Source organism: Gardnerella lacydonensis (genome assembly GCF_048545055.1).
GTDB classification, from domain to species: Bacteria; Actinomycetota; Actinomycetes; order Actinomycetales; family Bifidobacteriaceae; genus Bifidobacterium; species Bifidobacterium vaginale_C.
The window spans coordinates 5127-112170 of the sequence record NZ_JBKQXT010000005.1; the positions used below are offsets into that span (position 1 = coordinate 5127).

Annotated in this window: 91 protein-coding genes and 1 tRNA gene; 25 read left to right on the forward strand and 67 right to left on the reverse strand. The window is 45.0% G+C overall.

Translation table 11 applies throughout. The features are described from left to right. A partial coding sequence (locus tag ACJV45_RS05665; RefSeq protein WP_419397851.1) for a hypothetical protein occupies positions 1-878 on the forward strand: 878 nt, incomplete at its 5' end. A gap of 557 nt (positions 879-1435) precedes the next feature. On the opposite strand, the gene ACJV45_RS05670 is transcribed toward ACJV45_RS05665, so the two are convergent. From ACJV45_RS05670 to ACJV45_RS05735, 14 genes are all read right to left on the reverse strand, one after another. Continuing rightward, positions 1436-1921, reverse strand: coding sequence for an NUDIX hydrolase (locus ACJV45_RS05670; RefSeq protein WP_419397852.1), 486 nt, complete (start codon positions 1919-1921; stop codon positions 1436-1438). A 332-nt stretch (positions 1922-2253) separates the two neighbouring features. Beyond that, the gene (locus ACJV45_RS05675; protein ID WP_419397853.1) at positions 2254-3669 is read right to left on the reverse strand and encodes a class I SAM-dependent RNA methyltransferase; all 1416 of its coding nucleotides are present in this window, start codon (positions 3667-3669) and stop codon (positions 2254-2256) included. A gap of 26 nt (positions 3670-3695) precedes the next feature. Beyond that, positions 3696-4469, reverse strand: a complete 774-nt coding sequence (locus ACJV45_RS05680; RefSeq protein ID WP_419397854.1) for a DUF3159 domain-containing protein — start codon at positions 4467-4469, stop codon at positions 3696-3698. Between the two features lie 56 nt (positions 4470-4525). Further along, the gene (locus tag ACJV45_RS05685) at positions 4526-5341 is read right to left on the reverse strand and encodes a DUF3710 domain-containing protein (protein WP_419397855.1); all 816 of its coding nucleotides are present in this window, start codon (positions 5339-5341) and stop codon (positions 4526-4528) included. A gap of 122 nt (positions 5342-5463) precedes the next feature. Next, the gene (locus ACJV45_RS05690; protein WP_419397856.1) at positions 5464-6327 is read right to left on the reverse strand and encodes an exodeoxyribonuclease III; all 864 of its coding nucleotides are present in this window, start codon (positions 6325-6327) and stop codon (positions 5464-5466) included. Positions 6328-6476: 149 nt separating this feature from the next. Then, the gene (locus ACJV45_RS05695) at positions 6477-8504 is read right to left on the reverse strand and encodes a dipeptide ABC transporter ATP-binding protein (RefSeq protein ID WP_016812621.1); all 2028 of its coding nucleotides are present in this window, start codon (positions 8502-8504) and stop codon (positions 6477-6479) included. 23 nt (positions 8505-8527) lie between these two features. Next, positions 8528-9559, reverse strand: coding sequence for an ABC transporter permease (locus tag ACJV45_RS05700; RefSeq protein WP_016812623.1), 1032 nt, complete (start codon positions 9557-9559; stop codon positions 8528-8530). Positions 9560-9573: 14 nt separating this feature from the next. Continuing rightward, complete coding sequence (locus ACJV45_RS05705; RefSeq protein ID WP_004121041.1) at positions 9574-10500, reverse strand: ABC transporter permease; 927 nt, start codon at positions 10498-10500, stop codon at positions 9574-9576. Between the two features lie 226 nt (positions 10501-10726). After that, entirely contained in the window at positions 10727-12358 is a 1632-nt protein-coding gene (locus tag ACJV45_RS05710; RefSeq protein ID WP_004121043.1) for a peptide ABC transporter substrate-binding protein, read from the reverse strand. A 543-nt stretch (positions 12359-12901) separates the two neighbouring features. Next, the gene (locus ACJV45_RS05715) at positions 12902-14569 is read right to left on the reverse strand and encodes a CTP synthase (protein WP_004121045.1); all 1668 of its coding nucleotides are present in this window, start codon (positions 14567-14569) and stop codon (positions 12902-12904) included. A gap of 50 nt (positions 14570-14619) precedes the next feature. Beyond that, on the reverse strand, positions 14620-15060 hold the full coding sequence (aroQ, locus tag ACJV45_RS05720) for a type II 3-dehydroquinate dehydratase (RefSeq protein ID WP_419397890.1): 441 nt from the start codon (positions 15058-15060) through the stop codon (positions 14620-14622). Positions 15061-15090: 30 nt separating this feature from the next. Beyond that, complete coding sequence (locus ACJV45_RS05725; protein ID WP_419397857.1) at positions 15091-16833, reverse strand: bifunctional shikimate kinase/3-dehydroquinate synthase; 1743 nt, start codon at positions 16831-16833, stop codon at positions 15091-15093. Then, positions 16830-18017: a chorismate synthase gene (aroC, locus tag ACJV45_RS05730; RefSeq protein ID WP_419397858.1), complete on the reverse strand. Its 1188-nt coding sequence runs from the start codon at positions 18015-18017 to the stop codon at positions 16830-16832. Before aroC ends, ACJV45_RS05725 begins: the two co-directional genes overlap by 4 nt. Before the next feature lie 579 nt (positions 18018-18596). Next, positions 18597-19046, reverse strand: coding sequence for an A24 family peptidase (locus ACJV45_RS05735; RefSeq protein ID WP_032812287.1), 450 nt, complete (start codon positions 19044-19046; stop codon positions 18597-18599). 80 nt (positions 19047-19126) lie between these two features. Here ACJV45_RS05735 and ACJV45_RS05740 point away from each other — a divergent pair, with 80 nt between their 5' ends. After that, complete coding sequence (locus ACJV45_RS05740; RefSeq protein ID WP_419397859.1) at positions 19127-19327, forward strand: hypothetical protein; 201 nt, start codon at positions 19127-19129, stop codon at positions 19325-19327. A 131-nt stretch (positions 19328-19458) separates the two neighbouring features. Here ACJV45_RS05740 and mltG read toward each other — a convergent pair whose 3' ends face one another. The 12 genes from mltG to ACJV45_RS05800 all read right to left on the reverse strand — a co-directional run bounded on the left by mltG (position 19459) and on the right by ACJV45_RS05800 (position 35269). Further along, on the reverse strand, positions 19459-20616 hold the full coding sequence (mltG, locus tag ACJV45_RS05745; RefSeq protein WP_419397860.1) for an endolytic transglycosylase MltG: 1158 nt from the start codon (positions 20614-20616) through the stop codon (positions 19459-19461). Between the two features lie 98 nt (positions 20617-20714). After that, the gene (gene ruvX, locus ACJV45_RS05750) at positions 20715-21185 is read right to left on the reverse strand and encodes a Holliday junction resolvase RuvX (RefSeq protein ID WP_004113362.1); all 471 of its coding nucleotides are present in this window, start codon (positions 21183-21185) and stop codon (positions 20715-20717) included. 57 nt (positions 21186-21242) lie between these two features. After that, on the reverse strand, positions 21243-23927 hold the full coding sequence (gene alaS / locus ACJV45_RS05755) for an alanine--tRNA ligase (protein WP_419397861.1): 2685 nt from the start codon (positions 23925-23927) through the stop codon (positions 21243-21245). Between the two features lie 187 nt (positions 23928-24114). Beyond that, entirely contained in the window at positions 24115-24354 is a 240-nt protein-coding gene (locus ACJV45_RS05760) for a hypothetical protein (RefSeq protein WP_004121066.1), read from the reverse strand. Continuing rightward, complete coding sequence (locus tag ACJV45_RS05765) at positions 24354-24788, reverse strand: DUF948 domain-containing protein (RefSeq protein WP_004113368.1); 435 nt, start codon at positions 24786-24788, stop codon at positions 24354-24356. The genes ACJV45_RS05760 and ACJV45_RS05765 overlap by 1 nt, the downstream gene beginning before the upstream one ends. Positions 24789-24948: 160 nt before the next feature. Continuing rightward, positions 24949-25623 (reverse strand): histidine phosphatase family protein, encoded by a 675-nt coding sequence (locus ACJV45_RS05770; RefSeq protein WP_419397862.1) that lies wholly within the window; start codon positions 25621-25623, stop codon positions 24949-24951. 155 nt (positions 25624-25778) lie between these two features. After that, positions 25779-27173, reverse strand: coding sequence for a galactose-1-phosphate uridylyltransferase (galT, locus tag ACJV45_RS05775; RefSeq protein WP_419397891.1), 1395 nt, complete (start codon positions 27171-27173; stop codon positions 25779-25781). Between the two features lie 1163 nt (positions 27174-28336). Beyond that, the gene (gene rpsD / locus ACJV45_RS05780; RefSeq protein WP_004113375.1) at positions 28337-28963 is read right to left on the reverse strand and encodes a 30S ribosomal protein S4; all 627 of its coding nucleotides are present in this window, start codon (positions 28961-28963) and stop codon (positions 28337-28339) included. Between the two features lie 755 nt (positions 28964-29718). Continuing rightward, a complete protein-coding gene (locus ACJV45_RS05785) occupies positions 29719-30477 on the reverse strand; it encodes an ABC transporter ATP-binding protein (protein ID WP_419397863.1) in 759 nt (252 codons plus the stop codon). A 1-nt stretch (position 30478) separates the two neighbouring features. Then, positions 30479-31690: an FtsX-like permease family protein gene (locus tag ACJV45_RS05790; protein ID WP_004125386.1), complete on the reverse strand. Its 1212-nt coding sequence runs from the start codon at positions 31688-31690 to the stop codon at positions 30479-30481. Positions 31691-31711: 21 nt separating this feature from the next. Further along, positions 31712-32146: a DUF4418 family protein gene (locus tag ACJV45_RS05795; protein WP_016828767.1), complete on the reverse strand. Its 435-nt coding sequence runs from the start codon at positions 32144-32146 to the stop codon at positions 31712-31714. A gap of 375 nt (positions 32147-32521) precedes the next feature. Further along, a complete protein-coding gene (locus ACJV45_RS05800; RefSeq protein WP_419397864.1) occupies positions 32522-35269 on the reverse strand; it encodes an ATP-dependent helicase in 2748 nt (915 codons plus the stop codon). Positions 35270-35655: 386 nt separating this feature from the next. On the opposite strand from ACJV45_RS05800, the gene ACJV45_RS05805 reads away from it, so the two are divergent. Together ACJV45_RS05805 and ACJV45_RS05810 are read left to right on the forward strand one after the other, a co-directional pair. Then, positions 35656-36237: a xanthine phosphoribosyltransferase gene (locus ACJV45_RS05805; RefSeq protein ID WP_415685356.1), complete on the forward strand. Its 582-nt coding sequence runs from the start codon at positions 35656-35658 to the stop codon at positions 36235-36237. Positions 36238-36401: 164 nt separating this feature from the next. Further along, positions 36402-37652 carry a thiolase family protein gene (locus ACJV45_RS05810; protein WP_419397865.1) on the forward strand — a complete coding sequence of 417 codons (1251 nt, stop codon included), beginning with the start codon at positions 36402-36404 and terminating at the stop codon, positions 37650-37652. Here the strand turns inward: ACJV45_RS05810 and ACJV45_RS05815 are convergent. Beyond that, positions 37636-37830, reverse strand: a complete 195-nt coding sequence (locus tag ACJV45_RS05815) for a hypothetical protein (protein ID WP_353582302.1) — start codon at positions 37828-37830, stop codon at positions 37636-37638. The genes ACJV45_RS05810 and ACJV45_RS05815 overlap by 17 nt on opposite strands. A 42-nt stretch (positions 37831-37872) precedes the next feature. Between ACJV45_RS05815 and ACJV45_RS05820 the strand changes: the two genes are divergently transcribed. Further along, a complete protein-coding gene (locus ACJV45_RS05820) occupies positions 37873-39198 on the forward strand; it encodes a hydroxymethylglutaryl-CoA reductase, degradative (RefSeq protein ID WP_419397866.1) in 1326 nt (441 codons plus the stop codon). Positions 39199-39327: 129 nt separating this feature from the next. After that, positions 39328-40650 carry a hydroxymethylglutaryl-CoA synthase gene (locus tag ACJV45_RS05825; RefSeq protein ID WP_419397867.1) on the forward strand — a complete coding sequence of 441 codons (1323 nt, stop codon included), beginning with the start codon at positions 39328-39330 and terminating at the stop codon, positions 40648-40650. A gap of 235 nt (positions 40651-40885) precedes the next feature. On the opposite strand, the gene ACJV45_RS05830 is transcribed toward ACJV45_RS05825, so the two are convergent. The 3 genes from ACJV45_RS05830 to ACJV45_RS05840 all read right to left on the reverse strand — a co-directional run bounded on the left by ACJV45_RS05830 (position 40886) and on the right by ACJV45_RS05840 (position 42709). Further along, positions 40886-40970 (reverse strand) — tRNA-Ser (locus tag ACJV45_RS05830). A gap of 84 nt (positions 40971-41054) precedes the next feature. Further along, entirely contained in the window at positions 41055-41816 is a 762-nt protein-coding gene (locus ACJV45_RS05835) for a Bax inhibitor-1/YccA family protein (RefSeq protein ID WP_004121088.1), read from the reverse strand. Positions 41817-41902: 86 nt separating this feature from the next. After that, positions 41903-42709, reverse strand: a complete 807-nt coding sequence (locus tag ACJV45_RS05840; protein WP_019261378.1) for a GTP pyrophosphokinase — start codon at positions 42707-42709, stop codon at positions 41903-41905. 481 nt (positions 42710-43190) lie between these two features. Here ACJV45_RS05840 and ACJV45_RS05845 point away from each other — a divergent pair, with 481 nt between their 5' ends. From ACJV45_RS05845 to ACJV45_RS05855, 3 genes are read left to right on the forward strand one after another with little or no spacing between them, the layout of a single operon-like run. Further along, entirely contained in the window at positions 43191-43466 is a 276-nt protein-coding gene (locus ACJV45_RS05845; protein WP_004121092.1) for a type II toxin-antitoxin system RelB/DinJ family antitoxin, read from the forward strand. A 24-nt stretch (positions 43467-43490) separates the two neighbouring features. Beyond that, positions 43491-43754, forward strand: a complete 264-nt coding sequence (locus tag ACJV45_RS05850; RefSeq protein WP_419397868.1) for a Txe/YoeB family addiction module toxin — start codon at positions 43491-43493, stop codon at positions 43752-43754. A gap of 59 nt (positions 43755-43813) precedes the next feature. Then, the gene (locus tag ACJV45_RS05855) at positions 43814-44122 is read left to right on the forward strand and encodes a DUF6725 family protein (RefSeq protein WP_004125347.1); all 309 of its coding nucleotides are present in this window, start codon (positions 43814-43816) and stop codon (positions 44120-44122) included. Between the two features lie 172 nt (positions 44123-44294). On the opposite strand, the gene ACJV45_RS05860 is transcribed toward ACJV45_RS05855, so the two are convergent. The 11 genes from ACJV45_RS05860 to rnc all read right to left on the reverse strand — a co-directional run bounded on the left by ACJV45_RS05860 (position 44295) and on the right by rnc (position 57087). After that, entirely contained in the window at positions 44295-45134 is an 840-nt protein-coding gene (locus ACJV45_RS05860; protein WP_004121099.1) for a ParA family protein, read from the reverse strand. Positions 45135-45187: 53 nt separating this feature from the next. Then, entirely contained in the window at positions 45188-46207 is a 1020-nt protein-coding gene (locus tag ACJV45_RS05865; RefSeq protein WP_419397869.1) for a site-specific tyrosine recombinase, read from the reverse strand. A gap of 394 nt (positions 46208-46601) precedes the next feature. Continuing rightward, positions 46602-47693, reverse strand: a complete 1092-nt coding sequence (locus tag ACJV45_RS05870) for a prephenate dehydrogenase (RefSeq protein WP_419397870.1) — start codon at positions 47691-47693, stop codon at positions 46602-46604. Beyond that, positions 47687-48715: a prephenate dehydratase gene (locus tag ACJV45_RS05875; RefSeq protein WP_410311989.1), complete on the reverse strand. Its 1029-nt coding sequence runs from the start codon at positions 48713-48715 to the stop codon at positions 47687-47689. Before ACJV45_RS05875 ends, ACJV45_RS05870 begins: the two co-directional genes overlap by 7 nt. A 145-nt stretch (positions 48716-48860) precedes the next feature. Further along, positions 48861-49295 carry a hypothetical protein gene (locus ACJV45_RS05880; RefSeq protein ID WP_029600477.1) on the reverse strand — a complete coding sequence of 145 codons (435 nt, stop codon included), beginning with the start codon at positions 49293-49295 and terminating at the stop codon, positions 48861-48863. 9 nt (positions 49296-49304) lie between these two features. Next, positions 49305-51227, reverse strand: a complete 1923-nt coding sequence (typA, locus tag ACJV45_RS05885) for a translational GTPase TypA (RefSeq protein WP_410311990.1) — start codon at positions 51225-51227, stop codon at positions 49305-49307. A 66-nt stretch (positions 51228-51293) separates the two neighbouring features. Beyond that, entirely contained in the window at positions 51294-52070 is a 777-nt protein-coding gene (gene sufC / locus ACJV45_RS05890; RefSeq protein WP_004114595.1) for a Fe-S cluster assembly ATPase SufC, read from the reverse strand. 9 nt (positions 52071-52079) lie between these two features. Further along, entirely contained in the window at positions 52080-53372 is a 1293-nt protein-coding gene (gene sufD / locus ACJV45_RS05895; protein WP_419397871.1) for a Fe-S cluster assembly protein SufD, read from the reverse strand. Further along, positions 53372-54931 carry a Fe-S cluster assembly protein SufB gene (gene sufB, locus ACJV45_RS05900; protein WP_419397872.1) on the reverse strand — a complete coding sequence of 520 codons (1560 nt, stop codon included), beginning with the start codon at positions 54929-54931 and terminating at the stop codon, positions 53372-53374. Before sufB ends, sufD begins: the two co-directional genes overlap by 1 nt. Before the next feature lie 155 nt (positions 54932-55086). Then, complete coding sequence (locus ACJV45_RS05905) at positions 55087-56124, reverse strand: tyrosine recombinase XerC (protein ID WP_116692579.1); 1038 nt, start codon at positions 56122-56124, stop codon at positions 55087-55089. A 42-nt stretch (positions 56125-56166) separates the two neighbouring features. Further along, positions 56167-57087 carry a ribonuclease III gene (rnc, locus tag ACJV45_RS05910; protein WP_415703630.1) on the reverse strand — a complete coding sequence of 307 codons (921 nt, stop codon included), beginning with the start codon at positions 57085-57087 and terminating at the stop codon, positions 56167-56169. Positions 57088-57111: 24 nt separating this feature from the next. Here rnc and ACJV45_RS05915 point away from each other — a divergent pair, with 24 nt between their 5' ends. Then, entirely contained in the window at positions 57112-57306 is a 195-nt protein-coding gene (locus tag ACJV45_RS05915; RefSeq protein WP_419397892.1) for a hypothetical protein, read from the forward strand. A gap of 185 nt (positions 57307-57491) precedes the next feature. On the opposite strand, the gene rpmF is transcribed toward ACJV45_RS05915, so the two are convergent. From rpmF to coaD, 4 genes are all read right to left on the reverse strand, one after another. Next, positions 57492-57686 (reverse strand): 50S ribosomal protein L32, encoded by a 195-nt coding sequence (rpmF, locus tag ACJV45_RS05920; protein ID WP_004113441.1) that lies wholly within the window; start codon positions 57684-57686, stop codon positions 57492-57494. Positions 57687-57935: 249 nt separating this feature from the next. Continuing rightward, positions 57936-58580, reverse strand: coding sequence for a YceD family protein (locus tag ACJV45_RS05925; RefSeq protein ID WP_419397873.1), 645 nt, complete (start codon positions 58578-58580; stop codon positions 57936-57938). A 2-nt stretch (positions 58581-58582) separates the two neighbouring features. After that, on the reverse strand, positions 58583-59512 hold the full coding sequence (locus tag ACJV45_RS05930) for a hypothetical protein (RefSeq protein ID WP_419397874.1): 930 nt from the start codon (positions 59510-59512) through the stop codon (positions 58583-58585). Positions 59513-59600: 88 nt separating this feature from the next. Then, a complete protein-coding gene (gene coaD / locus ACJV45_RS05935; RefSeq protein ID WP_042904246.1) occupies positions 59601-60155 on the reverse strand; it encodes a pantetheine-phosphate adenylyltransferase in 555 nt (184 codons plus the stop codon). Positions 60156-60484: 329 nt separating this feature from the next. Here coaD and ACJV45_RS05940 point away from each other — a divergent pair, with 329 nt between their 5' ends. After that, positions 60485-61882, forward strand: coding sequence for a nicotinate phosphoribosyltransferase (locus tag ACJV45_RS05940; RefSeq protein ID WP_419397875.1), 1398 nt, complete (start codon positions 60485-60487; stop codon positions 61880-61882). An 18-nt stretch (positions 61883-61900) separates the two neighbouring features. Here the strand turns inward: ACJV45_RS05940 and ACJV45_RS05945 are convergent, their stop codons facing one another. Beyond that, entirely contained in the window at positions 61901-62248 is a 348-nt protein-coding gene (locus ACJV45_RS05945; protein ID WP_004113460.1) for a DUF3039 domain-containing protein, read from the reverse strand. Between the two features lie 139 nt (positions 62249-62387). Between ACJV45_RS05945 and cysS the strand changes: the two genes are divergently transcribed. The 7 genes from cysS (at position 62388) to trmD (ending at position 69757) form a co-directional block, all read left to right on the forward strand. Continuing rightward, the gene (gene cysS, locus ACJV45_RS05950; protein ID WP_419397876.1) at positions 62388-63968 is read left to right on the forward strand and encodes a cysteine--tRNA ligase; all 1581 of its coding nucleotides are present in this window, start codon (positions 62388-62390) and stop codon (positions 63966-63968) included. 72 nt (positions 63969-64040) lie between these two features. After that, the gene (gene ffh, locus ACJV45_RS05955) at positions 64041-65741 is read left to right on the forward strand and encodes a signal recognition particle protein (protein WP_419397877.1); all 1701 of its coding nucleotides are present in this window, start codon (positions 64041-64043) and stop codon (positions 65739-65741) included. Between the two features lie 51 nt (positions 65742-65792). After that, positions 65793-66875 (forward strand): endonuclease/exonuclease/phosphatase family protein, encoded by a 1083-nt coding sequence (locus ACJV45_RS05960; RefSeq protein WP_419397878.1) that lies wholly within the window; start codon positions 65793-65795, stop codon positions 66873-66875. 755 nt (positions 66876-67630) lie between these two features. Next, complete coding sequence (gene rpsP / locus ACJV45_RS05965; protein ID WP_419397879.1) at positions 67631-68092, forward strand: 30S ribosomal protein S16; 462 nt, start codon at positions 67631-67633, stop codon at positions 68090-68092. A gap of 2 nt (positions 68093-68094) precedes the next feature. Beyond that, positions 68095-68328: an RNA-binding protein gene (locus tag ACJV45_RS05970; RefSeq protein WP_004113470.1), complete on the forward strand. Its 234-nt coding sequence runs from the start codon at positions 68095-68097 to the stop codon at positions 68326-68328. An 8-nt stretch (positions 68329-68336) separates the two neighbouring features. Then, positions 68337-68921, forward strand: a complete 585-nt coding sequence (gene rimM / locus ACJV45_RS05975) for a ribosome maturation factor RimM (protein ID WP_419397880.1) — start codon at positions 68337-68339, stop codon at positions 68919-68921. A 32-nt stretch (positions 68922-68953) separates the two neighbouring features. Beyond that, on the forward strand, positions 68954-69757 hold the full coding sequence (gene trmD, locus ACJV45_RS05980; protein ID WP_419397881.1) for a tRNA (guanosine(37)-N1)-methyltransferase TrmD: 804 nt from the start codon (positions 68954-68956) through the stop codon (positions 69755-69757). 15 nt (positions 69758-69772) lie between these two features. Here the strand turns inward: trmD and ACJV45_RS05985 are convergent, their stop codons facing one another. After that, entirely contained in the window at positions 69773-70363 is a 591-nt protein-coding gene (locus tag ACJV45_RS05985; RefSeq protein ID WP_419397882.1) for an RsmD family RNA methyltransferase, read from the reverse strand. Between the two features lie 225 nt (positions 70364-70588). Between ACJV45_RS05985 and uriH the strand changes: the two genes are divergently transcribed. After that, on the forward strand, positions 70589-71527 hold the full coding sequence (uriH, locus tag ACJV45_RS05990) for a uridine-preferring nucleoside hydrolase UriH (RefSeq protein ID WP_004113476.1): 939 nt from the start codon (positions 70589-70591) through the stop codon (positions 71525-71527). Positions 71528-71555: 28 nt separating this feature from the next. Further along, the gene (uriT, locus tag ACJV45_RS05995; RefSeq protein WP_004113477.1) at positions 71556-72977 is read left to right on the forward strand and encodes a uridine transporter UriT; all 1422 of its coding nucleotides are present in this window, start codon (positions 71556-71558) and stop codon (positions 72975-72977) included. Positions 72978-73429: 452 nt separating this feature from the next. On the opposite strand, the gene ACJV45_RS06000 is transcribed toward uriT, so the two are convergent. The 18 genes from ACJV45_RS06000 to infC form a co-directional block, all read right to left on the reverse strand. After that, the gene (locus tag ACJV45_RS06000; protein ID WP_101886566.1) at positions 73430-74578 is read right to left on the reverse strand and encodes a PfkB family carbohydrate kinase; all 1149 of its coding nucleotides are present in this window, start codon (positions 74576-74578) and stop codon (positions 73430-73432) included. 251 nt (positions 74579-74829) lie between these two features. Further along, on the reverse strand, positions 74830-77217 hold the full coding sequence (locus ACJV45_RS06005; protein ID WP_419397883.1) for an ATP-dependent DNA helicase RecG: 2388 nt from the start codon (positions 77215-77217) through the stop codon (positions 74830-74832). Positions 77218-77821: 604 nt separating this feature from the next. Further along, the gene (gene rpmB, locus ACJV45_RS06010; protein ID WP_004105392.1) at positions 77822-78016 is read right to left on the reverse strand and encodes a 50S ribosomal protein L28; all 195 of its coding nucleotides are present in this window, start codon (positions 78014-78016) and stop codon (positions 77822-77824) included. 144 nt (positions 78017-78160) lie between these two features. Next, the gene (gene fni, locus ACJV45_RS06015; RefSeq protein WP_419397884.1) at positions 78161-80728 is read right to left on the reverse strand and encodes a type 2 isopentenyl-diphosphate Delta-isomerase; all 2568 of its coding nucleotides are present in this window, start codon (positions 80726-80728) and stop codon (positions 78161-78163) included. Beyond that, positions 80725-81864 (reverse strand): diphosphomevalonate decarboxylase, encoded by a 1140-nt coding sequence (gene mvaD, locus ACJV45_RS06020; protein WP_419397885.1) that lies wholly within the window; start codon positions 81862-81864, stop codon positions 80725-80727. The genes fni and mvaD overlap by 4 nt, the downstream gene beginning before the upstream one ends. Before the next feature lie 66 nt (positions 81865-81930). Then, positions 81931-83088: a mevalonate kinase gene (gene mvk, locus ACJV45_RS06025; RefSeq protein WP_410312707.1), complete on the reverse strand. Its 1158-nt coding sequence runs from the start codon at positions 83086-83088 to the stop codon at positions 81931-81933. A gap of 688 nt (positions 83089-83776) precedes the next feature. Further along, positions 83777-91507: a peptidase gene (locus tag ACJV45_RS06030; protein WP_419397886.1), complete on the reverse strand. Its 7731-nt coding sequence runs from the start codon at positions 91505-91507 to the stop codon at positions 83777-83779. Between the two features lie 1467 nt (positions 91508-92974). Further along, positions 92975-93421 carry a 50S ribosomal protein L9 gene (gene rplI, locus ACJV45_RS06035; protein ID WP_004121179.1) on the reverse strand — a complete coding sequence of 149 codons (447 nt, stop codon included), beginning with the start codon at positions 93419-93421 and terminating at the stop codon, positions 92975-92977. Positions 93422-93437: 16 nt separating this feature from the next. Then, positions 93438-93686 carry a 30S ribosomal protein S18 gene (rpsR, locus tag ACJV45_RS06040; RefSeq protein ID WP_004105399.1) on the reverse strand — a complete coding sequence of 83 codons (249 nt, stop codon included), beginning with the start codon at positions 93684-93686 and terminating at the stop codon, positions 93438-93440. Between the two features lie 215 nt (positions 93687-93901). Next, on the reverse strand, positions 93902-94576 hold the full coding sequence (gene ssb, locus ACJV45_RS06045) for a single-stranded DNA-binding protein (RefSeq protein ID WP_019261511.1): 675 nt from the start codon (positions 94574-94576) through the stop codon (positions 93902-93904). 74 nt (positions 94577-94650) lie between these two features. Further along, on the reverse strand, positions 94651-94947 hold the full coding sequence (rpsF, locus tag ACJV45_RS06050; RefSeq protein ID WP_004112977.1) for a 30S ribosomal protein S6: 297 nt from the start codon (positions 94945-94947) through the stop codon (positions 94651-94653). Positions 94948-95141: 194 nt separating this feature from the next. Further along, positions 95142-96158, reverse strand: a complete 1017-nt coding sequence (locus ACJV45_RS06055; protein ID WP_004121184.1) for a ribose-phosphate diphosphokinase — start codon at positions 96156-96158, stop codon at positions 95142-95144. A gap of 67 nt (positions 96159-96225) precedes the next feature. Further along, positions 96226-97248: a ribokinase gene (locus tag ACJV45_RS06060; protein ID WP_419397887.1), complete on the reverse strand. Its 1023-nt coding sequence runs from the start codon at positions 97246-97248 to the stop codon at positions 96226-96228. 81 nt (positions 97249-97329) lie between these two features. Beyond that, positions 97330-98694 carry a PFL family protein gene (locus ACJV45_RS06065; RefSeq protein ID WP_020761516.1) on the reverse strand — a complete coding sequence of 455 codons (1365 nt, stop codon included), beginning with the start codon at positions 98692-98694 and terminating at the stop codon, positions 97330-97332. A 19-nt stretch (positions 98695-98713) separates the two neighbouring features. Beyond that, on the reverse strand, positions 98714-99007 hold the full coding sequence (locus tag ACJV45_RS06070; protein ID WP_004112985.1) for an ACT domain-containing protein: 294 nt from the start codon (positions 99005-99007) through the stop codon (positions 98714-98716). A gap of 390 nt (positions 99008-99397) precedes the next feature. Next, the gene (rplT, locus tag ACJV45_RS06075; protein WP_004114536.1) at positions 99398-99781 is read right to left on the reverse strand and encodes a 50S ribosomal protein L20; all 384 of its coding nucleotides are present in this window, start codon (positions 99779-99781) and stop codon (positions 99398-99400) included. 56 nt (positions 99782-99837) lie between these two features. Next, the gene (gene rpmI, locus ACJV45_RS06080) at positions 99838-100032 is read right to left on the reverse strand and encodes a 50S ribosomal protein L35 (protein ID WP_004112988.1); all 195 of its coding nucleotides are present in this window, start codon (positions 100030-100032) and stop codon (positions 99838-99840) included. Beyond that, positions 100013-100747, reverse strand: a complete 735-nt coding sequence (gene infC / locus ACJV45_RS06085) for a translation initiation factor IF-3 (RefSeq protein ID WP_013399724.1) — start codon at positions 100745-100747, stop codon at positions 100013-100015. The genes rpmI and infC overlap by 20 nt, the downstream gene beginning before the upstream one ends. 301 nt (positions 100748-101048) lie before the next feature. Between infC and ACJV45_RS06090 the strand changes: the two genes are divergently transcribed. The 5 genes from ACJV45_RS06090 (at position 101049) to ACJV45_RS06110 (ending at position 104835) form a co-directional block, all read left to right on the forward strand. Continuing rightward, positions 101049-101786 carry a thiamine diphosphokinase gene (locus ACJV45_RS06090; protein WP_004117283.1) on the forward strand — a complete coding sequence of 246 codons (738 nt, stop codon included), beginning with the start codon at positions 101049-101051 and terminating at the stop codon, positions 101784-101786. A gap of 175 nt (positions 101787-101961) precedes the next feature. Further along, positions 101962-103017 carry a type I glyceraldehyde-3-phosphate dehydrogenase gene (gap, locus tag ACJV45_RS06095; protein ID WP_019261508.1) on the forward strand — a complete coding sequence of 352 codons (1056 nt, stop codon included), beginning with the start codon at positions 101962-101964 and terminating at the stop codon, positions 103015-103017. Between the two features lie 109 nt (positions 103018-103126). Continuing rightward, positions 103127-103627 carry a Cys-tRNA(Pro) deacylase gene (gene ybaK, locus ACJV45_RS06100; RefSeq protein WP_004121214.1) on the forward strand — a complete coding sequence of 167 codons (501 nt, stop codon included), beginning with the start codon at positions 103127-103129 and terminating at the stop codon, positions 103625-103627. A 71-nt stretch (positions 103628-103698) separates the two neighbouring features. Beyond that, positions 103699-104658, forward strand: a complete 960-nt coding sequence (locus ACJV45_RS06105; protein ID WP_419397888.1) for an aldose 1-epimerase family protein — start codon at positions 103699-103701, stop codon at positions 104656-104658. Between the two features lie 102 nt (positions 104659-104760). Beyond that, positions 104761-104835: a 50S ribosomal protein bL37 gene (locus tag ACJV45_RS06110; protein WP_369803150.1), complete on the forward strand. Its 75-nt coding sequence runs from the start codon at positions 104761-104763 to the stop codon at positions 104833-104835. 579 nt (positions 104836-105414) lie between these two features. Here ACJV45_RS06110 and ACJV45_RS06115 read toward each other — a convergent pair. Both ACJV45_RS06115 and ACJV45_RS06120 read right to left on the reverse strand, forming a co-directional pair. Then, positions 105415-106224: a zeta toxin family protein gene (locus ACJV45_RS06115; RefSeq protein ID WP_419397889.1), complete on the reverse strand. Its 810-nt coding sequence runs from the start codon at positions 106222-106224 to the stop codon at positions 105415-105417. 18 nt (positions 106225-106242) lie between these two features. Continuing rightward, entirely contained in the window at positions 106243-106716 is a 474-nt protein-coding gene (locus tag ACJV45_RS06120; RefSeq protein WP_004125429.1) for a helix-turn-helix transcriptional regulator, read from the reverse strand. Positions 106717-107044 lie beyond the last annotated feature (328 nt).

Here is a 107044-nt window from a genome sequence, read left to right on the forward strand (position 1 = left end):
TAACCGTTGATAAAGCCACTGGTAAAGTCACTATTCCAGCAGACAAAGTCAAAGACAAGAGTGATGTAACCGCTAAAAACTCTAAGAACGGTACCGAGAGCAACGAAAAAACTGGTAAAACAGGAACTAACCCATCAACCGCTCCTGAAACTAAGCCAGATGCTCCAACTGTCACTACCCCAACAAGCGGAGACGGTCAAGGCTCAGCCACGATCACTCCAGCAAAGGATACTGATACTCTGGTAATCACTTATACGCCAGAAAATGAAACCAACCCGAAGACCATCACTGTCAAGAAAGACAATGACGGAAACTGGACTGGTAAAGACATTCCAACAGGCGTAACCGTTGATAAAGCCACTGGTAAAGTCACTATTCCAGCAGACAAAGTCAAAGACAAGAGTGATGTAACCGCTAAAAACTCTAAGAACGGTACCGAGAGCAACGAAAAAACTGGTAAAACAGGAACCAACGACGGAAATTCTGGTTCTGGAACAGGTTCTGGTTCTGGTTCTGATTCGGGTAACGACTCCACGTCTAACAATGGTGGTTCAGCTAGCGGATCTACTACTGGTGGTAGCAGCTCTACAGATTCCGGTGCTCAAAATAGCACCAACGAATCAATTAGCGCTGACAATGCTAACAACGCTGGTAACGCTGAAACCGGTAATGCTGGCAACAGCAACGCTGGTAACGCATCCACTGGTGCTTCAGGTTCCAACGCATCTACTAAGTCCGGCAACAAGGTTCCTGCAAAGCATTCGTCCCAATTAGTAAAGACTGGTGCTGAAGTGGAACGAGTAGGATTGATCAGCGCAATGATTGGTGTACTGGGAGCTGCAGCAGCATTCTTCTCTCGCAAGAAGAATCGCGAGTAAAAAAGTTCACCTACAAAATTAAACAAAAGTAAACTAATAGTTGAAAATAATTAGGAAAAGGAGCTGAGCCACAAACCCAGCTCCTTTTTCTATATCACTGCTCGCTTACACATACAATCTCTTGTATTGTGATTCAAAACATGTCTTATTTAAGAAAAACCATCTTTGAATATATTCAAATAAACGATAATAAAATCAATAAAAACAATTTTTAACAAAACTGCAATATAAAAATTGTTCTTAAACCACATTTCCGCACATAAACAGGTGGGTGCAAAGTGTGCACTTTTTAACGATAGCTCTCGCTAAGCCTTGCTACGCAAAGCCTAAACGCAGGAACTAAACTGCACGCAAGTAGGTGTCATCAAAACGATATTTCGAAACAGTCACGATTTGTAAAGGAACGCTACTGATTCTGTATGGATTGAGTGTTGGAATATATAACACAGAAAGCAAACAGTTTCAGAGTTCAGAAGGAAAAGTTTCATTGAATACAAGAGTTAAGAAACTAGAAATAATGTTTGTGTAACTATCTCTTGCCATAATAGTGGGATTCATTAATATCTTTCATCTGAAATTATATGCTCTATTCCACTATGCTCCGATTTAAGATATTCTTTCATAAATGTCGGGTAAGCCTTGCACTTATCAAGCTCATCTATAGGTAACCAATGCATTGTCTCTTTAGCACCTGACTCTGTAGTACTATGGCTCGTAAAATCTCTTTTGCCCATGGACTTCATCATGTAGTAGAGTGTAATCTCATGGAAGTCTACTCCATCTAAGCCAGAGCTGCCGATGAATAAGTTCTCGTGTATTACGGCAAGGTGATCGACCTCGTAATTAAGACCTGTCTCTTCAAATACTTCTCTCTTTACGGCTTCTTCTGATGTCTCGCCCATGTGAACCGCTCCGCCAACTGAGTAGTAATAGTCGTCCTCATCATTTCCTGCAAATAGCACACAACCTTCTTCGACTATGATGGCTGCTGCTCTATATCTAAATGCTTTGTTATCGTTAATAAATCCGCAATTATGTTCCATAGTTTACTCCTTTATTTTTTATCTAATGACTATAACTTATGGTTCAAATGCAAACAAGTTCCGAATCTTAATTGAAAATCCAAGTGATTGATACATTTGTATATCACACTGTGCACAAGCAACAATCATTGAACTTATTGCACTCGACCCTAGAGCGTTGATATCTTCCCTCAAACAGCAAAATCACATCTAGAATCTCGAGAAGTAAGATTAAATCCACCGCATGCTAAACCTTTTAACGATAGCCCTCGCTAAACCTTGCTACGCAAAGCCTAAACGCAGGAACTAAACTGCACGCAAGTAGGTGTCATCAAAACGCTATTTTGAAACAGTCACGATTTGCAAAGGAATGCCACTGATTCCGTATGATGAGTTTCCGGATATAAGTCGAACGCGCGCAAAGACTGAACACTGTAGCCAAGCTCCCTAAACGTGCCAACATCGCGAGCAAGACTAGTCGGATCGCAAGCAACATACACAACGCTTCTTGCTCCAGACTTCGTGATCTGCTTACAAACTTGAGCTTTAGCACCAGCGCGCGGAGGATCTAACACAACAACATCAGGATGCGCAAATCGGCGAACAATCTTAGACGACTTACTCGCCTTAAACACCTGCGATTCAAGCGTTTGCGCAACATCGCCTTCAAGCGCTTCAACAACATCCCTGCTAAGACCAGCGCGCCCAATGTTTCGCCTTGCATTCTTCACAGCAATCGGCGCACCCTCAATACTAAGCACGCGCGCTGGTTCTGCAGAACCGAGAGCACCTGCAGCACCAGAAGAATCTCCGCCAACATTAGCCAAAGTCGCAAGCGGAATCGTAAACAAACCCGATCCAGAATACAAATCCCACAAAACCGTATTCTTACTACGCCCACCAAGCGCAGAACGAACTAATCCCAAAACGTAGTTCACCAAATGCTCTGGAGCTGCGCGATGAATCTGCCAAAAACCGCGCGCGTCAACATCATAATCAAAAGTACGCATACGTGATGAATCACCATCAACCGCAACGCGCACGCGCTCGCGTAACAAAGCCGAACCTGCAACCAACTCATCATTTACTATAAGCGCATAATTTTCGCCAATCGCATCAAGAAGCGCAGCCTTGTCACCCGAAACACCAAAGTCCAAGCCCTCAACCCTAGGCTCTGGAACAGCAAGACGAATTTGCGAATTTGGCTCAAATTCTCTATTCCACAAATCCAAAGAATCCGCAACTGCTAAAACCGCGCGCGACGCAAGTGGCATAGTATCAATCGCAATGCGATCATGCGACTCGCGCTTACGCATAGACAAACGCCCTTCATCATCCGCAACCAACTCCATTCGCGTACGCCAGTTAAATCCGTTAATCTCCTCATCCCCCGGCATGCGCTCAACAGTAATATCACTAGCAGAAACATCCATATGCGCTAAACGCTGGAATTGATTGGCAATCACGGACGCCTTCCAACGAATCTGCCCAGGCAAAGAAACGTGAATTAAATCTGCTCCGCCAACTCCGCCGCCCTGAGCCAAAGGACCAGCGAGCTTCCATTGCGGCTCCACACGATCCACACTAGGCTCCAAAACTTCCACAACTTCACCGGTGAAAAAGTGCGCTTTTGCACGCATCGGCTCATCCATGCGCACAACAACCAGCTCACCAGGTAACGCAAATCGCACGAATACAACGCGTCCGTCAAGATGACCTACGCATCTACCTTGATCCGCATATCTCTCGATTCGCATCGTCACTTGCATAAACTACCCCTTAGCTTTGCATTTAGTTAAGCTGATTTTACTTCACTTGAATTTACATCGTTTTTATCTTCGTCAATCTGCTTTTCTTCACGATAATTTTCTTCGCGATTTTTATGATGAAGACGCATAAACGGCGTTGCGATAATCAAGTAAGAAACCCAAATTGCGAGCGCCCAGAACGGCAAACCCATAATCAATCGAACTGTACCAAGCCACACAACGTGATTCGTCAAATATAATGGTACTTGTAAAACGAGTCGCAGTGCAAAAACACCAATCCACAATCCAGTAACATACATATACGCTCGCTTAAGCGGCTTATAATCAAGCCATTCGTGCAGCCACGCGCCAAAATTTTCCGTAGGCATTTTGCGAATTGACTCAATCACAAGACCTAAAGCAGGCACGCGAACAATCATCGAAATAGCAAGAAGCGCACCGTATACAGCATTTGTAATAAAGCCCATCATGTAGTAGTCGCGCGCTTGGTGACTCGTCCACACCCAAATAAGGCAAATCCCTACAGAAACCAACCCACTTAACGCGCCCATAATCGATTGGCGTTGAACAAGTCGAGCTACAACTTGCAAAACTGCGAGAGCTGCAGACGCAATAACTGTTGTTTGTACGTTTCGCGTTACAACAAAGCAAATAACAAACAGCAAGCCTGGCAGCATGGATTCGATTACGCCTCGAACTCCACCAATGGAATCAATAACAGAAAACGTGTTTCCTTCAGATCCAATAGAAGCCAAAGATGCTAATCCTGAGCGTTTTTTGCCGCGCGAATTTTTTTCCAAGACAATATCCTTTGCTGCCTTACTTTTACTATCGACTTTTAACTATCGACTTTTAACTATCTGATTTCAGAAAACATTGGTCCACGAGTTAGCGTGGTTTTGACTTCTACTTGCTGATCTGCACCAAGTGGACCTTTTGGACGACCTAGATTTTCTTCAGAACCAGCAGAATCGTCAGATCCAGCAGAACCATCTTTACCTGCACTACTTGGCACAACCAAATCGTGCATTGGAATCATATCTCTAGGAGCAAGTGGCTCTGTTCCGCGCTTTATAACAATATCACTAAACCACTTGTTAAGAAGCACAGTCTCTTCGCTTGTTTTTTGTGACTCTAAAGCAGCACTACCAGAGAACACTCCGCGGAGCATCCAACGCGGACCATCTACAGCAACAATTCTGGTTTCCACTGTCTTATCGTCAACCTTGACTGGAAGTATGAGTTCCTTGCCAAAAACTCCATTCACTTCCCTAGCATTAGAGTTTCCCTTAAGCAAATCCGCACGAACTTCACTCCATATTCCTTCTGTTTTAGGAGCTGCAAATGCTTCAACCTCAATGCTAGAAGATTTATATGTAACAGTTATGCCAAGAACTTGACCAGTTTCACGCTGCTTTTTTACTCGCAACTCTATACCTTGTAAATATGGAATATATATGGAGCCGAAATCAACATAAGTACCTAAATTAGGTAGTTTTTCATCAGATATGTCCCATGGACCTCTAAGACTTCCGCGTCCTAAGTACGTGTCTGCATCATATCCGCCTGCAGCCAGCTCGCTTAGAGCGGAATTTTGGGATTGAGATTCTGCAAGATTCTCAGCATCATCTTTGGCAGCTTTCGACTTGCGCTTGGATTTAAACCATCCCATGGTTCCTCTTTTCTAATGGATTCTTCTTAATAAGCTCTAATGCCATTTTTCGATGAATACTTTACATATTTCTAATGGCTATTTTTACTCAACTTCACCAGATTATCACAAGCAAAGCAAAATCACACATTATATTTTATGTTTAAAGCAGCATGGTCAGACCAGCGAGAATCGTAGCTTTGAGCACGATCAATCACGAATCCGCACGCAGTTTCTGCAATTTCAGGTGTTGCAAACTGATAGTCTAATCTCCAACCAACGTTATTATCAAAAGCTTTACCTCGTTGACTCCACCAAGTGTATGGTCCTTGAATATCGCCAGCAAGCATTCGCATAACGTCCACAAATTCATACTCGTTAATCCAGCGATCAATATAAGCGCGTTCCTCTGGCAAAAATCCAGCACTTTTCTCATTTGCTTTAGCGTTTTTAATGTCAAGAGGCGTGTGTGCAATATTAAAATCACCACACAAAATCGCTTGATTTCCGCCACTTGCAGCAATATCTCTAAGCTCCCCTAATCGTTTTAACATAGTATCTAGAAAGCGGAATTTTTGCTGCATTTTCTGCGGATCATCAACGTTTCCAGCGTGAACATACACAGAAACAACAGTAATATCATACCCTTGCGGAGTATGTACGTCGGTTTCCACCCATCGCCCAGAATCAACGTCTTCACTTAAACCAGGCAAACCGTAACGCTGCTCTACAACTGGCAAAGACGTTACAAGCGCCACACCAGCTCTACCTTTTATTTCACAAATCTGATTTGTAACAGAAAATCGCCTGTTATTTTGCCCAGATTCATCACTCTTAGACACATACAAATCCTTGATTTTACCCATAATCGGGTCAATCGCATCTTGCGGAGCGCGAACCTCTTGCATACACCACACATCTGGCGTGTGATCTTGAACCCAATCGAGCATCCCCTTGCGCCAAGCCGCACGAATCCCATTCAAATTTGAAGTCGTAATCGTAATCATAAGATCCACTCTAATATGCGCACAACACAAAATAGGCAAAAATAAAGGTGCAGAAGTTTTGACTCCCACACCTTTATTTTAAATTTAAATTTATTTTAAATTTATAGTTTATAAGACGCTAGTTTTAAGGCTCATAAACCAGCTTGCGACTAATCCAATCCAAGCTCCAAGTTTCCACCTGGGATTGCATCGAGAAGATCGCGAGTGTATTCCTTTTGAGGATGATCAAACACTTCGTCGGTTGTAGCATGTTCAACAAGTTTGCCATGTTGCATAACAACAACCTCGTCCGCAATCTGACGAACAACAGCCAAATCGTGAGTAATAAACAAGTAGCTTAATCCTCGCTCCGCTTGCAAATCGTTAAGCAAATGCAAAACCTGATCTTGCACAAGCACGTCCAAAGCAGACACAGCCTCATCGCAAACGATTACGTCTGGATCCAATGCCATAGCACGCGCAATAGCAATGCGCTGACGCTGACCACCAGAAAGCTCGTTCGGGAAGCGAGTCATAACAGAAGCAGGCATGCGAACCATATCCAAAAGCTCGCGCACACGATTCTGTCTACTCTTTTTATCGCCAATCTTATGAATGCGCAAAGGCTCCTCAATAGAACGATAAATTGAATACATTGGGTCGAGTGAACCATAAGGATTTTGGAACACTGGTTGCACGTGTCTGCGGAAGTCAAGCAAATCAGCGCCCTTGAAATCAGCAATATTCTTGCCTTCGTAAGTAACTGTTCCACTTGTTGGATTTAGAAGTCGCAAAACCATGTTTGCAACAGTAGATTTACCAGAACCAGACTCACCCACAATTGCCAACGTTGTTCCGCGCTTAATTGAGAACGAAACATCGTCAACAGCTTTAAAAAGTTCCTTCTTACGCGGAAGCTTAAACTCGCGAGTTAAGTGATCTACTGTAATAATGTGCTCGCTCTTTTCAAGAGTTTGCTCACCTACTACGTGATGCTCAAGCAAATTATCCGCGTTGCCTCCATGCTCCTTAACCGAGATGATTCGCTGAGAAGCCAAGCTTGGAGCCGCTGCAACTAATCGCTTAGTATACGGATGCTGCGGATGTTGCAACACATCTAGAGATGGACCAGACTCAACAACGCGGCCCTTATACATAACAACAACGTGCTGCGCACGAGCTGCAGCCAAACCTAAATCGTGAGTAATAAAGAGCACGGAAGTGCCAAGCGAATCTGTAAGAGTATGCAAATGGTCAAGAATACGCTTTTGCACAGTAACGTCGAGAGCGGAAGTCGGCTCATCTGCAATAAGCAAATCTGGACGGCAAGCCAAGCCGATAGCAATCAAAGCGCGCTGACGCATACCGCCAGAAAACTCATGTGGGAATTGGCGTGCACGCGTTGCTGCATCTGGTAAACCAGCTTCATCTAGCAAACCAGCAATACGGTCTTCAACACTTGCTCCAATAACATACTTTTTGGCGATTTCCCAAGCTTTGTCGTCGTTCACACCATACTTGATTAAATCGTCTGCAACGCGCCAACGAGTTTCAGAGCCTGGAACCCACTCTTTTTTGTAGTATTCCATAGCTTCATTAAACTTTTCAGCATTCGTTTGCTCACTAAGACCAGCCTCTGCCAAAGCCTGCTTTGCAGCATCCAATAATGCCGTAAGTTCTTTAGAACCAAGGAAGATTTCGTCTTCGTTGCTTTTAACTTCTACAGCATCTCCTGCTAAAGCTTCTGCAAGAGCGGAACGCTTTTCATGACTAACGTCAACGCCATTTGCAAGAAGAGCTTCTTTAACTTGGGTACCAATCCTCCAAACAGGATTCAAGTTGCTCATAGGGTCTTGTGGAACCAATCCCATTGCTGTGCCGCGCAAAGCTGCATAATCTTTAGGCTTTAGATTGCTTATTTCTTGACCTTTAAGCTTAATAGATCCGCCAGTAACGTGACCTGTTCCTGGAAGCAAGCCTAAAACCGCCATTGCGGAAGTTGACTTTCCAGAACCAGATTCACCTACAATCGCAACCCACTGACCTGGGTAAACGTTAAAGCTCGCATCGCGAACAGCGTGTACGGCTTTTTTAGAATCCGTTGTAAAGTCAACCTGAAGATTTTTGACTTCCAGCAAAGGACCCTGCTCGCGTTGCATTGCAAGGGTATCTACATTTTTACGTGTTGCTGTGTTCATAATCACTATTCCTCCACGCTAACTTACGCCTTACGGCTCTTTGGATCCAACGCATCTTTTACGGCGTCGCCCATCATAATAAAGGCGAGAACAGTAATAGCGAGCGCAATAGACGGATAGAACAAAACTTCTGGATTTGTAGTAAGAACATTTCTAGCGGTAGAAATATCTACACCCCAGCTAACGGTTGTAGTTGGCAAACCAATACCCAAGAAGCTAAGTGTTGCTTCCAAAACGATGTAAGAGCCGAGGGATGTTGTGCCTACAACAATGATTGGAGCCAGCGAGTTTGGAATAATGTGCTGGAACAAGTTTCGCATTGGCGTAGATCCTAAAGCGGTAGATGCCGTGTTAAATTCAAGATTCTTGGATTCCATAACAGCACTTCTTGCGATTCGAGCAACGCCTACCCATCCAAAGAGAACCATAACAAACACGATTTTCCAAATCGACTTAGACGTGCGGAACATTTGCAAAACTACGATTGCGCCCAACAGCATTGGCAGAGCCAAGAAGATATCGGTGATTCGGCTTAGAATCGCATCAATCCAACCACCGAAGAACCCAGCTAAAGCGCCAATTAACGAGCCAACTAGCACAACCAAAGCTGTTGCTAATAAGCCAACGCTTAGAGATGTACGAGTTCCGTATACAACTCGAGCGTAAATATCACAGCCTTGCATATCAAATCCAAACGGATGTGCAGCAGAAGCTGGCTCAAGCGAATGTTCCAAAACGCAATAATTAGGATTGTGCTTTGTAAGAACACTTGGGAAAAGTGCAACAAAAATAATCGCAATAATCAAAACTGCGGAAACAATAAACAGTGGGTTTCTGCGCAAACTACGCCAAGCATCTGCCCACATGCTTGTAGCTGGAGCAGATTCATCTACGGAATCCACTTCTTGAAGAGGCGTATCGTCAAGAGGTGCAACGTAACGTTCCTGACCAGGTAGCGTATTGTATTTTGAAGCAGAAAAGTCGCCAGCAACCGTAGTTGCAGCTGCTGTAGCATTATTTGTAGTCAAATTATTTTCCATCAAATTATCTTCCATAATGTCTGCTCTCCTTACGCGTAGCGAATGCGCGGATCTAGAGCCGCGTACAACATGTCAACAAGAAGATTGCTGACTACAAATATCAACATAAGAAGCGTAACTATAGAAACAACAAGGTTTCCTTCTCCTTTTAGTATTCCCTGATACGTAAGGAATCCAACGCCATGAATGTTGAAGATTGTTTCGGAAATCATAGCGCCGCCCATAAGAGCGCCCAAATCCTGACCTAAGAATGTAACAACAGGAATAAGCGAATTGCGCAAAATATGTCGAACAATAACAGAGCTTTCTTTTAAGCCCTTTGCGCGAGCCGTGCGAACATAATCGAGGGATATGTTTGACGAAACTTCCGACCTTGTAAGTCGAATAATATACGCCATTGACACGGATCCAAGAACTATTGCAGGAAGAAGAAGATCATAGAATCCAGGATTATTGCTTGCTGTAACAGGCATAATATGCCACTTAACACCAAACACGTATTGTCCAATAAAGCCAGTGACAAATGTTGGCACAGAAATAAGAAGAAGCGATACAACCAGAATTACACTGTCATACCACTTCCCTTTCTTCAAGCCAGAGATTATGCCAAAAGCTACGCCGAACAAGGCTTCAAAGGCAAACGCCATCAACGCAAGCTTAATGGTTACTGGGAATGCGCGACCAATTTCGTCAATTACTGGCTGGCCAGCAAAAGTATGACCGAAATCAAGAGTCAAAGCATTTTTCAAAAACAGCAAATACTGAATAATAAATGGCTTATCCAAGTTATACTCGGCACGAATCTGCGCTTCAACCGCATGGTTAATTGGCTTATCTCCAAACATTGCTTTTACTGGGTCTCCAGGTAAAGCAAACACCAAAGCGTACACCAACAATGTTGTGCCGAGAACCACAGGAATCATCTGCAGAACTCGACGCAGAACATATTTACCCATTGGTTTCTCCTTATATACTTACTTAAAAATTCGCAGAGCACACACCCAACTTTTGTGGCTTGCATATTGATTTAACCCAACCTAAGTAAAAACACAAAGTGCTGCCTCGAATAGCGATAGAATTTGTTAATTTTATTCGCCATTCGAAGGCAGCAGCACGTTTTTACATGCTATTTAATTATGATTTATTTTTTACTATAGCTACTTGATCTTCGATCTTAGATCTTTACTTGTGGAGCTTGTAGTAAAGTGGCATATTCTGCCAATCCATTACAAAGCCCTTCAAGGTTGGAACCATAACAGCCTTAGCGTTCGAGTAGAACAGTGGGATGTATGGAAGATCCTCAAGAAGAATCTCGTTAGCTTGCTGATAAAGCTTAGTTGCCTCAGCTGGCTGAGAAGAAGCAGCCTTCTTAAGCAAATCATCAAACTTAGGATTCTTGTAATCAGCTTCGTTGGAGCCATTTCCATCTGCAGCAACAGAAGCAAATTCCTGAGTCAAGTAGTTTTCTGGGCTTGGGTAATCTGGCATCCAGCCTGCACGCCATGCACCCTTAATCTGACGCTGTTCGCATGCGTTACGGAACTCTTGGAATGTTGGAACTGGAGTGGTTTCAGCATTGATACCAAGATGGTTCTTGAGGGAGTTTACAACTGCATCGAACACAGACTTAGCATTACCATCAGCGTTGTAAGTAAAGGTAAGAGGACCATCATACTTAGAGATCTTGTCTGCCTTTGCCCAAAGTTCCTTAGCCTTTTCTGCGTTAAACTTAAGGTTTTCGTGTCCCTTAAGATCAGCCTTGTAGCCTGGAGTCAAAGGAGAAGTGAACTCATTTGCAGGAGATGCAGTACTGTTAAGAACCTTCTTGATGATGGTTTCACGGTCGATTGCCATAGAAACAGCTTGACGACGCAAGCGGCCTTCTTCGGTAGTTACATCGAAGTGTGGCAATTTTGCAGGAATACCGAACTGCTGGATTACAGAACCTGGACGGTTGTATGCCTTAACAGTGGTGTCCTTTTGGAAAGTCTTGGTTTCAGTATCTGGAATGTTATCGGTCATATCAAGATTGCCAGACTGAACATCGCGGTAAGCAGCGGTTCCATCGGTGTAAATCTTGAAGGTAACACCATCATTCTGAGCCTTACGTGGGCCATCGTAATCTGGGTTCTTTACAACTTCAATCTGCTTGTTGTGATCCCAGGACTTAAAGAGGTATGGACCAGAAGAAACTGGCTTTTCGCCATAAGCCTTTGGATTCTTGTAGAAGGATTCTGGAAGAGGAGCAAATGCAAGGTAACCAACCTTAATAGCAAACACAGAATCTGGCTGGTTCAAATCGACAGTAAAGGTGTACTTGTCTACAACCTTCAAGCCAGAAAGCTGCTCATCGCCCTTAGTGTCATTCTTCTGCAAGTCTTCGTATCCCTTAATTGTCTGGAAGAAGGAAGCGCACTTCTGAGCATTCTTAGCGTTTGCTACGAAGCTCCAAGCCTTGGTGAAGCTTTCTGCGGTGATTGGTGTGCCGTCGCTAAACTTCTTATCTTTCTTAAGCTTAACAGTGTACTGAGTTGCATCCGCGTTTGGAGTTACGCTCTCTGCATCTTCGTTTACTGTATTGCCCTTTTCGTCAAAAGTGACCAACGTGGAGTTGACCAGCACAGCAGGACGGGCGCCAGCATTTTCGTTAATATTTCCTGGGACAAGCTCGTTCTGAGGCTCGGAGTCGTTTACGGTAATAACAACCTTGCCACCATTTGTTTGAGCGGTCTTCGAAGCAGAAGAACCGCATCCACCGAGCAGCATAGCAACCGAGCAAGCAGCTGCGGCAAAAAGTAATGCCTTATTCTTCATATGTTTTCTCCTAACGTTGGGTATGGCAGGATTCAATTAAATATCACGAAAAAGTCTCATTACAAGCTTTACAGGCTTTTACAGGCTTAATAAATAAAATCCACCTAGTATTTATTGCCAGATGGATTCTTTGCAAAGCCAATAAGGAGGCCTCTTCGTTGATTAAAATTCAATCATACGGATTTTATTAAACAACGCAAGCTAAAAGTCTAAATGTAAAATTTACAGTTATTTTGTCTATTAATCATAAAAATAACTATTACTATATAAAATTATGGGATTAAATCGTATTTTATATGGTATTTTGCCAAGCCTTTTAAATCTACGACGATATTACAAAAATGTAAATTTGCACTAGAAATATGTAACAATCATGTTAAACGATGCAAAATATGCAACAAGACATTCAAATATTAAACAAAATAAAAGTGGTGTAAATTCGCACCCAAATGCACGAGTTTACACCACTTAATAAATAAAATCAAATAAATATTGAAAATATTTTTAAAATATTTTTATTATATTTTCACCTATTGGTAAATACTACTTAGACTCGCTAGCCTGATGTTCAAGAGCAGCCGCAACCAATCCAGCAAACAGTGGATGAGGCTTAGTTGGACGAGACTTAAACTCTGGATGAGCCTGAGTTGCCACGTAGAATGGGTGAACTTCCTTTGGAAGCTCCACAAACTCAGTCAAATTACCATCTGGGCTTTGACCACTAATACGCAAGCCAGCTTCGCGCAAACGATCCTTATACGCCACATTCACTTCATAACGGTGACGATGACGCTCAGTAACATGCGTAGTGCCGTAAAGCTCAGCAACAATCGAGCCTTCTTCAAGCGTTGCAGGGTAAGAGCCAAGTCGCATTGTATGACCCATATCTCCCTTACCATCCACAATATCCTTCTGCTCTTCCATAGTCGCGATTACTGGATCGCCACAATCCTTCTCGAACTCAGTGGAATTAGCATCCTCAAGTCCAAGAACGTGACGAGCATACTCAATAACCATAGATTGCAAGCCAAGGCAAAGACCAAGCGTTGGCAAACCGTGCTCGCGAGCGTAACGCAAAGCTCCAATCTTACCTTCAATACCGCGAATGCCGAAGCCGCCTGGAATAACCATTCCGTCCATTTGGTCAAGAGCCGCAGCTGCACCTTCTTGAGTTTCGCACTTGTCAGCAGCAACCCAGCGCACGTTAACTTTAGCCCAGTTTGCAAAACCGCCAGCCTTAATAGCCTCGGTAACGGAAAGGTATGCATCTGGCAAATCAATATACTTTCCAACGATTGCAATGTTTAGCTCATGCTTTGGATGATGCACGCGCTCAAGCAAATCTTCCCACTCGTTCCAATCAACATCGTGGAATGGAAGCTCAAGCTCACGAACAACGTAAGCATCCAAGCCCTCGTTGAACAAAATCTTCGGCACATCATAAATGCTTGGAGCGTCAACGCAGTTCACAACGCCTTCAGCATCAACATCGCACATAAGCGAAATCTTATCTTTAATGCCTTGATTAAGCGGACGATCCGAACGCAAAACAAGCGCATCTGGAGAAATACCAAGCTGACGAAGCATCATAACAGAATGCTGAGTTGGCTTAGTCTTCAATTCGTGAGCTGCAGCAATATAAGGCACCAAAGAAACGTGCACAAACATGCAGTTTTCAGGACCTAAATCGCGACGAACTTCGCGAGCAGCTTCCAAGAATGGCTGAGACTCAATATCGCCAACCGTTCCGCCGATTTCCGTAATAATCACGTCTACGTCGTCGCTAGCCTGCGCGCGCATACGCGACTTAATTTCGCCAGTAATATGCGGAATAACCTGCACGCACTGACCCAAATATTCGCCAGCGCGCTCCTTACGAAGCACAGACTGATAAATCTGACCAGTTGTAACATTCGCTTTTTGACTTAAGAAAACATCGAGGAATCGCTCGTAGTGACCAATATCGAGATCTGTTTCCGCTCCATCTTCCGTAACATAAACCTCGCCATGTTGGAATGGGTTCATTGTACCCGGGTCAACATTGATATAAGGATCGAGTTTTTGTTGCAATACGTGAAGACCACGACTACGCAAAAGTCTGCCTAATGAAGATGCAGTAAGACCTTTTCCGAGGGACGAAACAACGCCACCAGTGACAAAAATATGCTTTGTAATATGCTCCTGAGAGTTACCATGTTTTCTTCTAACCATGGAACTCCATAGTATCTTCGAGCCTCGACGCTGGAAATTTGCTTAAAAAGTTAGATTAAATGAGCAACAGACTCAAGCGCAAGCTTATAACCGTACAATCCCATGCCTGTAATAGTGCCAGTTGCAACAGGGCTAATCACGCTTATTCTTCGGAAAGAATCGCGGGCAGAAGGATTAGAAATATGCACTTCCATTAACGGCACGCCTGCATCCAAAACCATGTGTGCAGCATCCGCGAGCGCATAACTGTAGTGCGTAAAAGCAGCAGGATTCATAACTACTGGCGTATGCGTATCGGCAGCTTCGTGCATCCAATGAACCATTTGCGCCTCGTCGTCGCTTTGGCGTACTTCTACCTGTAGATTAAGCTCTTGCGCCCACTTCTTGCAAAGCGCGCACAACGTTTCAAAATCTTGACTGCCATAAACGTCTGGCTGACGAACGCCTAATCGCCCCAAATTTGGGCCATTTACTACTAAAACTTTACGCATGCTTATCACATTTTTTGAATCTACCATTTTCTAACCTCTAATCTTATTAAACGCATCTCGAATCGCCTCCAGCGGCGGATTATCTAAGTGAATCGGGTTTCCAATCCCATCTAAAACAACAAATCTCAAAGTATTTCCTCTAGCTTTTTTATCTTTATGCATTAAGTCAAGAACCTTATTAAAAGCATCGTCACCACTGCCGCCACCATTCCAAGATATTGGCAATCCAAGGGATTTCAAAAGCGAACGATGGTACTCAACATCTTCTGTACTTAAATAACCCAAAAGTTGCGCAAGCTCCGCAGCAAAAACCATTCCCACAGCAACCGCGTTTCCGTGGCGCCAAGAAAAATGCTCAATTTGTTCAATCGCATGCCCAAGAGTGTGACCGTAGTTCAAAAACTCGCGCAAACCCTTCTCTTTTAAGTCGTTAGAAACGTGGTATGCCTTAACGCGCACGCTTTTTTCTATCAAATCGCAAACCATATTATTTAAATCTGCATCATTTAAAATAGAAGGACCATCAACAGAGCGCAACTTGCTAGCATTTTGAGGATTTTCTAAAATTTTTAAAATACTAGAATCTCCAATAAACCCTGATTTTACAACCTCTCCAAGTCCTTCAACAAAAATATCATTAGGAAGAGTAGAGAACGCGCAAGTATCTGCCAAAACACCAGCAGGAGTGTAAAAACTACCAACCAAATTCTTGCCAAATGCAGTATTTACACCAGTTTTACCGCCAGTCGAAGCATCGACCATAGCAAGAAGCGAAGTTGGGCAATTAACATAACGGATTCCACGCATCCAAGTAGAAGCAACAAATCCAGCCAAATCCGTGGCTGCTCCCCCACCCAAACCAACAATCGCGTCAGAACGCGTAAAACCAGCGTTTCCAAGACGTTCCCAAATAGAATCCGCAACCTTAACAGTTTTACCAGCCTCAGCATCTGGAATAAGAATGTCGAAAACATCGTAGCCAGCAGCGCGCAAAATGGTTCTTGCTTTATCGCTATGTCTTTGCACAGGCTGAGTGTGGATCAAAGCTACTCGAACAGGCTCTTTTCCAAGTAGTTGCGGCAAAAGGCTCATGGCACCTGCGCCAATATGAACATCATAATCTTCAATACCTTTACCAGTTACATGCACTATTCGTTGCATAATCATATTCTTCAACTTTCTTGCGGCAGGTTTTGGCGTCAAATTGTAAACACGAGCATGCAAATTCGCCACTTTGCAAAACACAGGATCACGCTTATCAAACAAATCCATCCATCGTTTTGCGCCATCTTCGCCGCTTAACATAGGACGATTAGAATTCCAGCTTACGCGCTCAATTGCATCACTTGCATTTACTTGCAAATACACAACACGACCGCTTAGCTTTGTATATTTTCTTAAGACCTCTTGCGTCTCCTTACGCATTGGAGCACCGCCACCTAGGGCGACTATTGGGGCGGATTGCTCAGAACATGCAAAAATAGCATCTTTGACAATTTGAGCTTCAATATCTCTAAAAGACTCCTCGCCAAAATCCTTAAAATATTGGCTAATCGGCATATTGATTTTTTGCTCAATCAAATCGTCCGTGTCTATAAAAGGAACGTTCAAAATATGCGCCAATTCCTTACCAACACGCGTTTTTCCAGCTGCCGGCATACCAATTATGACGGCTAACGGGATTTGACTTTGCGATACATCTTGCGAAATGTCTTTCAAAGAATCTCGAAGCGAATCATGCAAGGAATCATGCAAGGAATCTTCTTCGCTCATCTCATATACTCTTTCCAAGATTGAACGTAATTTCTAGCATTTCTAGCGGTTTCTTCTAACGAATCTCCACCAAACTTTTCCAACACATACTTTGCAAGCGTTAACCGAACCATTGCCTCTGCAACTACGGAAGCGGCTGGAACTGCCGTAAAATCGGAGCGCTGATTAATCGCTTGAGCTGGCTCGCCAGTAAGCACATCCACAGTGCGTAATGCGCGAGGAATGGACGGAATCGGCTTCATTGCAGCGCGCACACGAATCGTCTCACCATTCGACATTCCACCTTCAATGCCACCAGCACGATTACTAAGTCGCGTGATTTTGCCATCTTCACCTGTTACGATTTCGTCGTGAGCAGCAGAGCCAGGGAGATTTGCTTCTTCAAAACCGTCTCCAATTTCCACGCCTTTAATAGCTTGGATTCCCATAAGCGCGCCTGCTAAAGCCGCATCCAAACGGCGATCCGACTCTACATACGTTCCAACTCCAGCAGGCATGCCGTAAGCAAGCACCTCCACTACGCCTCCAAGCGTATCCGCATTGGCTTTTGCTTCATCAATGCGAGCAACCATTCGCGCTTCTGCATCTTTATCGAGAGTGCGAACTGGCGACGCATCCAACACATCAACATCGTCTGGTGTTGGCAGTGGTAAACTTTTGTCAGCATATTCTCCGCCGATTCCAATAACATGCGCAACTGTTCGCACGCCCAACGCCTGCTGCAAAAACGCATCAGCCACAGCACCTAAAGCCACGCGAGAAGCCGTTTCCCTAGCGCTCGAACGCTCCAAAACCTCGCGAGCATCATTAAAACCATACTTTCGCATGCCTGTTAAATCAGCATGCCCAGGGCGAGGACGGCTTAAAATAGCATTTCTACCAGTTTGCTCAAGCTCATGATCCAAAGGATCCGCACTCATCACTTCCACCCACTTTGGCCACTCGCTATTTGCGATTTCTATAGCAATTGGCGATCCAAGAGCAACACCGTGGCGAACGCCAGTAAGCAAACGCACTTTATCTTGCTCAAACTTCATTCGCGCACCGCGACCGTAACCAAGCCGTCTGCGCGCAAGAGCAGAAACAATGTCCGCGCTAGTAATCTCGACTCCTGCTGGCACGCCTTCAATCATTGCCACCAGCGCTTCACCATGCGACTCCCCTGCCGTTTGCCATCTAAGCATGCCTTCTCCAATCGCGTTGTGCGTTATATTCTATTTCTACAAGTCTTGCACTTTGTAATGCACACTATTTTAAATCTGTACTCGATTCTAAATTCTTTATTCTACTAACCACTAAGTATTGCTCACAATCCACGGAATCAATCACACAATCTGTCGAACTTTTCTAGAAACCACTATCTTTATTTGATGTTGCGTGATTCCTTGTTTGGTGTTGCGCAATTTCCTTGCTTGGTGTTGCGTGAGGGCTGGGTGTTTCTTGTCTCACAACGCTCCGCCTTTTACGTGTTGCTTGTTGTTGCGGTTGTTCCGTTTTGTCTTTGATTTTGTTTTTGGGTTGAAGTTTGTTTGTAGTTGTGGCTCATTGGATTATTTGGTATCGGCTGCCGCTCTTATATTGTTCGACCAAGAATCACCCAGCCCTCTTACGAGTCTGAACAATTGCGTATCGCTTAATCACCGAGATTCTCGATTTTTCTTGCTGCTTCAGCGAATCACCATTTCATGCTGAGGTTCGCTTCATCCGCTGCGAAAAATCTCGAATCTCCACCTCACTTATCACTATAGAATTGCAGCAAAAGCTCAAAGCATAATAGCGATTATGAAAGATGCAGCTAAGACGGGTACGAACGGGATTTTATTTTGAGCATTTTTAGACTTAACGCGGAAAAGTCGCAAGCGGACTCTAGAGCAGATTTTCCATACTAAAATCCAAATTAATCCAAATATTCCAACTGATGCAAACCAGTAGATTATGCAATCAAATCCAAATAGCGCCAAAGCTTGAGCGATCATAGAAGCGCATGTAACATCGCCAAATCCAAGTGATCCGCGCACGCAAAGTTTTTGCACCAAAACGTAGAATGCAAAAACTGATACTGCAAAAAGCCAGCCACGTAAAAGAAAATTAACATTATGAAAAGTAATCAGCGAAAAAATAAGGTTTGCGGCAGATTGCGCAAAAGCAGCTAGTACAACCCAAAGTCTAGGAACAACGCGGCTGATTAAATCCGTTACGCACACTGCAATCATGCATATAAGCGTTGGCATTGCAAATAAACAAGTAACAATAAACTGACTCATTTGATTATGCTAAATAAGCGAAAATTGCATTGCAACAAATTTCACTCAATGTGGTTAAAGGCTTGTGTGGTTATGCAGATTGCACCAAGTATGGTAGAGATTCGAGATTTTTCGCACTGAATGAGATGAACCTCAGCATCTTTGATGGTGATTCATCGAATGAAGAAGAAAAATCGAGAATCTCGGTGATTAAGCGATACGCAAAAGTTTTAGATATTCAGAAGGTTTGATGTATTTCTATACGAGCAATAAAAGAGGAGCGTAGCGACGGGAGTTGCGAGGAGAGAAATACTCAAACCTCGCGCAAGGCTAAATAGGAAATATCGTTCGCGCGGTCTAAGCGCGAAGGTAGGTCGTCGCGCTAGTTGGCGTTTTCGTTGGAGCGCTTATACTCGTCGCGAATCTTCAAGAAATCATCGTAGTTATCCGCAAACTTAGTTTCGCCAGTCTTTAAGTTAGTGGTAACAAAATAAATCCATGATCCTTTTTCGGGATTAAGCGAAGCCAGAATAGCATTATCTCCAGGAATACTTATAGGAGTAGGCGGCAATCCTTTGTGAATCCTAGTGTTGTATGGATTACTTGCATCATCTAATTGTGCTTGCGTAAGGTTGATTGCCTTAATTCCAATACCGTAAGCAACCGTAGTGTCCATTCCCAAAGGCATGTCTTTAGCTAAACGGTTTAATATTACGCGCGAAACTTTACCATAATATTCACGATTATTTACTTCCGCTTCTGCAATAGAGGCAATTTTGAGAATATCTTGACGCAGTTTTCCTTTAGGGACTCCCAATGAATCAAGTTTCTGAATACGCTTATCTACCATTTTGGCAAGTATTTTAGTAGCAGATTTCATGGATTTTACGTTGTAAACTCCAGGCTCCAACCATCCTTCAAAACTTCCATTTGCTTCTGGAGGCAAAACTCCCATTCCGCCTGCGTTCTCAATTTCTTTAAATTGAGCAATGTCTATTCCAGAGATTTGTGCAGCCTTACGAATAACGTCTGTTGATCGTTCTCCTGCTTTAACGTCTAAGAATCCGCCTGCTTTACTTTGATCTGAAAGAATATTTACAACATCAATTGAGCTCATATGCTTTTTAAGCGCATAAATTCCTGGGTATAAAATCTTGTTGTTCGCAGCAACAATATTAGAAAAAGTGGATTGTGACTTTACAACTTGCGCTTTAACCAGATTGTTCCCAACTTCTACAGATCCTTGACCTGGCTCAATCGTAAACTCAACAAATCCGCTTCCAGGTCCTGGCCAATCGTCCATAATCGTAGACTGATTATTAGTTTTTATATAAACCGCAACCCTGTATAAGCCATATCCAAGAACAAATAGTATTGCAAAAATTAGCGTAAGAATAAACGCTATTATACGTTTTCTCTTACTTTTACGTCTTTTTTGTGCTTTTAAATCTTTGCGTGATTTTGGAGGCACAGGTGGATTAGGAGTTTCGTGACTCCACTTAGCGTTTTGATCGAAAAAATCGTCGATATTCTCAGTCATTAAACGCTTCCTCCCGCTTGGACTGCTGGTTACTATTTCACAGTGACATTATTTCAGAATAACATTATTTCACAATATTGTCGCAGCTATTGTCTGCTTTAATTATTTTTGCAATCATTCTTATAATCGTCAATCGCAGATTGCAAAATTAACACTGCTGACTGCTGATCAACCATAGGACGATGCTTTCTAGTAGAAAAATCAGCATCTAACAGTTGTTTATGCGCCGTAACAGTTGTTAGTCTCTCATCTTTCCAAACAACTTCTGGAATAAAATCGAGAGACCAATCTCCATAATCAAAAAGCGACTTCATTCTTTTGACTAAATTAGTGCCCCAACGACGCGCTTTTTTAGCAGATTTTCCTTCAGTTCCATCTAATTGCAAAGGAAGACCTATTACAACACGACTAACACTATTATCTTCGATAATGTTTAAAACATCTTCAATCGCATTAAACGAATCACCATAGGATTGAACATTCCCAGCAGGATGAGCGAAAGTGAGCTCAGGGTCGGAAAGAGCTGTTCCGACCCTTGCATCACCTAAATCAATACCTAACCACACCATTCTTTGTGCCGCTTTTGGTAAAGATTACATCGTTTTATTTAAGCTGATAGCAGCACGCTAAGCAAGCTGAGCAACTTGCGCTTTAACAGCATCCAATGCTTCGTCAATCTTAGAAGCATCAGTTCCGCCGCCTTGAGCGAAGTCTGGCTTGCCGCCGCCACCGCCACCAAGCACCTTGGAAGCAGTACGCACAAGATCGCCAGCCTTGGCACCTAGACCACGCGCGACGTCGTTAGTCGCCACCGCCACCATTGGACGATCCTCCTCATTCACGCCACACAGCGCCACAATCACAGGAGCATCCTCACCTAAGCGAGAACGAACATCCAGTGTTGTTTTGCGCAAGGCATCGAAGGAACCAAAGTTGCCAACATTCTTTACAGCAAGCTTAACCGTTGCGCAACTTTGTTTAGCCGCCTCAACCAATTCTGGAACAGCATCGTTAAGCTGAGCCTCATACACCGAAGAAAGCTTGCGGTCTGAATCCTTCATCTTGTTGAGTAAGGACTCCAAGCGCTCAGCTAACTCATCTGGGCGTGCATTAACCATGCCAGCAAGTTGCGCCACCAAAGCGTGCTCACGAGCACCATATTCATACGCCTCTTCGCCGCACAATGCATCAATACGGCGTACACCAGAGCCAATGGAAGACTCGGAAAGAATGGTTACCATACCAATCTTGCCAGTGCTCTTAGCGTGAGTACCGCCGCAAAGCTCGCGGCTCCAACCGTCGCCAATCTCAACAACGCGCACAATATCGCCGTACTTTTCGCCGAACAAGTGCATTGCTCCAAGCTTGAAAGCGTCATCGATTGGCATTTCCTTTGGAACAACCTGCAAATCGTCACGAATACGCTCGTTTACGCGAGCTTCTACACGGAGTAGCGCATCCTTATCAACAGCCTTTGGCCACTGGAAGTCAAAGCGCAAACGATCTGGATCAACTACAGAACCGCGCTGAGTTGCCTGTGGACCAAGCTCTTCACGCAAAGCCTTGTGAAGAGTATGCGTAGCAGTGTGGCTTCGAGCCAAAGCAGCCCTGCGAACCTGATCAATATTCGTGTTCACTGGAGCTCCAACACTCAAAGTGCCTTCAGTAAGTCGGCAGCTGTGAACAATCAAATCCTTAATCGGACGCTGAACGTCGTCAACTTCCAAAATCGCGCCGTCATCGGAAATAATCTCACCCTGATCAGCAATCTGACCACCGCGCTCAGCATAGAATGGCGTGCGATCAAGAATAATCTCAACGTTTGCAGGAGCAGTAACGCTTTTAACAGAGCCTTTACCAGCTTCAACAATTGCCAAAACGTTTGAACGGCTTGAGAAGTCAGTGTAACCGAGGAATTCGATTGGCTTTTCAAGCTCCTTCTTAATATCGTCATAAACGCTAACGTCCACATTGTGGCGCTTCTTCAAAGCATCCGCGCGAGCGCGACCTTTCTGCTCGCTCATAAGCTCGCGGAACTTAGCTTCATCAACCTTAACGCCCTGCTCAGCAGCCATCTCAAGAGTCAACTCGATTGGGAAGCCGTAGGTATCGTGCAAAGTGAATGCGTCGGATCCGCCAACAATAGGGTCATCCTTGTGCTCTTTCTTAGCTTTTTCAACAGCCAAGTCAAGAATAGTTGTGCCCTTTTCAAGAGTGCGACGGAACGCGTCTTCTTCACCGTATGCAGCTTCACTGACTTCATGGAAAGTATTATTAAGCTCTGGATAGCTTGGCTCCATTGCAGCCTTAGAAACTGGGAACAAGGTTGGAAGAACTGGGTCCTGAACGCCGAGCATACGCATTGCGCGAACAGTTCTGCGAAGAAGACGACGAAGCACGTATCCGCGGCCAACATTACTTGGACGCACGCCATCGCTCATAATCATCAAAGCGGAACGCACGTGATCTGCTACAACGCGGAAACGCACGTCAGCATCATTATTATCGCCGTACTTTACACCGCTAAGCTTTTCTGCAGCTTCAATAACTGGGTAAACTTCATCGGTTTCGTAAATATTTTCCTTACCTTGCATAAGGTAAGCCAAACGCTCCAAACCAGCGCCGGTATCGATATTCTTCTGGTCAAGCTCACCAACAATGTGCAAATCGGTCTTAGATTTTACGTTATCTACCTGGAAGTTTTCGAAAACCAAATCCCAAATCTCAATAAAACGAGATTCATCAGCAGCAGGACCGCCATCCTTACCGTATTCTGGGCCACGATCAACGTAAATTTCGGAGCATGGGCCGCCAGGACCAGGACCACCAGTAGTCCAGAAGTTATCTTCCATGCCGAAAACTTGCATGTGCTCTGGGTCGAAGCCTTCGTTCTTCCAAATTGCGCGAGCTTCATCGTCGTCTGTAAAAGTAGTTACCCAAAGCTTTTCCGGGTCAAATCCGTATCCGCCCTTATCTTGCGGAGTTGTTAAAAGCTCCCAAGCGTAGTGAATAGCTTCTTCCTTAAAATAATCACCAAACGAGAAGTTACCAACCATCTGGAAGAATGTGCCGTGACGAGTAGTCTTTCCGACTTCGTCAATATCAAGAGTACGAACGCACTTCTGGTTAGACGTCATTCTGCGAGAAGGAGGCGTTTGCTCTCCCAAAAGATAAGGTATGAATGGAACCATGCCTGCAATCGTGAAAAGCGTCGTTGGATTTGGTGAAATCAGCGATGCTGAAGGCACGACCATATGACCATGATTACCAAAGTAGTCAAGATAACGCTTTGCAATTTCTGCTGTGCGCATAGGTACGAACTCCTTGTGTTATATTAAAACGCCATGCAACAGGGCGGCACAAAAGAATATCATACCATCATGCTTTAAGGCGCGAGTCGCAGAATGATTAATCTGCAAGACCAATTTTTGATTATAAAACTTTACCTATAAAAACTTTAGTTATAAAAAACTTTCAAGACTTATTAGCAAGCTTATTTTATTTAGCATACTTATTAGCATACTTAGAATTAAGCTGCGACTCGTGAGTTTTTCTGCTGGAATTAAAATCCTTAAATAAAGACAAAATCGTGGTTAAAGTAAGATTCTTCGGATCTTTATCAAAGAAAAAATCTCCAACACTTTCTGGGAATTTTCCTTTAATATAAGCGCGAGCCTTAGTAACAGACATCACGCCTATTACTATTCCTATGCAAAGCCAGAATAAACGCTTAAACATCACTCCCCCTTGGACTCACTCGACTCACCAGAATTAGCTGCGTGGCGTGCAGAAGATTCTGAAAAATCCGTTGGAACTGTAGGCTTATTGAAGAATGCGTTAATAGTGTCCTTAAGAGCATATCCAGCTGCAGCAATCTTAATAATAGGTTTTCCAAGAAAAGCACCATACAAATCTGTAAGAGCACCAACATTAGTCGCAGTGGTGCGAGCAGCATCCGTAACAGCATTAACATCTTCTAAGGTTTTGTTTACTTGCTTTACTGTAGTAACAGACTCATCAATAGCAGGCAAAGCATGTTCACCTGATTCCTTAACGGTTTGAGCAATCTGATTAAACATCTTACCCAACCTAATCAGAGGATAAATCATAAAACCAGAAAGAACCGCAAACGAAATCGCGGCAATCAGAGCAGCTATGTCTCCAACGCTCATCGTAACCTCTTTCCTGCTGTTTTTACGCGCGACCAACCCACGCAATGTATTTAAAAGATTAACGAAGAGTCAAGACTCTTCGAGTAAACCACTAACACATATCCTTCTCAATATATCAACCCTAATATATCAATATATAAAAGTGGATTTACAGTACGCTCTACTCGTTGTAGCCCTTAATGGTTATAGCCTGATCAAGCGGCTTAGAAGTGTCAAAATCTAAACGAGTCACGCTACCATTTTGCGGACGCTCACTCAAATCGTAACCAGCAGGCGCAAAACGATGCATAAGACTTAAAAGCGTGTTCCCATGAGATATTTGCAAAACACTATCTCCATCTTTTAACACTGGATTGCTGGCAATTATTTTAAAACCGCCCTCAACACGCTTCCAATACTCAATATCCGACTCAGCATCATGGAACGGGTCCGCCTCTTTAAGCATGTCGCGAGTAGCCGAAAGCCCAAACTTTTCAACGATTTCGTTATATGTTTTAGCACCATGAGGCGCACCTGCCGCCCACCAAGCCATATTCATGTCTTGTCCTTCAAAATATCCGTAGCATTGCTCACGAAAATGCATATCGCTTATGAGTTGTGGTCGAGCATGAGTGTGTTTTTCGTTTTCGCTTAAAATACGCTCAGCAGTGATTTGCGCACGAATTGTATCTGAGCAATATGCTGCAGAAAAAATGACATTAGCTAATTTTTCTGCTGCACGATCTGCGTCTGCAAGTCCTTTATCGGTAAGAGGAGAATTTGACCAGCCTTGAAGACGATTGTAGCAATTAAACATGGTTTGACCATGACGAACTAAATAAAGATGCAGCAACATAACTTAATCATCTCACTTTTAATAAATTGTTTTACACAATGTTTTATGCAATGCTTCATATAGTGCTTTAAACAATGCTTCACACAGTGCTTCACACAAATTGACTTTGTTATTGTTTAATCAGACTAATACAAGTAAGACTAATACAGGTCAGACTAATCCAAATCAACATCGCCTAATTCTTGGAACCTACTTGCAATCATCTCTGGCGTTGTATCAGAAATCCAAGATGCCATCCCAGCTTCCGATCCAGCCAAATACTTGATTTTGTTAGCATCTCGCATAAACGAGAAGAATTGTAAATTAAGACGATAATGCGCACGACGAGAATCATGTACAGGAGCCTGATGCCATGCTGCAACATAAGGCAAGTCAACAAATTCGCTAGAATTTGCAGCACTCATACCTGAAGATAAGTTGAAAGCAGCCGAACCTGCAAACGATTTAGCACCAGAGTCGCCATTAAAACCAAAGAATTTATTAGCACGTCTAAGAAGTGTTATATAAATTTGTGCCAAATCCCAACGCTCTTGGTCATCAAGCTGATCCAAAGTAAGAACATCACGAACAGGAGCAACATGAACCTCGAGTGGCCATCGAGCAGCAGCTGGAACATACGCAACCCAACTATGATTATGCATAATCACACGCTTTTTAGCCTCAATCTCCGAATTCATCAAATCCTTAAGAAGATTACTGCCAGTACGCTCAAAATAAGCCTCTGTGTGACGCAACTCCTGCTCCAACCTAGGAGCAATAAACGGATAAGCATAAATCTGACCGTGAGGATGATTCAAAGTCACACCAATTTGGCTGCCGTGATTTTCAAAAGGATAAATCTGCTTAATGCCATCAATTTGGCTAATTTCCGCGGTTCTAAACGCCCAAGCTTCAACAATCGTTCGCATACGCAAAACAGAAAGATTAGCTGGAAGCATGTTTTCGTTGGAACTAAAGCAAATCACCTCACAACGACCAGCTGCAGGAGCCTGCTTCCACAACGGATTGCCGTCAACGTAGGTTGTTGTATTCGGAACTCCTGCAACCTGAGCCATAGCTGGATAGCGGTTTTCAAAAACAACAACGTCGTAGTCTTCGTCTGGAATCTCGCCATCTTGATACTCAGATTCTGGCTTTCTACCAGCGAATGGGTCGATTCTTGATTGCTGCTCACTATCGCTATTTAAGCTATCACTATTTGAACTCTCTCTAAGAATGGGGGCTGGTCGTTTTGCCCACAGCCTAGACATAGGAATCCAATCTCCTGTAAGCGGATCCTGACGCATCTGTGGAACTTCGCTAGGAACCTCATTACCGTCGCTATCAAAATGAGAAGTAAAGCGATACGCCAACTTTCTAGGGTCAATCAGCTCCCTTGTTTTGTGTCCGCTAACATATTCTGGATTGTCGTCGATGTAGAAAAAGTCGCGACCGTCGGAAAGCTTTGTTGCCGTAATACGAATATGCTCACGTGCGTAAGTTCCTGGGCGATACAACTTATACGGATACTCTCCACCGAAATCTCGAATAGGAGTTTGAACAGTCGGAATTTGTTGCGTTTGGTAGAAGGCATTATCGCCTAGCGAAGAGCGCATTGGCGACTGTAATCCTTGGTATGATTCCGAATGCGTAGTAGATTGCGCAGACTGCACGTTTTCAGCCGCCTCTTCTTCTGCTTGAGCTACAAGACTACTCAGCGAAGAATCTCCAACACCCGTGCTGGTTATCTTGTTAATAACCGAGTCGTTTGCGCCGCCAGCCTTGTTCCTAGCGCGAATTACATTAATGTCTATTGCATCAAAAGCATCTGTGTCTTCCAAGCTTTTTTCAACTTGGCGTTCATCTGCTTTCTTATGCGTAGTGCCGTCTTCGTCAATCTCAAATCCTGCTGCAGCGCCACCTTCAAATCCACCGCCAGGACCAGCGAAACCAGCTGTTGTTGGAATATTGTGAAGTCCTGCAACTTTTTTAGGCTTTTCCACAAAATCATCCCCTTCAAAAATGTTATTGTTTAGCACGTCTTTTGCGTCTCTTACATCTTCTGCATCTTCTGCATACTGTGCGTTGTGCGCATTCATATATTGCTGTGCTTCTTGCAGCACTTGCGCATCTTCTTCATTGCTAATTTGAGACATCTTTGACTCCATCGTCTCTTTATTCTTCTTTATCTTCTTTTATTTTCGTATAACTTCTTATTCTTGTATCTTCTTACTTACAACGCTTAATAGACGCTTAGTTATCTATTATATATTTTCTGATTCAACACTCGCAGAATGTTATATTTTGTAATATAACGAATATTATTGTGAATAATTATATGTGATTTTGTTTTTTTATTAAACTGTTTTGTTACAAAATGTGCGGTTGCTGGCGACTAATCCCAAACAAAAGTTAATACATCACAACATATCACTATCTTTTAGCATAATTCAGACTGCTTTTGACGCAAACACGCTATAACTTCCTGCTTTTGTTTACCATTTGACCCAATACGTAAACAAACACGGGCAATCGTTCCTGCTTTTGTTTACCAAAACACCAAAAAAGGGAACAAACACGGGCAAGTGTTCCCGCTTTTGTTTCCCATTTGACCCAAAACGTAAACAAACACGGGCAAAATTACAGCAAAAATCGCAAGCAAAACGCATTGACCCCCACTATGCAATGCACAGCAGGGGTCAAGCGGTATGTCCTTAAGAATGAAATCCAGAATTTAGCGAGCGTAGTACTCGACGACGTACTGGATGTTGACTTCAACTGGAATCTGATCGACTTCCGGCTTACGAGTCAAAGTAGCCTTCAAAGAGGCAAGATTCACATCGAGGTAACCAGGAACTGCTGGCAAAACGTCACGATGAACGCCTTCAGCAGCCATCTGGAATGGCACCATTGTCTGGCTCTTAGCGCGAACCTGAATGGTCTGGCCTGGCTTAACACGGTAGGATGGGCGATCAACAAGATTGCCATCTACCAAGATGTGACGATGCACAACAAACTGGCGAGCCTGAGCGGTTGTGCGAGCAAAACCTGCGCGCAAAACCAAAGCGTCAAGACGGGTTTCCAAATCGGTGAGCATTGCGTCACCAGTCTGACCTGCAGTGTGCGTACCCTTTTCGTAAGCTGCACGAAGCTGCTTCTCGGAAAGACCGTACTGAGCGCGAAGACGCTGCTTCTCGCGAAGACGTACTGCGTAATCGGACTCGGTACGACGACGAGTGCGGCCGTGCTCACCTGGAGCATATGGACGCTTCTCGAAAATACGCTGAGCCTTTGGGGTCAAAGCGATGCCGAGGGCGCGAGAAAGACGCACCTGACGGCGAGAACGCTGAATATTAGTCATTACTAATCCTTTATTCTGTCGTTATCTGAACGGAACGTGAACCAAACATTTATGATTATTCACGCTGAGCCGGCCTCTCCAGTGCTTCTTCGTGCTAACACACGAACGCGAAAGCATTAAAACGCTGAAATAACGCCATAATTCTTACGCGCCGACCCACTGATGGGCTAAGGCTCCAGATAATGCCTACGAAAATAGGCATCGTTACTTATGCTACTCCACACCGTAGATACTCGCGCTCATCTCAACGTAATCTTTTGCACGCATATTACGCCAAGTTATGTGGAGATTCGAGATTTTTCGCACTGAATGAGATGAACCTCAGCATCTTTGATGGTGATTCATCGAATGAAGAAGAAAAATCGAGAATCTCGGTGATTAGGAGATACGCAATTGTTCAAGAATGCAAGAGGGCTGGGTGATTCTTGGTCGAACAGTATAAGAGCGGCAGCCGATACCAAATAATCCAAATGATCAACCACTACAAACAAACTTCAACCAAAAAACAAAATCAAAGCCAAAACGGAACAACCGCAACAACAGACAACACGCAAGAGGCAGAGCGTTGTGCGAATCGACGACTTCGAGCTGCATAATGCGCGAGAAGTCACCTCGATTCGCTGAGCCGCTTAAATGTAAAGTCCAGTGGACTTTACATGCGGCGAAGACGTGAGCGCGGCTAATCCGCGCGAGCGCAGAAACACCCAGCCCTCAGCAACAACAAATAAGGAATATTGCTCGCGCGGTCTAAGCGCTCAGTCAAAGCGCGCGTGCGCGCGAAGTACGCCAGAATCCATTGTGTAAACACTGTTAGCGCTTGCAGCAACAGATTCATCGTGAGTAATGACTAAAACAGCCGCGCCAGAAGCAGCACAATCGCGCAGCAGAGACACCACAGTTTGAGTGTTTTGCGAATCCAAATCGCCCGTAGGCTCATCTAACAGCAGCAAACGCGGGTTGTTAATCAAAGAGCGCGCAATCATAACGCGTCTCATTTCTCCGCCAGAAAGCTCACGCGGATAACAATGCGCAAGATCGTCAACATTAAGACGCTTAAGCAAATCCATAGCGCGTGAAGTCAAACTAGCGTAATCATTCGGATTAAGCTTTTGCGCTGAATCGTCTACTCGCTTAGAAGACGCGCGCGCAATCATAACAGGCAAAATAACGTTATCTAACACATTCAAATTAGCAAGCAGCGTCTGCGATTGCGTAACAAAACCAATGTTTTTTGCGCGAATCGCAGAAATTTGCTCGTCGCTTACAGAAGGAGACGAAATATCATATTCAAAAATAGTAACGTTTCCACGCGTCGGCTTTAGAAGTCCTGCAATCATGTTTAAAAGAGTAGACTTTCCATTGCCAGATTTGCCCATAATCGCAACAAAGTCGCCAGCTTTAAGCGAAAAATTAACATCGTCTACAGCAATAAACTTCCTATTTTTGCGTTTAAATTCGCGAGTGACGTTTTTAAGATTTACTACTAAATCGTTGCTAACAACTTTATTCGCCATTTTATTCGCCATCTCTTAAAGTCAAATACGCTTCTCTGTTTGCGATTCTCCCTACAACAATCGCGGAAGTTACCAAAACGCTAGCAAGCGAAAACACTACAGAAACCGCTGCAATCGCGCACACAAACCAAACATTCGACTCCAGGTACGGTAGTTGCAGCTGTTGAGAAATCACAATATTATATGGGAACAAAATAAGCGAAGCGAAAGCAACGCCAATCACGCCTCCACCAAAACCAATCGCCGACGATTCACGCGCGACCATCTTTAGAAGCATGCTCTTATTGGCGCCCAAAATCCTAAGAGAAGCAAATTCTCTTTTGCGCTCCGAAGTAGAAGATGCAAAAACGCACACAAGAATCAGCATTCCCACAAGCCAAAACGCAAGAATGCCAAGAAAAATCGCCTTGTTTAGCACTTCTAAACTCTTTTTAGTCTGCTCGGTAATTCCTCCTGGAAACACCATTCCAAGACTTTTAATTCCGCTAGTTTTACGAATATTTTCCGCAACGTTTTGCGCACTAAAACCCTTACGCACTTTTACAAGAACCGCACTAACAGCCTTGCGTGCATATTTTGCAGGAATCGCAGTGTGCCCAACTTTCGACGAATATTTAACAACCGCTGGAATCGTATCTCTGTTTACAAACACTGAGTTGTCTAAGCTAGTGCCCGTTTTAGCAAGTTGCGCAACAATCGGCCATTCATGCCCATACAAGCGAACTGTGTTTTGGTAAGACACAAGCACGTTTGCGCCTGCAATCATCTGACCTTTTTTAAGATCGCTTTTGTGCTGTGAATAAATCCATGGAGCGATTACAAAGTCACTAGTAGGGTCAAAACCTATGATTTGCAACTTTTCCGCACAGCATCCAGCCGATAGAGAAGATATATAAGTTTGTACGCTTGCTTTTTCAACGCCTTTTGACTTTCGCACAAAATCCTCAATATTGTTTGTAAAGTAAAACGTGCTAGATCCGCCATTAGTTAGCAACGCTTCCGCGCGATTGTAAGTGTTTTGCGGAATAACCATAATATCCGCGCCAAGACGAGCGCGCATACTACTTAAACCATTAGAAAGATTAAGTGAGATTAGCGAGCCGCCAAAAAACACTGCAGCTAAGCATGCGGAAACCACGATTAACGCGGCGGTTCTAAGCGGCTTTTGCTTTAGGTTTTCTAGCGGCAATCGCTTTAATGTAATAGTGTGCATAGTAAATTACTTAGATGCGCACTAGCAAGCAGACTTAGTGTCAAGATACACGCTAACAGATGCAAACACTAATGCGAGCACAGATAGCACAATTAACGTTGGGCGCATAACAGATGTGCAATGCATCATCGGGCTTTTGCAAACACCAATAAGGAACGTTGTAGTAGCGATCATAAACAGAGAGTTAATGATTACAGCAATATTTAAGCCAGCGCGAACGTGTTCTTTAACAAATAGCGCAATAATACCTAGAATTGCAATAACTACGCCAATTCCAATAGCCACGCGGCTGGTGTAGTAGCATGCCATAGGTTGCATCATCATAGGCATTTTAGACATTTTAGCCATTTTGTGCATGCCTCCAGTTGAGCATGGTTTTGCAAATGTCAATGGCGCTATAGCAATAAGAATTCCAAAAATAATTGCATGAAGCGATGCGAATAATTTGTTCTTCATAATAAATACCTCATTAAATCTAGTTATTATTTTTTAGTGTTGCTTTTTAACGCAACACGCTTTACGGCACTCACGTTTGTAAGCGCCACGCCTTTTAAAATCTCGTTTATAAATACAATCGCAATGCTTAAGAGCTTAATCAACTTCCTCTTGAGTCACGAATCTTACACATTTGCGGTTTCGTTTACTTTTATATTTTTCCTACTTTTATATTTTTTCGTATAGCTTAATAGAAAACAAGTCTTGAATATTTTGTTTTAGTGTATATAATCACGCACTAGTTATAACAATATTACAATTGATATTTTGAAGTAATCTTCAGTAAGATTGCATTATTTTAAGTGCAACATTTATAAAACGAAAAAAATTACAATTTTACAATTTCTCAATCGGCGCAACTCTTAACATAAGTCTTTTTACACCATCCGAACCAAAGTCAACTGTAATAATTGAGTTTCTTCCCTTGTCTTGCGTTTTAAGAACAGTTCCAAGACCGTAAGTGTCGTGAGAAATTTTGTCACCTTCGTGGAAATCATTGATGTTTAAGTGATTGTCCTTTTCTTGCAAACTCTGTTTTTTGTAAGACAATGATGATGAAGATGACTGCAAATTTGATGTGGATGATTGATACTGGTAGGATGCACTCGATTTTCTGGCGATTCGAGTGGTGACTTTTCCAGACTTTGAACCATAAGACTTGCCATAATGCGATTTTCTGTAACTCGATCCGCCGTAAGTGGTGTACGAATCATCGTCCCAACCGCCATCGCTTCCAAAGTCACTGTCAAAATCGCGGTCAAAATCACTACCCGCTCCCCTAAGCCCAGCTCGCATAACATCTGCTTCCTTGCGCTTCCAAGAAATCAAATCCGCAGGAATCTCGTCCAAAAACTGGCTTTGAATCATTTCTGCCGACTTGCCCCATTGCGATCTCTCAGCCGCCCAAGTGACGTATAAAATCTTCTTAGCGCGAGTTATACCAACGTATGCAAGACGACGCTCCTCGCAAAGCTCCTTTTGATTGTCAACACAGCGCGAATGAGGGAAAGTACCCTGCTCCATTCCAGTCAAAAACACAACAGGATATTCCAAACCTTTAGCTGTATGAAGTGTCATAAGCGTAACTTTTCCAGTATCTTCGCCCTGGTCTGGAAGCTGATCCGAATCTGCAACTAAAGCCGTAGTCTCCAAAAAACCAGCAACATTAGCATCAGGCGTATTCTGTTCATATTCAGCTGCAACCGATTGTAATTGAGACAAGTTATCTACTCTAAATTCGTCTTGAGGGTCCTTAGACTCTCGCAAATCCTGCAACAATCCGCTTTGATTAAGCACGTTCTCTACAACCTTAGAAGGCTTGGAATCGTTAGCTTCCATAAAGTCGATAAGCGAAGTCATAAGATCCCTAAAACTCTTAAGCGCATTAAAAGTTCGAGATGAAATACCAATTTGTTCTGCAATCTTATCTATCTGATTAAGAGCAGACCAAAAACTTATAGAATTTTCTTTTGCATAAGACGTAATCTGCGACTCAGCGCGCGCACCAAGACCACGCTTTGGAACGTTTAAAATGCGGCGCATATTGACATCGTCATCAGGATTTGCAATAGATTGCAAGTAAGCAAGCGCATCTTTGACTTCGCGACGCTCATAGAACTTAGTTCCGCCAACAAGTTGATACGGTAAACCCGACTTAATAAGCGCATCTTCCAAGCTACGAGATTGCGAATTTGCGCGATACATAATCGCAATATCCGAGTAGTTTATGCCATCTTCGCCACGCAAACGCGCGATTTCTTGAGCAACCCAAGAAGCCTCACCTTGCGCATTATCAGCAACATAACCAATAATCGGCGAACCTTTACCTAAAGAAGTCCACAACTTTTTAGGCTTTCGATTAGCGTTGTTGGAGATTACGGCATTTGCAGCGTCCAAAATGGTTTGCGTAGAGCGATAATTCTGCTCCAACATAATTGTTGTAGCGTTTGGAAAATCCTGCTCAAAGTCTTGAATATTGCGAATATCTGCACCGCGGAAAGCATAAATCGACTGGTCTGAATCACCAACAACCGTGATTGAAGACTGCGGAAGTTGAGTGGAATCTGGTGAAACTGATGAATCTGGTGAATCTGCGGAATAATGATCCACACCTGCATCATCCACACCTGCAAGTTCACGAATCAACACGTATTGCGCGTGATTAGTATCCTGATACTCGTCAACCAAAATGTAACGGAACTTTCGTCTATAATACGCACTAACTTGCGGATTTTGGCGCAAAAGCCTAACCGTTAACATAATCAAATCGTCAAAATCAACAGCATTCGACACGTTAAGCCTATTTTGATATTCCGCATAAACAGCAGCGTAAAGCGCATCGGCATTGCCAGCTGCATTAAAGCTAGATGCGCCAGATACAGACGCGCCTGGCTTATAATCTGGTGCGTAATTTTTAAGATTTTCCTGCCAAGTAACCAAATTATTTTTAAAATCAGATATCTTAGACAATAAAAGTTTAGGCGTAAACTTTTTAATGTCGATATTCAATTCAGATTCGATTATTTTAACAAGACGCTCACAATCCGAAGAATCGTAGATAGAAAAGCCCGATTTTAAGCCGATTGAATCACCATGAGCGCGAAGAATCTTAACGCAAGCAGAATGGAAAGTGGAAACCCACATGCTATTTGCACTATTGCCAATTAGGTTCGCAAGACGTTCACGCATCTCAGCTGCAGCCTTGTTAGTAAACGTGATTGCAAGAATCTGGCTCGGCCACGCCTTGCGATTAGCCAAAATCCAAGCAATTCGACGCGTAAGAACACGCGTTTTGCCACTGCCTGCGCCAGCTCCGATTAAAAGCGCGGGACCCTCGTATTGAACAGCCTTATATTGCTGAGGATTTAGACCTTCTAAAAGCGATTGTGGATTGATTTCGGGTAGGTCGGAAGATTGTACGGAATTTGAAGATTGCACGGAATTTGAAGATTGCACGGAAAAGTCGCCAGCAACCGTAGAAGCAGAAACTTCGCTCGTCATATCTTTATTAATAAGCGCATTACTCTGCTCGCTGTCATCTTCTGGGTTGCCAAACAAATCAAAATCATAACCGTACTTGCTCAAAAGCCCCTCGCTCCTGTGTTTCAAATCGCAAAAATTAAACTCTAACCAATTTTAACGAACACCAGCTAAACACAATCGCAGCGTTTTGCGAATCGACGATTAGTCGCGCTATTCCCGCGTTTGTTCCCTTTTTGGGTCGAAATGTAAACAAATGCAGGGAAAAAGAAACAAACGTGGGCAAGTGTTCTTGCTTTTGTTCCCAAAATTGGTCGAAATGTAAACAAATGCAGGGAAAAAGAAACAAACTCGGGGAAAGAAACAAACTCGTGCTATACGACATACCTTCGAGCTTAAAGAGTAACGCGCTAAGTGAGTCAAAGCGGGGGGTAAGCTATACAAATACACGCTACATACGCAAAATACGGCGCAATTTGAAAGGAATAATCGTGCAAGAACTTGAAGAACGCATCCAAAAAGAAGGCATTGTTAAGCCGGGAAATGTTTTGAAAGTTGACGCATTCCTTAACCACCAGTGCGATTGCGCGCTTTTTGACGCAATGGGCGCAGCTTGGGCGAAGCATTTTAAAAACACGCAAATCAACAAAATTCTAACAATTGAGTCTTCGGGAATCGGAATCGCGTGCGTTGCGGCTCGTCATTTCGGCAACGTTCCAGTGGTTTTTGCAAAGAAAGCGCAATCGATCAATCTAGACGGAGACCAATACGTGTCTACCGTATTCTCGTTCACAAAGCAGCGCGAGTTCCCAGTGATTGTGTCTAGAAAGTATTTAAACGCAGACGACCGAGTTTTGATTCTGGACGACTTTTTGGCTAACGGCAAGGCTTTACAAGGGTTGATTGACATTTGCAACCACGCTGGAGCCACGGTTGCTGGCATCGGTATTGCAATTGAAAAAGGCTTCCAAGGCGGCGGAGATGCATTGCGCGAAGCTGGGTATGATTTGGATTCGCTTGCGATTGTGGACGCAATGGATCCTAACGATGGGTCAATCACCTTCCGCAAATAGACTAGTCAATGTGATTGTGCGCAAATTGTGAAAAAATTAAGCATAATTCTTCACAAATCGCAATTTTGCGTAAAAATACGATAAAGTAGTTCGGTTAGTGTTTTCAGCATGATACTTTCAATAGGCTAGATAGGCTAGTTTCAACTGATTAGGCGGCTAAACGTATGACTGATGTTGTGATTGTAAGCGCAGCGCGCACACCGATAGGTAAATTCGGAGGCACGTTAAAATCGCTCACATCGGTTGAGTTAGGAACAATCGCAGCAAAAGCCGCAATTAAACGCGCAGGAATCAGCCCAAAATCCGTAGATCAAGCGATTTTTGGAAACGTGCTTCAGGCAGGTAGCGGTCAAAATGTTGCGCGCCAAATCGCTCTTAGCGCTGGACTTGACGAGTCAAGTTGCGCGATGACAATCAACGAAGTTTGTGGGTCTGGTCTTAAAGCCATACGACTCGCGCAGACGGCGATTTGCATGGGCGACGCACAGATTGTAGTTGCTGGCGGCACGGAAAGCATGAGCAACGTGCCTTTTTATGCACAAAACGTGCGATTTGGTGGACTTCGCTACGGCAACAGCGCACTGGTTGATGGACTAAAAAAAGACGGTCTTTGTGACGCTTTTACTGGCAAAGAAATGGGAGTTACCGCGGAAAACGTGGCTGCAAAATTTAGAATATCGCGCGAGCAGCAAGACGCTTTCGCACTAAAATCTCACCAAAAAGCTGTTTTTGCACAAAATAATGGCGATTTTGACGCAGAAATTACGCCAGTGCAGCTTTATGACGGAACTGTGATTAACCGCGATGAACATCCGCGAGCCAACACGTCTATGGAGCAGCTTGCTAAGCTTAAAACGTTGTTTAAAGCGGATTTTGATGTGCGCGAGGCGAATGGAATGTGCGAAGCGGATGAAACTTGCGAGGCGGATTTTAGCGCAAAACACTCGCCTACTGTAACCGCTGGAAACGCGAGTGGCATCAATGACGGCGCCGCAGCACTCGTCTTGATGAGCAAAGACTACGCAATCGCGCACGAAATCGACTATTTGGCAGAAATCGTGGGATTTGCAGAAGGCGGAATCAGCCCAGATCTTATGGGATACGCGCCAAAACACGTTATGGAACGCATGCTAAAAAACACGGGATACACCGTTGAAAACATTGACCTTTTTGAGATTAACGAAGCGTTTGCCGCACAAAGCATAGCAGTCTGCCAGCAGCTGAACATTAACGAAAGCAAACTGAACATAAGAGGCGGAGCAATAGCGCTCGGACATCCCTTGGGGGCCAGCGGAGCCAGGATTTTAACAACACTTCTTTACGCGCTTAAAGACAATCACATGCAAAACGGCGTTGCGGCGTTGTGTGTGGGCGGCGGAATCGGAGTGAGCATGCAAGTTAGGATGCGAAAGTAGTAGTAGTCTTCGTCGTCGTAGTTGTAGTAGTAGTCGTAGTCGTCCGTAGTAGTAGCGTTGCGATACGCGAGTTTACTGGCGAATATTGCAGTACTTCTGGCGACTTTGCTGTTGATGGCGATTCGTCTGTTGCTGGCTGCTTGAAAATAGCGTCAATAGCGTCAAAGCAACATTGCAAAAGTGAAAATCGTGAAAATAGCGCAAAAAAAAATGGAGAAACATGGCAGCTTTTCGAGAATTAAGCGTAGAACAACGCATAAAAACTCTGGAATCAGAAGGCGCGCTTAGTGAGGATTGCGCGCAACTGCTGCTCGAACAGCTCGCACAAAGCAGCGAAACAAACATTCCTGCAAGCGTTGCGAACAGCATGATCGAAAATCAAATCGGGCGATTCAGCCTGCCAGTAGGCGTTGTGCGCGGAGTAAAAGTAAACGGAGTAACGCGAAACGTGCTGATGGCTACAGAAGAGCCATCCGTAATCGCTGCTGCATGCAACGGTGCAAAAATCGCAGCAAAAAGCCTAGAAAATGGCGTTGTGGCACACAGCGCACATTACGTTACAAGCGCACAAATCGTGTTTGAAGACAAAGACGGAAGTGTAGCCAAAAAACTAGACGAAATAATGCGCGACGAGTCAAAACGCACGACAATTAGTGAGGTTGCGCGCTCCGCACACCCATCAATATACCAACGCGGCGGCGGATTAGAACGCGCACAGGCGGCGACATTGAACGGCTTCGCCAAACTAACACTAGACATAAACGCGTGCGACGCAATGGGAGCAAACATATCAAATACCATTGGCGAAGCCGTGAAAACCCAGCTGGAAAGCTGGGTGGGGAGCAAGGCGCTAGTGGCAATTCTTGCCAACTCCAGCCGCGCGGCAACAATCGCCGAAATTCACCTACCTGTAGAAGCGCTTGTGCCTAGCGCAAAAACAGCCGCGGCTGGAGATGCCGACGGCATGCGCCTTGCGCGCCGCATCGCCGCCTTAAGCTCCCTAGCCACCGTAGACGCGGAGCGCGCTGCAACCCACAACAAAGGAATCCTAAACGGAATAGTGGCAGCAGCACTCGCATCTGGCAACGACACACGCGCATTACAAGCAGCAGCACACGAATGGGCAACAAAATCCGGTCGTTACATGCCTCTTTCAACATGGGCCTTGCAAAATAGCGACCAAATCCTTTACGGTCGTATCGAAATCCCATTGCAAATCGGCACAGTAGGTGGCGCAATCTCCTCACTTCCAATGTCAAAAGTCGCGCTGCAAGTTGCTGAAGTCGAAAACGCCAATGATTTCCGTAACATTCTTGCCGCCGTTGGACTCGTACAAAACCTGGCAGCCCTTCGCGCACTCGCAGGTCCTGGAATCCAAGCTGGTCACATGCGACTTCAAGCCGCAAACATCGCTATCGCATCTGGCGCACATGGAAACGAAATTCAGAAGGTTGTGCACGCGCTTCTAAACGAAAAGCGTTCAGATTTGAACACGAATTCTGCAAGGATGATTCTTGATAATTTACGAAAAGACAAAAATACTTAGAGTTTACAATAATAATTACACGTGTTACTCGGTTAACTACGACTTTCTTCTGTTTGGGATAAGTCGCCAGCAACCGCGCCGTAAAATTTACACCACTAAAATCGCCCTTAAAAAAAAAAATAGGAAACCATGAGCAATACTTCAAAAAACACGCCAAAAGTCGGAATCGACCGCATAACTTTCGCAACTCCAAATTGCTATCTAAGCATGAAAGATCTGGCGATCGCGCGCGGAATAGACCCGAACAAATTCACGATCGGAATCGGTCAAAGCCAGCAAGCGGTGCCGCCAAATCATCAAGATATCGTAACACTTGGCGCTCAAGCTGCGCTGCCGCTGCTGCCGTACATCGATAACAGCCGCCTCAAAATGGTGATTGTTGGCACAGAAAGCGGCGTCGATGCCAGCAAATCCAGTGCGCTTTACATTCACCGACTGTTGGATCTCAGTCCGTGGGTGCGCTGCGTTGAAGTAAAAGAGGCATGTTATGGCGGAACTGCGGCGCTTATGATGGCTCGTGATTACGTTTTGACGCATCCTAGCGCGCAAGTTTTGGTGATTGCGGCAGACATCGCGCGCTATGGCGTGGGAACTCCTGGCGAGGTTACGCAGGGAGCTGGCTCTGTTGCAATGCTTGTGAGCGAGAATCCGCACGTGTTGCAAATCAACGACGACAGCGTTGTAAAATCGGCAGAAATCCAGGATTTTTGGCGACCCGTATATCAAAGCACTGCTTTGGCGCGCGGAAAGTTTTCAACCGAACAATATATTCACATGTTCTGCGATGTGTGGCAGCAATACAGCGCGAAAAACGACTGCAATTTCAACGATTTTGAGGCGATTTGCTTCCATCTTCCGTACACAAAAATGGGGCTTAAAGCGCTTCGAGCTGGTTTTGAGGCAAATTCGTGCGCGTCTCTTACGGGCGATACGCGCGAACGTCTTCTTGCTAGATACCAAGACAGCACACAATATAGTCGCCGAATCGGAAATATTTACACTGGTTCACTCTATTTAGGCTTAATTTCTTTACTTGATTACGATTATTTTAGGAATTTTGACTATTCGTCAGAGTCTGCTGGCTATTCGTCGGTTTCTTATGATTCGTCGGTTACTGGCGACTTATCTTCTGGAACGCACACAAACGAATCACCGTCTTCTCCCCTACTCCCAGGCCAAAAAATCGGCTTGTTCTCATATGGTTCTGGTGCTGTAGCAGAATTCTTTAGCGCAACACTTGTTCCAGACTGGCGTAGCGCTCTGTTTTCTAATCGGCACTTAAAAGCGCTAAACAATCGCACGCAATTAAGCGTTTCGCAATACGAGGAAATGTTTAACAGCGCGGCGCCTTATTCTCCGCAAGATTTTGTAAGCAGTCAGGAGAATCGAAGTGGCGCGCAATTTGTGCTTGACTCAATCACATCTCAAGAGCGTAACTATCGTTCTATCTAATCCAGTTTCCCGAAAATATATAAAAACACACAAAATGCGTACATTCTCGGCAAAAACTCTCAACTTGATATCAAAACCACCCCGCCAAACACCCCGTTCGTAATCAAAAATAATGACATTTAATACTACAAAATGCCAAACCCAAGAACATTGAAAACAAGCCAAAAACGTTGATATATCAAGGGTTTTCGGCATGAAAAAAGGGCTTCTAGCGATTGGCTAGAAACCCTATTTGCGGATGAGGCGAGATTCGAACTCGCGGTAGGTTTCCCTACAACGGTTTTCAAGACCGTCTCCTTAGACCGCTCGGACACCCATCCATGTGTGCTCGCTACGCAATATGCGCATCAATCACACAAGCGAATAGCCTATCATAATCCCTAGGAAAACGCACACACTCGTATCTAGTCGCGCCTATTCCCAAGCAATTCCAGTAAATAGACAAACATGTTGATGAAGTCCAAATAAAGATTAAACGCGCAAATAATCGAAATACGTTTAATCATTTCTGGCTGATCAGCATACGCTTCAAAAATCGCACGAGTTTTCTGTGCATCATAAGCCGTAAGACCTGCAAAAATCAGCACTGCAATCGCAGCAATAAGTCGCATTGTTCCAGCACTTGGAGCAACAAACATAAGAATTACCTGACTCACGCACAACACCAACAAAGCCACCATAAGAATAGGACCAGCCTTAAGCATATTCACCTTCGTAGTGAGTGCAAGCATTGTAAGACACAGGAAGAATCCAGCAGTTAAAGCCAAAACCATTGCAATAGAGCCGAGACTAAACACAGTAAAAATCGCGCTAAGCGTAAAGCCAGTAAGTGCAGCATACGCATAGAACATCGCACGCGCAGCAAAAACGCTCATTTTCATAACGCGCATTCCAAGAATAACAGCAAGCGCTACTTGCGCAATAATAATGCCGAAGAATCCAAATCGACCCGTAGCATACAAGTAAGAGTAAAGCGCACCCGTACTTTGCGTAAACATTGCCACAAGCGTTGTGACGATTAGTCCAACGGTCATCTCTGCGTAAACTCGACGCACACTCACTCGCTCTGCCTGCTCACGCACATAAGTAGCCTGCGCGTCGACAATTGTTGGGTTTTGTGCAAAGTTGCCAGCATAATTGCTGTTAAAATTTCCAAAATCTCCCATAATTCCTCCTAAATCATTATTAAGTATCTAATTATAGTACATTTGTACGACTATGTGTGTCGCGCAGATCAATATGAATTAGCTTGTTACGATTCAGGCGCATCCTCCACTCGCGGCGCACCATTAATATCGCGATGAATCCCCTGCATTTGCGCCTCAATTGCCTGCAAATTCTGCGCACACTCAAGCAGCGTCTTGGAATGCTCCGCCAACTTTGCGTCAGGCAAATCCGCCTTATAACGCAACGCGTGCTCCAAGCTCGCCCAATAATCCATTGCAATCGTGCGGAACTGCACCTCCACAGGCGTGTAATGCGCGCCCGACGACAAAAACACTGGCACAGCGTAAATCACATGCAAACTGCGATACCCGTTCGGCTTTGGGTTTTTAATGTAATCCTTAACCTGCAACACTTGAATATCCGTTTGCTTGGAAAGGTATTGCGCAACCGCATACACGTCATCGCGATAGTTGCAAATCACGCGGATTCCAGCCACATCGAACAGATTGTCACGAATCGAACGCGTTGATATGCTTAGGTTTCTGCGGCGCAGCTTCTCAAAAATCGAGTGCACGGATTTTAATCGCCGCTCCATGTGATGCACGGGATTGTGCGAAAATCGCACCTGAAACTCACCGTCCAAAATCTCCAGCTTCGTGCTGATTTCGTACATCGCGCCTTCATACACCTGCATCATGTTTACGAATTCGTCCATCTGCTCGGGCGGAAGATGCGGAGTTTCGCTTTTTATAGGTGATTTTTGCGCGGACTTTTCGTCGGCGGTTGCTTGCGATTTTTCCGCAGCGGTTTCTGGCGACTCACCATCGCCAGCACCTTGCAAGCTTGCGTAAAGTTCAGCCAAATTTAAACGATTATGACGATCAAGTATCACGGTTCTTATTCTACTCGTAATTTTGTTACAAGTCTGATAATAGCCTGAGAATCTGCGTGCGCTCCGACCTGCCTTTTCGCTTAAAGCGTAGCGTGAAAAGGCAATTCGGAGCGCTGAGCCGCTCAAGGCAGAAGCCTGCTTCTGCGCTGCAAAGCGCTTTGACTGAGCTTGAAATTGCATAGCGCGTTTCAAGCTCCTTCAAAGCGTGATTTGGCTCAAATGTAAAGTCCAGTGGACTTTACATGCCAAATCAGCCGAGCGGATACTAATAGCCGCGAGGAATAGCGCAGCTAATCTGCGCGAACGACAGGACCTGCATTTTCGCTTAAAGCGTAGCGCGAAAAGGCAATTCGGAGCGCACTAAAATCATCAACAATTGCTTGCATAATTAATGACATTTACGTTACATCATATATAATTATCGTATACATTTATGCAAAAGTATAAAATTCTACACTAAAACATAAGAGCAGGAACCAAGATGACTACAGTAACAACAGACATAGTAAACGTAAACTTTCGCGCAAAGAAAGAAGACAAACTCAACGCAGAACGAGTTTGCAAAGAACTCGGAATCTCTATGAGCGCCGCACTGAACGTGTTTATCAAAACGATTGGTCGCGAAAAGAGAATACCGTTAGATTTTTCGCTTGACCCATTTTACTCGCCGTCAAATCAAGCATATTTGAAATCGCAGATTGATGGCGTTAAAAATGGCACCATAAAGCTCGAAGAGCACAATTTAATCATGGATTAGATTAAACCTTAGGATTCACAAACAATGAGAAAAATTGCTTGGACTCCAGACGCTTGGAGTGACTATCTCTATTGGGAAAGCGATAATAAAACTCGTAAAAAGCTTAACAATATTATTAAAGAGATTATGCGGAATCCAATCGACGGAAAAGGTAAACCCGAACCACTTAAAGGAAACTATTCTGATTGTTGGAGTAGACGAGTAAGCGATAAAGATAGAATCGTATACTCGTTTACAGATGACACGATTATAATTTATGCATGCAAAGGCCACTACGACGATAAATAACGCGGAGGCGCACCACGAGCAGTTTAATTAGACGGCAAATTCTGCCAGAATTTATACCAGTGGGAGCACGAATCGTAGTTCGAACATACAAAGTCGCGCAATTAGACGGCGACGAAAGATTACAAACCGCTGGCAGCACAGAAACAAGTGGAATCGCACCAATAATCGCAAGCGCTCCAACAACTGGTCGCGCGCCAAAAATCGAATACCACGACGCAATTGGTCACGTAATCAGCTGGGACGGCGCAACATTGCATCTTATGCGCGACGCGGCCGCAAACGGAAGCCGACCAGAGCAAGAAATGTTCATCGACGCGCGCACAATCGTAAGATTAAAGCCAATACCCGAACGCAAACATCGCGGCTAATCTGCGCTAGGTATGTAGTGCGATTGTACTGGATTTTGTTGTTTTTTGATACAAACACACTGCATAAAACGAAAAACGTGCCCGCATTTGTTCCCTTTTTGGTCGATTTGGGAAACAAAAGCAAGAACGTCGCTAGCGCACTACGCTCTAAGCGAAAAGGTAGGTCGGAGCGCTATGCAACAACGCCGTTGGAAATGAGCTCGCGCGCAACCTCGCGATACTCTTTAGCAGTCTTATGCTCAGGAGCAAAAATCGTAATCGGAACCGCAGCAACAGTAGAATCCGGCAGCTTAATCGAACGCGAAATCACAGAATGCAACACGCGCCCCTGGAAAGCCTCGTAAATCCTTTGCAAAACCTCTTCGCTGTGCAAAGTGCGCGTAAACATAGTAACGAGCACGCCAAATACTTGCAAATCTGGGTTAATTCTATGCTGCACTTTTTCAATAGATTGCATAAGCAGCGCCACGCCTCTAAGCGCAAAGAACTCCGCTGCAACAGGAATAATCACGCCATCCGCCGCCGTAAGCGCGTTGACGGTAAGCAAGCCAAGCGAAGGCTGGCAGTCAATAATAATAACGTCGTATTCGTTACGAACCTTGCGCAGCACGCCAGCCAAAATCTGCTCGCGACCAACTTCGGTAACAAGCTGGACCTCGGCAGCAGAAAGATCAATGTTTGCAGGCATAACATCAATGTTTTCGGTGGCAGTGTGGCGAATCACATCGTGCACATCTACAGAGGAATCAAAAAGCGCCGTGTAAACCGTGTTATCAAGTGCGTTCGCATTAATCCCAAGTCCTACCGTTGCAGCGCCTTGCGGATCGAAGTCAACAATTAAAACTCGCCTACCGTATTGACTTAGCGCACCAGCTATATTGATGGAACTGGTGGTTTTACCAACGCCACCCTTCTGGTTGCACATAGCAATAATGCGCGCAGGACCGTGCGTTGTAAGCGCATCTGGCGCGCGGAAAGTCTCATATTCGCGTCCAAGTAAATCAGTAGGCATAAACTTCAGTCTATCAAAAGGTATGTTCAGTGAATCGATGCGTCGTTGTGGAGCTATCTCGCGCGCGGATGGCTCATAACATACGCCTCCATAAGCGCGTCTGGGCTTATATGCGTGTAAATTTGCGTAGTTGTAACGGATGCATGACCAAGCAGCTCCTGCACAGTGCGCACATCGGCGCCGCCCGAAATCAAATGCGTTGCAAAAGAATGTCGAAGCGTGTGCGGATGCAATTCTTTGCCAATTTTAGCCATTTTGCCAGCACGCGAAATCGCCTCCCACGCGGATTGACGAGATAGCGATTTGCCACGTTTGTTGAGGAAAATCACGTGAGTATTAGCAGATTTTGACGATGAGTTTAAGGGTGACTTGAGTCGCGACTTTACTTGCGACTGTGCGGTTGCTTGCGACTTTTGCGCGCGACTTACAAGAATAGGTCTGGCGTTAGCTAAATAATCGCGCAATGCGCATACCGCGCACTTTCCAATCGGAACGAGTCTCTGCTTTTGTCCCTTGCCAGTAAGACGCACAACCGATTCATCTAAATCAATGTCCTCGAATTTTAAGCTAACCGCCTCGCTTACGCGCGCACCCGTAGCATACAAAAATTCCACAAGCGCACGGTCTCGCAGCGAGACAGCATCCGTGCTGCCAAAGCCGCCAGCTGCATCGATTACGCGCTCCACTTCGCTAATGCTGAGTACGTCTGGAAGATGCTCCGACTGCTTTGGTGCTTTGACTTCTGCAGAAGGGTCGCTTGTGATTTGCGCGTTGGAAAGCATAAATTTGTTCCACTCGTGAATGCTTGCGATTCGCCGTGCAATCGTGCGAGGACCTAAACTTTGTGATGCCATTGCTTGTGATGACATCGCGCGCACGTATTCTTCAATATCTAGTTGCGTGATTTTGCTAACATCGTTGATTTTTCGGGATTCGCGCAGCCAGTTCGTGTATTTTGTAAGATCCGACTCGTAGGCTTCAACGGTTTTGGGAGAAAGCCCACGCTCCACGCTTATGTGGTTTAGAAATTGCTGAATTTTTAGGGAAAATGGCGATTGCTGCGATTCGGTCATATGTTAATTATATGCCGCTCGAATCTACTACTTCGAATTTAAAACACCACCAAACGCGGTGGAGATTCGAGATTTTTCGCACTGAATGAGATGAACCTCAGCATCTTTGATGGTGATTCATCGAATGAAGAAGAAAAACCGAGAATCTCGGTGATGCAAGATACGCAAAAGTTCTAGATATTCAGAAGGTTTGATGTATTTCTCTACGAGCAATAAATAGCGCCAACCTAAAACATTAGAACATTAACGTTCATAAGATATCCGTAAAGGTGCGCGTCACTTGCGAGGAGAGAAATACTCAAACCTCGCGCAATACCAAACAAAGAATATCGCTCACATCTTCGCTCGACTTTGTACAAAATTCGGCGTTCGATTGTAGCGAAATGCACAATGATTAGAGAGTTGAGACGCGACGAAGTGTTATGCGAGACACGCGCTCATCGCCAGCAACCGCAGAGTCATTCAGCGCCACGCCAACAATCTGCTCGCCGCTTTGCGCGCTTTGAATCATCTGACTTTGCCAATCACCTGGGCAATCAAGCGCAAATCGAAGCTCGCGCAAATCGCCGGACGACTCATCGCAAGCAACCGCGCGCTCCTTATACTTGTACTTGCGCCAATAATCAGCCTTAGCAAAAAACGCGCGCTCATCGCTAGCAACCGCAGAATCGCCATCGCTCCCCTCAAGCATCTTCTTCGCAAAACTCAACTCCTCAATCACACTACCAAGCAAATCCGCCACATTTCGCCGATTTTCTGCAACCATTGCACGCGTGCGATCTGGATCCGTAAGCGCCACTCGCGTCATATCTCGCCAAGAACCAGCCGACATTTGCAACGCAACATTGCGATTTTCGCTTCCGCACAAAACGTTCGCCAGCGCTGTAGAAACAACGTGCGGCATGTGCGAAATCAGCGCCGCCGAAGCATCGTGTATAGAATCGTTCAACACGAGCGCGCGATTGCCACACAACGCCACAATAACGCGCAAAACCGCCAAAAACCGCCAAAAATCACTATTCTCATCAACACTAACTGCCCAAAGCGCGCCGTCCAGCAGCTGTGCGCTCGACGCCTGCCAACCCGTAAACTCGCTTCCAGCCATAGGATGCGCGCCAATATAACAATCACCAAGCCCCGCGGCCTTAACCTGCTCGCGCACAAGCCCCTTAACGCTACCAACATCCGTCAAAGTTGTGTGCTGCTTGTTGATTCCGCGCGAAATCTCGCCAAGAACTTCTGGCATAGAGGCAAGCGAATTGCATAAAATCAAAACATTTGGCTGCATACGCGCAAGCTCCGCAACGCTTTCAACGCAAGTGATTCCAAGCGCCCTTGCTTCTTTATACATTGTTTGATGGCGATTATACGCGTACACTTTGCAGGAGCCAGTCGCAGCCAAACGCTTTGCGATTGATCCGCCAATAAGTCCAAGTCCTACAATACCAACAGAAAATTTTTGAGAAAATCCAGCATCTTCTACCATAATAATTCTCTTTCTGCATGCATTACGTTCAAAGCGCTCAAAGCATCAACTGAAGCATCGCCTGGAGCATCAATACACACTCCGCCATTAGGCAGCATCCAATCATTCATAACCGGATTATTGCGATTATCAGAAGGATACACCGCTAAAACTCGCACCCAATCACCATGTTCAACAACTTCTTGAATCATAGCTTTACACGTAGAATCCCAAGGAGCAGCATCAACAGTGGCAATAAAACTATATAAACCATCTTGACCTTTAATCGGCCTAGACATAAAAGAAGTCATATTAAGACCATGATCGCGCACAACATCAAGCAAATTTGCTAGCACTCCAGCACCTGTACAACGCGGAATAAAAGCAATAATCGAAGAAAAAGATGAATAGCATTCGCGATGCATACTAACAAAACTTAAAGCCTCATCTCTAGGAGCTAACACTAAAAACTCAGTGCGAGCGCCAGAAAAATCTTCAACAGCTTCACTCACAATTTGCCTATTGTATAAATCAGCACAAATTTTAGGGCACAAAGCAACTTCGCCAGGAACTAAATCCCTACAAGCAGCAGCGTTTGAAGACGCAGTTTTTTCTTTCAATCCATGCTTTTGAGCAAACTTACGGCATTGTGCCAACGCGTGAGGATGAGCAACAATAGTCGAACAATTATCGATTGAATCCGACTGGCAAACAACAGCATCAAAACTTATATCAACGCCCAAGCGAGCAATGCCAACCATATTTTTCGCATCAATTAATAAATCTAAATTAGGTATTACTACGCCTTCAATATTGTTTTCCCACGCAATAATACCCAAATGGTAGCAATCTTCAATTTTGCTAGCAATATTACGAATATTCTCACACGCAGTTGGAATAAGACGCAAAGCATCTAACGATTTACATTGTTCTTTAACTTTTAAAGCAGCTTGATGAGTAAAAGAACCTTCCGGCCCTAAATAGCATAATTTACGGGCATTATTACTGTTCTTATTACTATTCATGACTATATTGCTATTCATGACTATTCCTCAAAACTACTCTAAGACTATAAGACTATAAGACTTGTAAGTAAGACTACTGCATAATGTTATTTTTGCACAAATATGCAGCAAATTCACCTATAAAAATTCACCTATAAACTAACTTACACTTATTTAGCACCGCTTATTTAGCACCAGAAATAATAAAAAATTTATTAGGCATAAAAAGCAAAACTACGTGAGCGATAATAATGCCATAAAGCCAAAAATATCCAGCATTTTGCGCGATCCACGGAAGATTATCCACGCCAAATCCAACGGCAACAAGCACGCCTCGAAACGCGCCAAAAATTCTAAACCATCCAAGCGCAATCATCCACACAACCGAACAGCACACGATTGAGTGCAAAATCAAACCAAACATGCCACAAAGCATGCGAGCAAAACACGCGCTCAAAGTAACAAGCAAAAGCGCGATTACAAGACCGTACGGAAAGTTATACATAGCGCCCATTCGATGCGCAAAAGTGCCCAAAACCGCGCAAAATACCGCTAAAACGCATGAAGCCGCACACTTGCTAGCAAATAGCACGGAATGCGACTTCATGTTGAACATCATTTTAAGGAATCACGCAGCATTATTTTGACGACGCTGCTTAGCACGCCACTTATACCATTCATCACGGCTCAAAATAATCTTGCGCACGCGAATCGACTCAGGCGTAACTTCCACACACTCATCCTCGTTAGCAAAGTCAAGCGACTCTTCCAAGCTCATCTTAATTGGTGGAGTCAAAGTCTCAAGCACATCAGCGGTTGAAGAACGCATGTTAGTCATATGCTTAGCAAGCGTAATGTTAACATCCAACTCATCTGGCTTATTGTTAATACCAACGATTTGACCTTCGTACACAGGGCTTTGCGGATCCACAAAGAACACGCCGCGCGCCTGCAAACGCTGCATAGCATAAGGCGTTGCAACACCCTTACGATCACAAACCATGGAGCCATTCTGGCGAGTTACAATCTGACCAGCCCAAGGCGCGTAGCCTGCAGAAATAGAGCTTGCAATACCAGTTCCGCGAGTAGCAGAAAGAAGAGCTGTGCGGAAACCAATAAGACCACGCGAAGGAACAGTAAATTGCAAGCGAATCCAGCCAGATCCGTGATTGCTCATAGAATCCATGCGGCCCTTGCGATCTGCCATAAGCTGCGTAACAGTACCCATGTATTCTTCTGGAACATCAATCGTAGTGTTTTCCATAGGCTCGTTAATTTGGCCATCAATCGTCTTAGTAACAACTTGAGGGCGGCCAACTGTAAGCTCGTAGCCTTCGCGACGCATTTGCTCCGCCAAAACTGCCAACGCCAACTCACCACGACCCTGAACTTCCCAAGCATCTGGGCGGTCTGTTGGAAGAACCTTAATAGACACGTTACCAATAAGCTCTCGATCAAGCCTATCTTTAATCATGCGCGCTGTAAGCTTGTGATCCTTGCCTTCTGTGCCAGCAAGCGGCGAATCGTTAATGCCGAAAGTCATGGAGATAGCTGGGTCGTCAACGTGAATCAATGGAAGAGGCTTTGGATCGTTCTGGTCCACAATCGTCTCGCCAATCATAATGTCGTTAACGCCTGCAACTGCAACAATATCTCCAGGGCCTGCAGATGCAACAGGAGTGCGCTCCAAGCCTTGTGTGCGCAAAAGCTCGGAAACGCGGAAGTTTTCAAGCGAGCCATCTACACGAGAAAGCCCGTAAGTTTTACCCTTTTCCAAAGTGCCATTGTAGATTCGCACTAAACCAAGACGACCCAAGAAGTCAGAGGAATCGATGTTTGCAACGTGCGCCTGAAGAGGTGCACCTTCCTCGTACTCTGGTGCTGGAATGTTGGAGATAATGGAGTCAAAAAGCGGCTCCAAATTATCATTGTCTGGCAAGCCGCCGTTTTCTGGCTGATTCAAGGATGCATAGCCAGCTTTTGCAGCGCAATAAATAACAGGCAAATCAAGAAGCGAATCAATATCTAGGTCGATTCCTTCTTCAACAACGTCTTGTGCAAGACCGAGAAGCAAATCTGTAGCTTCGCTCACAACCTCGTCAATACGCGCGTCTGGACGATCCGTTTTGTTAACGCACAAAATCACTGGCAGCTTTGCCTCAAGCGCCTTGCGTAGAACGAATCGAGTTTGCGGAAGTGGGCCTTCGGAAGCGTCAACAAGCAGCACAACGCCATCAACCATGGAGATGCCGCGCTCTACTTCGCCACCAAAGTCGGCGTGACCTGGGGTATCGATTACGTTGATTGTAATTCCCTCTGGATGACCGTACTTTTCTGCCAGCGGGCCAGTGTACTGCACTGCAGTGTTCTTGGCAAGAATGGTGATGCCTTTTTCGCGCTCAAGGTCGTTGGAGTCCATTACGCGGTCTGGCACTTCTTCTCGCTCAGAGAATACGTGCGACTGCTGAAGCATGGCATTTACGAGCGTTGTCTTACCATGGTCAACGTGCGCTACGATTGCCACATTTCTGATATCACCGCGAACAGTCATTACAAACCTCTTCCGTTTTATTTAGCCAAACTTAAACGAGTTTACTCGCGGCTTTAGACACGCCGCTTAAGCAATCGCAGATTCGCTGGCACCTTCTGGCAAATACTTGTCGTATCCTTCTTCTTCCAACTCGTCTGCAAGCTCTGGTCCCGCCGTCTTTACAAAGTGACCTTGCGCAAAAACGTGAACAATATCTGGCTTAATGTACTTTAGGATTCGCGTGTAATGCGTAACCATCATAATGCCCAAACCAGTATTTTCTTTGGCGCGATTTACGCCTTCCGAAACAATTCGCAAAGCATCCACGTCTAGACCAGAATCCGTCTCATCTAAAATCGCAAACTTTGGCTTTAAAATCTCTAGTTGCAAAACTTCCGCGCGCTTTTTCTCGCCGCCCGAAAATCCCTCGTTTACAGAACGAGATGCAAACTTTGGGTCCATTCTTAAGCGCTTCATTGCTTCGTTAAGCTCTTTAACCCACGCGCGCAAAGTCGGAGCCTCGCCGCTCACTTCTGTTTTTGCTGTGCGCAAAAAGTTCGTCATCGAAACGCCTGGTACCTCTACCGGGTATTGCATCGCAAGAAACAGCCCAGCTTTTGCGCGCTCGTCTGGAGTCATCTTCAAAATATCTTCGCCGTCTAGAAGCACCTGGCCCGAATCTACTTCGTACTTTGGGTGACCTGCCAAAGTGTATGCGAGAGTAGACTTTCCAGAGCCATTCGGACCCATAATCGCGTGCGTTTCGCCCGAATTAACTGTAAGATTTACGCCCTTTAAGATTTGCTTGCGTCCCTCTTTTGTTTCTACAGACGCGTACAAATCCTTGATTTCTAAAGTTGACATGTTTATCTCCTATTCTTCCGCATATTTCGATTCGTCGGTTGCTTGCGATTCGCGTGATGGTGCGGTTACTTGCGATTCTTCCGTCTTAGCTAAACGCCTCTCAATCGCAGCCATCAAGTGATCTACGATTTGCGGCACGCCAATCTCCTCAATAAGCTCGTTAAAGAATCCGCGCACAACAAGCTTTCTAGCATCCGCTTCGCTCACGCCGCGAGATTGCAAGTAAAACAGCTCCTCGTCGTCGAATCTGCCGACAGAACTTGCGTGACCTGCGCCAATAATATTTCCATTTTCGATTTCCAAATTCGGCTCCGAATCAGCAATCGCGCCAGGAGTTAGCACCAGGTTTCTGTTCAACTCGTACGAATCCGTGCCTGGAGCTTCTGGCTTAATAAGCGCGTTTCCAACCCATGTAGAATGCGCTCCTTTGCCGTAAAGCGCGCCCTTATACACTACTCGCGACTTGCATTCTGGGTGATTGTGCACAACCATCGTGCGATGCTCAACATGCTCGCCTGGATCCACAAAATACATGCCAAGCATGTTCAAATCGCCCTTTTCGCCGCCAAAATCCTGATCCATGCGGATTCGCACAACGTCTCCGCCAAGCGTGACCATTGTGTGGCGTAAAGAAGCGCCAGCACCCACGTGAATCCTATGATTTCCAACGTGTTTGCTGCCTGAATCCCACTCTTGAATGAACGTTGTAGAAACATGCGCGTTCTCTCCAAGAATGATTTCTACGCCTTCAGCAAGCTTTGCAATTCCTGTGTGTTCTACGATAATATCCGCGTTTGTGTAAGAATCGGCTTCAATCACTAAGTGCAATGCGTCTAGCGATTGCAAGTTGTTTCCGTGAATTTGCAATATTATTGGCTTTGTAACTTCGCCACAAACATGCAAAACGTACGCCGACTTTGCAGAATTCCACGCAACAGCAGCCACGCGATCCGAAGGCTTCATCTCTGTATGCGGAGCCTCGTTTTTTGGCAGAATTTGTAGAGTTGCATGCGAATCGCCATCAACACCTTTTAGCTCCACAGCAACGTTGTTAGACGGCTCAAAGCTATCAAAAAACTCAGAAATTCTCTCAACTGGAGTGTATCGCCAATCTTCCTGCTTCCTAGTTGGAATCGCAAAGTCTTGCACGTTAAAAGAGCGCACGGATTTATCTGCACTAGAAGGCATTGCAGCAGGAACCGCGTAAGGATCATTAGGGTCTGCTACAGGAATATTAATTTCTTTTTCCGTCATTTTATTGCCTAAATTATCGCTCAAATTCTTTTTTAAATCTTCGCTCATCACCCCACGGATCCTTCCATTTGCAATTCCACAAGACGATTAAGCTCCAGAGCATACTCCATCGGCAGCTGGCGACTAATCGGCTCCACAAAGCCGCGCACAATCATGCCCATAGCCTCTTTTTCTTCAAGCCCTCGGCTCATCAAATAGAAAAGCTGATCTTCGGAAACCTTGGAAACAGTGGCCTCATGAGCCATTGAAACGTTATCTTCGCGCACGTCAACATGCGGATAAGTGTCGGACCTTGAAAAATCGTCAACAAGCAAAGCGTCGCACACAACTGAAGAACTGGAGCCGCTAGCGCCCTTAACAATCTTCACAAGACCTCGGTAAGCCGAGCGACCGCCGCCACGCGAAATCGACTTAGCAACAATCGTAGAACTTGTGTGCGGAGCCAAGTGAATCATCTTCGCACCAGTATCTTGGTACTGACCGCGGCCCGCAAAGCTCAAAGACATGGTTTCTGCTTTTGCGTACGGCTCAGCAAGAATGCATGCAGGATACTTCATAGTAGCCTTGGATCCAATGTTTCCATCAACCCACTCCATTGTGCCGCCTTCGCGCACATAGGCTCGCTGAGTTACCAAGTTGTACACGTTATTTGACCAATTTTGCACGGTTGTGTAGCGCACGCGCGCATGCTTTTCTACAACAATCTCAACGTTTGCAGCGTGGAGCGAATCCGTGGAATAAATCGGAGCTGTGCAACCTTCAACATAGTGCACGTACGATCCTTCGTCTGCAATAATCAACGTGCGCTCAAACTGCCCCATATTCGGCGTGTTAATGCGGAAGTAAGCCTGAAGCGGAATATCCACATGCACGCCTTTTGGCACGTACACGAACGAGCCGCCGCTCCAAGCAGCGGTGTTAAGAGCCGCAAACTTGTTGTCGTCAACTGGAATCACAGTTGCAAAATACTTTTTTACAAGCTCTGGATACTTTTGCACTGCTGTATCCGTATCAACAAAAATTACGCCTTGAGCTGCTAAATCCTCGCGAATCGAATTGTAAATAACTTCCGACTCATACTGTGCTGCAACGCCTGAAACTAAGCGCTTTTTCTCCGCTTCTGGAATGCCAAGCCTATCGTAAGTTTTGCGAATATCTTCTGGCAAATCATCCCAAGTTTTCGCTTGATCGTGAACTGGACGAACGTAGTACTTAAAATCGTCTGCGTCAAAACCGCTTAAATCCACTCCCCAATCAGGCATCGGCTTTTGCAAAAACGCGCGGTAGCCTTGCAAACGAAGGTTTAGCATCCACTCTGGCTCGTGTTTGTCGGCGGAAATTGCGCGAACAACCGACTCGTCAATGCCCTTCTTTGCAGCTTCGCCTGCAGCATCCGAATCATGCCAGCCGTAATTGTACTCGCCAAATTCGGCAACGATTTGCTCGTCTTGGCGAATTTTATCTTCGTTTACGCGAGCGCGATCTGCCACATACTGGCTCATTTCAACGTCTGCCGCGCTGGATTCTGGCGTGCTGTAGTCGTTTTGATTTGCTGCATTCTCATTCAATGATGCGCTTGATTCAGGCTTATTTGAATCATCAACCACTGTTTTACCCTCCTATCAAGCTTATAAATCGATTATACATTTAGCCACGCAACGCACGCTCCGAGATTTTTGACTTTGCGCGATTTTGCCACCATTTTGCCACCAAACGTGACTCAAATCACATCTTTTCATTCTCTGTATAAACCTTTGTCTTTCTACGCACGCGGGAAAGCCTGCGAGTAACGCTGTTTAAGAGCCTGAATAGAAACATGCGTGTAGCGCTGCGTTGTGTTAAGCGACGAATGCCCCAAAAGCTCTTGAACCTCGCGAAGGTCCGCTCCCCCGTTGAGCATATGCGTTGCAGCACTGTGGCGAAGTGCGTGCGGCGCCACATCGGGCACGTTTGCAGCCGCAGCGGCAGCGTGCACAATATCCCTAACAACGCGCTGATCTATACGTTTTGCGCGCACGCCCAAAAACAACGCTTGCGAGCTTGCGGCAGATTTTTCTTGCAGCGCATTTCGCCCACAGTCAAGCCACTTTTTACACGCTTTTGCAGCAGGAACACCGAATGGTACTACACGCTGCTTGTTTCCCTTACCTGTAACTTTTACAGTGTGATTTTCAAAATCCATATCTTGCACATTAAGACCCGTAAGCTCCCCCACTCGCATGCCCGTGGCATATAAAAGCTCTAAAATCGCAGCATTTCTGAGTGCGATTGCATACTCTTGTTTCGTTTTTATTTGCGATTTTAGTGGCGTATTTTCTTGATGCTCGGTTGCTGGCGACTTATCCACAGCATAATCTTCAGAACGATCCTCAGCGCAATCCAACAATTTTTCCGCCTGCGCCTCGTCTAAAACCGTAGGAAGCTCATTAGCAATCTTAGGTGTATTAAGAATTTGCGCAGGATTCGCACTAATTAAACCAACGTGTGTAGTCCATGCAAAAAAACCGCGCACAGCCACCACTTTGCGAGCCAAACTAGAGCGCGCGTGATTCTTATTAAGCCAATACATCCATTGGCGCAGAACGCTTGTAGACACAGAATTCAAATCAGAAAAATCGTTTACACCACACCATTCAAGGCATTGCAAAACATCTACCCTATATGCGCGAAGAGTGCGACTTCCAAGGCCTTTATTTGAACGCAAATAATCAATATACCGATCGGATAAGTCGCCAGCAACCGTTGATGATACTAAACCATTGTCAAATAATAAATCATTATTATTACGACTGCTAGCCATAGAACCGCCTCGAATCGCCTATATTACAGCAATCAGAAAAATCTAATTACCGCTTTCTCCGCTAGACTTACGCCTTCTATCCAACATATGCCACGCTTTATCTGCAGCAGCAAGCTGAGCCTTGCGTTTGCTGGAACCATCCGCCTCGCCGAGCAGCTCATCGCCGTTTTCGTGCGCCAAAACCGCGCGCGCATGGAACACGGGCGCATAATCTGGTCCAGAAACAGACATTCGATACTGAGGCTCATCAAGCCCCATCTCGTGCGCCAAAACAGTAAGCGAAGTCTTCCAATCCAGAGCAGGACCTTCCGTAAGAACCTCCGCCAAAGTGTCGTCAATCAAACGATGCACTACAGCGCGCGCCTCGTCAATACCATGCTCAACAAAAGTCGCACCAATAAGCGCCTCAACAATATCGCACAAAATCGAGTCTTTTTGAGCGCCGCCATGCTCCATCTCGCCATGACCCAAAAGAATATACGGCCCAACGTGCAACTTATCTCGCGCAACAGCGCTCAAAGCCCACTCCGAAACAGCCTTAGCGCGAAGCTTAGCCAACTGACCTTCCGTCATATCTGGGTGCGCAGAAAAAAGCGTTTCTGTAGAGACAAGCTCCAAAACAGCGTCTCCCAAAAACTCTAGACGCTCGTAGTTTTTAGTGCCTGGATGCTCGTGCGAAAACGAGCGATGAGTGAGCGCCTCAACAAGTAAATCTGGCGAAATCGTAGTACCTAGCGCGCGTAAAAGCTCCTGAGTAGGGTCTCCATCATGCGTATGTCCGTCTTTAGAACGCGTAACACCTATGCTGCTAGTTCTAGCATTTTCTGGATGATTTGGGTTCTGATAAGAGCGATTTTGAACGTCATTTTTATCATTACTTTTGACGTCACTTTTTACATCATTATTGCCATAATGCTGATCTTTTGTATTGTTCCCACTCATATTTTCAACATTATAGCGCATACATTGAAGTCGTTGATTTACACTATTAGCCACGAAATACTACAAGTTTATGAAAACTACGCTAAGAGTGGTGGAGATTCGAGATTTTTCGCAGCGAATGAAGCGTATCGCTCGCGCGGATTAGCCGCGCTCACGCCTTCGCTTGCGTTGAAAGCACACTGTGCTTTCAACCTTAAGCAAGCTCAGCGCTCCGAATTGCCTTTTCGCGCTACGCTCTAAGCGAAAAGGCAATTCGTCGCGCCTGCATTTGTTTACCAAAACAGCAAAAAAGGGAACAAACGCGGGAAAGTGTTCTTGCGTTTGTTTACCAAATCGCACTAAAAGGGAACAAACGCGGGAAAAACAAAACGCAAAAACAAAAAACCCTGCCACCCGTCGATGGCAGGGTTCTCTTAAAATACAACCTACTTGGTGTGCGCAGAGCGAATTGCTTCGCGATACACGCGACCGCGGAAGTTACCGCAGGTTGGGCAAGCCATGTGAGACAACGCTGGCGAACCGCAGTTCGGGCAGGTAATAGTCTGCACGGCAGAAGCCTTCCAATTGGCGCGACGCGAATGAGTATTAGCGCGCGAGGTCTTGTACTTTGGCAGTGCCATAATCTTTCCTCTATTTCGTTCAACCGATTGAGCTTAAGCGTTCTGTATATTACAGCAAGCGCCATACATTATTCAGAATCGCACTACATAGCAGGTCGTGTCGTTCGCGCAGATTAGCTGCGCTCACGCCTTCGCCGCCGTAGAAGCACACCGTGCTTCTACGCTAAGCGGCTCAGCGCTCCGAATTGCCTTTTCGCGCTACGCTCTAAGCGAAAAGGCAGGTCGGAGCGACTACGTAATTAGTGCAAATCAACCGCGATTTTGCGAGTTTTCAAGCTTTTGCTTAAGTCCCTCAAGCGCCGCAAACCGAATATCCGTAATATCGTGATGATGATCTGGATGTTCGTTCAAGTTTTCTCCGCACTGCGAGCAAAGACCCTTGCAATCTGGCTCACACAAAGGCTTAAGCGGCAGCTCACTAACCATTGTGTCTCGAATCAATGCCTCGATATCGGCAAAGTCGCCTCCGCCAACCAGCGGATACACGTTTCCAGAATCGTCGCCCTCGTCCCAAATATCAGCGTCTTCTAAATCATCATTATCGCCATTAGCTCTGTTAGATTTAGAATTATTGAAACGCGCGCCGCCCTTGCTTTCCACCTGCGCAAAGAACGCGCACACATCAACACTCCAATCCCTATGCAACGACATCAGGCATCTAGAGCATTCTGCGTGTACGCGCGCTGTAATCGTGCCCTGGAACATAAGCCCGTCCACTACGGAATCAAAGTTGCCGTCTACTGTAACATCGCTCCCTGGCTTCACGCCAATAACGCTGTCTCCTATACCTTCTGGCGCTGGAAACACGCGATGTAACTGCATGCTACTTCCTGCTCGTGCCGCCATTTGCGCAACTGGTACCGCCCATAAAGACTGGGAGGGATGCGATGCCATTTTTAGTTCCTTTCTTCGCTTTCGTTTACAACTTCTCCATTAACTTGTCTGTTAATCTCGTCTTGCACATGCGCCGCCGCACGCCTGCGTTCTTCTAGAACTCGCTGACCCGCCTGAACATCCTGCTCTAGCTTGTCTAACTGCTGTTTTAAGCCTTCCATAACCGTAGCACTGTACTGATCCGCACCACGCGTGAGTTTATCAGCCTTTGCCTGCGCCTCGTTTACGATTCCTCGCGCCTGATTTCTTGCAATGGCAACCACGTTTTCTTGACCAGCCAAGAATTTAGCCCTCTCTTGTGCTTCTTCAACCATCTGAGCAGCCTGGCTTTGTGCAGAACTTACGATTGAATTTGCTTGAGCCTGAGCTGTGCGCAAGCGTCTTTCTGCCTCTCGCATTAATGCACTCGCGCGCTCAAGTTGCACTGGTAGCATGTCTTTTAACCTAGATAAGTAGTCGCCGAATTCTTCGCGATCAATCTTCGCCATTCCAGCAGAAAACAGCACGCCTTTTGCTTCATTTAACGTGGTTTCCATTGTGTCGATTATGTCGTAAACTGTTGTGAATTCTTCACGCGACTTTGTTCGCACTTCTTCGCTTACTGTTTGCGGATTCGCGGTTTTAAACACGTTTTCTTCTTCATCTTCAAACTCTATTGCACCACCGTCTTCGCGTTCACGCAAATCTGGCATTGGGAACAAGTTTTGCGCATTATCGCCAGCAACCGCAGAATCAGCAGAAGAATCGCCAGCAACCGCAGAATCAGCAGCATTATCATCGTTAGTCTTATTTGCCGCAGGCACTGCGTCGTAAGCTTCAAAAGCAGCACTGGGCGAATCATCGTTGTTTGCAATCACTGGATTTAATGGCAACTTTTGGCTGCGATTTGCCGATACTTGGCTTTCCATTGTGTCGTCTTCGTTTTCGCTCATTTTGTCTCCTTCGCTAAGTAGCTGCTCTCTGTTTCTCCTAATAATTTTATTTTATTATTTTAATTTTATGACTTTATTGTACGTATTTTTATGATATTGCACTTGTTTTAGAAAAAACGTTCTGTAAAAGTGGAACCACATTATCTGGTACCATTCCAGAAACGTCTCCGCCGTGACGAGCAACATCTTTTACAACGGAGCTAGAAACATGTTCCAAAATAGGGTCTGCAGGAAGGAACATGGTTTCTATCCCAGCAAGCTTGCGATTAACCAGCGCCATTCCAAGCTCCGCCTCATAGTCGCCATTTTGACGCAATCCTTTAACTATTACGGTTGCGCCGACTTTTTTGCAATAATCTGTTATAAGACCATCTGTGGAGGCAACAACTATTTTGCACGCTGGCGACTGTGCTGCTCCGCATAAAGGCGGAGCAAATTTCCCGACTGGAAAATCATCTTTTAGGTTTTTAACAGCATTGCGAATAATATCCACACGCTCCGATTCGGAAAACATTGGCGTTTTTGCCGCGTTAACAGCCACCAAAACATGCACTTCTTTAAAGAGATGCGTACAACGTTGTATCACGTCTAAGTGTCCGGCTGTAACGGGGTCATACGAGCCTGGGCAAACAGCTATAGTCATATTTTTAGGTTACCACGAATCTGCCACGAGTCTGACACGAGTCAGGCATAAGATAGGCATAAGCTAGGCATGAGCTAGATATGAGCCTATTTTTCCTGCTTTTGTTTCTTTTTCCCCGCGTTTGTTCCCATATTTGACGTTTTGATAAACAAACACGGGCAAAATACGCAGCTCGAGGTCGTCGATTCGTTGCGAAAAATCGAGAATCACTACGCACTAATCGTAGATAGGCATAGGACTATGATTGTCTGCAGGTAAAAGTCGCATATAAAAGTCGCAAGTAGCCATGCTTTAAGTTTGGTTACTAAAATCGCAAGAAAGGATTGAAAATGTCTGATTCTTTTGATTTCGCAAAATCCGAAGCAAAATCCTACACAAACTCTTCCGTACTTATGACCGACATGTACGAATACACAATGCTCGATGCGGCGCTAAAAGATGGCACAGCAAATCGCAAATGCGTTTTTGAGATTTTCGCGCGACACCTTCCTCAAGGTCGCCGCTACGGAGTGGTAGCAGGAACAGGCAGAATCCTCGAAGAGCTAGCGCGATTCCACTTTAGCGACGAAGACTTGCGATTTTTGCAAGATCGAAAAATCGTGAGCAAAGACACTATTAAATGGCTGGAAAACTACCATTTTAGCGGCAAAATTCGCGGTTACAGAGAAGGCGAAATGTTCTTCCCAGATTCGCCGATTTTGCAAGTTGAAGGCACTTTCGGCGAATGCACATTGCTGGAAACGCTGCTGCTTTCCGTGCTTAACTACGATTGCTCAGTGGCGAGCGCTGCAGCACGAATGGTCTCCGCATCCGCTGGCAGACCGTGCATGGATATGGGCGGCAGGCGCACAAACGAGTGGTCGGCGGTGGCTGCCTCTCGCGCGGCGGTGATTGGCGGTTTTAAGGGCACGGCAAACCTGCTTGCGGCAAAGCTTTACGGGCTTAAGGCGATTGGAACAGCCGCGCATTGCTTTACTCTTGTGCACGATTCGGAGCGCGCAGCCTTTGAGTCGCAAATTGCAGCGCTCGGCAAAGGCACAACATTGCTTGTAGACACGTACAACGTAGAAGAGGCTGTTAAAACCGCCGTGCAAGTTGCTGGCGCGGATCTTGGCGGCGTGCGCATTGATTCGGGCGATTTGTGCGTTATGGCTCGTCGCGTTCGTGCGCAACTCGATGCGTTGGGTGCTAAAAATACTAAAATCACGGTTACTAACGATTTAGACGAGTATGCGCTTGCGTCTTTGCAAAACGCGCCAGTTGATTCCTACGGCATTGGAACAATGCTTGTTACGGGTTCGGGCGCGCCTACTTGCGCAATGGTTTATAAACTCACAGAGCGTGAAGGCGCGGATGGAGTTATGCAACCTGTTGCTAAGAAGTCTAAGAATAAGGCGACTGTTCCAGGGCGTAAGCTCGCGTATCGTTCCTACGATTTTAGCGGCGGCGCGAATGGCGGCACGGCTCGCAATGGCGTAGCTGATTGTGAGCATGTGATTTCTGGCTCGGAGAGTGCGCTAGCGACCTTTAAGCCGCAAGATTCTTGGGAAGATTTGCTGGTTGACTATGTGCAAAATGGTGAATTTAATACAGAGTTTATGGGGCATGACGCGATTATGCGAGCACAAGATTATTGTGCCAAAGCGCTTAGCAGACTTCCAATTTCTGCTCAAAGTCTTATGCGCGGAGATCCAGCTATTCCTACAGAAATCAACGTTTTAGGCTAGTTTTTGTCTAGTCTTAGGCTAAAAGCCCAGATTGTTCATTTCTTCGTAGATTTTTTTGCACTCTGGGCAAACAGGGTAGTCGTTAGCTTCGCGCTTTGGAATCCATACTTTTCCGCACAGTGCTACAACAGGACGGCCAGTTAGTCGCGATTCGATTACGCGATCCTTGGAAACGTAGTGTGCAAAGCGGTCTGCATCACCACCATCGTCCATTCGCGCTGATTCATCTACCTCTGGCTTTTCAAGTACGCTCGTGCTTGTGCTAGACCCAGAATCTGGGAGGCTTTGTGAATCGTCTTCCATAACAGCGTTCAAATTAGCAGCGTTTGGATCTTCGCTATACTTTGAATCATTTGAAAACGTCATTGCATCCCTTTCGTACAAATCGCGCTTTGTTGATTGCGACTCATGTTTATACAAGCATAAGTCATAATCGCAACAAATACTCGAATCGACAACTTCGAGCTTAACGCGTGAGTTATTAGCTAAACATATAATTGAGATTATGCTTGAAAATACGAACAGAACTCTTACAGCAGCAGCAGCACGATTGCGCCTATATAACACGGCAACGCACAACACTAGCGAGTTTACAACGGTTACTCCTGGCCACGTTGGAATGTACGTGTGTGGCGCGACTGTGCAAAGCTCGCCTCATATAGGTCATATTCGCGCCGCAATCGCCTTCGACGTTGTTCGCCGATGGCTTTTGCGCCTTGGCTACACTGTCACTTTTGTTAGAAATGTTACAGATATTGACGATAAAATCATCAAAAAAGCTAGCGAAAATGGCCAAACATGGTGGCAGCGCGCCTACATTTACGAGCGCGAGTTCACTAAAGCTTACGACACTCTTGGCGTTATGCCGCCAACAGTGGAGCCGCGCGCAACTGGTCACATAAACGATATGGTGGAGCTTATACAACGCCTTATTGATCGCGGTCATGCATACGCAATAACAGACGCAAATGGAAATCCTACTGGAAACGTGTATTTTAGTGTGCCAAGCTGGCAAGATTACGGCGCGCTAACGCATCAAAATGGTAATTCTGATGACAGCAATAGTGCTGACAAAGCCGACAAATACAATCCGATTGACCCAGCTGACGCAAGCCCAGATAAGCACGATGCTCGCGATTTTGCACTTTGGAAAGCACCTTGCGATTTTGACCAAAAAGACGCGCGCTGGAACACGCCGTTTGGAGCAGGACGCCCAGGTTGGCACATTGAATGCTCGGCAATGAGCCACCGCTATCTTGGCGATGCTTTCGACATTCACGGCGGCGGACTTGACTTGCGCTTCCCACACCACGAAAACGAGATGGCGCAAACACTTGCTGCTGGATGGAAAAGCGCAAACGTGTGGATGCACTCCGCGTGGGTTACATCTAAAGGCGAAAAAATGAGCAAATCCCTTGGAAACGGTCTTTCTGTTCCATCTGTTTTGGCTCAAAAATCCGCGTGGGTTGTGCGATACGCGCTAGGCGGCGTGCAATATCGAGCAATGCTTGAGTGGTCAGATCAGTCTTTGAACGAGGCACAATCTGCTTATGATCGCATATCTAACTTCCTCGAGCGCGCAAATCGCGTAATCGAAAATCAGCCAGATTATGCGGAAGTTCAAAGCGTTGATGCAGATAATCTTCCAGAAGATTTTACTAAAGCTATGAACGACGATATTAACGTTTCGGGCGCGCTGGCTGCGATTTTTACTGCGATTCGCTCTGGTAACGCGCTTTTGGATGACTATGCGCAAAATCAAAACGAAAATCAAAGCAACGGCATTAAAAGCCTTATTAGGACTTGTGTTTTGCAAGTTCGCGCAATGCTAGACACTCTTGGACTAGACCCTTACTCTCCACAATGGCGCAATCTTTCGCAAAAATCGCAAGATTTAGGTGCGAATAATGGCGCAAGCGCGGAGCATAAGGTTCTTGAATCTTTGATTGCAAATCAGCTTGAACAAAGGGCGATTGCACGCGCGGCTAAGGATTTTGCACGCGCAGACGCGATTCGCGACTCTTTAACCGCCGCCGGCGTTGTAATCGAAGATTGCGCACAAGGATCATCGTGGCATTTGTCTTAAGCGAAAGCAATGTAAACATAATAAAAAGCAATACAACAAAACATTCCAAACAACCTGTAGAATAGAGCAATTATGGCAGCATTTAGTTCGTTAACAGAAAGACTTTCTGGCGCATTCAAACACTTGCGCAGAAAAGGGAAATTATCCGACGCAGACATCGACGGCACAATTCGTGAAATTCGCCGTGCGCTTTTAGACGCAGACGTAGCTCTAGATGTTGTGCGATCATTTACCGCTAAAATTCGCGAGCGCGCACTAGGTGAAGAAGTTTCTAGCGCGCTAAATCCTGCTCAGCAAGTTGTGCGAATTGTAAACGACGAGCTTACAAACGTTTTGGGTTCAGGCGTTGATAGACCGCTGAACTTTGCAAAATATCCACCAACTGTAATCATGCTTGCTGGTTTGCAAGGCGCTGGTAAAACAACGCTCGCTGGAAAGTTGGGTTACTGGCTTAAGGATTCGGGCCATACGCCTTTGCTTGTTGCGGCGGATTTGCAGCGCCCTAACGCCGTTACGCAGCTTGAGGTTGTTGCAGAGCGTGCAGGTGTGGCGATTTTTGCGCCAGAGCGAGGCGTACAAAGTGACGGCGGCAGCGAAGTCGTTTCGGCTGGTTTAGCCACTGGAGACCCTGTTAAAGTTGCGCGAGATTCTATTGACTACGCGCGCGCAAAAATGTACGACACGGTTATTATCGATACCGCTGGTCGCCTTGGCGTGGACGATGCTCTTATGCAGCAGGCGCGCGAAATTCGCGATGCTGTTAATCCGCAAGAAATTCTGCTTGTTATAGATGCCATGATTGGTCAGGATGCTGTTCGCACAGCTCAAGCGTTTAACGAGGGCGTTGACTTTACTGGCGTTGTGCTTTCTAAGTTAGATGGCGATGCACGAGGCGGCGCTGCACTATCTGTTGCAAGCGTTACAGGCAAGCCTATTTTGTTCGCTTCTACTGGCGAAGGCTTGAAGGATTTTGAGATTTTCCATCCAGATAGAATGGCTTCGAGAATCCTCGATATGGGCGATATTCTAACGCTTATTGAGAATGCGCAAAAGCAGTTCGACGAGGAAGAGTCTCGCAAAGCAGCGGCTAAGATTTCCGAAGGAACTTTTGGACTAGACGACTTTTTGGATCAGCTTCAGCAGGTTAAAAAGCTTGGTTCTATGAAGAAAATTCTTGGCATGATGCCTGGAATGGCAGCGCATAGGCAGGAACTTGAGCAGTTTGACGACCGCGAGATAGACCGCACAGAGGCGATTATTCGTTCGATGACGCCTAAAGAGCGCAAAGATACAAAGATTATCGATGGTTCTAGGCGCGCGCGTATTGCAGCCGGCGCAGGCGTTCCAGTTTCTGCAGTGAATGCGCTTTTGCAACGCTTTGAGCAAGCAGCTAAAATGATGAAGCGCATGAGCAATGGCGGCGGCGCAGGAATGCCTGGAATGGGCGGAATGCCTGGGTTTGGCGGTCCTGGCGGAAAGTCTAAGCGTAAAGACAAGAAGAGCAAGAAGAAGGGCGGAAAGTCTGGTAATCCTATGCGTCGCGAGGCCGAGGAGCGCGCGCTTAGAGAACGCTTGTCTGGAAATTCTTCTGCAAATAGTGCAAATGATGACGCGAATGGCGAGTCTGCTTTTATGAAGAAGAAGCAGGATTTGCCTAATAATTTGCCAGAAAATCTTCAAAATCTTATGAGTGGCGAAGGCGACTTTGCTGACGAAATGCCTGATTTACCGCCTAATTTGGGCGGCGGACTCGCAGGTCTTTTCGGCAGATAATGCAGATAATGTGAAGAACGCAGATAAGCATATAATCCGAATAATCAGTAGATGATTTACGCTATTTTACTTGCGATTTTACTTGTTGCACTTGTTTTGCTTCTAGCTTGGCAGCTACTTAGGTGGCTGCCAGCTGGAGCGGATAGACTAAAGCCACTGCCATATGTTATTGCATTGCTTCCAATTGCGCCGTTTTGCGCTGCGCTTGGGCTAGTCGCCAGCGCTGTGGCTGCAGTTGCAACACGATCGCAAAATGAATTTTATAAATCTTATTTATTTTTGTGCGTAGCATATACGCTGTTGTTCGTAATCTCTTTAAAATCGTATACGCCGTATTGGGCAGTAAGATTGCTGCGAATAAAACAGGAAAAATCGCCAGAATCATCACTAGAATTATCACTAGAAAAATCGAGAGAAATCCGCGTTATGACGCTTAATTGCAGATATGGTCGCGCAAACGCAAGTCAAATAATAAAGTTAGCAAAAACGCATAAAATCGATACGATTCTTTTACAAGAAGTAAGCAAAAAACTTGTAAAAAACCTTGAAAAACTTGGGATTAAACACGATTTTGTGCATGTGCAATTGGGAAGCGCGAACGGACATGAAAATGGCGGCTTTAACGCGATTTATACGCGATTAAGCAATGTTAAATCTTTTGGTAAGTCGATTAAAATTGATGCAGCAAACGTGCCAATTGTTACGGCGGTTACTTGCGACTCATCCGCGGAAAATCTTTTAATAACATTCGCTTCTGCGCATCCAAAGTCACCTATGCGCGGATGTGCGGCTTGGAGCAACGGAATAATGGCGCTTGCAAAAATCGGCGAAAATCATAATGAAAACAACGTCAAAGACGTCAAAAAAGTCACAATAATCGGCGGAGACTTAAACTCTACTCCAGATCACCCAAGCTTTAGAGCGCTACTAAAATCAGGCTTTTTAGACGCATCAATGCAAATCGGCAAGCGACTAAAGACTTGGCCAACGTGGCAAAAATGGCCGAATCTTGCACTTGACCATGTGCTAGTAAAATCAACAGGATGCACAGCTAAAGCCACAGAGCAACGCGCGATTCGCGTGGATGGAAGCGACCACTTTGCGTTAATCGTTTGCGTTTCAATCCCCCTCTAGTCACCGCCTTCTTGATGGTCTATTACTTTACCTTCGCGCATTTCCTTGCTTACTGTTGCGCGAGGGCTGGGTGTTTCTTGTCTCACAACGCTCCGCCTCTTACGTGTAGTCTGTTGTTGCGGTTGTTCCGTTTTGGCTTTGATTTTGTTTTTGGGTTGAAGTTTGTTTGTAGTGGTTGATCATTTGGATTATTTGGTATCGGCTGCCGCTCTTATACTGTTCGACCAAGAATCACCCAGCCCTCTTACATGCTTGGACAATTGCGTATCGCTTAAACACCGAGATTCTCGATTTTTCTTGCTCTCTCGGCGAGTCACCACCTTCGGTGCTGAGGCTCACCTCGCTCGCTGCGAAAAATCTCGAATCTCTACCTAGCTTGCGCGACGACCTGCCTTTTCGCTTAAAGCGTAGCGCGAAAAGGCAATTCGGAGCGCTGAGCCGCTTAAATGTAAAGTCCAGTGGACTTTACATGCGGCGAAGACGTGAGCGCGGCTAATCCGCGCGAGCGCAGAAACACCCAGCCCTCGCGCAACAACAGATAAGGAGAATGTTCGAGCGATACGCTCTAAGCGAAAAGGTAGGTCCTGTCGTTCGCACGGTCTAAGCGCGCGAACGTCCACGCAATCAGTCATAATAGAAAAGTTATTCGCGTGAATCGAAGCCCTCTTATCGACCACGCGAGGAACAGTGGAACTCGCGAGGAGTGCCCCACACCCGAGCGAAATTCTACGACTCTAGTTATAAGGAGAGCCATTTTGGCAACCAAGATTCGTCTTAAGAGATTGGGCAAGAAGTTCTACGCCTTCTATCGCGTTGTAATTTCTGATTCGCGCAACAAGCGTAACGGCAAGTCCATCGAAGAGATCGGCATCTACGATCCAAACAAGCAGCCATCTTTGATTCAGATTAAGTCTGATCGCGCACAGTACTGGCTTGGCGTTGGCGCACAGCCAACCGAACCAGTGTTGAAGCTGCTAAAGATTACTGGCGATTGGCAGAAGTTCAAGTGTCTTGAAGGTGCAGAAGGCACTTTGAAGACTTCCGAAGCTGGTCCAGACGCGCAGGCTCGCGTTGAGGCTGTAGAAGCCGAAGCTCAGAAGCTTAAGGCTGCTAAGTCCGAAGCCGCTGCAAAGGCTCAGGCTGCTGCAGAAGCCGCTAAGAACGAAGCTGAAGAAGCTCCAGCAGCAGATGCTGAAGCCGAGGAAAAGGCTGAGTAATTATGCTGGCTCAAGCTGTGGAACATCTCATTAAAAACATCGTTGATTTTCCAGATGACGTGTCCGTGCGTTCTCACGAAAACGCTCGCGGCGAACTTTTGCGCGTGCGCGTAAATCCAGAAGACATCGGTAGAGTTATTGGAAGAAACGGTCGTACCGCTAATGCCATTCGTGTTGTTGTACAGGCTCTAAGCCGTCACAACGTTCGCGTTGACATTATGGACGTACGTAAGTGAGATTGAACGTGGCTAAAAACCAACTTTTTGACAACCCTCAGCAAGGTCAAAACAACCTACTGAGGGTTTGTCGTATTGGAAAAGCGCAAGGATTAAAAGGCGAAGTTACTGTCCAAATTTTTACCGACGAACCTTATGAGCGCTTTAAAGCAGGCAATGTGCTTTACACGCAAAATGGCGAGCGCGAGTTTACAATCGAGTCTGCGCGAACGTTTAAAAGCCGTTGGATTTTGCTTTTTGAACAAAGTCTAAATCGCAACGATGCAGAGGCCTTAAACGGCTTGGAGCTTTATACTAAGGCTCAAAGCGCGCAAGAGTTAGAGCAAGAAAATGCTTGGTATATTAAGGATTTGGTGGGTCTTAGCGCGCGCATTTGTGAGAATAATTCACTTGGAGTTGCGCCTCGTGAAATCGGCAAAGTCGTAGACGTTATTGATGGTGCTCAATCATTGCTTAAAATCCGCCTTTCAACTCCTGTTGGCGATGATAAAACTGCGCTAGTGCCTTTCGTTCAAGCACTGGTTCCAGAAGTTAATCTTAAAGAAAAATATTTAACTTTAGATCCTCCAGGTGGATTAATCCCAGGAATCTAAAACACATGATTTAAGCTTAAAGGCTTTATAAAATGCAAATCGACATAATCTCCGTGTTCCCTGAATATTTTCGCATGCTAGATCTGAGCTTGCTTGGTAAAGCGCAAGATAATGGCTTGCTTAAAATCAACGCGTATAATCTTAGAAAATGGACGCATGACGTTCACCAATCTGTTGATGATACGCCAGTTGGTGGCGGCGCTGGAATGGTTATGAAGCCAGAAGTGTGGGCGGAATGCCTTGATGAGCTGCTTTATAATGGAGATGACGCCGATAATGGCGATAACGGCACAGTTCTAATCTTCCCAAACCCTTCTGCCCCACTGTTTTCGCAAAAAGACGCTACACAATTAGCAAGCGCAAAGCGACTTGTATTTGGGTGCGGACGCTACGAAGGCTATGACGCGCGAATCCCAGAATACTATAAATCGCGCGGAGTAGATGTGCGCGAATATTCCATTGGCGACTACGTTCTTAACGGCGGCGAAGTGGCTGTTAGCGTTATGGTAGAGGCCATTACGCGCTTGATTCCAGGCTTTATGGGTAACCCAGAGTCGATTGTTGAAGAGTCGTACACTGGCGCGGATGCGATTCTTGAGCATCACCAATACACTCGTCCCACAACTTGGCGCGGCATTAGCGTGCCTGCGATTCTTACTTCGGGCGACCACGCTAAAGTGGATCGATTCCGCAGAGATGATGCACTAGCACGCACTAGCCGGATTAGACCAGATTTGATTGAGAAACTTGATTGCAAATCGCTTAGTAAGCAAGATAGAAAAACTCTGATTAGCCTTGGGTGGGAGGTTTCTGGCGATTCGCCAAAACGCCTATAGAATTTGCACGGTTTCTTATTTGCTGTTGCGCGAAGTTTGAATAAACATTACGGCAGTTTCGCCATAGTTGCGCGTGTCGAAAATCTCCCACCCAGCACAAATCTTAGGCGCAACACTGCGCGCGCTACGCTCTAAAACAATAAGCGTGTCAGCTGCGGCACTTACAACTCCCTTACTGACCATATTCTCAATCAAAAGCTCAACTTGCTCTGTCTCTAATGCGTACGGCGGATCTACAAACACCAAATCGAACGCTTCACCGCTGTAGTCTTGTACGAACTGCTCTGCGCGTCTTTTATTTACGCGAGCGCTTAAATCTTCACTCCACGCGCCTTGGCTTTGTAGTACTTTAACAGTTTTTGTTATTAACGCCGCCGCAGCAGCGTTCGCCTCTACGCACACGAGTTCTTTTGCGCCCCTAGAAATCGCTTCTATGCCTAACGCCGCTGTGCCAGCGAATAAGTCGAGTACGCGAGCGCCATCGCATACTCCCCATGAGTCGAGTCTAGAAAAAATCGCCTCTTTTGTGCGATCTGTTGTTGGTCTTGTACATGACTTTGCAGCGCATAATGGTGTGCCTTTAAATCTTCCTGCAATTACGTGCATGTTTTAAGCATATCATTTTAAATTATTTAGACTTGTGTCGAATTTTGTTATTGATATACTTGGAACGGTCATTTGTTTATTTATATAAACAAATGTTGCTTAGCACAGGTTTCTGACGATTTATCCCAGACTACGCTAAACAATGAAGTTTGCTAAAAAGCCTAAGCATAAAATATATAAATCCCAACTACAACTGACATATAATTAAACAACTAAGGAGCTAAAATGACCACAATCATTCTAGATTGCGATCCGGGTCATGACGACGCTATGGCTATTCTGCTAGCGCTTGGCAATCCAAACATTGATTTGCTTGGTGTAACAACAGTCGGCGGAAATCAAAGCCTAGAAAAGGTGACTTACAATGCGCGAGCAACGCTAGAAATGGCACATGCTACAAATATCCCTGTGCACGCAGGCTGCGACCGCCCAATGATTCGTCCTCTAGAAGTTGCTGCTGCTGTTCACGGAGAAACTGGCCTGGATGGAGTGACTTTGCCAGAGCCGACTCGTCCTTTAGATGAGGGACACGCAGTAAACTGGATTATTGACACAATAATGAGTCATGAGCCAGGCACGATCACACTTGTACCAACTGGACCTCTTACAAACATCGCTATGGCAGTTCGCTTAGAGCCACGAATCGTTAGCCGAGTTAAGGAAGTCGTTCTCATGGGCGGCGGCTATCACGTTGGCAATTGGAGCGCAGTTGCAGAGTTTAACATTAAGGTAGATCCTGAAGCCGCTCACGTTGTGTTTAATGAAGATTGGCCTATTACAATGGTTGGTCTTGATTTAACTCATCAGGCACTTTGCACTCCAGAAGTACAAGCTAGGATTGACGCTATCGGTACGCCTCTTTCTGCTTTTGCAAGCGGATTGATGGACTTCTTCCGTAAGGCATACAAGAACAACCAGGATTTTATCGACCCACCAGTTCACGATCCTTGCACGGTTGCATATTTGATAGATCACAGCGTTGTACAAACTCGCAGATGCCCTGTAGACGTTGAGATTAAGGGAGATTTGACGCTTGGCATGACGGTAGCAGATTTGCGTGGACCAGAGCCATCGGCTGACAAGTGCCATACTCAAGTAGCAACTAAACTCGACTTTAACAAGTTCTGGGATTTGATTATTGACGCTTTAAAAGAATTGAAATAATTGAGGTAATTGAAAATAGAGGTTAATCATGACTGAGGTTTCATCTAAAAAACCATCTATGCTGGATAAGGGTGGACGATCAATCGTAGCGCTTATGGTAGCGCTGCTTGTGGCGATTTTCGCATTCCAGCTTAACGCATCTATGCTTTCTCCAGCTCTAGCAACAATGACTCGAGAGCTTAAAACAACGGATTCTCAAATCGCCTTAACGCAAACAGTATTCTTTACTGCAGCAGCATTATTCTCGCTGTTCTTGCCGCGTTTAGCTGATCTTGTTGGACGAAAAAAGGTTCTTACTGGGATTTTAATCTCCACTATTTTGGGTTGTGCAGTGAGTGCTATTGCGCCAAACGTAACAGTTCTTATGATTGGACGAATCCTTCAAGGAGCAAGCGGACCTGTTGTGCCAATGTGCTTGATTATGCTTCGCGTGCGCGTTAGCGAAGAAAAACGCTACGCAAAGCTAATGGCAATTCTAACTTCTGTGAACGGCGGTATTGCAGGCGTTGATGCGCTTCTTGGCGGCTGGCTTGCAGGAAACTTTGGCTTTAGATCCGTATTCTGGACTATGGCAGCCATTGGTATAATCGCTGTTCTTTTGGTTGCTTTCTATGCTGAAGAATCCCATGCTCAAGATACTCCAAAGATGGATTGGGTTGGAGTTGTAACCCTTGGCATAGCATTCCTAGCAGCATATCTTGCTATCAACGAGATTGGTAAACTTGCTGGCGCGAATTTGAGTCTTGTAGCAGGTCTTGTGGTTCTTGCAGCAGTATTCTTTGTAGTGTTCTGGAACGTAGAGGGCAAAAACTCTGCTCCTCTTGTTTCTACAAAATATATGAGTCAACGCCGCACTTGGGGCTTGCTTTCTTGCACACTTCTTACTATGACTGGCGTATTTGCAATTATGAACGGCGTTGTTCCACAGCTAGCTCAAGATGCTAAGGCTGGCGCTGGAATGGGTGCGGACATCGTAAGCTTCGCAACTCTTACCCCTTACGCAATCATCGGCTTCGTGTTTGGACCTGTTGCGGGTATGCTTGCTGCAAAGTTCGGGTATCGTCTGGTGCTGCGTGCTGGAATTCTTGTGAGCGTTCTTGGCGTGGTATTTGGAATCTATGTTGCAGCCTCGCCTTCTGTTTGGGCGCTTGTAGTGCTTTCTTTGTGGCTTGGTATCAGCTATGCTGGCGTTGCAAACATTATGCTTAACGGTCTTGGAATTGTGCTTTCGCCAAAGGATAATCCTGGATATTTGCCTGGAATGAATGCTGGCGCGTTTAATCTTGGTGCAGGCTTGAGCTTTGCGATTCTTTACGCTGTTATGACTAATTTTGTACAATCTGCTGGAGCATCAGCTGGATATATTGCTTCGATGGTTGCTGGAATCGTGCTACTTGCTTTGGCGTTTGCATGCTCGTTCTTGATTCCTAAGCCAGAAGATTGCGAGTGATTCACTAATCTAATTCATTCGTTTTCATTCTTTTAATAATTGCCTGAGAATGTTGCAGAAATCATATTTTGCACGCCATTCTCAGGCTAATTTTTTGCGCAACAACAAGCAAGGTAGAGATTCGAGATTTTTCGCAGCGGATAAAGCGAACCTCAGCATGAAATGGTGATTCGCTGAAGTAGCAAGAAAAATCGAGAATCTCAGTGATGAAAGATACGCAATTGTTCAAGCACGTAAGAGGGCTGGGTGATTCTTGGTCGAACAATATAAGAGCGTCAGCCGATACCAAATAATCCAAATGATCAACCACTACAAATAAACTTCAACCAAAAAACAAAATCAAAACCAAATCGGAACAACCGCAACAACAACCAACACGCAAGAGGCAGAGCGTTGTGAGACAAGAATCACCCAGCCCTCACACAACACCAAACAAGGTAGAGATTCGGCACTCACACGCGCTCGTGAATGTTTTCCATTCTCTCCATTACAAGCTCTGGAGTCATCGACTCGTGCACAGCTTCCACCGACTCCGTGTTAAGAGCTGCGGCGGCTACAGCGAATCGCCCTGTCTTTGTGTTGTCAAAATGATTATATCTGGCGTAGATCAATGCCGCTGTAGCAGCATCGCTCGAACCATTGTCGTTGCCAACCGCGCGCACGCCTTCTCCACCGTTTCCGCGCGCAACAATCATTCTTTGTACACGTTTTAGCGGTACGGGATAGAACGCTACTCCCTCGTCCGCTACGCCATACGCTACTCCCTCGCGCCCCGAGTTAACAAACACATGCCCAACTCCGCGTTTTAGCAATACCTTAGCGCATCTTACTGCAGATTTTTCGTCTACCGCACAAATGCCTGTTAACGCCTGCGATTCGGCTGTGTCTAATATGAGTGTGTCTATGCAGTGTAGTCTGGAAAGTATTCGTGGAGCTTTTGCGTCGGTTATTGCGCGCACCATTATTGGTCTGTGATAGTTGTCGCACACCCATTCAAAGGATTTTTGTGAAATGTTGGTGTCTAGTGCAACTATGTCTGCGTTTTCTATTATCGATATTCTTTCGCGCAAGAAGTCTGGTGTCATGTAATCGTAGATGCTCATATCGTCTAGTGCTAAAAGCCTTTGCCCCGATGCGTCTCCTACATACATGTATGATGCTGTCATTGCGTCTGGTAGCTGCTTTGAGTATCCTATTTCTAATCCGTTTACAGACGCGTCGACTTTGAATAATTCTCCGTTGTGGTCGCCGCCGTACACGGATACTAGGCTTACTCGTGTGTTCATTCTTTCTAGTGCCACAGCTATGTTTCGTCCGACTCCGCCTAGCGCGTATCGTACTTTTGCAGCGTTTGAAGTGTAGTCCATTAGGTCTCCGCACGCGATTCCCAGAACGTCCATACTTATTCCGCCTATTACTGTTACGTAGCTAGGTGGTGTGACTATATATCCTTTTCCTCTAAGGTATCCTTTGCGAATAAGATTGGAAATGTGTGCAGCTACGCCTGATCTTGTTATTCCTGCTAGGTCTGCAAGTTCTTGCTGACTAATCATAGGGTTCTGTTGAATCCACGATAGAATTTGTTGTTCGCGCTCAGTCATCTTTGCCTCATCTCTCGCGATTTTACCTTTCTATATATCTAGGATATTCAAAAATTGTTTTTTTCGCACGTTTATTGTGAAAATATATATTATTTTTTTATTATATTTTTTATTTGGCGTTTATTTTTTTATTTGGCGCCTGTGTGCTTAATCGTTATCAGCCGCTTTTAATAGTGCCTTAGCCTATTAAAAGCGATTTTTGTACAAAACTACTTGGGCAATTTGTGTTTCATGAATCTGATTTCATTAATCTAATTGCTTAGTATTGCTGTGCTGCTACCTTGTGTAAAGTCTAAAACTGCTCCGGCGGTTTGTGGATGTTCTAGTAGGGTCGGGTCGTGTTCTAGTAGCGTGTTTGCGTCCTCTCTTGCTTCTGCAATGATTTTTGCGTCTTTTACTACTCTTAATAGTTTTAGACTGGATTTTCCACCTGACTGACTGTCTCCTAGAACGTCTCCAACGTTTCTTAATTCTAGGTCTTTTTGGGCTATTATGGCGCCGTCTAACGAGTTTTCTACTACTTGTAAACGTTCAGCTGCTAACTGGTTGTTTGGTGCGTTTGACACTAGGAAAGCCCAGGATTGTGTGCCTGAACGTCCCACTCGTCCTCTGAGCTGGTGTAGTTGTGCTAGTCCGAAACGGTCTGCGTCGAAAATCACTATACAACTGGCTTTTGCTACGTCTACTCCGACTTCTATAACCGTTGTGGAAACTAGGATTTGTACTTGTCCACTGTCGAATTTGTGCATTATTTCGCATTTTTCTTCGTCGCTTGTACGACCTGTTAGTTGTGCGAATTCTACGCCTTTGAATTGTGGTAGGTTTTGTAAGCGTTTTGATATTTGTAAAACTGTGTGGACTTCTCGCTGAGCAATTTGTGTATTTTGTGAATTTAGAGTGTATGAGTCTTGGTTTTCTTGGCAGATCGCATCAGCATTATTGTAAGTATTGTAAGTATTATCGTTGTTTTCTTCACTGTCTTCACTGTCTATTCGAGCACATACAATATATGCTCGCTCTCCTGCATCGATTCTAGAGCGAATGTGGTAGAACATGGATGCCATCTTGTGCGAGTCTTCTTCGTTTATTACAAAAGTGCGGATTGGTTTGCGTCCGCCTGGAAGCTCTGTTAAATAGGATGCGTCTAGGTCTCCAAACCATGTCATTGCTGCGGATCGCGGTATTGGTGTGGCTGTCATGACTAACAAGTGTGGAACCGCGTTTCCGCTTATCTTGCGTAATAGTGTGTCTCGTTGTTCTACGCCAAATCTGTGCTGTTCGTCGATTATCACCAGCGCTAGGTTTGTTGGTTTAAAGCTTGCGGAGAAAGCTGCGTGTGTTGCCACAATAATCGCTGGCTCTCCACTTGCTACTTTTGCTAGTGCACTTCGTCTGCTGGCTAGCTTCATTCCGCCTGTTATGAGCGTTATTTCAACGTTTATCCCTGCACGCTCAATCATCTGTTGTAGGTTTGTGGCGTGCTGTGATGCTAATACTTGTGTTGGGGCTATTAGTACCGCTTGGTGTCCTGATCCTACGGCTTGTAGCATTGCGCTCATTGCTACTATTGTTTTTCCAGAGCCGACTTCTCCTTGCAAAAGACGACGCATTGGTTTTAATAACAATTCGCTGGTTGCTTGCGATTCGCCTTGCATATCTGCTGTTATTTCGTTAATAACGTTTTTTTGTCCTTCTGTTAGCTCGAATGGTAGGCTTTCTTCAAAGTGTTTTCTTAGCTCGCTGTTTTCGCACGTGTATGCCTTATTTTCCCCTGATTTTTTGCGTGATTGCAAAACTGCTATTTGTGATATGAATGCTTCTTCGTAGCGCATTGTGTGTATTGCGTTTTCAAAGTCGTTTTTGTTTTGTGGATTGTGGATTGATTCGAATGCTGCTGCGCGGTGCATTAGGTTTCTACTGTTTGTGACGAATTGTGGCAGAACGTCTGGCAAAACATCTGAAAGAACATTTGTATCGGGAATATTAGGATCGCCAGAATCGCAAGTCTTAAAAAGTCGTAATAATCCTAAAATCGTCTCGTGAATATGTTCACTAGAAATACGCGAATTTGCGTGATAAATCGGCTGCGGAGCGCATAACTTTTCAAACGCTTCTTCAACACTTTGCGCAGCAAAATCGCCAGAAGATGTTCCAACAGACGCGCTAGATTTCTCATCGTTGCTCGACTCGCCATCATTGCTCACCGCCGCCAAAACGCTTATAACTTGCGGATGCGTAAATTGCAAAACGCCATTAAACGCGCCGCTCGTGCCGCCCACAACAACGGTTTGACCAACGCTCAAGCGGCTGCTAACCCATTGAGCGTATTGCTTGCTTTTTGAAAAATAGACGATTTGAGCGCGCGACGCATCTTGCGCAACGTTTACATCTAGGCGATACCCTCTTCGCGCATTCATTTGCACTAAGTTTATGGACTGTATAATCGCACAAAACGCCACTTCTTGCCCTGGAATAATCTGGCTTAAATGCGTGGATTTTAGCGGATTTGTGACTCTAAATGGGTAGTATGTTAGCGCGTCTTTTACTGTGATTACGCCTAGTGATTTTAGGGCAGACGCGCGTCTCTTATTGCTTACGATTGATGATATTGCTGTGTTTAGTGTTATGCGTGCTGCCATACTTCGATTATAATCGTTGCGCTACGATTTAAGCGCGAAGGCAGGTCGTCGTTCGCGCGGTCTAAGCGCGCGAACGTCTTCGCTTGCGTTGAAAGCACACTGTGCTTTCAACCTTAAGCAAGCTCAGCGCTCCGAATTTCCTTTTCGCGCTACGCTCTAAGCGAAAAGGCAGGTCGGAGCGCAAGTTAGGTAGAGATTCGAGATTTTTCGCAGCGAATGAAGCGAACCTCAGCATGAAATGGTGATTCGCTGAAGCAGCAAGAAAAATCGAGAATCTCGGTGATTAAGATATACGCAATTGTTCAGACTTGTAAGAGGGCTGGGTGATTCTTGGTCGAACAGTATAAGAGCGGCAGCCGATACCAAATAATACAAATGAGCCACCACTACAAACAAACATCAACCAAAAAACAAAATCAAAGCCAAAACGGAACAACCGCAACACCAGACTACACGTAATAGGCGGAGCGTTGTGAGACAAGAAACACCCAGCCCTCATACAACATCAAACAGAGAATGTCGTTCGCGCGCTACGATTTAAGCGAAAAATAGGGAAACAAAAAAGCCCCGAGCACTGCTCAGGGCCTTACATCTAACACGCGATTCACGCCTCAACGCGCTGAACCTTGCCTGCCTTAATGCATTTTACGCACACACGAAGGCGAACATTTTCGCCATCAATGGTGGTGCGAACCGGCTGAAGGTTCGGGCGGAAGGTGCGCTTATTGCGAATGTGCGAATGTGAAACGCTGAAACCGGTTTGCGGTCCCTTGCCACATACTGCGCAACGAGCTGCCATAATTGGACTCCTATTTTCTTTGACTTGCAAGTCTTGCGTCGCTCACCCACGCAAACCGCCCACGCGACTAACCGACGCTAAATCGCATAAACAAATAAGCATGCTTGAACGCACAACTACACAAGTATATCACTACGCCCGACATTAAAGCGCACAGGGCTTATCATCAATCAAAATCCGCGAATTTTCGCGCAAATCCTCAATATTCTTGCATCCAAGCAACGCCATAATCACACGAATCTGCGCCTTCCAAGACTCAATTTGCTCAACAAGCGCATCTTCTCCTTCGTTAATAAGCGTGTGCAAAAATTCGCCAGCAACTCCAGCAGCGCTTGCACCAAGCCGCAATGAGCGCACAACATCAAGCGGCGTACGCACTCCTCCGCTTGCAAACACTTGCATTCGCGCACTATCGCAAGAATCCGCGCAATCGCGCGGCTCGCACAAAATCTCATCGCATTGCGCTATGTCTAGCAACGATTCGACAGTTGTAAGCCCCCAGGAATCGAGGAACTCGTAGCCGCTTTTACGCCCACGCCTTGCGTTTTCAATCGCAACAAAATTCGTGCCTCCGCGTCCGCCAACGTCCACCGAACGCACGCCCACATTTTTCAACCGCAGCACATCACGAGCGCTCATTCCGCACCCAGTTTCTTTAACAACAACTGGCACTTTCATTGAATCAAGCTCGCGCGCAATGGCCTCAATATTGTTAAGCCACGCACTAAAATCGCGGTCTCCTTCGCTCATCACAAGCTCTTGTGCCGCGTTTAGGTGGATTTGCAACGCGTTTGCTTGCAAAATTTCTACAGCTTTAATTGCCTGCTCAGCGCTTGCTCCTGCGCTTACATTCGCCATTACAAATCCGCGCGGATTAAAGCGACGAATCACACTGAATGTTTCTGCAAGCTGCGGATTTTTAAGCGCTGCGCTTAGCGAGCCAGAAGCCATTGCTAAGCCAGTTTTTGCAGCTACTCTTGCTAGCGACTCGTTTATATTTTCGCCTTTTTTGCTTCCGCCCGTCATTGCGTTAATGTACAGCGGAGTATCCCATTTTGTGGTTTCGTCAAACACTCTTACGCTTGCATCCACATCGCTTAATGCCAATTGAGGCAGCGCGTTTGGAATAAATCGCACGTGTTCAAAACCAGATTCCGCGTGCGATTTGTATTGTTCGCACGCAAGTTTTATGTGATCGTCTTTGCGTTGCTCAATAAGCGAGAGTTCGCTACTTTCACGATTCCCATAGCTTTCGCGATTTTTCCACGCGCGCTTAAATTTTCTAACAATTTCTTCGCTTGCGCCATCTAAAGCTATGTTTTCCGCGGTTTTTCCAGTTCCTTCTATCTTTGCGATTTTAAGGTTTAGCGGCTTAATTTCAGAGTCTTTCCACTCTTCTTTTACGTATTTTATTTGCTCTTCGCTGTACATGCTTGCAATCGCGATTCCGCAATCTCCTCCACCTGCGCCGCTTGTTTTTGCTGGCAATCCGGCATTATCCGCAACTTCTATTAGCCGCGTGAGTTTTGGCGTTTCGATTAGCGTTCCCGTGATTTCGCCAAGATCTTTTAAAAGCTCACGATTTTGCGCGAATCCGCTTAACAATGCGTCTATGTTCCCATTTTCTAGCGCATTCGCGATTTTTTGCACGCATTTTTCGCTTTGCACACAAAAATCTTCGTATGTTTTAGCAGGATTGTGCGCGGTTAAATCGCCAGATTCCACTCCAGCTTTTACGCTTCCAACAAGCTCCGCGCTGCTTGCGGGACTCCCCGTCCACCCAACTAAGAGTCGCAAGCCTGCGCCTACTTTTAATCGTTTTACTTCAAATCGCGGCCATTTTTTTCTAAGCAGATTGTGTAGGCTTGAGTCGCCGCTTTCAATCATTTCTATTTCTGCTTCAAGCCATTCGCGATTGTACGCTCGGTACATTACCCATCCGCCGTATGTACTTGCTGCCACGTCTCCGCCGCTTCCCGACTTTTTTACTAGCGACGATGCAATTATGGCTAGTTTGCACAGTTCTGGCGTTGTGAGCGTTAATCCGTACCATTTGCACAGCGCTCGCACAGCCGCCACCGTTACGGCTGCAGATGATCCAAGCCCGTATTTTTTGCCTGTTTTTTTATCGTCTAAATCACTTTCTATTCGTAGATTGTATAGGTTTATGGCTGGGTTTCCTTCATCTAGTAGAACGTTTTTTACTTCTTTTGTTTCGCGCGCAAAATCGTCTACTACTTGCATTGCGGAAAATACGTATGAATAGATTTTTTTTAGTTTTTTTATTTGAGAATCTTGGTTTTGCTCATCGCTGGTTGCTGGCGACTTTTCCGCTGGCAAGTCGCAAGCATCCGTTGAGTCTTTTGCGCTCATATTTATATCTTCTGCATCTTTTTCGTCTAAAATAAATTCCCTGCCGAAAATTCCATGCTTCCAATAAAGAGGCTTATAGTTTTTAGACTCACTCGTGATTTTTCCGTAAAATGTTGGTAAATCTAGTTTTTTAAGATTAGTTTTTTCGGATTCGTTTTTATTAAAGTCGCAGCTGTTATACGTTTTTCCATGACTATCACGTATTAGTAGGTTGTCATCGTCAACCGTAACTTTTACATAACGATTCACAGCTGCTACGATTGCAGCGCATCCATCTACAACAGCGTATTCGCCTGCTATGTAAAGTTTTCCAGGCGCTAAAGCTTGCTCATTAGTCATGATTCTCTCCGTATGCTAACGCCACTTCCTGGGCGTGCAATAACAAACTGCGGATTGGATTGCGCAAAGCTGCTAAATGACGGCGATTCCTGCGACTTGCGCAAACGCTTAATCTCACTCAACACGCGCAAACTCAACTCGTTTTTAACTCGCAAAACTTGCTCCGCGCTAGTTAAAACTTTAACATTCGGACCAGCATCCATTGTAGCCCAAACTGGAAATCCGCTTTCATCGCGCATTTTTCGCACAACGTTAAGCACAACATGCGTTTCATCTGTTAAATAGTTTACGCTTTCGGCAGCCGCGCGCATTGCGTCGTGCATTCCTAAAGCGTTTCTCTCCGACACTTCTCCCAATGCTTGAATATCACATTTTTTGATAGCTGATAACGCCGTATTTAGGTCTTTTTTGCAGTTTTTGATCCAGTCTGCGTAGATTGGTGATGTTTCTACTGTGCGTCGCATTGCTTCACGGCTTGAAATCTTCTTTTTACTAGAGTTTAAAATAACAGCTACCATTGCAAGTTGAAGCTCTTCTGGTGTTTCGATTGGCTCTGCGTAAGACGTTTCGTCGCTTGTGCCAGCGTTCCATAATACTAATCCGCCGTAAATCGACCTGCATGCTGATCCAGATCCTTTGCGAGCTAGAATCGATAAGTTGCGTGGGCTTAGGTTTAATCCTGCGGCGTATGATGCTGCAGACGCAAGTGCCGCAAAACCAGATGCGCTAGAAGCTAATCCTGCGGCTGTTGGAACTGTGTTTACGCTTACGACTTGTGCTTTGCTCTTAATTCCAGCCATTTTTCGCACAATATCTAGCATTTTTACTATTCGTGCACGCTCTGAACTTTGGAGTAAATCGCCTGTAAAGTTTACTCCGTTTAAGCAAATCGAGTCTGCCTCTAGGCAATCATCAAATCGTACTTTTGTTGTTGTGGAAAATCCGTCTAAAGTCAGAGATAATGAGGAAGCATATGGCAGAATCAGAGTTTCATCTCGTTTCCCCCAATATTTGATTAGCGCAATATTTGCGTTTGCTGTAGCTGTAAAAGCGGCTCCGTGATTACTGTTATTAAACGCATCAATATCATCAAGCACATTAAACGCTATTTTTGGCTCAATTTCAACGTTTTCCACGCGTATCCTTTCTTAAGTCTTTAGTTTTTAAAGCGCTTTTAAAGCATACTAACGCATTTGTTTTGATTATTGCCCGATTTCTACAATCCACGTTCTAGCTGCTCCAGCGTTTTTAAGCGCTATGCTTACTTTAGACGCATCCTCCTGACTTTGCGCAATGGCTATAATGCATCCACCTCCGCCTCCGCCTGTAAGCTTTGCTCCTAGAGCACCATTTTCGCAAGCATTTTTAACTAGAGCGTCTAAAAATGGCGTACTTACACCTAATTCCGCAAGAATTTTGTGAGCACGAGTCATGCTCGATCCAATATTTTTTATATTGCCAAACTCTAAATCATTCTCTGCGTTAAGAGCGATTTGACCAAGCTCTTGCAAAAGTGCATTTACGATTTTCGGCTGGCTATCGCGTTTTTTGCGTAATGCTTCTACTGTTACTTTTGTTGTTCCTTTGAATCCCGAATCAGCTAGCACAATCCAAGCGCGTATTGTTGGGCTTATGCTCATTCGGCTAAATTTGCCATCCAAGAAGCGAACTGGCTGCTGCAGCATCGCACTGGTTGCTGTGGCGTCTAATCCAGATGCTTTCCCGTGCGCAACGCGTTCTGCGTCTTGCGTAATCTCGAATAGTTTTTCATCGCTGGCATTAATACTGTAGTAGTCGAGTATTGCGCGGATCACTGCTCCTGCTGCTGCCGCCGAAGACCCCAATCCTCGCTCTGGAGGAAAATCGCAAGCGGTTTCTATTTGCAATGCTTCGCCCTGCCAATTGGCAAAACGTAATGCCTCTTGTATTGCGGTTTTAATCGACGCGAATCGCGCAGGTGCGCTTCGTAAAAGACCATCAAATCCTAGTGCTTTAAGTGTTATGAGGTTTTGCATCTGGCAACTAAGGTCTTCTGCTGAATCGCATAATTCTGCTCTTTTGCCTTCGTTTGCTGTGGCGCTTGTGTCGTTGAGTGTTCGTGCACTTGTTACTGTTGCGTGCATCTTAAGATTTTGCAATGGAAGCGCTACTGCGCTGTAGCCATAAACAACCGAGTGTTCGCCAAAAAGAATCACTTTTGCGCAAGTTGTGCCTCTGCCAACGCGATTTTTTGCGCGCTCACTCACGAGCATACTATTGAACTCGTTATTGCACTCTTTATCACGCTCATTCTTGTGCGCATTCTTACTCTCGCACGGATTGGATGCGTGGCAATTCTCTAAAGTGTTGCACTCAGTCACTAATCCTCCTTTGCGACACATCTGGCTTACTTGTTGGCATTGCTCAATTATTGGCACTGCTCAATTACTTGCACTGCTTAATTGATGCGCGTTTAAGCTTATTTGCCCAACTTTTATAATCTAGTCGCTAAAGCGATTAAACACCACGATTTGCGCTATACGCACACAACACATTCACATTTCCTGCGTTTGTTCCCATATTTGGCGTTTCGATAAACAAACGCGGGAATATCACTTGCTCGTTATAGCTCATTATTCCTTACTTGGTATTGCGCGAAGTTTGAGTATTTCTCTCCTCGCAAGTGACGCGCACCTTTACGGATATCTTATGAACGTTAATGTTCTAATGTTTTAGGTTGGCGCTATTTATTGCTCGTAGAGAAATACATCAAACCTTCTGAATATCTAGAACAATTGCGTATCTTTAATCACCGAGATTCTCGATTTTTCTTGCTACTTCAGCGAATCACCATTTCATGCTGAGGTTCGCTTCATCCGCTGCGAAAAATCTCGAATCTCCACCTTACTTGATGCAGCACGCACCAGCGTAGAAACACCCAGCCCTCGCGCGACAGTAAATAGGAAAACCGCGCAACACCAAATAATTAATGGCTTGAAGAGATTATCTCCAAGCCATTAATTCACATTACACACGTTGCAGCAGCATTACACACTGCTACAGATTAAACTAACGAGCCGAATGCTTCCTACGCTTAGACGCAGCACCAGCCACTCCGAGTCCAGCAAACACCGCAGCGAGTCCAGCAAACACCGAGGAGCTAGCGCCAGTATTAACACCACTCACGTCACCACGCTTGAGATTCATTCCAGCAGAATTACGCGCTGCGAGCATTCCCGCACGCAAAGCTGCACGCGCAGCACGCAAACGAGCCAATGCCGAATCAACCTGCCCCTGAGTAGCATTCGCGTCCGCTAACACTAAACGAGCGTAATTCAAAGCCGCATTAAACTCACTCACCAAGCTAGAATCAGCCACTACGCCATTAGCATTAGCCGAAACATCACCAAGAGCTTGATCAACCTCAGCCTGCAAAGCACCCTTATCAACAACATTATTAACACTAGTATTATTCACATCGTTAACACCAACACCAGTATTAACATCAGTATCGGTTCCAAAATCATAGTCAGAACCACTACCAACACCACTGCCACTATTAATAAGCCTGTTATAAGAATCAATCAACTTTTGCTTAGCAGCACGAAGCCTACGAAGAGCCTGATCAACCTGAGCTTGTGTAGCATTAGGATCCTTAAGCACACTATTCGCATCATTCAACGCCTGCTGATACTCCGCAACATCAGCAGCCTTACCAATAATAAACGGAATAGACTTACGGAAATCAGGATCCTTACCAGATTCAGCAGTCAGATCAGTCTTATCAGTCTTGTGTGAATCAGCAAGCTTCTGCTTAGCATCCTGAAGCTTCTTCAAAGCAGCGTCAACCTGAGCTTGCGTAGCATTAGCGTCACCGAGAATCTTGTTGGCTTCATCGAGCGCCTGCTTGTAAGCCTCAGCCTCAGGAGAACCAACAGCATTCTGATACTCAGGAGTCTTAGTGAAATCAGAATCCTTACCAGCTTCAGTGTTCAAATCAGACTTATTAGTCTTGTAGCCGTCCGAAAGCTTAGACTTAGCATCCTGAAGCTTCTTCAAAGCATCCTCAACCTGCTTCTGCGTAGCATTCTTATCACCAAGAACCTTCTTAGCGTCATCCAAAGCCTTCTTATAGGCTTCAAGAGCCTTCTTAGACGCATCATCACCCTTAGCCTGAGCATTCTGATACTCAGGAGTCTTAGTGAAATCACCATCAGCATCCGCTTCAGACTTCAACTTAGAAGAATCAGTCTTATAGCCGTCAGTAATCTTCTTTTTAGCAGCTTGAAGTTCCTTTAGAGCCTTATCAAGCTCCTGCTGAGTTGGAACTTTAGTACCAGATGGAAGACCAGTCTTTGGCTTACCAGTAGTGCGGTCAAACTTGTCAAGTAGATCCTTGGCAGCCTGGAGCTTCTTGTTATAGTCGTCAAGAGCATTCTTGGCAGCGTCATCACCCTTAGCAGTCGCGTTCTTGAACTCTGGCGTATCCTCGAACAAACCATCGCTCATGTCATCTGCTTTATCCCTAGACTTATCAACTTCTTGTTGCAAGTCATGTGGGCTGGTGACGTAGTTCTTAGTAATCTTATCCTTAATTTCCTTCAGATTCTTAAGAGCTTCGTCAACTTCTTGCTGAGTTGGGATGCCAGTTTCACCAGACTTTGGCTTACCATTCTGATCGAACTTGTTAAGCAAAGTCCTAACTTTACTCAACGCTTCCTTATAAGCATTGACATCAACATTATCCTTGCCGTCGTCAGTCTTCTTAGCAAGCGCATTCTGATACTCAGTAGTACTCTCAAATGACCCAGCAGTTGGCTTAGCAGCAGGATCTGTCGTAACGGCAGTAGACTTCGCAGACTCATCCTTCAAAGCCTTAGCATTGGTCGTAAAGGCATCATCGATTGCTTTCTTTGCCTTTTGCAAGGCTTCCAAAGCCGTCTTAACATCAGCATTAGTTGGCTGCTTATCAACCTCAGCGTTTTGATCTGGGTTATTCACCTGATCGATAATCTTCTGCGCAGCCTTAAGCTTATCGTTGTAATCCTTCAGCTTTGCAGTCGCATCATTATCGCCAGCATCCGCTTTTTCAAGCGCGTTCTTGTACGGAACCGATGCTTCAAACGGCGGAGTTACAGGCTTGCCATTGCCATCCTTATCGCCAACCTCGTTAGAAAGCGGAGTTACATTAGTCTTATAACTATCAGCAATTGTCTTCTGATCATTCTTGAGCTGCCTTACTAACGCATCAACCTCACGCTGAGTAAGCTTGCTTGTATCATTAAGCTTTTCAGCAATCTTAGCAATCTGACCTTCAAAACCAGTTTGCTTAGTAGCATCACCCAAGTCCTTACCAGCCTGCTCATGCTTAGCGTTGTTAGTGTCATCCTTGATGGCAGTAGCATTCTTGTATTCAGGAGTCTTCTTGAATACATCTTCTGCATATTGCTTGGCTTGCTTAAGCTTATCAACGTCCGTCTTGTAGCCGTCAACGATGTTTTGCTTAGCCTTCTTCAAAGCCTCAAGAGCGTCATCAATCTGCTTCTGAGTTGGATGATCGCTGAGGGTATTAGATGTGTTATCTTGCGCCAACTTGCGTGCTTTTGCCAAAGCATCCTTGTACGCTTTCACATCATCATTGTCTACCTTCTTGCCGTCAGCACCATCTTTCTTCTTATCATCAGCGTTCTTGAACTCAGGCGTATACTCGAAGTCGTTTTCAGTAACAGAAACATTCTCTGGAGTAGACTTATTAGCTTCCGCCTCAAGATCAGTAGTAACAGTCTTATACTTCTCGACCTCAGTGCGAGCATCGTCAAGCTTCTTCAAAGCCTCGTCAATCTGCTTCTGAGTTGGTTGAGCATCCAAAGGCGTGTTATTGTTCTTAGTGTCAGCTTTCTTGAGCAATTCCTGAGCTTCAACTAATGCCTTGTCGTATGCCTTCTTAGCTTCTGTAGCTTTATTATTCTTATTGGTATCAGGCTTGCCATCAGCAGTTAAGAAGTGAGGATCAGACACATTGCGATACGCATCAGAAGTTTGCGTGCCTTCTGTAGCTGCAGGACCCTCTGTAGAGCCGTGCTTACCAACACTTTCCGTGAGCTTGGTGATGTCGGTGTTGTACTTGTCAAGCTCCTTGCGAGCATTGTCGAGAGCGTCCTTAGCGTCGTTCACTTCCTTCTGAGTTGCAGAAGGATTCAACATCACCTTCTTAGCTGCATCAAGAGCATTGTCATAAGCAGTCTTTGCAGCAGATGCTTTAGCGTTCCTCTCAGTGTCATCAGCAGTTGGATCGTTCGCTTTCTTATACGCCGGATTCTTCGTGTTCTTATACGCTGGATCCTTCTGAGTATCAGTATCCTTATTGATGGATTCCTGCAGCTTATCAGTCTTGGTTGCAAACTTGTTCAACTCAGCAGCTGCGGCGTTCATTTCCTTAATGATTGAGTCAACATCCCTATCCAGCGGCTCACCATTCTTGTGCGCCTGAATATCTTTCAGGTAGTCCTTATTATTAAGGTCGCCACCTTTCTTTGGTGTATTGCCATCAGGAATATCCTGACCATTCGCTTGATCCTTTGGAAGCTTGTTAGCAAGCGCCTTGTGTAGCTTGTCTACTGCGGCGTCATACTTCTTTTTAGCTTCTTTTGCTTCTGCGCTTGCATCAGCTTCAGATACATTCTTATACGCTGGGCTGTTTTGTATTGCAAGGTCATTAAACACAGCCGCCGAAAGCCTGCTGGTATTAGTTGCATACTTGTCGATGACTTTACGTGCTTCCTCAAGAGCTGTCTTGGCTTCATCAATCAGTTTTTGAGCTGGAGCAGTTCCACCAGTCTTAGCTTCTTCTAGCTTTGTCTTAAGCTCCTTAGCTTTTTGATAAGCATCGTTGTAATCTTTGAACGCTTTCTTTGCTTCAGCGTCACCAGCTTGCGCCTTATCAAACGAGTTAAAGTACGCTGGCATCAAATAACCGCTAAAGTTATCCGCAAGAACTTTCGTAAGTTCATTAGCGTCAGTTGCATATTTTTCATGCAATACTTTTTCGGCTTCGTCAAGCTTCTTTTTAGCATCATCAACCTGTGCTTGCGTTGCATCCTTATTTGCAATAACATCACGAGCCGTTTTCAGCGCATTGTTATAGTTGTCAACGGCAGTTTTAGCAGCTTGTTTTTCTTGCTCGTTTGCACCGTTAGTCTGCTTATTAAGCGCATTCTTGTAGAAGGTGCTTTGCTTGCTTGCATCATTCTTATCAGGATTATCAAAGGTGAGCTTTTCGGCAGTTATAAGCTGCGACTTATCTGTTGCTTTAGCGTCAAGAGCCTTCTTAGCTTTTTCGAGAGCTGTAATTGCCTCGTTTACTTCCTTTTGAGAAGCGTTTGGATCCTTAGAAAGCTCGTTTGCCTTCTTTACAGCATTGTCGTAAGCTGTACGCTCATCAGGAGTTGAGTTCTGGTAAGTCGGGTCAGCGGTCTTAAGCTTCTCTGTAGGATCAGTTTGCGTCGCATCGCCAGTCTTTACCTGACCATGCTCAGCGATAGCAGCGTTAAGCTTATCCTTGTTGGTGCTGTACTTATCAAGCTCTTTACGTGCAGCATCAAGCTTAGCCTTGGCGTCGTCAACAGCCTTTTGCGTAGCGTTGGCGTCGTCCTTTAGCTTCTTAGCGTCTTCGAGAGCCTTGTCGTAATCTTTCTTAGCCTGCTTGGCAGCGTCATTCTTAGCGGTATCAGGTTTGCCATCGGCCGTCTTGAAATCCGGCTCAGTAACATTCTTATACTTATCGCTAGCCTTTGTACCAGTTGTAGCTTGTTGACCTTCAGCAGGCGTACCATCTTCGGTTATCGACTTCTTCAGCTCTTCCTTCTTGGTAGCGTCACCATCAAGAGCCTCACGAGCCTTATCCAGCTTAATAGTTGCATTGTCAACCTCAGCTTTAAGCTCTTCACTTAAATCAGCGTCAGTTTTGTTACCAACTTTTTCAAGTGTTTGTTGAGCAACCTTTAACGCATCGTCATACGCAGCTTTCTTAGCGTCTGATGCATTGTAGTACTTAGAATCAGTTGGAGTCTTCTTATCGGCAGCGAGTGTATGCTTTCCAATCGACTTAGAAAGATCATCCTTCTTATTCTTCGTCTGCGGCACAAACACCACGTTGATACCCTTAGGAGTATTGCGCAAATTATACTTGTTCTCGCCATACACGTAGTTGTAGTAATACAAGCTATAAGGCTCAATGAACAAACGCCCAATCATGCACTTGCCATTCTTGCCGGCAACTTCAACCGTTTTACTTTCAGTATCAAACGTATATTTATTTACGCTTGACTGCTCGTCACCCATCTTCTTGTTGGAGTTATCAACAGGCTTTGCAAAGCCACCATAACCGCCACCATTAAGCTTAACAAGGTTTAGAACACCAATTGGCTCTTTATTGCCGTCAATCGTGTAAGATCTGTGGCTACGTGTAGCCTCCCCTTTCAAACCTTCTCGCGTAACATTAGTAATCTCAGAGCCAAGAAGATTATCTCGCAATTGTGGGTTATCAGCCTTCACATCAGACTTTACAGTAGCTTTCAATAAATCAAGTACGGCTTGCGTATTGATTTGTTCACCTTTATCTGGATCGTAACGGTAAACAAGCGTCTTGCCATCTTCCATCCAAGCAAGACCTTCATCGCTTGTGCGACCAGAAATCTTGTTCTTATCAGCCTCCCAGCTAAGCGTGTAATCCTTACGCAAATCAATCAAACGCGTAAGCTCATGCTTCTGGATGTCAGACTTAAACTGAGCATATGCTTTATCAGTTCTGATAGTAACGGTAATTTTATTTTCATTCATACCGTTGGAAATGCCCGTGTTTTGTCCGCCACTTGCAGTCGTATCGCCAGTAATCCAACCAAGCGAAATCTGCTTCTCGTAGTCTTTTGCACTTAAACCAAGCTCTTCATTATTTTTATTAGCTTCGTAAATAGCTTTCTTGATTTGATTCAACTCAGCTTGCGAGTAACCCAAAGGATTAGCAACAACTACAGCCTTAACCTTCGAGGTATCAGAATCACTTGGAATTGCAACTTTATCAGTAGCAACTCTTGTAAGCACTAAGTCACTCAAAGGAATCTTTGGATCATCTTCCGGGCTCAAGCCATCGAAGTCAATTATTGCATTGCCATTGTTATCAAACGTAACTTTGTCGGTAGATACGCCGTTAAGTTTTGCAAGATTCTTCTTGATTTGAGTCTTTTGATCCTCTGTCAACTTGCTAAAATCAACTGTATCCACAACCGGCTTCTCAATGCGAGTGCTATAGCGCACTACAGTAAGAGGTATTTCCGGAGACTTCATTCCCAAATCTGTTACAAGATAAGTTTTGAGCTTTCGCTCGCCAAATGAGTAATCATCACCATTCTTCTTATTGATTTCCTCGAACATAGCTCCGTCATAAGAACCCATGTCTTTCGGAATTTTTGCGTCTACCGTATCTGGAGTGTTATTAACAGTGCTTTCATCAACGCGTAAACCAACACCCGCTGACTTACTTTGATCAACAAGCTGCTCAGCTACGCTGCTACCAGACTTATGTTCAGTAGGAAGATTTACTGCTTTGTGAAGTACTTCTCGTACTTTATCTGCCGACAAGCTCTCGTTGTACTTTAGGACGATTGATCCTGCTGTTTTTGGCGGAACAAGCGTTGCAACACGGAAGTTATTAGATGTTTGGTCATGCTGCAAATTGGTCTTATTGTAATACAAGAAGATTGAGCGGTTTGCGCAATAGCCTTGACCTGAAGATATGCGACCATCCCTGAATGGCTGCTTCATAATCAAGTCCACACTACCGTCAGCATTTGGCTGTAACTTGTAAATTCCAGAATAGCTTTGATGCATTTCATCTACACGATTAGAATCGAATTCGATGATTTTCTTGTAAGCTTCAGGATCATCAGTATTAATACTATCTTTTGAATCTGGAAGAATTACTACGCGTAAAACTGGCTTACCATCCGCGCTCTTTGGCAAATGATACACGATTTCTTGCTTCTCAAGTTTCTCGTCAAACGTGTTGCTTGGAGTTGCCCAACCATAAATGTTTGGCAGATTTTGGGAAAACTTTACCTCATTAGACTTTTTCTCTGCGCCATCGCGATCTTCTCCCTGAACTGCTGTGCTTGCAGTAGCCTCAGGTTGCTTATTTTCTTCAAGCACCGCACGCCTTGCGCGCTTCTTTACAGTAGTTCCTGTAGGGGCGTTATTTTCCGCAGTGGTGCTACTGGTCGTATTAGTCTTATCAGCTACAGGAGTCTTATCTGTAGAGGTCTTACTATCTACAGACTCAGCACTCTCAACATTCTTCTCAGCGATTTTCTTCTGCTCAGCATTATTCTCAATCTGCTTCTTACCATCAGTCTTTACTACAGACTGCGTAGAATCACTCTTATTGTTAGTTAAATTCTGTTCGGTCTTAGACTTGCTATCCTGAGTCTCGGCAACATTCTTGTCTACAACAACCTTCTTATCAGCCTGATCATTCTTAGACTCAGAAGGCTCAGATTTCTTAGAATCTTCAGCCTTATTGCTTGCAACTAAATTCTGCTCCTTTGCAGAATCATTCGTATTAACAGGCGCAGTAGCAGACTCCGCAGCCATTGCAGGAGTTGCGCCAAAAGCAATCGCAGCGCCAGCAATTACGCCAGCAGCACCAACAGAAAGAGCAGCCACCTTACGAATATCAACAGCCTTTGCAGCCTTATCTTTTGCAGAACCAAATGCCTTGTCAGCATGTTTAGCAGATTTTGTAGTCATGTTCTCCTCTTTCCGTGAGATTAATTAAATTTACTTGATATTGCTTTGCGCGCCGACCTTGGCTCCCAAAGCCCTATAGTTTTTGACAATAGCTTTACAAAGTCTTATAGCGTACATCTATAATGATGTATCTAGCCTTTGATAAATCATTATAACATTTTAGAAAAAATTTTGAAGACAACTAACAAATGTTTATAGCTTCGGGGGATACATACCCCCCCCCCCCAAGCCTTTTATTTTAAGGGTTTTTGCGAAATAATTTTTTCAAAAATTCTTGCAATTCTGGCGAGTCAACCGCCACTTTTAGCTCACTCATCTAAACATTTGTATATGATACAAATCACATTTTTAGACCCTCTGCAGCGCGCTTTTTCTTTTATCCCGCGTTTGTTCCCATATTTGGCGTTTTGATAAACAAACGCGGGAATACCCCTCGCTCTGAATGCATCAAGTGCGGTAGAGATTCGAGATTTTTCGCAGCGGATGAAGCGTATCGCTCGCGCGTTACAGCGCGCTCACGTCTTCGCTTGCGCTGAAAGCACACTGTGCTTTCAACCTTAAGCAAGCTCAGCGAATCGAAGTGCATTCGCGCGCTACGCTTTAAGCGCTCATGCAAGTCGATTCGCAGTCCTCCGATGGTGATTCGCTGAAGTAGCAAGAAAAATCAAGAATCTCAGTGATGAAAGCTACGCAATTGTTCAAGCATGTAAGAGGGCTGGGTGATTCTTGGTCGAACAGTATAAGAGCGGCAGCCGATACCAAATAATCCAAATGATCAACCACTACAAACAAACTTCAACACAAAAAACAAAATCAAAGACAAAACGGAACAACCGCAACAACAGACAACACGCAAGAGGCAGAGCGTTGTGAGACAAGAATTAGCCAGCCCTCACACAACAGTAAATAGTAAATATTAAATGTCGCTCGCGCGTTACAGCGCGCTCACGTCTTCGCTTGCGTTGAAAGCACACCGTGCTTTCAACCTGAGCAAGCTCAGCGCGCCAAATTGCCTTCGCGCGCTACGCTTTAAGCGCTCTGGCAGGTTGGCGCGCCTGCGAGGAGAGAAATACTCAAACTTCGCGCAACACCAAACAGGAAAACCGCGCAACACCAAATAAGAAAATCACCTGCGTTATATTTGCATCACGAGCGAGACAAATATAACGAATTTAAGCTAAAAAATGTTACAAATGCCTCATCAATGATGCAAATATAACGAAAATCAGTCAAAAATCGTTACATATGTCTCACGCGAAAGACATATGTAACAAATCTTGCGCAAAGCGCCCATGCAAGTCGATTCGTAATAAAAAAGCTCCGTGTGAGTCGCAGCAAGTAAAACTCGCCACAACTCACACAGAGCCAATGCTTAAGATCAATCCAAATGGATTGCTTCCCAACGCAAATACAGCGCAAATCCTACAAAACTCGCAACACTCGCGTGGGAAGCTGGAACACGTTTAACTACTCAGCTACAACCTTAACAGTAAAGGAAGCAGTGATTTCTGGGTGAAGAGCCACAGTTGCTGGGAATTCGCCAGTGGTCTTGATTGCAGCAACGCTAATAGCGCGTGCTTCAACAGCGGCCTTTGGAGCCAAAGCAGCAGCAATCTTATCGGCGGAAACACCACCGAAGAGCTTGCCAGATTCGCTAACCTTAGCAGCGATTTCCACAACAGTGCCTTCGATTGCTGCCTTAGCTGCAACAGCCTCTTCACGAGTGGCAACAGCCTTAGCCAAGCGAGCGCGGCGCATTGCTTCAATCTGGGAAGCAGCACCCTTATTCCATGCAAAAGCTAAGCCTTGTGGAATCAAGTAGTTACGTGCGTAACCAGCCTTAACAGTAATAACGTCACCAGAGTGACCCAAGTTTGCAACGGTCTTGGTGAGAATAACCTTGGTTTCTGCCATGTTCTTATCCTCTCAATCAGCGACCAGTGGTGGCGTATGGGAGCAAAGCCATTTCGCGAGCGTTCTTAACTGCCTTCGCGATCTTGCGCTGTTCCTGTACGGTTACACCAGTAATACGACGGGAACGAATCTTGCCGCGGTCCGAAACGAACTTGCGCAGCAAAGCAACGTCCTTGTAATCAATTTCAGTAATCTTGGCAGCCTTCAAAGGATTTGGCTTCTTTTTGAAAGGCTTGACCGGTGGTTGCGGCCTCTTACGTGACATAGGATGTCCTCTCTTAAATGCGTTATAAACGTTTATTTTTGTTTATACGCTAAACTGATGTTTTTAAGTTTATAAAAGTCAATTTTTAGTTAGATTTTAAATCAAATTCTAAATTATATTTTAGATTAGACTGGCAAACGCCTAACCAGATAGTCGCAAGCAACCGCGGATTAACCGCCATTATCTCGCCTAGTAAACTAGTAAACTAGTAAAAACTAGAATTCTGGTTCTTCGTCTGCTCCTCCAAAATCGGAAGTAGCTCCAAACGTAGCAAACCCGTCGTTTGAAGGAGCCGAAGCGCTCCACGGATCTTCAACGTTCACACCCTGATTAGAAGCATTCTGCATAGGAGAACCAGAATTAATGCCAGCAGCAGATGCCGCATTATTTGCATAATTCGCGCCTCCAGCATATCCTCCAGTGTATCCGCCAGCAGCAGCGTTAGCATTAGCGCCACCAGCATATCCACCAAAGTCTGATCCTTGATTGAATCCACCATTGTTCCCCGCAAAACCGCCTCTAGAGCTCAAACGATTAACTTGAGCGGTAGCAAATCGCAGGGATGGTCCAATTTCGTCAACCATCAAATCGATGCTGTATCGCTTCTCGTTGCTGTTTTTATCAACGTAGTTGTTTGCACGCAACCTACCTTGAACAATAACGCGCATTCCTTTTGCAAGGGTTTGTGCGCAATGCTCAGCTAAGTCTCCCCATGCAACACATCTAAGCGATAATGGTGTGCCATTGATGTAGCTATTTGTTCTTCTGTCAAAAGTCGAAGAATTAGACACAATTGTGAAAGAAGTTCTAACACTGCCGTTAGAACTGGTGGCAGTTTCTGGCTCTTTAGCCAAATTTCCAATCACCGTTATAACAGTTTCTCCAGCCATTGCAGCCTCATTCCCTACTTTAAGACTTTTCTTACTTTGAGATTTTAGAACAAAAATCCAACTTTATTTTGACTTTACTTTGCGTCCTTGCGAAGAATCTTCGTGCGGACTACAGACTCGTTAAGATTCAAGACACGGTCAAGCTCATCGCTAAGAGCTGGCTCAGCAGTGTAATTCACTACAACGTAGTTGCCTTCAGTCTTGCCATCAATCTCATAGGCAAGCTTACGACGACCCCAGTAGTCGGTACCGTCAACGGAACCGCCCTCTTTGGTGACAAGCTCAAGATACTGCTCGGTCAACTTCTTAAGACCGCGCTCATCAAGCTCTGGATCGGCAATGAACATCAGTTCATACTTATGTGCAGACATCACCCACCTCCTTCGGACTATTCGGCTGTGGCATTTCCACAGCAGGAGTGTGTTTGCAAATCGTTCGCAAATTAAGTTACTACGCAATATTACGCAACATTTTTTGCATAATTTTCTGCATATTTAATTTTACGAACAACCTACTAAGTCTACATCATGCTGGCGACTCACCACCGCGCAGTTAATCAACAACCTTAATGAGCGTAAATATTTCTATGCTTCATGTCTTCCGGAAGTGCGTTTCTAAGCGAAACAAGCGATCCAGACCTGAACACGGACCTAATTCCAGCAGCAAGAAGAGGCGCAATCGAAAGAACCGTCATATTCTCTAAGCGCTTTTCTTCTGGAACAGGAACAGTGTCTGTCAAAATGATTTCGCGAGCGCCGCAACCTTTAAGTCGCTCTACTGCAGGTCCCGAAAGAAGCGCATGAGTTGCCACCAAAGTAACAGACTTCGCGCCTGCTCCTCTAAGCGTGCGCACAGCTTCACAAATCGTACCAGCCGTGTCAATCATATCGTCTACAACAATGCAATCTCTGCCTTGAATATCGCCAATAATTCCGTGCGCTTCCGCGTGATTTGGCCTTGTTGTATCTCGCGTTTTGTGAATAAAAGCTAACGGCAATCCGCCCAGCTTTGCAGCCCACTGCTCCGAAACTTTGATTCGCCCAGCGTCTGGGGAAACAATCGTAGTGTTTTCTAGGCTCATAGTGTTGCGAACGTAATCAATCAACACTGGCATTGCTGTTAAGTGGTCTACAGGTCCGTCGAAGAATCCCTGCTCTTGAGCCGCGTGCATGTCTACAGTCAAAATACGAGTAGCTCCAGCGGAACGGAATAAGTCAAACATAAGTCGCGCTGTAATTGGCTCACGACCTTGATGCTTTTTATCTTGACGCGAATACCCAAAGAAAGGTGCTACAACGTTTATGCTTCTAGCGGATGCTCGCCTTAAAGAGTCAACCATAAGCAGCTGTTCCATAATCCAATTGTTGATTGGATCGGTGTGCGCTTGCAAAACAAAAACGTCTGCACCTCGAACTGGCTGCGTAAAGCGCACATACATTTCTCCGTTTGCAAAATCGTAGGCAGTTGTTTCTAGAACGTCTATTCCAAGGTATTTGGCAGTTTCTTCCGCAAGTTGCGGATATGCTCTACCCGTTACTAGCATCATTTGCTTTTTTGGAGTGCCTTCAAGAATTGTTGACATATCTGCCTTCCCATTTGCAAAATCGGTAAAAACGCATACTAACCTAGTCTATCAGCATACAGCGCCACTACTCAAACGCACGAACCACCTGTTGCGCGCTGCCGTAAGACGATTGCGCTCCAAATCCTGTTGCTGCGTACGCAGAAACATATGTTGCCACTTGTGCACTTTGAGCTAGACTAAATCCAGCTGCAAGTCCTGCCAAAACGGTTCCCATAAATGCGTCACCGCATCCCGTGGTATCTACTGCAGAAACTTTTTGCGGGCATATGCGAACAGCCTTTTTACCATCTTCCGCATTGTAATCTAAAACAACAGAGCCTTCTGCACCAAGAGTCACAACTGCCTCGTCGAAACCATACTCGTGCATAATGCGCGCCGCATCAAACCAGTCAAAATCATCCCAATTGCCATCTTCTGGCTCGTGAATTTTAAGCAATTGCGCCATTTCATGCTCGTTTACAAGCAGTATGCTTGCGTTTTCAATCAGATCACTTGGAAGCGTGTTTACAAACGGCGAATTATTAAGTAAAACTTTTACACCAGCTGTGTGCGCAATTTTTGCAGCCTCCGTTACAGTTTCCATTGGGCTTTCAAGGCATAATCCTAAAACGCTTGCACTGCTAATAGCCTTCTTAACATCTTCTTGACTGATATATTCCACACTTACTTTTGCATTGGATCCTGGAGCATAGACGATTGTGTTTTCGCCAGCTTTTGCATCTACTGTTATTACTGTTGCGCCACTTTTTATGCCTTCTACGTGCAAAATTTTAGACGTGTCTACACCTGCAGATTCTAGCGTGTTAAGAAGGAATTCTGCGTTTTCGTCGCTGCCTACAGCACCAAACATTTGCACATTCGCGCCGATTTTTGCTGCAGAAACGGCTTGATTACCAGATTTTCCTCCTGGTAGTACTCGCAAATCACTTCCGTTTACAGTTTCTCCAGGATTTGGAAGACGGTCGGCAACTATTGTGTAATCTGCGTTCATGGAACCTACTACAGCAACACGATTTTGACTTTCGCCTATTTTTTTAAGCGCGTTAGCGAGATTTTCGTTGCTTAACGGAGTAGTTTTTTCTATCATAGAAACCCTTTCATAAATATTCATAAATATTCACAGATATTCACACAATTTTAGACGCCGTCACTTTTAGACGCCATAACTCTAATTCTTAAAGCTATGCACAGGCGCTGGAATTCGCCCACCGCGCGAAACGAATTCCTCGCAGCTTTCGGTGTTTACTGGCATAATCGGAGCATACCCCATTAAACCGCCAAAATTGGCCATTTGCCCAACGCTTTTTCCTTCCACAGGGATTATGCGCACAGCAGTTGTTTTTTGATTTATCATGCCTATTGCTGCCTCATCAGCTATCATTCCAGATATTGTTGCAGCTGTTGTGCTTCCAGGAATTGCAATCATGTCTAAGCCTACAGAGCATACACACGTCATTGCTTCTAGCTTTTCTATTCTAAGGCAGCCTGACTTTGCCGCAGCAATCATGTTTGCGTCTTCCGAAACAGGTATAAACGCGCCAGAAAGCCCACCAACGTAGCTGCTAGCCATTATTCCGCCTTTTTTAACTTGATCATTAAGCATTGCAAGAGCGGCTGTCGTGCCGGGAGCGCCAACAGTAGAAAGTCCGATTTTTTCTAAGACTTCGCCTACGGAGTCTCCCACGGCTGGTGTTGGCGCAAGCGACAAATCGATTATGCCAAACGGCACGCCTAGCCTTCTAGATGCCTCTTGCGCAACCAACTGGCCTACTCGCGTAATCTTAAAAGCCGTGCGCTTAATCGTTTCGCACAAGAACGCAAAATCCTTCCCACGTGCCTCATCTAGCGCGCGCGAAACCACGCCTGGTCCAGATACGCCAACGTTTATCACAGCGTCTCCTTCTGTTACGCCGTGGAATCCGCCTGCCATAAACGGATTATCGTCTGGGGCATTGCAGAATGCCACGAACTTCACGCATCCGTAGGAGTCTCGGTCTGCAGTCGCCTGTGCAATTTGTTTGATTACTCGCCCAAGTAGCTCCACGCAATCCATGTCAATTCCAGTGCGTGTGGACCCCACGTTTGCGCTTGAGCACACAATATCTGTCTCGCTCAAGGCTTTTGGCAGAGACTCTATAAGCATGCGGTCGGCATCAGTCATGGATTTTGCAGGCAACGCAGAGTAGCCGCCAATCAGATCCACTCCAACTTTTTTTGCTGCTTTGTCTAGCGCGTGCGCAATTTGCACAAAATCGTCTGGGCTTTTGCACGCAGAAGCTCCAACTAGGCTTATTGGTGTTACGGTTATTCGCTTGTTCACAATAGGAATTCCGTAGTCGCGTTCAATCGCGCAGCCCGTGCTGACTAAGTTTTTTGCAATGCGCGTAATTTTGTTGTACACGTTTTCGCACACTTTTTGCACGCTTGCGTCTGCACAGTCTAGAAGGTTTATTCCCATTGTTATGGTTCTAACGTCGAGTTTTTCTTGCTCGATCATTGAGTTTGTTTCGCTCACTTCCATAATGTTTAGCATGGGTTTCTCCTACTAATCCCTAGATTCTGTGCATGTTTGTAAAAATTTCCGCGCGCTGGCAGTGTATGCGAACGCCGATTTCTTCGCCTAGTTTTGCTAGTTCTTCCGCTAATTCGCCAAATTCTACGCTTATTTCATTTACGTCTACAATCATCATCATGTTAAAAAAGCCATTGACGATTGTTTGAGATATGTCTAGGATATTCGCTTTGCGGCTTGCTAAATGTGATGTTACTTTGGCTATGATTCCTACGGCATCTTTGCCTACTACGGTGATTACGGCTTTGTTTTCATCATGATTAGTGGTGTTCATAATCACTCCTATTGGCGATTCTTCTCTTTATCGAGCTTTTTATTTTTTTATTTTTTATTTTTATTATTTTTTATTAGGCGCAAACCCTTGCCAATCGACGGTTGCTGGCGACTTTTCAGCACGTCACCTGATATGTTTCGCTCTAGCAAAGCGCTGGTTTTTGCTCAATGCTTATACTATTGCCCGTTATGTATAAAACGCAACATACCTAATACGTATGCAAAATGCTTATACAAAAACCCGCCACAATGGGCGGGTTTAAGATAAAAACCTAGCTAAACTATCTATTTAGTTTAATCTATTTAATTTAATCTATTTAGTCTATTCTATTTAGTCTGACTAGTCAGTTTAGTTAGAATAATCAGACCGAACAGGCTAAATCAAACTAAATCAGGCTTCTACTGGAGCATTCACATCAGCTGGCAAAGCAGCCTTAGCAGCTTCAACGATTGCCTTGAAGGTTTCAACGTCGCTAACAGCGAGCTCAGCCAAAGCGCGGCGATCCAATTCGATGCCAGCCAAACGCAAGCCCTGGATGAAGCGATTGTAGGTGATTCCTTCTGCGCGAACTGCAGCGTTAATACGCTGAATCCACAACTTGCGGAAGTCGCCCTTGCGAGCCTTGCGGTCGCGGAAGTTGTAAGTAAATGAGTGAAGCAGCTGTTCCTTTGCCTTACGATAAAGACGGGAACGCTGACCGCGATAACCCGAAGCCCTATCAAGAACAACGCGACGCTTCTTGTGAGCATTAACTGCGCGCTTTACTCGTGCCATAAGTATTCCTCAGCTTTCTTAAAAAATCTTTAATTGCGTCTTCGCTTTACTGCAACTTACTTAGCCAGCAAACCCTTGAGATTCTTGCTCTGTGCTGTAGCCAAAACTTTATCTGCAGACAAAGCACGACGCTTGCGAGCAGACTTATGCTCCAAGTTGTGGCGCATTGCGCTACCATCGTGCATTACCTTACCAGTGCCGGTAAGGCGAACGCGCTTGGACGCTGCGGAATTAGTTTTCATCTTCGGCATTGCTGCCCTCCTTATGATTCTGATCAGATTCTACAGAAGCTTGTGCTGCGACTGCTGCCGCATCCTGAGTTCCTTGCTTTGCTGCAAGACGCGCTGCCTGGCGAGCCTGACGTTCTGCGCGCGATTCAGCGCCTCTACGACGCTGCTCAGACTGAGTATGAATCTTCTTGCCCTTAGGAGCGAGAGTCATTATTATGTTACGACCCTCCTGCTTAGGGGCAAACTCAATAGTTCCACTTTCGGAAACCTCATCTGCGAGCCTACGCAATAACTCAACTCCGCCGATAGGACGCGATTGCTCGCGACCACGAAGCATAATGGTGACTTTAACTTTATCGCCGCCATTTAGGAATCGAAGAACATGACCCTTCTTAACGTCGAAATCATGATCATCAATCTTGAGTCGGAAACGAATTTCCTTAATCTCAGCTGTGCTTTGATTACGACGCGCTTCACGAGCCTTAATCTTCTCGTTGTACTTGTACTTACCGTAGTCAATAAGCTTGGCTACAGGAGGCTTAGCAGTAGGTGCCACCTCGACGAGATCGAGGTTCGCTTCCTTTGCCAGGTTCAACGCTACCGAGGTCGCGATGACCCCCACTTGCTCGCCTTTCGGACCGATAAGGCGTACCTGGGAGACGCGAATCTCTTCGTTAATGCGTGGTTCGTCGCTAATGATGACTCCAATCCTTGTTAAAACAGTGGAACAGCACACCAAAAGGCAAAGATAAATTCAAGTTCACACATCAATCAAAATAAGCACGCAACCTAAATTCATAGTCGTGCGGCTTTGTAGCAATAAATAAATGCCACGTGACCGAAGTCATGAACCCGAAACCACTTTGGGCTTCCAGGTGGGATATACCACTTTCTTGATTACTCAAGCCAAACGTCCATTCTACTTGGAGCCTTGACAATAATCAATGACAATAATCAACCGTGCTCAAAAATACTAAACAAATCGCAGCAAAACACGCAAAATAAACGCAATTCCACGCGCGCGATATTATGTGACTATGGAGCCTTTAAAGCGCTGCGTTGTTTTAGCAGCTGGAGATTATTACGACCATACGCGCGAGCACGTTCCTGATCGCGCTTTAACTATTGCGGCAGATGGTGGCTGGGATCATGCGTGCAGACTCGGCTTGCATGTTGATGCTCTAATCGGTGACTTTGATTCTGTGCGCTTAAAGCTTCCAACAGACGCTGCAATTACGCGACTTCCCGCCGAAAAAGATGATCCAGATTTGCTTTCTGCTCTTAAAGTTGGCTGGGCTAAAGGTTCTAGAGAATTCCATATTTTTGGCGGCTTAGGTGGTCGCGTTGATCACACTATTTCAAACATTCAGCTTATGGTTCGCCTTGCAGTTAGGGGTGGAATAGGATTTTTGTATGGAGACGGCACGATTGTTACCGCAATTCACAACGGTTCTCTCGACTTTCCTGCATCCAATGGTCCCGAAGGTCGCATGGTGTCTGTGTTTTCTCACACACCTGTTTCTAGCGATGTAAACGAGGCTGGTCTTAAATATCAGCTTCAGCACGCAACTATGTATGGTGATGCCGTTCAAGGCTTAAGCAACGAGTTACTAAACGATACTCCTGCACATATCGACGTTCACGAAGGAACGCTTGTAATCACCTTCCCTATAGACGCTCCACTGCCTCAAGTCAGCTGGTTTAAGCGACCAGTTGGAGATTTAGGTGATATAAACACTAACATCTCGGATGCTCTCGCTGTGCCATCAAAATAGCCTAAATAATCGCAAATTTGCGGTGTAGAGAGCAAAAATGCCTCGCAATGCGTCGTACATACCGCACATTAAAATGAACGTGTTAGTTTAAATAACGAAGACCAAAACGTATTGTTAAAAATCGCGAAAAATCGCTAGAACTATGCGTTAAGGTTTCACTCAAGGGAGATCCCATATGACAGTCAAGATTGGTATTAACGGCTTTGGACGTATCGGCCGTTTGGCATTCCGTCGTATTTTTGAGCTTCAGGCTCGTGGCGGTCAAGCTGGCGATATCGAAGTCGCAGCCATCAACGATCTGACCACTCCTTCGATGCTTGCTTACTTGCTTAAGTACGACAGCACTCATGGCACTTTCCGCCACGACGACGGCACCCCAGTTGAGGTTACCTCCACCGAAGACGCAATCGTCGTAGATGGTAAGACTTACAAGGTTTACGCTGAAAAAGACGCAAACAATATTCCATGGGTTAAGAACGATGGCGTTGAGTTCGTGCTCGAATGCACTGGTTTCTACACTTCTGCAGAAAAGTCCCAGGCTCACTTGAACGCTGGAGCTAAGAAGGTTCTTATCTCTGCTCCTGCTAAAGACGAAACCACCCCAACCGTTGTGTTTGGTGTGAACCAAGAGATCTTAAAGCCAACCGACAACATTGTGTCCGCTGGCTCTTGCACCACCAACTCCATGGCTGCAATGGTTAAGCTTTTGCAGGATAACTGGGGCATTAAGTCTGGCTTCATGACCACAATCCACGCTTACACTGGCACCCAGATGATTCTCGACGGCCCACGCGGCTCCAAGCCACGCAACAACCGTTCTGCAGCTTGCAACACCATCGAGCACTCCACTGGTGCTGCTAAGGCAATCGGTAAGGTTGTTCCAGAAGTTAACGGCAAGCTTCAGGGTCATGCTCAGCGTATTCAGGTTCCAGATGGATCTGTTACCGAGTTGACCACTGTTCTCGAGAAGCCAGCAACCACTGAAGAAATTAACGACGCTTTCAAGAAGGCTTTCGAAAACTGCGAGTACTTCGGTTACAATGCTGACAGCATCGTGTCTTCCGATATCATCGGCGACACCCACGGTGGCGTTTTCGATCCAACTCAGACCGATGTTAACACTGTTGACGGCGTTACCTTGGCTCGTACCGTTACCTTCTACGACAACGAGTACGGCTTTACTGCTAACATGATTCGCACCTTGCTTTACTTCGCTGAGATTGCTGAGTAAAGTTAGCGAAACACTGTAAAGCTAATAAAGCTAAAATAAAGCTATAAACCCCTTGCGGTGACTCATCGCAGGGGGTTTTCGCAAAGCATTTTGCACACTGGGGGTAAAAATGAGCAAAAAACATGCTACAACAGGCAAAGCAACGCCAGCAATCGCACAGTTAGAAAACGCTGGAATTACGTTCCGCGTTGTTGACTATGAGCACGATGCAGATCACATGGATGACGGGTATGGCATGGAAGCAGCGCAAAAATTAGGCGTAAATGCTGAACAAGTGTGCAAAACACTTATGGTAGACACTGGGGAAAAACGCGTAGTTGGGATTGTACCAGTAAACGGTAGATTAAGCATGAAGGCGATTGCTAGCGCGGTACACGCCAAAAAAGCCAGTATGACAAGCCCAGATGTAGCTCAACGCGAAAGCGGCTACGTGGTTGGTGGAATCAGCCCATTTGGACAGCGTACTCATCACGAAACCGTTCTGGATGCTAGTGTTATGCACTTTGATGAGATTCTTGTTTCTGGAGGCAAACGCGGTCTTGATGTTGTTCTAAACCCAAACGATTTAGTTAGCTTGCTTAATGCAACCGTGGCAGATATATTAGCTTAAGTAATACAATTTATATTAGAAGTATTATATTGTATTAGAAGTATTAAAACGTTTTCACATAGGGGTGATTTATGAAATCGTATTCGCTACCACCGAGAACAGGTAACCAATACACGATTTGCCACAAAGATTACAAGGCTACAATAACACAACTTGGAGCTGCACTACGCAATTTTACTTGGAGAAATAGTGATATTGTTGTGCCATTTGAGGCTGACGAGTTACCGCCTTGCTACAATGGACAAATACTGATTCCTTTCCCAAATCGTGTAAATAAAGCGTCTTACAAGTTCCAAAACGCGTCTTATACTCTGCCTATCGATGAGCGAGATAGAGACACAGCTTTGCACGGCTACGGATACCGCTCATACTGGCAAACTTTAAGCGTTACACAATCAAGTGTGAGTCTTTTATGGCGATCACCAAATATAGAAGGATATCCTTTTGACATTGTTACCATAGCCACTTGGGAGCTTGACGATTATGGGATTCATTTAACGTTAAATACAACCAATCATGGCAATGATGATGCTCCATGGGCTGCCGCAATGCACCCTTGGCTGTGCAACGGATTACAAGGGCATGGAGACGAGATTGATCAACTAAACTCTAAGTGCAAGCTTAAGCTTCCTGCAAAAACGCATGTGCGCGCAAATGAAAGTTTAATCCCAGTTGGTACAGAAAGCGTGGACGGAACGCGATTTGATTTACGCGATAATCCATTTTTAGTTAATCAGCCATTTGATGATGCTTGGACTGATTTAATTAGGGATGACGATGAGTGGGCTACTGCGATTTTTACGCGCGCTGACGACTTACAAATAGCGGTAAAAGGCGATAAAAGCGTAACATCATTCCAAGTGTGCACTGCGACTGGTTTCCCTGCAGACAAGCATCCTTGCGGAGTTGCTGTGGAACCACAGACGGCGTATGCGAATGCATTTAACACAGGAACAGACTTGACTGTGATAGCACCACAGGAAACTGTTGTTAACCAATTTAGGATTTCACCTCTGATTGAGAATATGTGATAGCTGCAGATATGGGACATCTTGCGAAAGACAAAAGCTTGAACGTCTTGGCAATGTGCGATAATCCCTAAGGTTGTTCATTTTAATCGTTAGGAGTTTATTATGGGTATGCGTGGACGTAAGCGCAAGGCACGCCGCAAAAAGGCAGCAAATCACGGCAAAAGACCAAATGCTTAAGTCAGTGGTTTATTAACCTTTATTTTTGGTGATTTTAAACTATCTTAAAAAAAAAAGACGAGCATATTCACTTTTATTGTGAATGTGCTCGTTTTTTATTAACTACGCCGAGTTTTTCTTGGTATTTCAATGAAAACTCGAATTTTTAGATACACTTTTTGCCGACTACCTACTACCCCGTGTTTGTTCCCTTTTTGACCCATTTGGTAAACAAAAGCGGGCGCGACGACCTTCCTTCGCGCTTAAAGCGTAGCGCGCGAAGGTAATTCGGAGCGCTGAGCCGCTCAAACGTAAAGTCCAGTGGACTTTACGCGCGGCGAAGACGTGAGCGCGCTGTAACGCGCGAGCGATTTTCCCGCGTTTGTTTACGTATTTGACGGTTTTGGAAACAAACTCGGGAACACTTGCCCACGTTTGTTTACGTATTTAGTGTTCTGGTAAACAAAAGCAAGAACACTTGCCCACGTTTGTTTACGTATTTGGCGATTTTGGAAACAAACACGGGATAAAAGAAACAAAAATACTACAAAATAACCCACTCGCGCAAATCAGACGCGCTAATGCAAGTCTCTGCAAATTCTACAAACTTTTATCTATCAACTTGTCTAATTCCTTCAACCTATTCTTAGCGTGGCAAATCAACTTTTTCTCATCAATAGTTTTCTTGCCAAAGAGCACTTCCTTAAGAACACTAGCTGCTGTAATATTTGGACTATTTTTATACGAATCAGAATCATATATGCATTTTTCGTCTCGCTTGTAAATCTGAATTCTGTCAAATATTTTCGATTTTTCTAATTTCAACAAGTTATCTACTATATTGTTCACAATATTGTCGTGATGATCCTTAGGAGTTGCCCTAGCACTTTTAGGATCTTCCAAATACATTTCCCTGTAGCTAATCAGTGTACTGAGCCACGACAATTCAGGTTTTGTTGCAATAACAGCAAGAGAAACACGGTAACCGCGATCTATCAACATTTTTGCAGTGCTGCTAGGCACTTCAACACTGCGCAAAGTACCTTCAATTATGAGATTATACTTTTTAGAACTTAACTCATCAATTAGGCTTCTCACCATTTTTGCGGAAAAAGCACTCGTATATTTAACACTTTCTTTACCGTATTTATCAAGTAACTCGCAATAATGAGGGTGTTGAGTCCTATAGCTATCAGCATCAAGGATTATTATGTTACCGCTAAATTCTTTTTGTTTTACTATGTGAATGGTAGTTTTACCAGCACCACTTTGACCACCTAGTAAAACCGCCCTAGGATGCAAATCTGCATGCTTATACATTTGTAAAGAACGTAAATTTCTTAACAAACAGTGAGTAAAATACTCTTCGCTAAAATCTTCTATAACCATAGCAAAATCACACTTACCCATATTGTTTCTATACGATTGTTAACTATTTTTATTGCAACTTACGTATTCAAGCAAACGTTCTATGCCATCTAAATATCCAACATAACGATTTATATCTTCAAAATTTGTAGATGTATAAATCTTTGTATTAATTACATCTGATAAATCATCACTAATCGCAATCCACGCATTAGAAGAATCATCAAATTGTATATTCATACTATCCTCGTATTTATATAAACGAGCTAGTAAAAGTGCGCCACGCTCCTTTAAAACTTCAATCTTCATGTTCAAATCGTATTTATCAGATGCAGATAATTCTTTTTCATTTACGATATCAAAAAAAGAAACCTTGAATTTATCACAAATTTTATCTATTAGCCTAGTTGAAATAGCACTTGTACCATTTTCGTATCGCACAATGCTGTTACGAGATACTCCTAATGCTTCAGCTAACTCTTGTTGAGTTAATTTTTTTGAGCGACGTAGTGCTCGAATATTCACAGAAACCATATATACGCCCTTTTATAAAAAATCTGCAATAACAATTAATTCAAAATTAAGATTTAAGCTTTATTTATGATATAAGCATATAACAAAAAACATTTAGGCACCAATTTTGGTGCAAATTCTTTACAAAATTTTTAAACTCTCACAACACACACAAAAATATTAAATTGCTCAATAATTGAAAATAAAAAATTTAAAGAAAACAAAAAGGCTCGGAGAGTTGACGCCCCTAGTAGCATCTATCTCCAAGCCCTTAATAATCACAGCACTATTACTGTCCCTAGCAAAAACAGCACTGCTAATTACCCTCAACAGTCAACTCACAAAACCA

Excerpts from the sequence above, each read along its gene's own strand:
- coaD (WP_042904246.1), bottom strand. The coding sequence starts at position 60,155 with ATGACTATAGCTGTTTGCCCAGGCTCGTATGACCCCGTTACAGCCGGA.
- ybaK (WP_004121214.1), top strand. The coding sequence starts at position 103,127 with ATGAGCAAAAAACATGCTACAACAGGCAAAGCAACGCCAGCAATCGCA.
- ACJV45_RS05970 (WP_004113470.1), top strand. The coding sequence starts at position 68,095 with ATGCTGGCTCAAGCTGTGGAACATCTCATTAAAAACATCGTTGATTTT.
- gap (WP_019261508.1), top strand. The coding sequence starts at position 101,962 with ATGACAGTCAAGATTGGTATTAACGGCTTTGGACGTATCGGCCGTTTG.
- ssb (WP_019261511.1), bottom strand. The coding sequence starts at position 94,576 with ATGGCTGGAGAAACTGTTATAACGGTGATTGGAAATTTGGCTAAAGAG.
- typA (WP_410311990.1), bottom strand. The coding sequence starts at position 51,227 with ATGACTGTTCGCGGTGATATCAGAAATGTGGCAATCGTAGCGCACGTT.
- ACJV45_RS05705 (WP_004121041.1), bottom strand. The coding sequence starts at position 10,500 with ATGGGTAAATATGTTCTGCGTCGAGTTCTGCAGATGATTCCTGTGGTT.
- ACJV45_RS05685 (WP_419397855.1), bottom strand. The coding sequence starts at position 5,341 with ATGGGATGGTTTAAATCCAAGCGCAAGTCGAAAGCTGCCAAAGATGAT.
- ACJV45_RS06060 (WP_419397887.1), bottom strand. The coding sequence starts at position 97,248 with ATGATAGAAAAAACTACTCCGTTAAGCAACGAAAATCTCGCTAACGCG.
- ACJV45_RS05700 (WP_016812623.1), bottom strand. The coding sequence starts at position 9,559 with ATGGAAGATAATTTGATGGAAAATAATTTGACTACAAATAATGCTACA.
- ACJV45_RS05670 (WP_419397852.1), bottom strand. The coding sequence starts at position 1,921 with ATGGAACATAATTGCGGATTTATTAACGATAACAAAGCATTTAGATAT.
- fni (WP_419397884.1), bottom strand. The coding sequence starts at position 80,728 with ATGACTAATGAGCAAGCTTTAGCGCCTGGAAAACTTTACATAGCAGGC.
- ACJV45_RS05835 (WP_004121088.1), bottom strand. The coding sequence starts at position 41,816 with ATGGGAGATTTTGGAAATTTTAACAGCAATTATGCTGGCAACTTTGCA.
- ACJV45_RS05695 (WP_016812621.1), bottom strand. The coding sequence starts at position 8,504 with ATGAACACAGCAACACGTAAAAATGTAGATACCCTTGCAATGCAACGC.
- rplI (WP_004121179.1), bottom strand. The coding sequence starts at position 93,421 with ATGGCAGAAACCAAGGTTATTCTCACCAAGACCGTTGCAAACTTGGGT.
- ACJV45_RS05905 (WP_116692579.1), bottom strand. The coding sequence starts at position 56,124 with ATGGCTAGCAGTCGTAATAATAATGATTTATTATTTGACAATGGTTTA.
- rnc (WP_415703630.1), bottom strand. The coding sequence starts at position 57,087 with ATGCGCTATAATGTTGAAAATATGAGTGGGAACAATACAAAAGATCAG.
- rpsR (WP_004105399.1), bottom strand. The coding sequence starts at position 93,686 with ATGTCACGTAAGAGGCCGCAACCACCGGTCAAGCCTTTCAAAAAGAAG.
- ACJV45_RS05820 (WP_419397866.1), top strand. The coding sequence starts at position 37,873 with ATGGCAGCTTTTCGAGAATTAAGCGTAGAACAACGCATAAAAACTCTG.
- ACJV45_RS05870 (WP_419397870.1), bottom strand. The coding sequence starts at position 47,693 with ATGGTAGAAGATGCTGGATTTTCTCAAAAATTTTCTGTTGGTATTGTA.
- ACJV45_RS05770 (WP_419397862.1), bottom strand. The coding sequence starts at position 25,623 with ATGTTGCTGCATCTTTATTTAGTTCGTCATGGTCAAACCATGTTTAAT.
- ACJV45_RS05960 (WP_419397878.1), top strand. The coding sequence starts at position 65,793 with ATGATTTACGCTATTTTACTTGCGATTTTACTTGTTGCACTTGTTTTG.
- ruvX (WP_004113362.1), bottom strand. The coding sequence starts at position 21,185 with ATGGTGTGGTTAGGTATTGATTTAGGTGATGCAAGGGTCGGAACAGCT.
- uriH (WP_004113476.1), top strand. The coding sequence starts at position 70,589 with ATGACCACAATCATTCTAGATTGCGATCCGGGTCATGACGACGCTATG.
- trmD (WP_419397881.1), top strand. The coding sequence starts at position 68,954 with ATGCAAATCGACATAATCTCCGTGTTCCCTGAATATTTTCGCATGCTA.
- cysS (WP_419397876.1), top strand. The coding sequence starts at position 62,388 with ATGCTTGAAAATACGAACAGAACTCTTACAGCAGCAGCAGCACGATTG.
- ACJV45_RS06115 (WP_419397889.1), bottom strand. The coding sequence starts at position 106,224 with ATGGGTAAGTGTGATTTTGCTATGGTTATAGAAGATTTTAGCGAAGAG.
- ACJV45_RS05725 (WP_419397857.1), bottom strand. The coding sequence starts at position 16,833 with ATGAGCGAAGAAGATTCCTTGCATGATTCCTTGCATGATTCGCTTCGA.
- ACJV45_RS05860 (WP_004121099.1), bottom strand. The coding sequence starts at position 45,134 with ATGCCTACTGATTTACTTGGACGCGAATATGAGACTTTCCGCGCGCCA.
- ACJV45_RS05850 (WP_419397868.1), top strand. The coding sequence starts at position 43,491 with ATGAGAAAAATTGCTTGGACTCCAGACGCTTGGAGTGACTATCTCTAT.
- ACJV45_RS05675 (WP_419397853.1), bottom strand. The coding sequence starts at position 3,669 with ATGCAAGTGACGATGCGAATCGAGAGATATGCGGATCAAGGTAGATGC.
- rplT (WP_004114536.1), bottom strand. The coding sequence starts at position 99,781 with ATGGCACGAGTAAAGCGCGCAGTTAATGCTCACAAGAAGCGTCGCGTT.
- ACJV45_RS05825 (WP_419397867.1), top strand. The coding sequence starts at position 39,328 with ATGAGCAATACTTCAAAAAACACGCCAAAAGTCGGAATCGACCGCATA.
- ffh (WP_419397877.1), top strand. The coding sequence starts at position 64,041 with ATGGCAGCATTTAGTTCGTTAACAGAAAGACTTTCTGGCGCATTCAAA.
- ACJV45_RS05940 (WP_419397875.1), top strand. The coding sequence starts at position 60,485 with ATGTCTGATTCTTTTGATTTCGCAAAATCCGAAGCAAAATCCTACACA.
- ACJV45_RS05795 (WP_016828767.1), bottom strand. The coding sequence starts at position 32,146 with ATGAAGAACAAATTATTCGCATCGCTTCATGCAATTATTTTTGGAATT.
- sufD (WP_419397871.1), bottom strand. The coding sequence starts at position 53,372 with ATGAGCGAAGATTTAAAAAAGAATTTGAGCGATAATTTAGGCAATAAA.
- aroQ (WP_419397890.1), bottom strand. The coding sequence starts at position 15,060 with ATGCGTAAAGTTTTAGTAGTAAATGGCCCAAATTTGGGGCGATTAGGC.
- sufC (WP_004114595.1), bottom strand. The coding sequence starts at position 52,070 with ATGTCAACTTTAGAAATCAAGGATTTGTACGCGTCTGTAGAAACAAAA.
- ACJV45_RS05735 (WP_032812287.1), bottom strand. The coding sequence starts at position 19,046 with ATGATTGCAGTGTGCGTAACGGATTTAATCAGCCGCGTTGTTCCTAGA.
- ACJV45_RS06065 (WP_020761516.1), bottom strand. The coding sequence starts at position 98,694 with ATGCTAAACATTATGGAAGTGAGCGAAACAAACTCAATGATCGAGCAA.
- ACJV45_RS06000 (WP_101886566.1), bottom strand. The coding sequence starts at position 74,578 with ATGACTGAGCGCGAACAACAAATTCTATCGTGGATTCAACAGAACCCT.
- ACJV45_RS06070 (WP_004112985.1), bottom strand. The coding sequence starts at position 99,007 with ATGAACACCACTAATCATGATGAAAACAAAGCCGTAATCACCGTAGTA.
- uriT (WP_004113477.1), top strand. The coding sequence starts at position 71,556 with ATGACTGAGGTTTCATCTAAAAAACCATCTATGCTGGATAAGGGTGGA.
- ACJV45_RS05985 (WP_419397882.1), bottom strand. The coding sequence starts at position 70,363 with ATGCACGTAATTGCAGGAAGATTTAAAGGCACACCATTATGCGCTGCA.
- ACJV45_RS06120 (WP_004125429.1), bottom strand. The coding sequence starts at position 106,716 with ATGGTTTCTGTGAATATTCGAGCACTACGTCGCTCAAAAAAATTAACT.
- rpmF (WP_004113441.1), bottom strand. The coding sequence starts at position 57,686 with ATGGCACTGCCAAAGTACAAGACCTCGCGCGCTAATACTCATTCGCGT.
- ACJV45_RS05930 (WP_419397874.1), bottom strand. The coding sequence starts at position 59,512 with ATGAGCGAAAACGAAGACGACACAATGGAAAGCCAAGTATCGGCAAAT.
- rpmI (WP_004112988.1), bottom strand. The coding sequence starts at position 100,032 with ATGCCGAAGATGAAAACTAATTCCGCAGCGTCCAAGCGCGTTCGCCTT.
- rpsF (WP_004112977.1), bottom strand. The coding sequence starts at position 94,947 with ATGTCTGCACATAAGTATGAACTGATGTTCATTGCCGATCCAGAGCTT.
- ACJV45_RS05760 (WP_004121066.1), bottom strand. The coding sequence starts at position 24,354 with ATGTTTAAGCGTTTATTCTGGCTTTGCATAGGAATAGTAATAGGCGTG.
- aroC (WP_419397858.1), bottom strand. The coding sequence starts at position 18,017 with ATGCTTAGATGGCAAACGGCAGGGGAGTCGCATGGTGAAGCGCTGGTG.
- rpsD (WP_004113375.1), bottom strand. The coding sequence starts at position 28,963 with ATGACTAATATTCAGCGTTCTCGCCGTCAGGTGCGTCTTTCTCGCGCC.
- ACJV45_RS05845 (WP_004121092.1), top strand. The coding sequence starts at position 43,191 with ATGACTACAGTAACAACAGACATAGTAAACGTAAACTTTCGCGCAAAG.
- ACJV45_RS05765 (WP_004113368.1), bottom strand. The coding sequence starts at position 24,788 with ATGAGCGTTGGAGACATAGCTGCTCTGATTGCCGCGATTTCGTTTGCG.
- ACJV45_RS05790 (WP_004125386.1), bottom strand. The coding sequence starts at position 31,690 with ATGCACACTATTACATTAAAGCGATTGCCGCTAGAAAACCTAAAGCAA.
- alaS (WP_419397861.1), bottom strand. The coding sequence starts at position 23,927 with ATGCGCACAGCAGAAATTGCAAAGCGTTATCTTGACTACTTTGGTAAT.
- ACJV45_RS06005 (WP_419397883.1), bottom strand. The coding sequence starts at position 77,217 with ATGGCAGCACGCATAACACTAAACACAGCAATATCATCAATCGTAAGC.
- ACJV45_RS05945 (WP_004113460.1), bottom strand. The coding sequence starts at position 62,248 with ATGACGTTTTCAAATGATTCAAAGTATAGCGAAGATCCAAACGCTGCT.
- mltG (WP_419397860.1), bottom strand. The coding sequence starts at position 20,616 with ATGACTGAGAATATCGACGATTTTTTCGATCAAAACGCTAAGTGGAGT.
- ACJV45_RS05875 (WP_410311989.1), bottom strand. The coding sequence starts at position 48,715 with ATGAATAGCAATATAGTCATGAATAGTAATAAGAACAGTAATAATGCC.
- ACJV45_RS05880 (WP_029600477.1), bottom strand. The coding sequence starts at position 49,295 with ATGATGTTCAACATGAAGTCGCATTCCGTGCTATTTGCTAGCAAGTGT.
- ACJV45_RS05690 (WP_419397856.1), bottom strand. The coding sequence starts at position 6,327 with ATGATTACGATTACGACTTCAAATTTGAATGGGATTCGTGCGGCTTGG.
- ACJV45_RS06055 (WP_004121184.1), bottom strand. The coding sequence starts at position 96,158 with ATGTCAACAATTCTTGAAGGCACTCCAAAAAAGCAAATGATGCTAGTA.
- ACJV45_RS06090 (WP_004117283.1), top strand. The coding sequence starts at position 101,049 with ATGGAGCCTTTAAAGCGCTGCGTTGTTTTAGCAGCTGGAGATTATTAC.
- ACJV45_RS05865 (WP_419397869.1), bottom strand. The coding sequence starts at position 46,207 with ATGACCGAATCGCAGCAATCGCCATTTTCCCTAAAAATTCAGCAATTT.
- rpmB (WP_004105392.1), bottom strand. The coding sequence starts at position 78,016 with ATGGCAGCTCGTTGCGCAGTATGTGGCAAGGGACCGCAAACCGGTTTC.
- ACJV45_RS05710 (WP_004121043.1), bottom strand. The coding sequence starts at position 12,358 with ATGAAGAATAAGGCATTACTTTTTGCCGCAGCTGCTTGCTCGGTTGCT.
- ACJV45_RS05925 (WP_419397873.1), bottom strand. The coding sequence starts at position 58,580 with ATGGCATCGCATCCCTCCCAGTCTTTATGGGCGGTACCAGTTGCGCAA.
- ACJV45_RS05810 (WP_419397865.1), top strand. The coding sequence starts at position 36,402 with ATGACTGATGTTGTGATTGTAAGCGCAGCGCGCACACCGATAGGTAAA.
- ACJV45_RS06030 (WP_419397886.1), bottom strand. The coding sequence starts at position 91,507 with ATGACTACAAAATCTGCTAAACATGCTGACAAGGCATTTGGTTCTGCA.
- ACJV45_RS06105 (WP_419397888.1), top strand. The coding sequence starts at position 103,699 with ATGAAATCGTATTCGCTACCACCGAGAACAGGTAACCAATACACGATT.
- ACJV45_RS05785 (WP_419397863.1), bottom strand. The coding sequence starts at position 30,477 with ATGGCGAATAAAGTTGTTAGCAACGATTTAGTAGTAAATCTTAAAAAC.
- ACJV45_RS05715 (WP_004121045.1), bottom strand. The coding sequence starts at position 14,569 with ATGGTTAGAAGAAAACATGGTAACTCTCAGGAGCATATTACAAAGCAT.